At 72.0% G+C, this 114615-nt stretch carries 102 protein-coding genes and 1 pseudogene (2 of these 103 running past the window's edge); 67 read left to right on the top strand and 36 right to left on the bottom strand.

All coding sequences use genetic code 11. From position 1 onward, the window contains the following. Together AC6JBM_RS33735 and AC6JBM_RS33730 are read right to left on the bottom strand one after the other, a co-directional pair. Nucleotides 1-46, bottom strand: partial view of a response regulator gene (locus tag AC6JBM_RS33735; RefSeq protein ID WP_497978045.1) — the start only. Its footprint begins 620 nt before the window's first position; 46 of the gene's 666 nt are visible here — the first part of the coding sequence; it begins with the start codon at nt 44-46; its stop codon lies off the left edge, out of view. Next, a complete protein-coding gene (locus AC6JBM_RS33730; protein ID WP_497978044.1) occupies nt 43-1341 on the bottom strand; it encodes a sensor histidine kinase in 1299 nt (432 codons plus the stop codon). Before AC6JBM_RS33730 ends, AC6JBM_RS33735 begins: the two co-directional genes overlap by 4 nt. A gap of 189 nt (nt 1342-1530) precedes the next feature. On the opposite strand from AC6JBM_RS33730, the gene AC6JBM_RS33725 reads away from it, so the two are divergent. From AC6JBM_RS33725 to pth2, 4 genes are all read left to right on the top strand, one after another. Then, on the top strand, nt 1531-2037 hold the full coding sequence (locus AC6JBM_RS33725) for a DUF1707 domain-containing protein (RefSeq protein WP_497978043.1): 507 nt from the start codon (nt 1531-1533) through the stop codon (nt 2035-2037). A 331-nt stretch (nt 2038-2368) separates the two neighbouring features. Further along, nucleotides 2369-3022 carry an SDR family NAD(P)-dependent oxidoreductase gene (locus tag AC6JBM_RS33720; protein ID WP_497978042.1) on the top strand — a complete coding sequence of 218 codons (654 nt, stop codon included), beginning with the start codon at nt 2369-2371 and terminating at the stop codon, nt 3020-3022. Between the two features lie 43 nt (nt 3023-3065). After that, on the top strand, nt 3066-3875 hold the full coding sequence (locus AC6JBM_RS33715; RefSeq protein ID WP_497978041.1) for a metal-dependent hydrolase: 810 nt from the start codon (nt 3066-3068) through the stop codon (nt 3873-3875). A 229-nt stretch (nt 3876-4104) separates the two neighbouring features. Next, nucleotides 4105-4455: a peptidyl-tRNA hydrolase Pth2 gene (pth2, locus tag AC6JBM_RS33710; protein WP_350615380.1), complete on the top strand. Its 351-nt coding sequence runs from the start codon at nt 4105-4107 to the stop codon at nt 4453-4455. A gap of 388 nt (nt 4456-4843) precedes the next feature. Here pth2 and AC6JBM_RS33705 read toward each other — a convergent pair whose 3' ends face one another. From AC6JBM_RS33705 to AC6JBM_RS33680, 6 genes are all read right to left on the bottom strand, one after another. Beyond that, the gene (locus AC6JBM_RS33705) at nt 4844-5728 is read right to left on the bottom strand and encodes a DUF72 domain-containing protein (protein WP_497978040.1); all 885 of its coding nucleotides are present in this window, start codon (nt 5726-5728) and stop codon (nt 4844-4846) included. Between the two features lie 230 nt (nt 5729-5958). Beyond that, on the bottom strand, nt 5959-8199 hold the full coding sequence (locus tag AC6JBM_RS33700) for a transglutaminase TgpA family protein (protein WP_497978039.1): 2241 nt from the start codon (nt 8197-8199) through the stop codon (nt 5959-5961). Continuing rightward, nucleotides 8196-9305 (bottom strand): DUF58 domain-containing protein, encoded by a 1110-nt coding sequence (locus AC6JBM_RS33695; protein ID WP_497978038.1) that lies wholly within the window; start codon nt 9303-9305, stop codon nt 8196-8198. The genes AC6JBM_RS33700 and AC6JBM_RS33695 overlap by 4 nt, the downstream gene beginning before the upstream one ends. Nucleotides 9306-9309: 4 nt before the next feature. Continuing rightward, nucleotides 9310-10236: an AAA family ATPase gene (locus AC6JBM_RS33690; protein WP_497986564.1), complete on the bottom strand. Its 927-nt coding sequence runs from the start codon at nt 10234-10236 to the stop codon at nt 9310-9312. Between the two features lie 78 nt (nt 10237-10314). After that, nucleotides 10315-12894 carry a fibronectin type III domain-containing protein gene (locus AC6JBM_RS33685; RefSeq protein WP_497978037.1) on the bottom strand — a complete coding sequence of 860 codons (2580 nt, stop codon included), beginning with the start codon at nt 12892-12894 and terminating at the stop codon, nt 10315-10317. 94 nt (nt 12895-12988) lie between these two features. Continuing rightward, a complete protein-coding gene (locus AC6JBM_RS33680) occupies nt 12989-14242 on the bottom strand; it encodes a fibronectin type III domain-containing protein (RefSeq protein WP_497978036.1) in 1254 nt (417 codons plus the stop codon). A 291-nt stretch (nt 14243-14533) separates the two neighbouring features. On the opposite strand from AC6JBM_RS33680, the gene AC6JBM_RS33675 reads away from it, so the two are divergent. Beyond that, on the top strand, nt 14534-15268 hold the full coding sequence (locus AC6JBM_RS33675; RefSeq protein WP_497978035.1) for a TetR/AcrR family transcriptional regulator: 735 nt from the start codon (nt 14534-14536) through the stop codon (nt 15266-15268). Between the two features lie 523 nt (nt 15269-15791). Here the strand turns inward: AC6JBM_RS33675 and AC6JBM_RS33670 are convergent. Next, nucleotides 15792-16583, bottom strand: coding sequence for a helix-turn-helix domain-containing protein (locus tag AC6JBM_RS33670; RefSeq protein WP_497978034.1), 792 nt, complete (start codon nt 16581-16583; stop codon nt 15792-15794). Nucleotides 16584-17268: 685 nt separating this feature from the next. Further along, the gene (locus AC6JBM_RS33665) at nt 17269-17709 is read right to left on the bottom strand and encodes a hemerythrin domain-containing protein (RefSeq protein WP_497978033.1); all 441 of its coding nucleotides are present in this window, start codon (nt 17707-17709) and stop codon (nt 17269-17271) included. 883 nt (nt 17710-18592) lie between these two features. On the opposite strand from AC6JBM_RS33665, the gene AC6JBM_RS33660 reads away from it, so the two are divergent. The 11 genes from AC6JBM_RS33660 (at nt 18593) to AC6JBM_RS33610 (ending at nt 29962) form a co-directional block, all read left to right on the top strand. Next, entirely contained in the window at nt 18593-19174 is a 582-nt protein-coding gene (locus AC6JBM_RS33660) for an aldolase/citrate lyase family protein (protein ID WP_497978032.1), read from the top strand. A 369-nt stretch (nt 19175-19543) separates the two neighbouring features. Beyond that, nucleotides 19544-22483, top strand: coding sequence for a sensor histidine kinase (locus tag AC6JBM_RS33655; RefSeq protein WP_497978031.1), 2940 nt, complete (start codon nt 19544-19546; stop codon nt 22481-22483). Between the two features lie 57 nt (nt 22484-22540). After that, entirely contained in the window at nt 22541-22933 is a 393-nt protein-coding gene (locus tag AC6JBM_RS33650) for a roadblock/LC7 domain-containing protein (RefSeq protein ID WP_223102326.1), read from the top strand. After that, complete coding sequence (locus AC6JBM_RS33645) at nt 22930-23508, top strand: GTP-binding protein (protein ID WP_350615396.1); 579 nt, start codon at nt 22930-22932, stop codon at nt 23506-23508. The genes AC6JBM_RS33650 and AC6JBM_RS33645 overlap by 4 nt, the downstream gene beginning before the upstream one ends. 21 nt (nt 23509-23529) lie before the next feature. Further along, nucleotides 23530-24717: an ABC transporter substrate-binding protein gene (locus tag AC6JBM_RS33640; protein ID WP_497978030.1), complete on the top strand. Its 1188-nt coding sequence runs from the start codon at nt 23530-23532 to the stop codon at nt 24715-24717. 4 nt (nt 24718-24721) lie between these two features. Beyond that, nucleotides 24722-25594 carry a branched-chain amino acid ABC transporter permease gene (locus AC6JBM_RS33635; protein ID WP_497978029.1) on the top strand — a complete coding sequence of 291 codons (873 nt, stop codon included), beginning with the start codon at nt 24722-24724 and terminating at the stop codon, nt 25592-25594. After that, on the top strand, nt 25591-26670 hold the full coding sequence (locus AC6JBM_RS33630) for a branched-chain amino acid ABC transporter permease (protein ID WP_497978028.1): 1080 nt from the start codon (nt 25591-25593) through the stop codon (nt 26668-26670). Before AC6JBM_RS33635 ends, AC6JBM_RS33630 begins: the two co-directional genes overlap by 4 nt. After that, nucleotides 26667-27368: an ABC transporter ATP-binding protein gene (locus AC6JBM_RS33625; protein WP_350615401.1), complete on the top strand. Its 702-nt coding sequence runs from the start codon at nt 26667-26669 to the stop codon at nt 27366-27368. The genes AC6JBM_RS33630 and AC6JBM_RS33625 overlap by 4 nt, the downstream gene beginning before the upstream one ends. Further along, nucleotides 27365-28066: an ABC transporter ATP-binding protein gene (locus AC6JBM_RS33620; protein WP_497978027.1), complete on the top strand. Its 702-nt coding sequence runs from the start codon at nt 27365-27367 to the stop codon at nt 28064-28066. Before AC6JBM_RS33625 ends, AC6JBM_RS33620 begins: the two co-directional genes overlap by 4 nt. A 163-nt stretch (nt 28067-28229) precedes the next feature. Then, nucleotides 28230-29078, top strand: coding sequence for an AraC family transcriptional regulator (locus tag AC6JBM_RS33615; RefSeq protein ID WP_497978026.1), 849 nt, complete (start codon nt 28230-28232; stop codon nt 29076-29078). Next, on the top strand, nt 29075-29962 hold the full coding sequence (locus tag AC6JBM_RS33610) for a DMT family transporter (protein WP_497978025.1): 888 nt from the start codon (nt 29075-29077) through the stop codon (nt 29960-29962). The genes AC6JBM_RS33615 and AC6JBM_RS33610 overlap by 4 nt, the downstream gene beginning before the upstream one ends. A gap of 117 nt (nt 29963-30079) precedes the next feature. Here the strand turns inward: AC6JBM_RS33610 and AC6JBM_RS33605 are convergent, their stop codons facing one another. Both AC6JBM_RS33605 and AC6JBM_RS33600 read right to left on the bottom strand, forming a co-directional pair. Further along, nucleotides 30080-30499 carry a ChaB family protein gene (locus tag AC6JBM_RS33605; RefSeq protein ID WP_350615407.1) on the bottom strand — a complete coding sequence of 140 codons (420 nt, stop codon included), beginning with the start codon at nt 30497-30499 and terminating at the stop codon, nt 30080-30082. Nucleotides 30500-30502: 3 nt separating this feature from the next. Next, nucleotides 30503-31249, bottom strand: a complete 747-nt coding sequence (locus AC6JBM_RS33600) for a hypothetical protein (protein ID WP_497978024.1) — start codon at nt 31247-31249, stop codon at nt 30503-30505. A 164-nt stretch (nt 31250-31413) separates the two neighbouring features. On the opposite strand from AC6JBM_RS33600, the gene AC6JBM_RS33595 reads away from it, so the two are divergent. Beyond that, entirely contained in the window at nt 31414-31767 is a 354-nt protein-coding gene (locus AC6JBM_RS33595) for a DUF2795 domain-containing protein (protein WP_497978023.1), read from the top strand. Nucleotides 31768-31918: 151 nt separating this feature from the next. On the opposite strand, the gene AC6JBM_RS33590 is transcribed toward AC6JBM_RS33595, so the two are convergent. Beyond that, nucleotides 31919-32482, bottom strand: coding sequence for a PadR family transcriptional regulator (locus tag AC6JBM_RS33590; RefSeq protein ID WP_497978022.1), 564 nt, complete (start codon nt 32480-32482; stop codon nt 31919-31921). Nucleotides 32483-32725: 243 nt separating this feature from the next. Further along, nucleotides 32726-33811, bottom strand: a complete 1086-nt coding sequence (locus AC6JBM_RS33585; protein ID WP_497978021.1) for an S-(hydroxymethyl)mycothiol dehydrogenase — start codon at nt 33809-33811, stop codon at nt 32726-32728. A gap of 24 nt (nt 33812-33835) precedes the next feature. Here AC6JBM_RS33585 and AC6JBM_RS33580 point away from each other — a divergent pair, with 24 nt between their 5' ends. Beyond that, nucleotides 33836-35467: a RecQ family ATP-dependent DNA helicase gene (locus AC6JBM_RS33580; protein WP_497978020.1), complete on the top strand. Its 1632-nt coding sequence runs from the start codon at nt 33836-33838 to the stop codon at nt 35465-35467. On the opposite strand, the gene AC6JBM_RS33575 is transcribed toward AC6JBM_RS33580, so the two are convergent. Continuing rightward, the gene (locus AC6JBM_RS33575) at nt 35436-37781 is read right to left on the bottom strand and encodes a putative bifunctional diguanylate cyclase/phosphodiesterase (protein WP_497978019.1); all 2346 of its coding nucleotides are present in this window, start codon (nt 37779-37781) and stop codon (nt 35436-35438) included. The genes AC6JBM_RS33580 and AC6JBM_RS33575 overlap by 32 nt on opposite strands. Nucleotides 37782-37905: 124 nt before the next feature. Between AC6JBM_RS33575 and AC6JBM_RS33570 the strand changes: the two genes are divergently transcribed. The 3 genes from AC6JBM_RS33570 to AC6JBM_RS33560 all read left to right on the top strand — a co-directional run bounded on the left by AC6JBM_RS33570 (nt 37906) and on the right by AC6JBM_RS33560 (nt 40995). Next, complete coding sequence (locus tag AC6JBM_RS33570; RefSeq protein WP_497978018.1) at nt 37906-38907, top strand: glycosyltransferase family 4 protein; 1002 nt, start codon at nt 37906-37908, stop codon at nt 38905-38907. 211 nt (nt 38908-39118) lie between these two features. Beyond that, on the top strand, nt 39119-40369 hold the full coding sequence (locus tag AC6JBM_RS33565; RefSeq protein WP_497978017.1) for a hypothetical protein: 1251 nt from the start codon (nt 39119-39121) through the stop codon (nt 40367-40369). A gap of 53 nt (nt 40370-40422) precedes the next feature. After that, nucleotides 40423-40995 (top strand): GtrA family protein, encoded by a 573-nt coding sequence (locus AC6JBM_RS33560; protein WP_497978016.1) that lies wholly within the window; start codon nt 40423-40425, stop codon nt 40993-40995. Nucleotides 40996-41123: 128 nt separating this feature from the next. On the opposite strand, the gene AC6JBM_RS33555 is transcribed toward AC6JBM_RS33560, so the two are convergent. Both AC6JBM_RS33555 and AC6JBM_RS33550 read right to left on the bottom strand, forming a co-directional pair. Further along, on the bottom strand, nt 41124-41468 hold the full coding sequence (locus AC6JBM_RS33555) for an STAS domain-containing protein (RefSeq protein ID WP_497978015.1): 345 nt from the start codon (nt 41466-41468) through the stop codon (nt 41124-41126). Nucleotides 41469-41706: 238 nt separating this feature from the next. Continuing rightward, on the bottom strand, nt 41707-42312 hold the full coding sequence (locus AC6JBM_RS33550) for a winged helix DNA-binding protein (protein ID WP_497978014.1): 606 nt from the start codon (nt 42310-42312) through the stop codon (nt 41707-41709). Nucleotides 42313-42718: 406 nt separating this feature from the next. On the opposite strand from AC6JBM_RS33550, the gene AC6JBM_RS33545 reads away from it, so the two are divergent. Then, nucleotides 42719-43105, top strand: coding sequence for a subtilase-type protease inhibitor (locus AC6JBM_RS33545; RefSeq protein ID WP_497978013.1), 387 nt, complete (start codon nt 42719-42721; stop codon nt 43103-43105). A gap of 272 nt (nt 43106-43377) precedes the next feature. Here AC6JBM_RS33545 and AC6JBM_RS33540 read toward each other — a convergent pair whose 3' ends face one another. Together AC6JBM_RS33540 and AC6JBM_RS33535 are read right to left on the bottom strand one after the other, a co-directional pair. Continuing rightward, nucleotides 43378-44937, bottom strand: a complete 1560-nt coding sequence (locus AC6JBM_RS33540; RefSeq protein ID WP_497978012.1) for a DUF1501 domain-containing protein — start codon at nt 44935-44937, stop codon at nt 43378-43380. 131 nt (nt 44938-45068) lie between these two features. Continuing rightward, nucleotides 45069-46976 (bottom strand): DUF1800 domain-containing protein, encoded by a 1908-nt coding sequence (locus tag AC6JBM_RS33535; protein ID WP_497978011.1) that lies wholly within the window; start codon nt 46974-46976, stop codon nt 45069-45071. A 199-nt stretch (nt 46977-47175) separates the two neighbouring features. Between AC6JBM_RS33535 and AC6JBM_RS33530 the strand changes: the two genes are divergently transcribed. Together AC6JBM_RS33530 and AC6JBM_RS33525 are read left to right on the top strand one after the other, a co-directional pair. After that, the gene (locus AC6JBM_RS33530) at nt 47176-49059 is read left to right on the top strand and encodes a sensor histidine kinase (protein WP_497978010.1); all 1884 of its coding nucleotides are present in this window, start codon (nt 47176-47178) and stop codon (nt 49057-49059) included. Beyond that, a complete protein-coding gene (locus AC6JBM_RS33525) occupies nt 49056-49448 on the top strand; it encodes a roadblock/LC7 domain-containing protein (RefSeq protein ID WP_350615429.1) in 393 nt (130 codons plus the stop codon). Before AC6JBM_RS33530 ends, AC6JBM_RS33525 begins: the two co-directional genes overlap by 4 nt. 395 nt (nt 49449-49843) lie before the next feature. On the opposite strand, the gene AC6JBM_RS33520 is transcribed toward AC6JBM_RS33525, so the two are convergent. Together AC6JBM_RS33520 and AC6JBM_RS33515 are read right to left on the bottom strand one after the other, a co-directional pair. Beyond that, nucleotides 49844-50833, bottom strand: coding sequence for a YihY/virulence factor BrkB family protein (locus AC6JBM_RS33520; protein ID WP_497978009.1), 990 nt, complete (start codon nt 50831-50833; stop codon nt 49844-49846). 842 nt (nt 50834-51675) lie between these two features. After that, a complete protein-coding gene (locus AC6JBM_RS33515) occupies nt 51676-52071 on the bottom strand; it encodes a response regulator (RefSeq protein ID WP_497978008.1) in 396 nt (131 codons plus the stop codon). Nucleotides 52072-52580: 509 nt separating this feature from the next. On the opposite strand from AC6JBM_RS33515, the gene AC6JBM_RS33510 reads away from it, so the two are divergent. Beyond that, nucleotides 52581-53423 carry a hypothetical protein gene (locus AC6JBM_RS33510; RefSeq protein ID WP_497978007.1) on the top strand — a complete coding sequence of 281 codons (843 nt, stop codon included), beginning with the start codon at nt 52581-52583 and terminating at the stop codon, nt 53421-53423. Here the strand turns inward: AC6JBM_RS33510 and AC6JBM_RS33505 are convergent. Next, a complete protein-coding gene (locus AC6JBM_RS33505) occupies nt 53384-53767 on the bottom strand; it encodes a MerR family transcriptional regulator (protein ID WP_497978006.1) in 384 nt (127 codons plus the stop codon). The genes AC6JBM_RS33510 and AC6JBM_RS33505 overlap by 40 nt on opposite strands. Before the next feature lie 52 nt (nt 53768-53819). On the opposite strand from AC6JBM_RS33505, the gene AC6JBM_RS33500 reads away from it, so the two are divergent. The 5 genes from AC6JBM_RS33500 (at nt 53820) to AC6JBM_RS33480 (ending at nt 60994) form a co-directional block, all read left to right on the top strand. Beyond that, entirely contained in the window at nt 53820-54788 is a 969-nt protein-coding gene (locus tag AC6JBM_RS33500; RefSeq protein ID WP_497978005.1) for an aldo/keto reductase, read from the top strand. A gap of 701 nt (nt 54789-55489) precedes the next feature. Then, nucleotides 55490-57472, top strand: a complete 1983-nt coding sequence (locus AC6JBM_RS33495; RefSeq protein ID WP_497978004.1) for an anthranilate synthase family protein — start codon at nt 55490-55492, stop codon at nt 57470-57472. A gap of 677 nt (nt 57473-58149) precedes the next feature. After that, a complete protein-coding gene (locus AC6JBM_RS33490) occupies nt 58150-58977 on the top strand; it encodes a YhjD/YihY/BrkB family envelope integrity protein (protein WP_497978003.1) in 828 nt (275 codons plus the stop codon). Between the two features lie 34 nt (nt 58978-59011). Further along, on the top strand, nt 59012-60253 hold the full coding sequence (locus AC6JBM_RS33485; protein WP_497978002.1) for an MFS transporter: 1242 nt from the start codon (nt 59012-59014) through the stop codon (nt 60251-60253). A 168-nt stretch (nt 60254-60421) separates the two neighbouring features. Then, nucleotides 60422-60994, top strand: coding sequence for a TetR/AcrR family transcriptional regulator (locus AC6JBM_RS33480; protein ID WP_497978001.1), 573 nt, complete (start codon nt 60422-60424; stop codon nt 60992-60994). A 216-nt stretch (nt 60995-61210) separates the two neighbouring features. On the opposite strand, the gene AC6JBM_RS33475 is transcribed toward AC6JBM_RS33480, so the two are convergent. Genes AC6JBM_RS33475 through AC6JBM_RS33460 form a run of 4 tightly spaced genes read right to left on the bottom strand, consistent with a single transcriptional unit; the run spans nt 61211 to nt 65828 of the window. After that, the gene (locus AC6JBM_RS33475) at nt 61211-62500 is read right to left on the bottom strand and encodes a methyl-accepting chemotaxis protein (RefSeq protein WP_497978000.1); all 1290 of its coding nucleotides are present in this window, start codon (nt 62498-62500) and stop codon (nt 61211-61213) included. A 12-nt stretch (nt 62501-62512) separates the two neighbouring features. Beyond that, entirely contained in the window at nt 62513-63799 is a 1287-nt protein-coding gene (locus AC6JBM_RS33470) for a sugar kinase (RefSeq protein WP_497977999.1), read from the bottom strand. Continuing rightward, nucleotides 63796-64689, bottom strand: a complete 894-nt coding sequence (locus tag AC6JBM_RS33465; protein ID WP_497977998.1) for a dihydrodipicolinate synthase family protein — start codon at nt 64687-64689, stop codon at nt 63796-63798. Before AC6JBM_RS33465 ends, AC6JBM_RS33470 begins: the two co-directional genes overlap by 4 nt. Next, on the bottom strand, nt 64686-65828 hold the full coding sequence (locus AC6JBM_RS33460) for a mandelate racemase/muconate lactonizing enzyme family protein (RefSeq protein ID WP_497977997.1): 1143 nt from the start codon (nt 65826-65828) through the stop codon (nt 64686-64688). The genes AC6JBM_RS33465 and AC6JBM_RS33460 overlap by 4 nt, the downstream gene beginning before the upstream one ends. Nucleotides 65829-66229: 401 nt before the next feature. Here AC6JBM_RS33460 and AC6JBM_RS33455 point away from each other — a divergent pair, with 401 nt between their 5' ends. The 9 genes from AC6JBM_RS33455 to AC6JBM_RS33415 all read left to right on the top strand — a co-directional run bounded on the left by AC6JBM_RS33455 (nt 66230) and on the right by AC6JBM_RS33415 (nt 75139). Further along, nucleotides 66230-67057 (top strand): IclR family transcriptional regulator, encoded by an 828-nt coding sequence (locus tag AC6JBM_RS33455; protein ID WP_497977996.1) that lies wholly within the window; start codon nt 66230-66232, stop codon nt 67055-67057. A gap of 326 nt (nt 67058-67383) precedes the next feature. Beyond that, nucleotides 67384-68307, top strand: a complete 924-nt coding sequence (locus tag AC6JBM_RS33450) for a carbohydrate ABC transporter permease (protein ID WP_497977995.1) — start codon at nt 67384-67386, stop codon at nt 68305-68307. Further along, the gene (locus AC6JBM_RS33445; RefSeq protein WP_497977994.1) at nt 68304-68861 is read left to right on the top strand and encodes a hypothetical protein; all 558 of its coding nucleotides are present in this window, start codon (nt 68304-68306) and stop codon (nt 68859-68861) included. The genes AC6JBM_RS33450 and AC6JBM_RS33445 overlap by 4 nt, the downstream gene beginning before the upstream one ends. Beyond that, on the top strand, nt 68858-69745 hold the full coding sequence (locus AC6JBM_RS33440; RefSeq protein ID WP_497977993.1) for a carbohydrate ABC transporter permease: 888 nt from the start codon (nt 68858-68860) through the stop codon (nt 69743-69745). Before AC6JBM_RS33445 ends, AC6JBM_RS33440 begins: the two co-directional genes overlap by 4 nt. Nucleotides 69746-69998: 253 nt before the next feature. Beyond that, complete coding sequence (locus AC6JBM_RS33435; protein ID WP_497977992.1) at nt 69999-71279, top strand: extracellular solute-binding protein; 1281 nt, start codon at nt 69999-70001, stop codon at nt 71277-71279. Between the two features lie 108 nt (nt 71280-71387). Further along, entirely contained in the window at nt 71388-72113 is a 726-nt protein-coding gene (locus AC6JBM_RS33430) for an SDR family NAD(P)-dependent oxidoreductase (RefSeq protein WP_497977991.1), read from the top strand. Further along, entirely contained in the window at nt 72110-72703 is a 594-nt protein-coding gene (locus AC6JBM_RS33425) for a bifunctional 4-hydroxy-2-oxoglutarate aldolase/2-dehydro-3-deoxy-phosphogluconate aldolase (RefSeq protein ID WP_497977990.1), read from the top strand. The genes AC6JBM_RS33430 and AC6JBM_RS33425 overlap by 4 nt, the downstream gene beginning before the upstream one ends. 46 nt (nt 72704-72749) lie before the next feature. Then, nucleotides 72750-73985, top strand: a complete 1236-nt coding sequence (locus AC6JBM_RS33420; RefSeq protein ID WP_497977989.1) for a BNR-4 repeat-containing protein — start codon at nt 72750-72752, stop codon at nt 73983-73985. Continuing rightward, nucleotides 73985-75139 carry a golvesin C-terminal-like domain-containing protein gene (locus AC6JBM_RS33415; protein ID WP_497977988.1) on the top strand — a complete coding sequence of 385 codons (1155 nt, stop codon included), beginning with the start codon at nt 73985-73987 and terminating at the stop codon, nt 75137-75139. The genes AC6JBM_RS33420 and AC6JBM_RS33415 overlap by 1 nt, the downstream gene beginning before the upstream one ends. A gap of 46 nt (nt 75140-75185) precedes the next feature. Here AC6JBM_RS33415 and AC6JBM_RS33410 read toward each other — a convergent pair whose 3' ends face one another. The 3 genes from AC6JBM_RS33410 to AC6JBM_RS33400 form a co-directional block, all read right to left on the bottom strand. Further along, nucleotides 75186-76655, bottom strand: coding sequence for an MFS transporter (locus tag AC6JBM_RS33410; protein ID WP_497977987.1), 1470 nt, complete (start codon nt 76653-76655; stop codon nt 75186-75188). Between the two features lie 89 nt (nt 76656-76744). Then, nucleotides 76745-77314, bottom strand: a complete 570-nt coding sequence (locus AC6JBM_RS33405; RefSeq protein ID WP_497977986.1) for a TetR/AcrR family transcriptional regulator — start codon at nt 77312-77314, stop codon at nt 76745-76747. 81 nt (nt 77315-77395) lie between these two features. Further along, nucleotides 77396-77596, bottom strand: coding sequence for a hypothetical protein (locus AC6JBM_RS33400; RefSeq protein ID WP_497986765.1), 201 nt, complete (start codon nt 77594-77596; stop codon nt 77396-77398). Between AC6JBM_RS33400 and AC6JBM_RS33395 the strand changes: the two are divergent. The 3 genes and pseudogenes from AC6JBM_RS33395 to AC6JBM_RS33385 form a co-directional block, all read left to right on the top strand. Beyond that, nucleotides 77529-78095, top strand: a pseudogene (locus AC6JBM_RS33395) (cellulose binding domain-containing protein); the annotation flags it as partial. The gene AC6JBM_RS33400 and the pseudogene AC6JBM_RS33395 sit on opposite strands and share 68 nt — an antisense overlap. 51 nt (nt 78096-78146) lie before the next feature. Then, complete coding sequence (locus AC6JBM_RS33390) at nt 78147-79769, top strand: glycoside hydrolase family 6 protein (RefSeq protein WP_497986563.1); 1623 nt, start codon at nt 78147-78149, stop codon at nt 79767-79769. A gap of 95 nt (nt 79770-79864) precedes the next feature. Next, nucleotides 79865-80737, top strand: a complete 873-nt coding sequence (locus tag AC6JBM_RS33385; protein WP_497977985.1) for an SCO6745 family protein — start codon at nt 79865-79867, stop codon at nt 80735-80737. Here AC6JBM_RS33385 and AC6JBM_RS33380 read toward each other — a convergent pair. Further along, nucleotides 80712-80978, bottom strand: a complete 267-nt coding sequence (locus AC6JBM_RS33380) for a GNAT family N-acetyltransferase (protein ID WP_497977984.1) — start codon at nt 80976-80978, stop codon at nt 80712-80714. The genes AC6JBM_RS33385 and AC6JBM_RS33380 overlap by 26 nt on opposite strands. Further along, nucleotides 80979-81947, bottom strand: coding sequence for a pirin family protein (locus AC6JBM_RS33375; RefSeq protein WP_350626247.1), 969 nt, complete (start codon nt 81945-81947; stop codon nt 80979-80981). A gap of 120 nt (nt 81948-82067) precedes the next feature. Between AC6JBM_RS33375 and AC6JBM_RS33370 the strand changes: the two genes are divergently transcribed. From AC6JBM_RS33370 to AC6JBM_RS33360, 3 genes are read left to right on the top strand one after another with little or no spacing between them, the layout of a single operon-like run. Next, on the top strand, nt 82068-82760 hold the full coding sequence (locus tag AC6JBM_RS33370) for an ArsR/SmtB family transcription factor (RefSeq protein ID WP_497977983.1): 693 nt from the start codon (nt 82068-82070) through the stop codon (nt 82758-82760). Between the two features lie 59 nt (nt 82761-82819). Further along, nucleotides 82820-83014 carry a hypothetical protein gene (locus AC6JBM_RS33365; protein ID WP_497977982.1) on the top strand — a complete coding sequence of 65 codons (195 nt, stop codon included), beginning with the start codon at nt 82820-82822 and terminating at the stop codon, nt 83012-83014. A 28-nt stretch (nt 83015-83042) separates the two neighbouring features. Next, nucleotides 83043-83255 carry a hypothetical protein gene (locus AC6JBM_RS33360; protein ID WP_497977981.1) on the top strand — a complete coding sequence of 71 codons (213 nt, stop codon included), beginning with the start codon at nt 83043-83045 and terminating at the stop codon, nt 83253-83255. Here AC6JBM_RS33360 and AC6JBM_RS33355 read toward each other — a convergent pair. Beyond that, complete coding sequence (locus AC6JBM_RS33355; protein ID WP_497977980.1) at nt 83252-84199, bottom strand: glutathione S-transferase family protein; 948 nt, start codon at nt 84197-84199, stop codon at nt 83252-83254. The two genes, AC6JBM_RS33360 and AC6JBM_RS33355, sit on opposite strands and share 4 nt — an antisense overlap. 18 nt (nt 84200-84217) lie before the next feature. On the opposite strand from AC6JBM_RS33355, the gene AC6JBM_RS33350 reads away from it, so the two are divergent. From AC6JBM_RS33350 to AC6JBM_RS33295, 12 genes are all read left to right on the top strand, one after another. Further along, entirely contained in the window at nt 84218-84982 is a 765-nt protein-coding gene (locus AC6JBM_RS33350) for a crotonase/enoyl-CoA hydratase family protein (RefSeq protein ID WP_497977979.1), read from the top strand. Between the two features lie 5 nt (nt 84983-84987). Then, entirely contained in the window at nt 84988-85905 is a 918-nt protein-coding gene (locus tag AC6JBM_RS33345; protein WP_497977978.1) for a threonine/serine dehydratase, read from the top strand. After that, nucleotides 85892-86440, top strand: a complete 549-nt coding sequence (locus AC6JBM_RS33340) for a QsdR family transcriptional regulator (RefSeq protein ID WP_497977977.1) — start codon at nt 85892-85894, stop codon at nt 86438-86440. The genes AC6JBM_RS33345 and AC6JBM_RS33340 overlap by 14 nt, the downstream gene beginning before the upstream one ends. After that, nucleotides 86440-87657, top strand: coding sequence for an FAD-dependent oxidoreductase (locus AC6JBM_RS33335; protein WP_497977976.1), 1218 nt, complete (start codon nt 86440-86442; stop codon nt 87655-87657). The genes AC6JBM_RS33340 and AC6JBM_RS33335 overlap by 1 nt, the downstream gene beginning before the upstream one ends. 204 nt (nt 87658-87861) lie before the next feature. Next, nucleotides 87862-88548, top strand: coding sequence for a response regulator transcription factor (locus AC6JBM_RS33330; protein WP_497977975.1), 687 nt, complete (start codon nt 87862-87864; stop codon nt 88546-88548). Nucleotides 88549-88586: 38 nt separating this feature from the next. Continuing rightward, the gene (locus tag AC6JBM_RS33325) at nt 88587-89984 is read left to right on the top strand and encodes a sensor histidine kinase (protein WP_497977974.1); all 1398 of its coding nucleotides are present in this window, start codon (nt 88587-88589) and stop codon (nt 89982-89984) included. A gap of 249 nt (nt 89985-90233) precedes the next feature. After that, nucleotides 90234-92288, top strand: coding sequence for a ricin-type beta-trefoil lectin domain protein (locus AC6JBM_RS33320; RefSeq protein WP_497977973.1), 2055 nt, complete (start codon nt 90234-90236; stop codon nt 92286-92288). Next, nucleotides 92285-92896 carry a hypothetical protein gene (locus AC6JBM_RS33315; RefSeq protein ID WP_497977972.1) on the top strand — a complete coding sequence of 204 codons (612 nt, stop codon included), beginning with the start codon at nt 92285-92287 and terminating at the stop codon, nt 92894-92896. The genes AC6JBM_RS33320 and AC6JBM_RS33315 overlap by 4 nt, the downstream gene beginning before the upstream one ends. Before the next feature lie 242 nt (nt 92897-93138). Then, nucleotides 93139-93384, top strand: a complete 246-nt coding sequence (locus AC6JBM_RS33310) for a hypothetical protein (protein ID WP_497977971.1) — start codon at nt 93139-93141, stop codon at nt 93382-93384. A 211-nt stretch (nt 93385-93595) separates the two neighbouring features. Next, a complete protein-coding gene (locus tag AC6JBM_RS33305) occupies nt 93596-94651 on the top strand; it encodes a LacI family DNA-binding transcriptional regulator (protein ID WP_497977970.1) in 1056 nt (351 codons plus the stop codon). A 363-nt stretch (nt 94652-95014) separates the two neighbouring features. After that, nucleotides 95015-95611, top strand: a complete 597-nt coding sequence (locus AC6JBM_RS33300) for a hypothetical protein (RefSeq protein ID WP_497977969.1) — start codon at nt 95015-95017, stop codon at nt 95609-95611. A 239-nt stretch (nt 95612-95850) separates the two neighbouring features. Next, nucleotides 95851-96576, top strand: coding sequence for an isocitrate lyase/PEP mutase family protein (locus tag AC6JBM_RS33295; protein ID WP_497977968.1), 726 nt, complete (start codon nt 95851-95853; stop codon nt 96574-96576). Nucleotides 96577-96939: 363 nt separating this feature from the next. On the opposite strand, the gene AC6JBM_RS33290 is transcribed toward AC6JBM_RS33295, so the two are convergent. Beyond that, nucleotides 96940-97962, bottom strand: coding sequence for a LacI family DNA-binding transcriptional regulator (locus tag AC6JBM_RS33290; protein WP_497977967.1), 1023 nt, complete (start codon nt 97960-97962; stop codon nt 96940-96942). 82 nt (nt 97963-98044) lie between these two features. Between AC6JBM_RS33290 and AC6JBM_RS33285 the strand changes: the two genes are divergently transcribed. From AC6JBM_RS33285 to AC6JBM_RS33275, 3 genes are all read left to right on the top strand, one after another. Further along, nucleotides 98045-98734 (top strand): cupin domain-containing protein, encoded by a 690-nt coding sequence (locus AC6JBM_RS33285; RefSeq protein ID WP_497977966.1) that lies wholly within the window; start codon nt 98045-98047, stop codon nt 98732-98734. A gap of 9 nt (nt 98735-98743) precedes the next feature. Continuing rightward, nucleotides 98744-99895 (top strand): Gfo/Idh/MocA family protein, encoded by a 1152-nt coding sequence (locus tag AC6JBM_RS33280; protein WP_497977965.1) that lies wholly within the window; start codon nt 98744-98746, stop codon nt 99893-99895. A gap of 893 nt (nt 99896-100788) precedes the next feature. After that, the gene (locus tag AC6JBM_RS33275) at nt 100789-101589 is read left to right on the top strand and encodes a sugar phosphate isomerase/epimerase family protein (RefSeq protein ID WP_497986562.1); all 801 of its coding nucleotides are present in this window, start codon (nt 100789-100791) and stop codon (nt 101587-101589) included. A gap of 231 nt (nt 101590-101820) precedes the next feature. On the opposite strand, the gene AC6JBM_RS33270 is transcribed toward AC6JBM_RS33275, so the two are convergent. The 3 genes from AC6JBM_RS33270 to AC6JBM_RS33260 all read right to left on the bottom strand — a co-directional run bounded on the left by AC6JBM_RS33270 (nt 101821) and on the right by AC6JBM_RS33260 (nt 105241). Continuing rightward, nucleotides 101821-103209 carry a serine/threonine-protein kinase gene (locus AC6JBM_RS33270; protein WP_497977964.1) on the bottom strand — a complete coding sequence of 463 codons (1389 nt, stop codon included), beginning with the start codon at nt 103207-103209 and terminating at the stop codon, nt 101821-101823. Between the two features lie 276 nt (nt 103210-103485). Next, on the bottom strand, nt 103486-103947 hold the full coding sequence (locus AC6JBM_RS33265; protein ID WP_350626279.1) for a MarR family winged helix-turn-helix transcriptional regulator: 462 nt from the start codon (nt 103945-103947) through the stop codon (nt 103486-103488). Between the two features lie 526 nt (nt 103948-104473). After that, the gene (locus AC6JBM_RS33260) at nt 104474-105241 is read right to left on the bottom strand and encodes a DUF72 domain-containing protein (RefSeq protein ID WP_497977963.1); all 768 of its coding nucleotides are present in this window, start codon (nt 105239-105241) and stop codon (nt 104474-104476) included. 194 nt (nt 105242-105435) lie between these two features. On the opposite strand from AC6JBM_RS33260, the gene AC6JBM_RS33255 reads away from it, so the two are divergent. The 7 genes from AC6JBM_RS33255 to AC6JBM_RS33225 all read left to right on the top strand — a co-directional run. Further along, nucleotides 105436-105564, top strand: a complete 129-nt coding sequence (locus AC6JBM_RS33255; protein WP_497977962.1) for a hypothetical protein — start codon at nt 105436-105438, stop codon at nt 105562-105564. A 362-nt stretch (nt 105565-105926) separates the two neighbouring features. Beyond that, nucleotides 105927-108689 carry an ATP-binding protein gene (locus AC6JBM_RS33250; protein ID WP_497977961.1) on the top strand — a complete coding sequence of 921 codons (2763 nt, stop codon included), beginning with the start codon at nt 105927-105929 and terminating at the stop codon, nt 108687-108689. 466 nt (nt 108690-109155) lie between these two features. Next, nucleotides 109156-109410 (top strand): DUF6412 domain-containing protein, encoded by a 255-nt coding sequence (locus tag AC6JBM_RS33245; RefSeq protein ID WP_497977960.1) that lies wholly within the window; start codon nt 109156-109158, stop codon nt 109408-109410. Nucleotides 109411-110371: 961 nt separating this feature from the next. Beyond that, the gene (gene yidC, locus AC6JBM_RS33240) at nt 110372-110974 is read left to right on the top strand and encodes a membrane protein insertase YidC (RefSeq protein WP_497977959.1); all 603 of its coding nucleotides are present in this window, start codon (nt 110372-110374) and stop codon (nt 110972-110974) included. 514 nt (nt 110975-111488) lie between these two features. Further along, nucleotides 111489-112622, top strand: coding sequence for an inositol-3-phosphate synthase (locus AC6JBM_RS33235; RefSeq protein WP_497977958.1), 1134 nt, complete (start codon nt 111489-111491; stop codon nt 112620-112622). Nucleotides 112623-112725: 103 nt separating this feature from the next. Further along, nucleotides 112726-113544: an SCO3242 family prenyltransferase gene (locus AC6JBM_RS33230; RefSeq protein WP_497977957.1), complete on the top strand. Its 819-nt coding sequence runs from the start codon at nt 112726-112728 to the stop codon at nt 113542-113544. Nucleotides 113545-114109: 565 nt separating this feature from the next. Further along, nucleotides 114110-114615 carry the 5' portion of a sugar phosphate isomerase/epimerase family protein gene (locus AC6JBM_RS33225; RefSeq protein ID WP_497977956.1) on the top strand. The gene runs 337 nt beyond the window's last position, so only the first 506 of its 843 coding nucleotides appear in the window; it begins with the start codon at nt 114110-114112; the stop codon falls past the right edge of the window.

The raw sequence follows: 114615 nt of genomic DNA, 5'->3' as shown, positions 1-114615 counted from the left end.
CGGCCCGCACCAGGGCCTGGTCGTCGGCGAGCAGCACCTTGATCACGTCGTCTCCTCGTCGCTCAGGGGGATGGTCGCGCGCACCTCGAAACCGCCGCCCTCGCGCGGGCCGGCCTCGACCGAGCCGCCGAAGGTCGCCGCCCGGTGGCGCATGCCCGCGATGCCGTTGCCGCCCTCGCCGGCCGGAGCCGGGGCGCCCGCTCCGTCGTCGGTCACGGTCAGCGTCAGCTCGCGCGGGGCGTAGGCGACGACCACCGTGGCCGTCGCGTCCGGGCCCGCGTGCCGGCGGACGTTGGTCAGGGCCTCCTGCACGATCCGGTACGCCGCCCGGTCGACCTGCGGCGGCAGCGCACGCGGCGTGCCGACGGTGTCGAGGGTGACCGGCAGCCCGGCGCCCCGGGCCTCGCCGGCCAGGCGCTCGAGGTCGGCCAGGCCCAGCGCGGGCGTGCGCGGGGCCGCCTCGCCGGGGTTGAGCCCCGCCAGCACGGCCCGTGTCTCGCGCAGGGCCTCGGCGCTCGCGTGCTTGATGGCGGTCAGCGCCACGCGGGCCTGCTCGGGCTGCTCGTCCATGAGGTGCAGGCCCACCCCGGCCTGCACGTTGATCAGGGACAGGTGGTGGCCGATGACGTCGTGCAGCTCCCGGGCGATCAGCAGGCGCTCGTCGCTGGCCTGGCGGCGGTGCTGCTCCTTGCGCGCCCGCTCCTCCTCGGCGCGGGCCAGGGCCTCCTGGTGGGCGCGGTCGCGGGCCATCTGGCTGTACCGCATCCCGCGCACGCGCGCCGCCTCGCCGAACACGGAGATGATCAGGCACCACACCCCGATGACCACGAGCCGCGCGACGGAGGCGTGCGGGAACACCAAGACGGCGAAGCAGGTGTACGCCACGATCACCGCCAGCCACGTGAGCCAGCGGAACCCGGCGCTGAGCGCGGAGAAGACGGCCACGAGCGCGGCGATGAAGCCCGGCCCGTTCGGGTACAGCATCGAGAAATAGGCGACCGTCGCCGTGAGGGCACCGGCCAGCGCGAACAGCGGCAGCCGGTGGCGGAACAGCAGGGCCGCCGGTCCGGCGATCAGCAGGAGGTACCCGGTCTCGTCCAGGGGGTGCACGGTCGAGCCGTAGGCGGCCGCACGGGTGCCGAAGACCTGCACGAGCGCGAGGAAGATCGCCAGCGGCACGACGTGCGGGCCGGTGAACCGGTTCGCGCGGCGGCGCTCGATCCGCTCCTCGAAACGCTTGAACTTGCGCTCGAGCCGCTCGGCCCGCCGCTCGTGCGCCCAGTGCGCCCGCTCGCTCGCCCAGTGCGCCCGCCGCTCGCCCGGCCACTGCCCTCTCCTCACAGCTCAAACCGTAGTGGAGCCGGTTCACCTGCGGCATCGCCTTCCCGGCGCGGCGGCCTCTACTCCCGCGGGAGTAGACGCCCGGTCCGGCTGCGCCGCCGGAGGTACCGCACGAGCCGTCCCCGGTGCGACGCGCGCCCGGCCGCGGTTCGGCACGCTGGAGTCCATCAACGGAAGGGGGCCGGGAACATGGCCGGCGAGAGGGTGCGCGCCTCGGACGAGGAGCGCGAACAGTACGCCAACATGGTGCGGGCCGGCATGACCGAGGGCCGGCTCACGCTCGAGGAGGGGGAGGAGCGGCTCGCGGGGGTGTACGCCGCGAAGTTCCGCGACGAGCTGCCGCCGATCACCGCCGACCTGCCCGAGGGCGGGCGGCGCGGGCTGTACGAGACGCCGGAGGCGAAGGAGCAGTTCGCGCGGGACGGCCGCCGGCACCTGTGGGGCCACGCGGGCTTCATCGCCGTGGTCGCGGCCGCGCTGACCGGGCTGTGGGCGCTGTCGGGCGCGCACTTCTTCTGGCCGGCGATCCCGCTCTTCTTCATGGTGTTCGGCCTGGCCAGGCATGCGCGCTGGCGGGCGTACGGCGGCCGGCGCTCCGGCCGGGGACCGTGGGGCCACCACGGGCACGGCCGGGCGGAGTGGGGGCGTGGGCCGTGGGGGGCCGCGTCGGACCGCCAGCAGGGCTGGAGCCGCTGACCGCACCGGTGACCCGGCCGGGGCCGCGCGCCGTGGGGGCCGCGCCGCTCCGGCCGGGCGGTCGTCGCTGACACCATCGGGGCCGCCGTCGCCACGCGGCGGCCCCTGACCGCGCCGCTTTGGCCGGGCGGTCGCTGACACCATCGGGGGCTGCTGTCGCCAGGCGGCGGCCCCTGACCGCGCCGCTTTGGCCGGGCGGTCGCTGACACCATCGGGGGCTGCTGTCGCCAGGCGGCGGCCCCTGACCGCGCCGCTTTGGCCGGGCGGTCGCTGACACCATCGGGGGCTGCTGTCGCCACGCGGCGGCCCCCCGGACCCCGGGGAGGGCGTCGTGTTCGGATCATCCTTCGAGCTCAAGGGCCGGATCGCGGTCGTGCTGGGCGGGCCCGACGGCGTCGCCGCGGCCGTCAGCCGGCTGCTGGCCGAGCGCGGCGCACGGGTCGCCGTCGTCGGCGCGGACGAGTCGTCGCTGGCCGACCTGGTCGACGAGCTGCGCTGGAACGGCGCCGAGGCGGTGGGCATCGTCACCACGGGCCTGGAGCACGCCGACGCCGCGGCCATGGATGCCGTACGGCTCAGCGTCCTGGGCGAGCTCGGCGCCCCCGAGCTGCTCTTCGTGCTGCCGTGCCCGCAGGGCACCGGCGGCTGGCAGCGCACCGTCGACAGTGGACTGACCGCCACCTTCCTGGCGCTGCAGGCGTTCGTGCCCGCCATGGCCGAGTCCGGCGCCGGAGCGGTCGTCACGCTGGCGCCCGTGGGCACCGACCCGGCCACGAACGCGGTCGGCGGCGGTGTGACCGCGCTCACCCAGCACTACGCGCGGCTGTTCGCGCTGTCCGGCGTCCGCGCGAATGTCGTCTCTTGGACACCTCGCGGGTCCACCGTGGACGACGCCGCCTACGCGGCCATTTACCTGGCCTCGGACGCCGCCGCGCGCATGACGGCAACGACACTCGACGTTGCGGGCACATTGATGCGGCTGTAGATCCTATGTACGAATGACCGTCCACCTGGGATAGTCACTGCGCATGATGGGCTCCTCGCATGCGTTGTCCGGGGCGGCCGCCTGGTTGACGGGTTCGCTGGCGCTGGAGCAGCTCGCGCACTTCCACCAGACGCCGCTGCAGCTCGCCGTCGGCACCGCGATCTGCGCCGGCGGTGCCCTGGTGCCGGACCTGGACCTCTCCGGCCGCGTCACCACCCGCCAGGGCGGGGCGACGGTCGCGCACACGTTCGGCGTGTTCTCGCTGTTCCTCGCCGAGTGCATCGAGAAGTTCTCGCTCGGGGTCTACAAGATCACGCGCATGAAGTACGACCCGCCGCGGCGCAACGGCCACCGCACGCTCACGCACACGATCGTGTTCAACGTCGGCGTCGGGTACGGCACGCTCGCCCTCTGCCAGGCATACGGCAAGTGGGCCGTCATGGGCGTGCTGTTCATCGCGTTCGCGCTCGCCCTGCGCGGGCTGTTCGAGAAGTGGGCCGAGCGCGCGGGCTGGGTCATCGTGACGCTGGCCGCCGCGGGCGCGGCCTTCATCGTCTACGAGCGGCTGCCCGGCGACCGCGGCTATCCGCTGCTCGGCGTGGCCGTCGGCGTCGGCGGCCTGGTCCATCTGCTCGGCGACATGGCCACCCGGCACGGCTCGCCGATCCTGTGGCCGATTCCGACCGGTCGGCGCATGTGGCGCTGCTTCGGGCTGCCGCACCGGATCGCGCTGACCGCCGGCGACAAGACCGAGACCGTGTTCCTGCGCACCGTGTTCGCGACGGTCGCCGTGTTCGCGGGTGCGGTGCTCGTGGCGCCGGTCCTCATGGAGCGGTTGCACATAGCCTTGTGAGGTGAGCGAAACCCGGCTCGCCACCGGGACCGTATTCCTGCGCACGTGTCCGCCGCGTCGGCCTGTTCGCGGGTGCGGTGTTCGTGGCGTCCATCCGCACGCGGCGGTTGCACGTACCCCCCTGACGAGACCGTTTTCCTGCGCACCGTGTTCGCCGGGGTCGGCGTGTTCGCGGGTGCGGTGCTCGTGGCGCCGGTTCTCATGGAGCGGTTGCACATAGCCTTGTGAGATGAGCGAAACCCGGCTCGTCATCGTCATGCGCACCGATCTCGGCATGGGCAAGGGGAAGATGGCCGCCCAGGCCGCGCACGCCGCCGTCATCGCCGCGTTGCGCAACCAGTCCACGCCGGCCTTCGCCGACTGGTGGCGCGCGGGGCAGCCGAAGGTCGTGCTGAAGGTCGCGGACGAGGACACGCTGGGGCTCGTGGTCGCGGCGGCCGGGGAGGCGGGGCTGCCGGTCGAGGTCGTGCACGACGCGGGGCGCACGCAGGTCGCGGCCGGCACGGCGACGTGCTGCGCGATCGGGCCCGCGACGCACGACGCCCTGAGGCCGGTGACGGGCTCGCTCTCGCTGCTCTGAACGATCGTGCACAAACGCGCAACCGCCGGAATCCTGCGCGAACGCGCGACGGGGCTAGTTCGAATGCGCACGCGGGGTCGGCACGCGGGCTGTCCGCGTGTTCATGCGCGAACGCGCGGGCCGATGACGCGCGAACGCGCGGGCCGACGACGCGCCAACGCGCGGGCCGACGACGCGCCAACGCGCGGGCCGACGACGCGCGAACGCGCGGGCCGACGACGCGCCAACGCGCAATCGGCGGAGTCCACGAGCGCACACGTGGTCAGCTCGCGAGCCGATGAGCGAACGTGCATTCAGCATTCAGCAGTCGGCCATTGCGCAACCGCGCCTGGGTAGGTTGGCGGTCGGAAGCACCGGTTGAGCGCGACGGGGGAGGGTAGGAACTGGGTCAGCTCGCTGTGGTCAGGTTGTCGCCCAGGAGTTCGGCCAGCCGGGCGCCGTCGCGCTGGGCCTGGCCTGCGCAGCAGGTGTTCATCAGCACGTGCACCTCGTCCGCGCCGGTGCTCAGCAGGCGCAGGCGCTCCGCCCAGTCGGCCAGCTCCCGCTCCGAGTAGGCGTAGCGGAACTTCTCCTCCTTCGAGCCGCGCTCCCAGGCCGGGCTGTGCCCGTGGAAGCGCACGATCGCGGGGGAGGCGGTGACGGCCAGCACGGGTGGTACCGATGACGGAAACCCCTGCGGCATGTCCACCGCCACGAACGACGCGCCCGCGTGCTGGAGCCGCTGCAGGGTGTCCAGGGAACGGCGGGCGTCGGTGAACCACGAGCCGTGCCGAAGCTCGACGGCGGGGTGGAACGGGCGGCAGCGCGCGATCGTGTCCTCGATGCGGCGGATCGCGGCCTCGCCGTGCGCGAGCCACGGCGGGAACTGCAGGAGCACCGAGCCCAGGCGCGGGCGCAGCGGTTCGAGGGCCTCGTGGAACCGGCGCCACAGGGCGTCGAGCGTGCCGGTCGGCAGGCCGGAGCGGCGGATCGAGCCGGTGGCGCCCTCGGGCCGCAGGTCCGCCGGCAGCGCGCGCACCTGGGTCGGGTGGCCGGTCAGCAGCGAGAACGCCTTCACGTCGAAGGTGAAGCCGGGCGGGGTCGCGGCCGTCCAGGCGGCGGTGACCTCCGGGGTCGGGATGGCGTAGTAGCTCGTGTCGGCCTCGACGATGTCGAACCGGGTCGCGTAGTGGGCGAGGCGCTGCGCGGGGGTGCGCGCCGCGCGCGGGTACCAGCCGGACGCGAGCAGCTGCCGGTCCGCCCAGGACGCTGTGCCGAGCCGAATGACACCCATGTCATTCATGGGAACCCCGGACAGCCCCGGCGGCAAGTCGAGGGCAGGCTCAGCGGCGCCGGTGCCAGCGGCGGGCGCAGGTCAGGTCGAAGGTCCACATCGGAACGCGGATGGGTCAGGCGGCAAGTCGAAGGCAGGCTCAGCGGCGCCGGTGCCAGCGGCGGGCGCAGGTCAGGTCGAAGGTCCACATCGGAACGCGGACGGGTCCGGCGGCAAGTCGAGGGCGGGGGTCAGCGGCGCCGGTACCAGCGCAGGGGGCGTGGGTCGAAGGTCCACAGCAGCCGCCGCCACCAGGGGCGGCGCGAGCGGAGATCGTCGACGTAGGCCGTGGCCTGCGCCGTGGCGCGGGCGGCCTGGGGCTCGCCCGGGCCGGCCGCGGGAGTCGCGAAGGCCACGGCGTTGACCAGCGTCGCCAGCTCGTCGACGGGCGGCACGGCAGGGCGCAGCGCGCGGCCCGGGGCGTGGGCGCGGGGCTCGGCGGCGCTGGCGGCGTAGCGCGCGATCTCGCCCGCCGTCAGGTGCGCCGGCGCCGGTCGTCCCGCCTGGCGCAGGCCGATGAGCACCTCGTGCCAGGCGGCGTCGATGCGCACCGCGGGCGGTCCCTCGCGCAGGCGGTGCCGGCGGCGACGGGCGAGCACGACCGGTACCGCTGCCAAATAGGCGATGACGAGGACCAGCGCGGCCCCGGCGGCCGACACCGCGAGGAGCGTCGTGTGGTCCCCGGCCGCGGCGACGGGGGCGGCGGAGGAGTGCGCGGAGGCCGAGGACTGCGCGCTGCCGTCGACCGACGGCGGCGGGACGGACGGGGGCGGCGGCTGGGACGGCGGCGCCTTGGGCTTGAAGTCGTCCTCCACCGGCCGCTGCACCGTGTCGGACTTCGGCAGCGGGTCGAACGCCACCCAGCCGAAGCCCTTGAACTCGACCTCGGGCCAGGCGATCGCGTCCGCCCCGCGGATGTCGTGCCGGCCCTGGTGCGTCTGGAAGCCCACGGCCACCCGCGTCGGCAGCCCGGCCAGCCGCGCCAGCACCGCGAACGCGGCGGTGAACTGCTCCGACGTGCCCTTCTGCCCGCCGAGCTGCTTGTTGCCGAAGAGGAAGTGCTCGACGTTGGGGTACGCGTGCCCGCTCGGCGCGTCCGAGACGAGCTTGTAGTGCTCCTCCAGCCACTGCTGGATCGCGAAGGCGCGCTGGTACGGGTTGGAGACGCCCTCGCCGAGGTGGCTGCCGAGCTGCGCGATCGAGTCCGGCACCTTGCCCGGCAGCGCCAGGAACCGGGCCGCCTCCTGCGGCGACGGCACCTCGGCGACGAGGAGCGCCTGGTCGTCGGGGCGCGGCCGCTGGCGGGAGGTGACCGTGTACGTCAGCCCCTTGCGCAGGCTGTCGGCGAGCGCGACGGTGCCGGTCTCGGCGTCGTAGGCCACGCGCACGCCCTCGACGCGCTCCGGGCTGGCGATCCCGGGCAGGAGCCGGCCGTCGAGCTCGTCGATGGTGATCGTCTGCGTGACCTCGGGGCCCTCGCCGCCGGAGCGGCCCAGCACGCGGCCGGCGTTGCGGTAGACGGAGCCGATCCGCCAGGTGATGCCGTCGTAGTCGTTGAGCACCGCGAGCCGGATGATCGGCTCCTGCTCGGCGCCCGGCCCGGGCGTGACGACGGCGTCGAAGAGGTGCTGGTCCTTGTTGAGGTTCCAGCCCGACAGGCGCACGAGCGGGTTCTCGTCGAGCGCGTCGAGCTGCGGCGGGGTGACGTAGTTGCGCGGGTCGACCGGGGTGTCGTTGCCCTGCTGGGCGACGGTCGGGCCGAGCAGCTGCGACAGCAGGACGATGACGGCGAGCCCGGCCGCCGCGCCCGCGCCGACCCGCAGGCCGAGCGTGCGGCGCTGGGCCCCGGTGAGCGTGTCGCCGCCCAGGTCCGGCCGCGCGCTCGCGATGAGCCCGAGGATCGCCAGGGCCGCGTACGCCATCGGGATCCACGTCGTCGCCCGCGCCGCGGTCGTGTCCGGGCCGACGAGGTAGAGCGCGGCCCCGAACAGCGCGGTGGGCGCGCTGTAGGAGAGCAGGACGCGGCGGTACCGCACGCCGGCCTCGGCCGCCGCGAGCCCCGCGAGCCAGGTCGCGATCACCGGCAGCAGCACGGTGTCCGGCTGCGGCTCGATCGGGATGAGCGCGGTGAGCAGGCGCGGGATGCTGTTGCGCAGGGCCTCGCGGGCGACGTCCGGCACGGCGCCCGGGATCTGGCCGGCCTGCGCGGACACGCGCACGGTCACGAACACCATCACGGCCAGGCCGAGCACCGAGGCGGGCGCGGCCGTGTAGGCGGGCAGCCGGCGCACCGCGACGCTGATGAGCACCGAGGCGGCCGCGGCGACCGTGGTGAGCAGCGGCAGCAGGGTGCCGTTGTAGATCGGGGCCAGCGCGAGGCCGCTGAGGATGAGCATGCCCAGCAGCGCCAGCGGCACGACGACGCGTCTCACCAGCGCTGCACCCCGTCCCAGGCCGCGGCGAACTCCTCGCCGTCGCGCACGGCCAGGACGACGACCCGCTCCAGGGCCGGGCCGGCGTCGCCGAAGACGCCGGCGACCAGCGTCGGGTAGGCCGTGCGCAGGGTGCTGACCCGGGACAGGTCGGGGTCGCCGGTGAGGTAGACGAGGGTGTCGCCGACGCGCTGGGTGCGGAGCTCCTCGATGGACTTCTCGGACATTTCCGAAAAGTCCGCCTCGGCGAGCACGTCCAGGAAGTCGCGCGCCGACGAACCGGTTGCGGCCCGGCCCGACAGCAGCCGCAGTGCGATGGGGAGCTCGTCGCGGAACGCGGCCATGACCAGGGACGCCGCGGCCTCGCAGGCGGCCTCGAACCGCTCGGGATCCGGGTACGAGGTGCGGCGGTCATCGAGCAGTACCGCCAACCGGGGCAGCGACGTGTCCAGCTGCTCGCGCACCATCAGCTCGCCGACCTTGGCCGAGGTCCGCCAGTGCACCCGCCGCAGCTCGTCGCCGACGACGTACTCCCGCAGCGTGTCGAACGTGATCGTGCCGTGCGGCACCCGGTCGTCGCGCCCGTCGAGGGAGCGCGTGATGCCCGTCGGCACCGCGGTCAGGCGGTGCACGCGTGGGTACACCCAGACCTGCGCCGTCCCCCCGTAGCCGCGCGCCAGCGCCATCAGCCCGAGGGGGTCGCGGCGCACCACGCGCAACGGGCCGATGGCGACCACGCCGCGGCGGTCGGTGGGCACGGGATACTGCGCCGTCGTCTCGCCCCCGGCCTTCAGACGCAGCAGTGGTACCGGTACCGACGCCGTCCCGCAGCGATCGTGCGCGACCAGCGTGGCGCCCCGCAGCCGGCTCGTGTTGCCGACCGTCAGCGTCACCGTGCTCGACTCGCCGCGCATCACCCGGTCCGGCTCCACGCCGCGCGCGACGGTCAGCCGCGGGCGCCACCACACGTAGCCGGCCGCGAACACGAGCGACGCGACGCACGCGGTGCCCAGGACGACCAGGTGGCGGTACCCGAAGACGAGCCCGGCGGCGAGCAGGACCACGGCCGCCGCGCACAGCCCGGCCCCGCGGGCGGTGAGGCGCACCGGATCAGGCCGCGACGGGAGAGGGCACGGGCACCGCCTCGAGCACCTGGCGCACCACGTCGGCCGGCGACACGCCGCGCACCTGGGCGTCGGGGGAGAGCACCAGCCGGTGCGCGAACACCGGCTCGGCGAGCGCCTTGAGGTCCTCCGGCACCACGTAGCCGCGGCCGTCGGTCAGCGCGTACGCGCTCGCGGCCCGGGTCAGCGCGATGATGCCGCGCGGGCTCACCCCGATGCGGATCTGCGGGTGGGCGCGGGTCGCGTTGCCGAGCTTCACCGCGTAGGCGAGCAGCGGGTCGGCGATGTGCGCCCGCCGGGCCAGCCGCACGAGCTGGGCGACGGCCGGGGTGTCGGTGACCGGGTCGAGGGCCTCGGGGGAGCGGCTCACGGCGCCGCGCAGCACCTCGATCTCGACGGCCTCGGCCGGGTACCCGACGGAGAGCTTCATGAGGAACCGGTCCAGCTGCGCCTCCGGCAGCCGGTAGGTGCCGTCCATCTCGATCGGGTTCTGCGTGGCGACGACGAGGAACGGGCGGGGCACGCCGTGGCGGACGCCGTCGACGGTGACGTACCGCTCCTCCATCACCTCCAGCAGCGCCGACTGCGTCTTCGGCGAGGCCCGGTTGATCTCGTCGGCGATGACGATGTTCGCGAAGACCGGCCCCGGGTGGAACTCGAAGCCGCGGGTCGCCTGGTTGAAGATCGTCACGCCGGTGACGTCGGAGGGCAGCAGGTCGGGCGTGAACTGGATGCGCCGCCACTGGCCCTGCACGCTGGCCGCGATCGCCCGCGCGAGGGTGGTCTTGCCGACGCCGGGCACGTCCTCGAGCAGGACGTGCCCCTCCGCCAGCAGTGCGGTCACCGTCAGCCGCACGACCTGCGGCTTGCCGAGCACGATCGACTCGATGTTGCGCGCGAGCCGGCCCACCAGCTCGGCCGCGGCGCCGACCTCCTCGCTGCTCGGTGGACCCTGGGGCGTTGACTGCTCAGCCGTGATCACGGTGCTCCATCAGCATTGCTTGAGCGGCCCCGTGCCGCTGGGCAGATTCAACCAGGCGTAGGGGATGTAGTTCTCCCCCTGGAACTGGATCTTGATCCACTGCGTGCTCTTCTTGCCGCCGTACGGCTCGGCGTTGATGCTCACGCTGGTGTTGGTCTGGCAGATCGCGACCCAGCTCTCGCCGTTGAAGGTGTCGCCGATGCCGGAGCCGGACTGCGACGGCGTCCGGTAGACCCAGATGCCGCCGCCGCTCGCGGTCTTCCCGCAGTAGGTCGGGTCGTTGCAAATGACGGTGCCCTTGTAGACCGGCGTGCTGATCGACCCGCTGCCGCTCGCGGTCATCCCGGCGTCGTTGGTGATCGTGACGGTGTAGGTGTAGGCGGTGTTCGGCCACAGCCCGCCCTGTGTCAGCGAGCCCGAGCAGTTGCCCGACGTGCTGCCGGCCCCGGCGACGGCGAGCACGCAGGTGCCGGGCGAGCCGCCGTCGGTCGCGGTGAAGTGCACGGTGATCGAGTTGAGGGCAGCGGTGTCCGCGCCGTCGTTCACGGTCATCTTCGGCTGGGCGAGCGTGCTGCCCGACCCGGTCGCCGCCGCACCCTGGCCCGCCTTGTTCACGGCCCGCAGCTGGATCGTGACCGCCTCGGCGTCCTTGAACCCGGTGAACTCGTGGGTCAGCGCGGTGCCGATGGTCGACTTCGTGCCGTTGACGGTGGCCTCGTACCCCGTGAGCGGCGACCCGTTGTCGGCCGGCGCCTTCCACGTGGCGACCACCGTGCCCCGCTTGGTCGTCGAGGCCTTCACGGTCAGCCCCGTCGGCGCGCCCGGCTTGTTGAACGGCACGACCGACGGGCTCAGCGGCGACTGCTCCGAGCTCGCCCCGATGTCGTTGATCGAGGCGACCTTGAAGGCGACCTGGGTGCCGTACGTCAGCTCCCCGGCCGGCACCGAGAACTGCGGCTGGGCCGACTCGAACGTCTCGGACTCGCCGGTGCCGACGGTCGTGATGACGTACTTCGCGATCTTGTGGCCCTGCCCGTTCGCGGCCGGCCACGTCACGGCGACCGTCCCGTCCGGGTTGGCCGTCGCGGCCACGCTCGCCGGCGGGTCGGGGACGTCGCGGGTCGGCACCACCGGGTTCGCGGCCTTCTTCGGCCCGTTGCCCTTGGCGTTGACCGCATAGACCGTGAACTTGTACGTCTGGCCGTTCGTCAGCCCCGTGACGTCCAGCGCCCGCTGGCTCGCCCCGACCTCGTGCGGCGGCTGCCCGTCGCCCTCGACCACGTATTTCGTGACCGCGGCGCCGTTGGGCGGGGCCGCCGACCAGGTCACCCGCGCGGTCGCGTTGCCCGCGATGGCGTTGACCCGGGCCGGCGCGCCGGGCGGCCCGACGGGCGGCTTGGTCTGCGGCGGGGGCGGCGGCGCGGGCGGCGCCTCGCCCCCGAGGACGTCGTTGGCGTACTTGTCGACCGTGGTCACGTGGTTCTTGCCGTCCACGACCCGCGCGGTCGAGCCGCCGGGCGCGTTGATGAACAGGCGGTCCTCGCGGACCTCCAGCTCCAGCGCCTTGCCGCCAGCCTGGATGCGGATCGGGTCCAGCGCCTTGCCCTGCGCGTCGAGCACGTAGACGGTCCCGGTCGCGTCATCGGCGCAGTAGAACCGGCCCGACCAGGCCACGCACGGCTTGAGCCGGGGGCTGTCGCCCGGCACCGCGAAGTCGCTGATCCTGTCGTTGTTCACGACGTACACGTGGCTGCCGTCGACCACCGTCACCGGCACGTCGCCGCCGACCGTCCGCTCCGCCACCCCGCCCTCGCCGCCGAGCTGCAGCGGGACCTTCTTCACCGTGTCGCCGTGCAGGGTGGTCAGCGTCGTGGCGGTCTTGTCGAGCACGGCCACGCCGGTGTCCAGGATGGACAGCGCCATGTCGTGGTTGGGATCGGCCACCCCGACCGTCTTGACCTTCACCGGGTCGCCGGCGAACCCGCCGCCCTGGCCGCCCGCGGGGGAGGCGGGCCTGCTCTTCGCGGCGTCGATCGCGACGACCGTGCCCTCGGAGGGCACCAGCAGCCACAGCCGGCCCTTGTCGTCGAACAGGCCGCCGGAGATGCCCGGCGGGAAGCTCAGCGTCTCGCCGACCGGCAGCAGCGTCATCGGGTCGAGCTGGCGGACCTGGCCCTGCACCGTGTCGATGATGAAGGCGGTGTCGTCGTGCACCGCGACCGTCACGCCGATGCCCGGCGTCGACTGCGTGGTGGCCCCGAGGCTCAGGCTGGAGAGGTCGAGCACGCTGATCTTGCCCGTATTGAAATCTCGCAGGATCACGAAGCGGTCACTCTGGGTGACTTCCATCTCGTGTCCCTGCGCGTCGCTGATCCTCGTGCGGGTGTCGACCTTGCCGGTGACGCCGTTCACGCGGGCGATCTCGCCCTTGTCCGCGCTCCACAGCCAGGCGCTGACGTCGAAGCTCGCGACGGCGTGGTTCGCCGAGCCCGTGCCCCACAGCGTCAGGCCCAGCACCGCGACCAGGGCCGTGATCGTGCCGCCCGTGATCAGCGCACCGCTGCGCCCCGAGCCCAGGTTCAGACGCATTGCCTCACCATCCCGGCCCCCTCCCCGAAACCGGCGCCCATCATATTCCGGTCGATGGGTGGCGGGTACCCGGTCACGGAGCGTGGTTGTTGCACTATTTGCGCTTGGTGCACGCCAGGTCCGACAGCTGGACGTCCTGGGTGCCATAGACGGCGGCCACGGTGAAGCAGTAGTCGAGCTTCGGGTTCAGGCCGTTGATCGTGTACTTCGTGGTGCCCGCCGGCAGCCCCTGCAGCTCGCGCATGGCGCCCTCGGTGCCGCCCGCCACGATGAACGGGACGGTGCCCTTGGTCGGGTCCTGCCAGGTCATCGTCACGCTCGTCTTGTCGTCGCGCAGGTGTAGCTCGCGCGGGGCGCGGCCGCTGCCGATCGCGGCGGCGGAGGGCTCGTCCGAGGCGGGGCCGCCCGATTGCGGGGCGGCGACGGTCGGGGCCGGCCCGGGGTCCTTGCCGCCGGCGCTGACGAAGGCCACGGCGGCCGCGGCGGCGCCGCCGAGCACCGCGATCACGGCGATGACGACGATCGCGACCATCGGCGAGCGGCGCTGGCGCGGCTCGGGCTGGACGGGCCTCGGCTGCGGTGGCGGTGGCTGTTCCCACCGCGGCTCGGGCACAGGCCTGTACTCGGGTGCCGGCCTGTACTCGGGTGCTGGGCGGTAGTCGGTGCGCTGCAGCACGCCCGGTGCGGCCTGCTGCCACGGCGCCGGTTGGTAGTCGTCCTCGTCCGGGTCTTCGTCGGGCTCGTCGAACTGCTGGTCGAACGGCTGGTCGAAGTCGTCGTCCCGTGGCTCCGGCCGGAAGATCGGCCGGTCGTCCGCCGGTGGCCGCGGCCGGGGCGTGATCGGTTCGAACGTGACGGTCGGGGCCGTGACCGGGTCGAACACGACCGGCGGGGGCGGCGCGTGGACCGCGCCCTCGGGATCGGGCAGCCCGAGGTACTCCCGCGCCGCCCGGACGTTCGGGTGCCCGTCGCCGAGCACCTGGGGCCCGAGCTTGGCGACCTGGCCGTACCGCCGCTTCGCCTCGAACACGTTCCCGAGCTCGTCGGCGACGCGGGCCAGCTCGAACGAGAGCGCGAGCATGACCGCGTGCGCGTCGCCGAGCGTGTGATGCCCGGCCGCCAGCCCCTCCTCGAGCGCCCGCCGCGCGTCGCCCAGCTCGCCGACCTCGACGTGGTACCGCGCGAGCTGGGCGGTGGCGGCGAGCACGTCGGGGTCGTCGCCGCCGAGCGCCGTGGTCGCGGCGTCGAGGGCCTGGCCGAGCAGCGCGAGTGCGCCCCGTTTGTCCCCGTGCGAGGCGATTGCTCGGGCGCCTTGCAGGGCGTTGGCCAACTGGGCGGACGAGGACACGCCGATACTCTGCCCTGTCGGCCGGGTACCTCGCCACCCGATGTCACCCGACTAACGAGATCGCCGCCGAACAGTGTCATCCGCCCGGCCCCTGTCCGCCCGGCCCGGCCGCCCGTCCCGCGGGTGATGACCCGTCTGTTCGGCACGGCGGCGTGGCCTTGGGGGTGGCGTAGCGGCGCCCGATCGGTTCGGTCCGTTGCTCCGGGCCGTTGTGCGAGGCCCCGGTTCGGTTCGCGCAGTGTGCCGATCCGGCGCCGGGCCGCGCCGGGCCGATCGACGGATACTTGTCGCATGGCGACCGATTCGCTGGGCCAGCTGCCGGGTGCGCGCGAGGGCCGTGACCCCGCCCGCGCGATCAAGCGCGGCCCGAGCCGGGTCCCGCCCGAGGTCATCGCGGCCAACCAGCGCGAACGCCTCTTCGACGCCCTCGTGCACACCGTCGCCGAGAAGGGCTACGCGAACGCCACGGTGAGCGACATCTGCCGCGCCGCGGGCGTGACCCGTCCCGCCTTCTACGCCCTGTTCGCCGGCAAGGACGACGCTCTGATCGCGACCTACCGCCACGGCACCGGCCTGCTGTTCAAGATCATGGAGGACGCCTACCGCGACGAGTCCGGCTGGCGCGAGGGCGCCCGCGCCGCCCTGCGCGTCATGCTCCAGGTCCTGGCCGAGCTGCCCGCCTTCGCGACGATGGCGGTCGTGGAGATCGACGCGGCCGGCCCGCACGGCCGCATCGAACGCGCCCGCATGCTGCGCCGCTTCGACCGCTTCTTCGCCGAGGCGCCGAGGGCCGCGGACCTGCCGATGCCGGAGGAGCTCGTCGAGACGATCGTGGGCGGCATCTACGCCACGGTGTACCGCTATGTCGCCGCCGGCCGCGTCCAGGACCTCCCGGCCCTGCTGCCCACGCTGACCTACTTCACGCTGGTGCCCTTCGTGGGCCGCGAGGAGGCCGCGTCGGAGCTGGGAATCGATGCCCCGCCCACGGGCCCGGCCAAGCCGGCCGAGTGCCGAATCAGCCCGTGACGCCGCCGAACCGGCCGGTGACGCCTCCGGATCAGCCCGTGACCCGGCCGAATCAGCCCGTGGCGCCGCCGAACCGGGCGGTGACGCCTCCGAACCGGCCCGTGACCCGGCCGAATCAGCCCGTGGTGCCGGATTAATTCGCTCTTAGCCGGTTATATCCGAATTGCCGCACTGAATCGGCGGCCGGGACGGTCGGAATCGCTTTCTTCCTGTATTACTCTCCCGATCCCCGTTGCTCTACCTCATGTGCCCGATGTGATTACTCCATCGCCTTTCCTGCCGGCGAGAATGCCCGGAAAGCCGTGACGCTTCGGTTACGCCGCGCCTTCACCGGCTTGCGCAAAGGCCCTCTGTCTCGGTGTCCAATCCGGCACGCGGGGTCAGGCGGCCGATGCGGAGCGTTGATATTGCACCCGTGCCACTCGAAGCTCGGGCAGTGCGCACGGTCAGGCGGGCCCGCAGTTCGGAACGCTGATACGGCACCCGCGCACCCTGAAGTTCAGGCGGTGCGCCGGTCAGGGGTTCAGGCGGTGCGCGGGGTCAGGCGGCCGGGCAATGCGGAGCGCTGGTGCGGCACCCGAGGCGCGGGGGAGCGGTGCAGCGCCGCGCGGAAGTTTCCCGGGGACTGGCCGGTCTCGCGGGCGAAGAAGCGGCCGAAGTTCGTCGGCTCCTCGAACCCAAGCTGCCGCCCCACGTCGGACACCGGGAGCTCACTCGTGGCGAGGACACGCTTGGCCTCCAGCGCCACGCGCTCGTCGATGAGCTGCTTCGCGCTGCGGCCCGTCACCGCCAGGCTCGCCCGGGTGAGGGTCCGCACCGAGCAGCGCAACTGGTCGGCGTAGTCCTCGACGCGCCGGTGGCGCACCTCGCGCTCGAGCTCCTTGCGCAGCTGACCGATGAGGAGGTCGGCGGGGCTTCGGCGCGGTACCGGCGCCAGGGACGAAATCCGCATGAGCAGCACCGCGACCGAGTGCGCGAGCAGGGTCGAGCCGAACGCGGTCCCGCCGAAGCGAACCTGGTCCACGCCGATCTGCGCGATCTCGGCCACGATCGCGTCCTCGTCCTCGCCGGCGGGCTGCCAGCAGGCGGGCGCGAACGGGTCGGCGACGAGCTCGGGCAGTGGAAGTTCGGGCAGGATCGACGGTGCGAACGTGAGCACCGTGGCGTCGAAGCCGGCCTGCCCGCCGAACTGGTGAACCTGTCCCGGACGGCCCCACAGCAGGGTTCCCGGCCGGCACGCGTACGTCACGAAGTCCACCGCATGCGTGCCCTGCCCCGCGCTGACGAGGATGACCACGTGGTCAGTGGTTTGCACGGGGAAGCGCCCCACGGGCAGGTCGCTCAGGCGCGCCGCGCCGACAGGGTCACTGGATAGGCCGCCGAAACTGACCATGACCAGCCCGACTGTACCGAAGGACCGCCAATCGGCAACCCGGACCTGGGCTGTTGTAAGCCCAGCGATGCACGGCCCGGCGACCCGCATCGCCTTCACCGACCCGCATCGCCGTCACCGGGCCGCGTCGCCTTCGCCGGTCCGTCCTGTGTTCGCCGGCGGTCTGCGCTGCGTTCGCCGGTCGGCATCGCCGCGCACCTCGCCGTGACGCGCCGAGTTCACCAGTCCGCACCTTGCTCGCGTGGCCGTGTTGCGTTCGCCGGTCCGCACCGTGCTCGCCGGTCCGCACCGCCTTCGCCTGGCCGCGTCGTGTTCGCCAGTCCGCACCGTGCTTGCCTGGCCGTGCTGCGTTCGCCGGTCCGCGCAATGCTCGCCGGCCCGCACCGCCTTCGCCTGGCCGCGTCGTGTTCGCCACTCCGCACCGTGCTTGCCTGGCCGCGCTGCGTTCGCCGGTCCGCGCAATGCTCGCCGGCCCGCACCGCCTTTGCCTGGCCGCGTCGTGTTCGCCAGCGCACACCGCGCTCGCCGGTCCGCATCGTGCTTGCCCGGCCGTGCTGCGTTCGCCGGGCCGCACTGGGTTCGGCGGGTCCGCACCGGAGCCGAGGGCCTAGACCCGGATGCCGGCCACCGCGAGCTCGGCGATGCGAACCTCCTCGAACGCGGCCCCGAGCTCATCCAGCCGCTCGGGCGTGAGCGAGGCGCGCAGTTCGGGCAGCAGGACGGTCTCCTCGTGCTCGACGTGGCGCCGCACCGCCGCGATGAACTCCTCGAGCTTGTCCTCGAAGTCCGGCCCCTCGGGCGAGATGCGCTGCAGGTCGTGCAACATCCGCTCAGCCTCGTGATGCTCGTCGGCGCCGTGGTGTGCCTCCTCGGCCGAGGGCAGCTGCGGGTAGACCCTCTGCTCCTCGGCGTGGCTGTGCGCGGTCAGCCGGGCTGCGCATTCGTCCAGCAGAAGCTGGCGGTCTCCGTCGCCGTCGCGCAGACGGTCGAAGAGTTGCTCCATCATCCGGTGGTCGTTCGTGATCAGCGTGACGGCGTCGGAAGCCATGTCTCCTCCTTGGTTCGTCACCTCCCACGGTCGCGCGTGACAGCCCGGCGGCGCGGCCAAAAGCCGAAATCGGCCGGGCGTCGACGCCGGCCCACGCGGCCGGAACCCGAAACGGCCTCCACCCGGCCAGCCCGCGCCCCAGAACGAGCGACCCAGCGACGGCACCACGCCGCGCACCAGTCCCACGCCGCACAAACGAGCACTGGGCGGTGAGCGCTGCGATCAGTCCCGCGCGCCGCAGGGTGAGCGCTGCGGTCAGCGCCATGCCAGGCAGTCGGCGCCGCCGCATCAGTCGCGCAGCGAACGCGATGAGGGCGAGAGCGGTGCAGCGGGCGGAGTCCGGTCAGTGCCACACCGGGCAGCGGGCGCCGTCGCATCAGTCGCGCCGCCAGCGCGATGGAGCGAGCGCGGTGCGGCGGAGTGCGGTGCGGCGAACGCGGCGAAGCGAAGGCGATGGAGTGAGCGCGGCGCGGCGAGCGGGGTGCGGCGAAGGGGGTGCGGCGAGGCGAGCGGGGTGCGGCGAAGGGGGTGCGGCGAGTTCGGCGGCGGCGAGGGCACAGCGAACGCGATGGAGCGAGCGCGGTGCGGCGAGCGCACAGCGGCGAGCGCACAGCGGCGAGCGCACAGCGGCGAGCGCACAGCGGCGAGCGCACAGCGGCGAGCGCACAGCAGCGAGCAGGAGGCGGCGAAGGCGGTGCAGCGAGTTCGGCGGCGGCGAGCGCACAGGCAAAGGCGACGCAGCGAACACGATGCAGCGAGCGAAGTAGCCCGCGCCACGAGTCAGGGCCGGCCCGCGAGTCAGAGCCGCGCGGCGAGCGCCCGCACCGCGGCGAAAAGAACCCTCCAAGTGGCCAAATCCCCTGATCACCCCGAAGATCAGACCATGGGTACGTACCTGTTCGTAGCCGGCGCCCGCCCCGCCCGCCTCCACGACCACGCGCCCATCGGCCCCGGCGGCTGGGTCCGCCTCCCACCCGGCGACCAAGGCCTCCGAGCCACCCGAGCCGTAGTAGCCCCCGGCCTCGCCGGCGTCTGCCCCGCCCGATCCACCTCAGCCCCCGAACTGGCCGCCCTGGGAGCCGCCCTGGCCGAGGCCGAGGAGTCGATCGGCCTCCCGGTGGGCAGCATCGCCGTCATGCCCGCCGTGGAGACGGCCGCCGGCCTCCTCGCCGCCGCCGAGCTGGCCCGCGCACCAAGGGTCACCCGGCTGCTACTCGGCGAGGCCGCCCTGCGCGCCGAGCTCGGAATGGGTGCGGCAACCGAGCGTGACCTGCTGTGGCTGCGCTCGATGACCGTCGTGGCCGGCGCCGCCGCCCGCCTCGGGCCGCCCGTCGCGGACGTATGCCCTGATCCGGGCCGGTTTGAGCAGTCCTGCCGGGGTCTGGCCAGGCTGGGCTTCGGCGGGCGGCTCTGCGAGGGTGACGAACAGCTGCGGCGGGCCGCCGAGATATTTGCCTGCGCATGAACATTGTCGGCAAATGATATTTCCACACGACAATTAGTGACTGTCTGCATTGTCGACAATGCATTCTGTGATCATTGCGGCAACGTAAAGTTAACATCACACCGGGGTTGCCTATATCGGAAGACATCAGTCGGAAATCGGTCCGGTACAGCCGTTTGGGTCCGTACGGGTTGACTCACCGGCGGCGAACGGATGAGCCGGAATGAGGCGATCGTCGTTCGATCACGTACGTCGGTATTGACACGGATCGGCCGCTCTGTGATTGTGCACAACGTCGATGCGACAGCCAGGGAATGAGCCACTTGCCCGTTCCGGCTGGGCCCGCGTCCGACGTGCATTGTCAATCTCGGATGCCTGCGGGGACTTTTCGTGACCCAAAGCCAGAGCTCGCTGCCCGTGCCCGCCCAACGGCAGGGTCGCGACCCGCGGCAGAGCCCCGAGCGCCGGCCAACCCGCCACACCGCCGCCCTGGCCCGCCGCGAGGAGCCGCTGCCCCCGGGCCGCGCCCCCGAGGCTCGCTCCGGGCAGCGCGCCGGCCGGCGCATCGTCGACCAGCTCCGCCTCATCGTCGCCCTTCCGCTCGTCGCCGTCGTCGTGTTCGCCGGCGTCGCCTTCATCGCCACCGTGCAGGAGGTGAACCGGGCGCGAACCCTCCAGGACCTCTCCGCCCTGTCCACCGACGCCGGTGGTCTCGCACACGCGCTGCAACGCGAGCGCGCCGCGGCCGTCAACGTGGTCCTGCACAACGAGGCGACCCAGCAGGACGCCTTCCAGCAGCAGTCGATGCTGACCGACGACGCCGTGCGCAAGTACAACGACCAGCGCCACAACCTCGCGGGCGGCGGTGACTCCGAGACCCTCAAGCGCATCGACGCCGACCTCGGGGCCCTCGCCAAGCTGCGTGACCAGGTGCGCAACGACAAGCGGGCCTCGGTCTCCGCCGTCGCGTTCAGTTACCGGATCACGATCGCCGACCTGCTGGAGTACCGCGAGTCGGTGGCCCGCTCCGGCGCCCCGACCGATCTGGCCGACGAGATCCGCGCCGCGGCGGCCCTCTCCCGCGCCGCCGAGGCCATCGGCCAGCAACAGGCGGCCGTGCTCCGCGCGATCGCCGCGGGCGAGCTGACCCCGGCGCTGCAGCAGGAGATCACCGCGACCCGCACGAGCTTCACGGAGCAGTCGGTCGCGTTCACCCAGCTCGCCCCGGCCGAGTGGCGGACCTGGTACGAGCAGGCCGGTATGGGCGACCAGGTCGTCGCCGCCCAGCGCCTCCAGGACCAGGTCGGCCGCACCGCGCCCGGCCAGCGGATCGGCTTCGAGTCGGCCGCCTGGATCAACGCGATGTCCGGCTACGAGGGCCTGCTGTACCAGGTCGAGCAGCAGGTCGACGAGAACATCGAGCAGGCCGTCACGGTCGTGCACGACGACCAGATGACCCAGGCCGCCCTGCAGACCGCGGGCGTGGTCGTCGTCCTGCTCGTCGCCATCGTGCTCACCGGTTTCGTCGCCCGGCGCCTGACCCGGCGGCTGCGCTACCTGCAGGACGCCGCGCGGACGGTCGCGTACGACCAGCTGCCCTCCGTCGTTGCCGAGCTGCGCGCCGCCGCGCCCGGCACCGTCGATCCGGACGAGGTCGCCGACCGCGCCAGCTCGACCCTCGTGGTGGCGGGCTCCGACGAGGTCGCCGACGTGGCCCAGGCCTTCCGGGCCGTCCACCGCGAGGCGGTCAAGATCGCCGGTGAGCAGGCCGTCATGCGGTCCAACGTCGCCGAGATCTTCGTCCACCTCTCCCGCCGCGAGCAGCGGCTGGTCGACGCGGTGCTGGCCCAGGTCGACAAGGTCGAGCGCGACGAGACCGACCCGGACCGGCTGCAGGAGCTGTACCAGCTCGACCACCTGGCCACCCGCATGGCCCGGATCAACCTGAGCCTGCTCGTCCTCGGTGGCTCGGGCGCCGCGCGCGTCCGGCGCGAGGATGCCCCGCTGGGCAAGGTGCTGCAGGCCGCGATCTCGCAGATCGAGCACTACGTGCGGGTCCGCTTCGGCAGCGTGGACGACGACGTCGCCGTGGTCGCCGAGGCCGTCGACGAGATCGTGCACCTGCTCGCCGAGCTGCTGGACAACGCGACCGGCTACTCGCCGCCGGAGTCGGAGGTCTGGGTCACCGCCAGCGCCCTGGGCGACCGGGTGATCGTGCAGATCGTGGACGTCGGCGTGGGGCTCTCCCCGGCGCGGCGGGAGCAGCTCAACCAGCTCCTCGCGCAGCCGCCGGCGATCGACATCGCCGCCGTGCGAGCCATGGGACTCACCGTGGTCGGGCACATCGCCGCGCGGTACAACATCACCGTCGCCCTTCGCCCCGGCCAGCACACCGGGACGCTCGCCGAGATCGTCATCCCCAAGGACGTCTTCCGCCCGATCATGGCGTCGGAGCGGGGACCGCAGCTGGCGCCCGCGACCGTCGGGGCGCCGGAGCACAACGGCAACGGCTCCCGGCCGGGCAACGACCTGTTCACGCCGCAGGCGCGGCCGAGCGAGCCGAGCCTGTTCGAGGTGCCGGCCCAGCAGTGGGCCACCCAGGAGCTCACGCCGATCCAGTCCTCGGCGACGACGCAGGTGTTCACGGCGCCGGACTACGACAAGCCGCTGCCGGACGCCCAGCCGTACCAGAACGGCCAGTCGTACCAGAACGGCCAGTCGTACCAGGACGCACCGTCGTACCAGGACGCGCAGTCGTACCAGGACACCCAGTACCGGGATGCGGCGCCCTACCAGGCGCCGGCGTACCCGCCGCCGCCCGCGCACGCCCAGCCGGCCCCGCCCGGGCCCGGCATGTGGCCGCCGCTGCCGGAGCCCGAGGTCTCGTCGATCCTGGCCTCGGCCGAGGACGACGCGATGGAGCTGCCGATCTTCAACTCGGTCAGCGGCTGGTTCCACGTGGAGACCCCGCCCGGCCTGGAGCCCGAGCCCGTCGGCGCGATGGCCGGGACCTCGGCCGCGGCTTCGGCCGGGACCTCGGCCGCGGCCCCGCAGGCGGCCGCGCCGGAGCCGAAGAACTGGGAGAGCGCGGCCGACGCCGGATGGCGCGCCGCCGCCGAGGCGGCCACGCCGCAGGTCAGCTCCACCACCGCGGCGGGCCTGCCGGTCCGCGCGGCCGGGCGGCAGCTGGTGCCGGGCGCGGCCGAGCCGACGCAGCAGCGGCCGGGCGCACCGATGCAGACGGGCACGCCCAAGCGCGACCCCTCGCGGGTGGCCGCGGCGATGTCGGCATACGCACGAGGCGTCGCGAACCGGCGCCCGCAAAGCTGATCGGCTCCGGGGGGAACCGTTGGGATGTATATGCAACAGCTGGAGAGGACCACGTCTGTGACCGACCCGAGTAATCTCGGTTGGCTGCTGGATAGCTTCGCGAGCCGCACCCCCGACGTCAGCCACGCGCTGGCGATCTCCACCGACGGTCTCGTGCTGGCCCACACCCGGGCCCTGCCCCGAGACCGGGCCGACCAGCTCGCCGCCACCGGCAGTGGTCTCGTCGCCCTCCTCGCCGGAGCCGCGCGCTTCTTCGACGCGGGGCAGGTCATCTCGAACGTGACGCAGCTCGACGGCGGCTTCATGTTCTGCATGGCCTTCAGCGACGGCGCGTCGATGCTCGTGCTCGCCTCGCCGAACGCCGACGTCGGCAAGGTCTCCTACGAGATGACCGAGCTCGCCAACCGCATCGGCGACGCGCTGACGCCCGCCATACGGGGACAGATGTGACCGATCCGCACCGGCGCGGACGCCCGACCGCCGTAAAGATCATCATCGCGGGCGGGTTCGGCGCGGGCAAGACCACCCTCGTCGGCGCGATCTCGGAGATCCCGCCGGTGACCACCGAGGCCGTCATGACCGCCGCCAGCCTCGCGCACGACGACGCCTCGCTGGTGCCCGACAAGGGCAGCACCACGGTGGCGATGGACTTCGGCCGCATCACGCTCTACTCCGACCTGGTGCTGTACCTCTTCGGCACCCCGGGGCAGAAGCGGTTCTGGTTCATGTGGGACGAGCTGTGCCGCGGGGCCATCGGAGCGGTCGTCATCGCCGACACGCGGCGGCTGGCGGACTGTTTCGGCGCCATCGACTACTTCGAGAACCGCCGACTGCCCTATGTCGTCGCCGTCAACAACTTCGACGGCGCGGCGCGCTACCACCTCGAGGACATCCGGGACGCGCTGGCCGTGCACCGCAGCGTTCCGATGCTCGACGCCGACGTTCGGTCGCGGGCGTCGGCCAAGGAGATCCTCGTCGCCGTGACCGAGCACGCCCTTGCGCAGCGCGCCGGCGCTCGCCGCTAGAAACCCCCCTCAAGGAGAACAATGTTCCTGCCACGACGTTTGGTCAGCATCGCGCTGGCCACCGGCCTGGTGCTTGCCGGCGCCGGGTGCGCCAAGGACGACGACAAGTCCGGCAGCGCCGGTGCGGCGTCCACCCTGAAGATCGGCTTCCTCGGCTCGCTGAGCGGCACCTACCAGGCCGTCGGCACCGACCTGAAGAACGGCTTCGAGCTCTACCTGAAGATGCACGACGGCAAGCTCGGCGGCCACCCGATCGACCTCAAGATCGGTGACGAGGGCGACGGCGCGCAGACCGCCGTTCCCGCCGCGACCAAGCTGGTCAAGGAGGAGGGCGTCATCGCCATGACCGGCATCGTCGGCGGTGGCTCGGTGGCCGCCGTGGCGCCGCTGCTGGCCCAGGCGAAGATCCCGCTGATCGGCTCGAACGGCCGCCCCGAGCTCAAGGACCTCAACGGGGTGTGGACGACGAGCTTCATGTCCTCGGACCCGGGCCAGTCCATCGCGCAGTACATCAAGGACAAGGTCAACGGCCCGGTCTTCGCGATCGGCCCGGACTACCAGGGTGGCTACGACGAGGTCGGCGGCTTCACCACCGAGTTCGCCAAGATCGGCGGGCAGCTGGCCAACCCCGGCGGCAAGACGCTGTGGACGCCGTTCCCGCAGACCACGAACTTCCTGCCGTACTTCAGCCAGATCAAGTCCAGCGGGGCCAAGGCGGTCTACACCTTCTACGCCGGTAAGGCCGCGATCGACTTCGTGAAGCAGTACAAGCAGTCGGACATCAAGGACCTGCCGCTGTACGGCGCGTTCCTGACCGAGGGCTCGGTGCTGCAGGCCGAGGGCGACGCCGCGAAGGACGTCTTCACCACCTGCAACTACTCGCCTGACCTCGACAACGAGGAGAACCGCAAGTTCGTCGCCGCCTGGCGTCAGCAGTTCCCCGACGCGACCCCGACCACGTACGCCGTCGCGTCCTACGACGCCGCCGCCGTGCTGGACCGGGCCATCGCCGCCGCCGGCAGCAACGTGACGGCGGAGACGATCAACGAGCAGGTCGCCAAGCTGGGCCAGATCTCCAGCCCGCGCGGGCAGTGGCAGTTCGGCAAGAACCACGCGCCGGTCCAGAAGTGGTACCTGCGCCAGGTTCGCGCCGACGGCCGCGCGCTGGCGAACACGCTGGTGCAGGACCTCGCGACGGTCGGCCAGTAGTTCCTTGGACGCGTACCTGATCCCGGCGGTCGACGGCGTGGCCTATGGCCTGCTGCTGTTCGTCGTCGCCGCCGGGCTCACCCTCGCCTTCGGCGTCGGTGATGTGCTCAACCTCGCGCACGGGACGCTCTTCGCGTTCGGTGCGTACGCCGCCGCGAAGATCAGCGACGGCAGCTGGGGATCGCTCGCGCTCGCGGTGCTGGTCGGCACCGCGGCCGCGGGCCTCGGCGGCGCGCTGCTCTCACTGCTGCTGACGCCGCTGGCCGGCCGTGGCCACCTCGCCCAGGCCCTGCTCACGTTCGGCGTCGCGCTGGTGGCCGGCGACCGGCTCACCGCGATGTTCGGCAAGGACGAGCTGGCCCTGACCGTGCCCAAATCGCTGGACCGGCCGGTGGACCTCGCCGGGCACAACTACCCGGGGTACCGCCTCGCCCTCATCATCGTCGCCGCGCTGATCGCGGCCGCGCTCTTCGTCGTGGTGAGCCGGTCCCGGGCCGGGCACTTCGTGCGCGCGACGGTCGACGACCGCGAGATGGTCGCCATGCTCGGCGTCTCCCCGTTCACCGTGCGCACCAGCGTGCTCGCGGGCGCGGGTGCCCTGGCCGGGCTCGCGGGCGCGCTCGGCGCCCCGATCATCGGCGCCGGCCCGCGCACCGCCGACCTCGTGCTGATGCTGTCCCTCGTCGTGGTCGTCCTCGGCGGCATGGGCTCCATCGCCGGCGCCCTGGTCGCGGCGATCGCGGTCGGCGAGATCCAGACCATCGGCGTGGCGAACCCGGACCTGTCGACCATCGCGCCCTTCGTGCTCTTCGGCGCGATGGCGCTCGCCCTGGCCGCGCGGGCGCGCGGTCTGCTGCCGTCGGGACGGTCGGCATGAGATTTCTGCGGTACCTGCTGACGCTGGCCGTCCTGGCCCTGCTGGTCTCGTTCGCGTGGACCCTCGACCGCTACGCCACCGGGATGCTGACCCGCATCCTCATCATCGGCCTGCTCGCGGTCAGCGTCGCCCTGCTCACCGGGGTCGCGGGCCTGCCGACGCTCGGGCAGACCGCGCCCTTCCTCGTCGGCGCGTACACCACCGCGAACCTCATCGAGCACGGCCACACCATCGGCGTCGTGCACTTGCTCGCCTCGGCCGGCATGGGCGCCGCGTTCGCGCTGATCACCGCCCCGCTGGTGGTGTACGCCCGCGGCGTCGTGGTCCTCATGATCACGCTGGCCCTGGGCGAGCTGACGTCGACGCTCGCCGGGCGCTGGAAGTCGGTCACCCACGGCACCGACGGCATCTCCGTGCTCACCAGCGTGACCCCGCTGCCGGGCCTCGTCGACCTGGACACGGAGTCGTCGCGGTACCTCTACACCCTCGCCGTCGTCGGCGTGCTCGTCGGTCTCGTGCTGCTCGTGCTGCGCTCCCCGGCCGGGGCGCTGCTGCGCGCCACGCGCGACGACGCCCGCCGCATGCGCGCGAGCGGGCACCCGGTCGCCGGATACCTCACGGTCGCCTACGTGGCCGCGGGCGCCCTGGCGGGGGTGGCCGGCGCGCTGCTGTTCACGGAGCAGTCGTACGTCTCCCCGGGCGACGGCGGTTTCGACGTCGCCGCGCTCATCCTGCTCGCCGTGGTCATCGGCGGCGCGACGTCCATGGTCGGCGCGCTCATCGGCGCCGGTCTGGTGGTCGCGACCCGCGACTGGGTGGCCGAGGCCGGCCACGCGCCGCTGCTGCTCGGGCTGCTGTTCATCGCGTGCGTTTACCTGCTGCCCAACGGTCTGCTGGGCGACCACGCGGCCCTGTCCTACCTCAACCGCCTCGTCCGCCCGCGGTCGCGGCCGGCGCCCCCGTCCGGCCCGCCCCCGGCGGCCCGGATCCCGGCGCCGCGCGCGCCCGTCACGGCCGGCGAGACGGTCTCCGAGCAGGTCTCCGATCCTGTTTCCGAGCCGGGAGCGGCGCGATGATCCTGCGGGTGGAGAACCTCGGCCGGCGCTACGGCGACCTGGCCGCGCTCGACGGCGTCGCGCTGCAGCTGGCCCCGGGGGAGCGGCGGGCCCTCATCGGCCCCAACGGCGCCGGGAAGTCCACGCTGCTCAACCTGATCGCGGGCGCCCAGCGGCCGACGACGGGCCGGATCCACTTCGACGACCGCGACGTGACCCGGCTGGCCCCGGCCCGCCGCGCGCGCCTGGGCATCGGCCGCACGCACCAGCACCCGGCCGTGTGGCCGACGCTCACGGCGATGGAGAACGTGCTCGTCGCCGCCCGGCGCCCGTGGGGCCGGCTGCGGCCGAACGCGCGGGAGTACCTCGCGGCCGTGGGCCTCGCCGACGTGGCCGGCACGCGGGCCGGCAGTCTCTCGCACGGCCAGCGCCGCCAGCTCGAGCTCGCGATGGCCCTGGCCGGCGAGCCGCGCCTGCTGCTGCTCGACGAGCCGGCCGCGGGCCTGGCCCCGCCGGAGGTGGAGCTGCTCGCGGGCCTGCTCGCCGAGCTGCCCAAGACGGTCGCGGTGCTGCTGGTCGAGCACCATCTGGACCTGGTGTACGGCTTCGCCGACCACGTCACCGTCCTGCACTCCGGCCGGCACGTCCACACCGGCACCGTCGCCGAGACCAGGCGCTCGCCCGAGGTCAAGGCCGCCTACGCGGGGGTGACACCGTGACGCTCACGGTTCAGGGTCTGCATTCGGGGTACGGCGGCGGCACCGTGCTGCACGGCGTCGACCTCACCGTGCCGACCGGCGGCGCGCTGGCCGTGCTCGGGCGCAACGGCGCCGGCAAGACCACGCTCGTGCACACCATCTGCGGGCTCATCAAGCCCCGCAGCGGCCGGGTCGCCCTGGACGGCACCGAGCTCGCGGGCCGCCCGGCGCACCGGGTGGCCCGGGCCGGGATCGCCCTGGTACCGCAGGGCCGCCGCGTCTTCCCGAGCCTCACGGTCGCCGAGCACCTGAGCCTGTCCCGCCGCCGCGGCGAGTGGACCCAGGCCCGGGTCCTGCAGCTGCTCCCGCGGCTGCGGGAGCGCATGCGCAACCGCGGCGACCAGCTCTCCGGCGGCGAGGCCCAGATGCTCGCCATCGCGCGGGCGCTGCTCACCCAGCCGGCCGTGCTGCTGCTGGACGAGCCGTGCGAGGGCCTGGCCGTCGACCTCGCCGACCGCGTCCGCGCCGTCGTCGCCGAGCTGGCCCGGGGCGGCCTGACGGTGCTGCTGGTCGAGCAGCAGCCGGAGCACGCGCTCGCGGTCGCCGACCGGGTGGCGCTGCTCGCGGACGGCGTCGTGGCGGCCGAGCACACCGCGGCGGAGCTGCGCGCGAACCCGTCGCTGACCGACCACGTCCTGAGCGTCGCCACGCACGCGTGATCGTGTCCTTATGTCGGGCGCTGCGCGCCGCGACATAAGCCGATTTTTCGCTCGCCGGGGCATAAAGGCGAAAAGTCGCGGCGCGCAGCGCCCGACTTTTCGGGCAAACCTGCCGGTAGACGGCGAAAGCCGCGGGAGCCGTGGCCGGAGTATCGTGCGCGCCATGGGCGAATCGGCGCAGTGGTCGCGGGTCGACGACGGCCGCCACACGCTGGACCTGCTCACCGCCAGCTACCGGCGGCACCGGTTCGCGCGCCACTCGCACGCGACCTACGCGATCGGCGTGGTCACCCGCGGCGAGGAGCAGTTGCGCTACCGGGGCGAGCTGCTGCGCTCCGGCGTCGGCAGTCTCGCCATCCTCGAGCCGGACGAGCCGCACGACGGGATGGCCGCGCAGCCGCAGGGGTGGGCCTATCGCGTGCTGTACCCCAGCGAGGCCCTGCTCTTCGACGGCCGCACCGAGCGCGCCGGGTTCCGCGAGCCCATCGTCACCGACCCGCGCAGCGTGCATCTCATCCGCGCCGCCCACGAGGAGCTCACCGCCGGACGCGACCCGCTCGCCGCGCACTCCCGGCTCGTCTGGGCGTTCGAGGCGGTGATCCAGCGGCACGGGGCGCTGCGGGAGCCGCGGGGCGGCATCCGGGCCTCGGACGCGGCCGCGGCGCGCAAGGTCGCCGAGATCCGCGATCGGCTGCTGGCCGACCTGCGGTGCGCCCCGAGCCTGCGGGAGCTGGCGGAGGGCGTGGCGTTGTCGCCGTACCACATGTTGAGACTCTTCCGCGACGCGACCGGCTTCCCGCCGCACGCCTGGCTCGTGCTGGAGCGGGTGTGCCACGCACGCCACCTGCTCGCCGCGGGGCGCCCGCCCGCCGACGTGGCCGGTGCCGTGGGCTTCGCCGACCAGGCCCATCTCACGCGCTGGTTCAAGCGGGTGACGGGCGTCACCCCGGCCGCATTCCGCAACAGCGTTCAAGACGCGCACCCGCGCACCGGCGTGAGATCGGGGGCATGAGTCGTCGTGGCTGGTTGCTCTTCAGCGCCATGTGTGTGGTGTGGGGGATTCCGTACCTGCTGATCAAGGTGGCCGTGCGCGAGATCGGCCCGGCCGAGCTGGTCTTCGTGCGCACCGCCGTCGGGGCCGTCCTGCTGCTGCCGATCGCCCTCGCCCGCCGCGAGGTCCGAGCGTCCCTGCGCCCGTGGCTGCCCCTGCTCGCCTACACCGTGGTCGAGATCGGCCTGCCCTGGCTGCTGCTCTCCGACGCCGAGCGGCACGTGGACAGCTCGTTCACCGGCCTGGTCATCGCCGGCGTCCCGCTCGTCGCGGCCGTCCTGGCCCGCCTCACCGGCCGCGCGGAGCGGCTCACCGCGAGCCGGGCCGGCGGCCTGCTGGTCGGCCTCGCGGGCGTCGCGGTGCTGCTGGGCTTCCACGCGGGCGGCGGCGGTCCCGTGCCGCTGCTCGAGCTCGTGGGCGTCGTCGTCTGCTACGCGGCCGGCCCGCTGATCATCGAGCGGTGGCTCTCCGACGTACCGCGCTACGGCGTCGCCGCCGCCTCCCTCGTCGTGGGCGCGCTGCTGTTCGCGCCCGTGTCCGTGCCGAAGGTGCCCGCCCTCGCCCGCGAGGTGACCACGGGCCCGGCCCTGGCCGCGCTCGCGCTCGCGGTGATCTGCACGGCGCTCGCGTTCGTCCTGTTCTTCGCGCTCGTCGCGGAGGTCGGCGGCGTGCGCGCCACGGTGATCACGTTCGTCAACCCCGCGGTGGCCGTGCTGCTCGGCGCGCTCGTGCTCGGCGAGCCGGTGACGTGGCTGACCGGGGTCGCGTTTGCGCTGATCCTGGCGGGCTCGATCCTGGCGACCCGGCGCGGCTCACCCGCCCTGGAACCCGCCCCCGCGCAGTGAACGCACCGTTATGTCGGGCGCTGGCGCGCCACGACATAACGGATTTATCGCCTGACAGGCGATAAAACGGGAAATGCCGGATAGAACCGAAACCCGTCCGGCATCACTCCCGCACGATCAGCCGCGGGCGCGGGCCGTCTCGCGACGGTTGGCCTGCATGAGCGCCTCGACCAGCTCCGCCTTCGTCATCCGCGAGCGCCCCCGGATCTCCAGGCGCCGCGCGAGCTCGAGCAGGTGCTGCTTCGAGGCGTTGGCGTCCACGCCCTCGGCGGTGCGCCGCGGCCGGTTGCGCGCCGCGGCGCCGTGCTGCGCGGCCTGAGCGTCGCTCGGGCCGGCCTCGTCCTTGGGCTCCCAGTGGTCGCCGACCTTCTCGTACGTGTGCTTGAGCGCCGAGAAGGCCGTGCGGTGCGCCCGCTCGCCGTCGCCGTACTGCTCGGCGGCGGAGTCGTGGGTCTGCTGCCAGGTCGCCTGCGCGTGCCTGTCCGAGCGGCGCAGGGTGGCGGGCAGATCCGAGGGGCGCGGCCTACGGGGAGCCATCGGTCACCAGTCCTTCATCCAGGGCAGCTGGGCGTCCAGCCAGTCGTTGAGCCGGGCGACCTGGTCGACGTCGCTGTCGAGCCAGCTGACCTGGCCGGTCATGGCGAGGATGCCGAAGACCACGGCGGCCCCGCTGATCAGCACGCCGAGCGTCCCGAGCCCGCGGCCGGCCACGTTGGGCCGCACTCCGGCGATGATGCCGCCGAACGAGAACAGCAGCCCGAGCGCGCCGACGGGGATCGCCCACGGCGCGAGCAGCCCGGTCAGCGCCGCCGCGACGCCCGCGACTCCCAGCATGACGCCGAGCGTGGCGAGCAGGCTCACCCGCGCGGGGGCCTGGCGGACGGGTACGGGCTCGACCACCGGCTCCGGCGCTGCGGCCGGCTCGCGGTCGATCGTGCGGCGCATGGCGGCCGTGTCGCTCTCGCGGTCCATGACCCCGGCGGCGGGGATGGCGCCCGTGGTCCTGGCCTCGGTCTTGGGCTCGGTCATCGCCTCGGTGCGGTCGTCCACACCGTCGCCGTCCTTGTCGTGCCGACGCCCGAGGCGCCAGGTGCGCGTCTCGCCGGCCACCTCGGCGCGGTCGTCCACGCCGTCACGGTCGCGGTCGACGACCGGCCGCTGGGTACGGTCGTCCACGCCGTCACGGTCGCGGTCGACGACCGGCCGCTCGGCGCGGTCGTCGATGCCGTCGCCGTCCCGGTCGGTCACGCTCCCGCGTCCGCCGAACAGCTGCCCGATGCGTGCCACTGTGTGCTCACCTCCTGCGAAGCGCCCGGTCCGGCACACCGGGGGGTTTCGGCGTGCGGCATATCGGGCGGATAGCCATCGGCTACCCAGGCACACCGATTTCCAATCGAGGGTGAGCCCGTTTGGGGGGATTTCACCCGGGTACGTGCGCCTTTATGGAAGCCATGCAGCGAGGCAACACGAAGCACGGAGTGGCCCTCGACGAGCGGCTCCGGCGCGAGGACGAGATCGAGGCCCGCCGGGTCGATCCGGGGGGCGAGGGAGACCGCACCGGCGGGGCCCCCGTCGGCATGACGCCGGACGAGGTCGAGGGCAGGAGCAATCTCGGACGGTACATCCCGAAGAGCAGCCTCCCCGGAGACCGCGACGCGCTCCTGGCCGGCGCGACGGGGCTGAGCGCGCCCGACGAGGTGCTGGACGCGCTGCGCGCGCTGCCGGCCCGGACGCGGTTCGAGACGGTCAATCAGGTGTGGGCCGCGCTGGGCGGCCGGAACGAGGATCCGGCGCGGCGGCCGTAGCCGGGGCCGGGCCGGGCTGCTGTGGTTCCCGCGGCGGCCCGGAGGGCGGCGACGGGCGAACGGTCCACCAGCGCATGACGCGTTCCTTCGTCGGAGATGGTCAATCCCCGGGGCCCGCACGCCCCGGGGATTGCGTCTGTGGGTGCCCGCCTCAGTCGGCGAGGATGGCGTAGAGCTTGCGCCGGGTCTCGGTGAGGACCTCGAGCGCCTGGGCCCGCTGCTCGCTGGTGCCGTTGAAGCCCACCTGGCGCAGCGCGTCCATGATGCCGAACGCGGCGTCGCGGAACTCCTGGGCCTGCGAGACGTTCTCGTCGCCGTACTCCTGCCAGGGCGCGTTCTGCGCGGCCGTCTCGGCCTCGGGGCGGCCCGTGTCGGTGAGCACGAAGCGCTTGCGGCCCCCGCTCTCCTCGGCGACGATCAGCCCCTCGTCCTCGAGCATCTGCAGCGTGGGGTACACCGACCCCGGGCTCGGCCGCCAGATGCCGCCGGTGCGCTGCTCGAGCTCCTGGATCATCTCGTACCCGTGCATCGGGCGCTCGTGCAGCAGCGCCAGCACCGCGTTGCGCACGTTGGGCCGGCCCCCGCGGGAGCGCCCCCGTCCGTGGCCGCCGTGCCCGTGCCCGCCGCGGCCCCAGCCGCCGCCGCGTCCGCCCTCGGGCGGGAAGGGCGGGATGAAGCTGCCGAACCCGCGCTGCCAGGTCCCTGTGTCGAACATTCCGTGTCGCGACCTCATGTCGCATCCCCCATATCGTCGGATCGTATCGCTGATACTTCGACGATATATCGGGAACCTATCGCCGACAACCCCTCCCGATAGTGGCCCCGGCAACATGGCACAACATCCGGCATAAGACCTGTCGGGGTATAAATCCGATATGTCGTGGCGCGCCAGCGCCCGACATATCGCGCCAAAAGGCCCGCGGCGCCGGGACGCCACGGGCCTTGGGCAGAGCCGAAGTCAGAGCACGATCACCGTGCGCAGCACCTCGCCGCGCTCCATCTTGTGGAACGCGTCCTCGACGTCGCCGAGGCCGCCGGTCTCCGTCACGAACTTGTCCAGCGGCAACCGGCCCTGCAGGTGCAGGTCCACGAGCATGGGGAAGTCGCGGGAGGGCAGGCAGTCGCCGTACCAGCTCGACTTCAGCGCCCCGCCCCGGCCGAAGACCTCCAGGAACGGCAGCGTGAGCTGCATGTCGGGGCGCGGCACGCCGACGAGGACCACGGTGCCGGCCAGGTCGCGGGCGAAGAAGGCCTGCTCGTACACCTGCGGCGACCCCACCGCCTCGACGACCACGTCGGCGCCGTGGCCGCCGGTCAGGGCCCGGATCGCCTCGACCGGGTCCGTCTCGCGCGAGTTGATCACGTGGGTCGCGCCGAACTCGGTGGCCCAGTTGAGCTTGCGCACGTCCACGTCCACGCCGATGATCGTCGACGCGCCGGCCAGACGGGCGCCGGCGATGGCCGCGTTGCCCACCCCGCCGCAGCCGAAGACGGCCACGGAGTCGCCGCGCCCGACGTTGCCGGTGTTGACGGCGGCGCCGATGCCGGCCATGACGCCGCAGCCGAGCAGCCCCGCGACCGTGGCGGGGGCCCGCGGGTCGACCTTCGTGCACTGGCCGGCGGCGACCAGCGTGTGCTTGAGGAAGGCGCCGATGCCCAGGGCGGGGGACAGCGGCGTGCCGTCGGCCAGCGTCATCTTCTGCTTGGCGTTGTGGGTGTTGAAGCAGTACCACGGACGCCCGCGCAGGCACGCGCGGCACTGCCCGCACACGGCGCGCCAGTTGAGGATCACGAAGTCGCCGGGGGCCACGTCGGTCACGCCGGGGCCGACGGACTCGACGATGCCCGCGGCCTCGTGCCCGAGCAGGAACGGGAAGTCGTCGCTGATGCCGCCCTCGCGATAGTGCAGGTCGGTGTGGCAGACGCCGCAGGCCTGCACCTCGACCCGCGCCTCACCGGGTCCGGGCTCCGGGACGATGATGGTTTCCAAGCTGACCGGCCGGCCCTTGCCGAGGGCGACCACGCCTTGCGTCTCGATAGGCATAACTGAGGTCCTACCATGCCTTCCATGAGTGCGGAGGAACTGCGGCGCGTTGCGAAGGACAGTTTCGGCTGGGAGCGTCTGCGCGACGAGCAGCTGCGGGCGATGGAGGCGCTCATGGCGGGCCGCGACGCCCTCGCCGTGCTGCCGACCGGCGCGGGCAAGTCCGCCATCTACCAGGTGCCGGCCCCGCTGCTGCCCGGGCCGACGATCGTCGTCTCGCCGCTGCTCGCGCTGCAGCAGGACCAGATCGCCTCGCTGACCGCGCGCAACCAGGAGGAGCTCGTCGCCGTGCGGCTGTCCTCCGCCGAGGGCAAGACCGAGCGCGCGGAGGCGCTGGAGTCGCTGCGCAAGGGCGACGCCGAGTTCGTCTTCCTCACTCCCGAGCAGTTCGCCGACCCGGCCCGCGTCGCGCAGATCAAGGCGCTCAAGCCCAGCCTGGTCGCGGTCGACGAGGCGCACTGCGTCTCCGCGTGGGGCCACGACTTCCGGCCGGACTACCTGCAGCTCGGCCAGTTCATCCGCGAGCTCGGCCGCCCGCCGATCGTGGCGCTGACCGCGACCGCCTCGCCGCCGGTGCGCGAGGACATCATCGAGCGCCTGGGCCTGCGCGACCCGGAGGTCGTGGTCACCGGCCTGGACCGCCCCAATCTGTACCTGGAGTCGGTGCACTGCCCCGACGAGGAGACGCGCCTGCGCCGCCTCATCGCCCGGGTGCGGGAGTCCGCCCCGCCCGGCATCATCTACGCGCCGACCCGCCGCGCCACCGAGGAGCTGGCGGAGAAGCTCGGCCACGAGGGCATCCCGGCCGTCGCCTACCACGGCGGCATGAGCGCCGGCGAGCGCGAGCGGGCCCACGAGGCGTTCCTCGCCGACGAGGTGCCGATCATGGTGGCCACCACCGCGTTCGGGATGGGCATCGACAAGCCCAACATCCGCTGGGTCAACCACGTGTCGCTGCCGGACTCGCCGGACTCCTACCTGCAGGAGATCGGCCGCGCCGGGCGCGACGGGCAACCGGCGAACGTCCTGCTGCTGCACCGTACCGAGGACACCGGTCTTCGGAAGTTCTTCACCAACGTCTCCGTCGACCGCGACGAGGTCGCCTCGCTCGCGGCCCTGCTGCGGGCCGCGAAGGAGCCGATGACCCGCGACGAGCTGGAGGAGCGCACCGGGCTCGGCGAGCGCCGGCTCGGGCAGCTGCTCGCCCTGCTGGAGGAGGTCGGCGGCGCGCGGATGCTGCACGGGGGCAAGGTGAAGGCCCCGCGCTGGGCGCCGACGCCGGCCAAGGCCGCCGAGCTGGCCGAGGCGCAGGCCGAGCGGCAGCAGACGACGTCGCGCTCGCGGCTGGACATGATGCGCAACTTCGCCGAGACCGAGCAGTGCCGCGGCCGCACGCTGCTGGCCTACTTCGGCGAGCACCTCGAGGGCATCTGCGGGCACTGCGACAACTGCACCGACGGCAGCGCGGCCGCGGGGCTGGCCGCGGCGCAGGACGCGCCGTTCCCCATCCACGCCGAGGTCCGCCACGGCGAGTGGGGCAAGGGCGTCGTGCTCTCCTACGCCGGCGAGCAGATGACGGTGCTGTTCGAGCAGGTCGGGTACAAGACCCTGTCCGTTCCCGTGGTCAGGCAGCACCGGCTGCTGCGGAAGGCGTAGCGCCGCGCAGCACCCCGCCCGAGGCCGTGAGCACCTCGTCGAGGTCGGCGGCCGGCAGCGGGCGGGAGAAGTGGAAGCCCTGCGCCTGCGGGCAGTCCAGCTGGCGCAGGCGCTCGGCCTGCTCCGGCGTCTCGACCGCCTCGGCGATGGAGGACAGCCGCAGGCTGTTGCCCAGCTCGACGATCGCGCGGGTGAACGCGAGCTCCTCGGCCATCCCGCCGCCGGGCGTGAACGCGCGGTCGATCTTGAGGATGTCGACCGGCAGGTGGCGCAGGTAGGCCAGCGAGGAGTACCCGGTCCCGAAGTCGTCCACGGCGACGCGCACGCCCTCGGCCCGCAGCCGGGTGAGCGTCGCCGTCACGTCGTCGGCCCCGGACCCGCTCGCCCCGGCGCTCACCAGCACGGTCTCGGTGATCTCCATGATCAGCGCCGTTCCGGGCAGCCCGGCGTCGCGCAGTGCCCCGATCACGGTCTGCGCGAAGCCCGCCTCGCGCAGCTGGCGGCCGGAGACGTTCACGGTGACCGCGATGCCGAAGCGCTCGTACCACGTGCGCACGTCCCGGCACGCCCGCCGCAGCACCCAGGTGCCGATGGGCACGATCAGGCCGTACTGCTCGGCGACCGGGATGAAGTCCAGCGGCGGCACCGCCACGCCGTCGCGGTTCCAGCGCAGCAGCGCCTCGACCGCGGTCACCCGCCCGGTCGCGAGATCCACCACCGGCTGGTAGTTGACCGTGAACTCCTCGGCCGCGATGGCCCGGCGCAGGTCGGCGGCGATGCGCAGGTGCTCGGTGCGCTCGCTGGCCAGCCGCTCCTCGTACGCGGCGAGCTGGTTCTTGCCGGCCGCCTTGGCCGCGTACAGGGCCAGGTCGGCGTTGCGCAGCGCCTCCGACGGCGTCGCGGGCGCGGCGAAGAGCAGCGACCCGACGCTCGCGGTGACCGTCAGCTCGCGCTCGTGCACGGTGACGGGCCGGCCGAGCTCGTCGATGATCCGCCGCCCGGCCGCCGCGACCCGCTCGGCGTCGGCGTCCTCCATGAGGACGGCGAACTCGTCCCCGCCGAGGCGGGCCAGCGTGTCCGACACGCGCACGATCCCGACGAGGCGCGCCGCGACCTCGATCAGCAGCGCGTCGCCGGCCGGGTGGCCGTACGAGTCGTTGACGTCCTTGAAGCCGTCCAGGTCCAGCAGCAGCAGGCCGTGCGCGGCGCTGGTGCGGGTGAGCGCGTGCTCGAGCCGCTCCTGCAGCAACGCGCGGTTGCCGAGCCCGGTGAGCGCGTCGTGCAGCGCGCGGTGCGTGAGTTGCTGCCGGAGGGTGTCCTGTTCGCGCAGCGCCTCGCCGAGCGCGACGGCGTGGGCGTCGAGCTCGAGCACCCGGCGGTTGGCGAAGCGCACGAGCTGGCTGAGCCGGGCGATGAGCAGCACCGAGGTGACCACGGAGGTGGCCAGCGGGACGATCACCCACCAGCGCGACGGCAGCGGCCGGGCGACGAGCAGCATGGTGATCGCGACCGCGGGGCCGACGAGGGCCAGCACGGAGTACACGTAGACCCGATGGCGCGGGATGACGTGCTGCGCGCGCTCGGGCCGGCCGGCCGCCCCGGCCATCGAGGGGTGCAGGGCGGCGGTGCCGATGAGGGTGTACGCGCACAGATAGAGCACCGTCGAGAGGCTGTCCCCGCTCGTCCCGCCGGTCCAGGCGACGGCGGCGTAGTAGACCACGTCGCCGGCGATGACCGTGGCCAGTGCGAGCGACACCAGGGCGTGCGCGGGGCTGCGCACGGCCGCGGTGAAGATCATGCGCGCGGCGAGCACGACGAGGATCAGGTCGATCGTGATGTACGTCAGGTGGCTGGCCAGATGCGCGGCGTCCAGGCGCCGCTCGAAGACCAGCGGGTGCACGACGAACGTCCAGGACAGCGCGGCCACCCCGGACGCGACGATCCCGGAGTCGATGAACCGCTCGGCGCGCGGGCGGGCCGGGTCGGGCCGCACCCAGCCGAGGGTGCCCAGGGCCATGAGGAGATAGGAGGCGAGGAACGGCAGGTCCTTCCAGGCCGGGAAGGTGAGCCGGCCCATGAGGACGATCTGGACCGCGTAGAGCACCGCGGCGCCCACCGAGCACCACAGCGTGGCGGCGAAGAGTCTCCAGCTGCGCCGCTCGGCCGGGCGGTAGCGGCGCATCCCGGCGGTGACGGCCACGGCGGCCGCGACCCCGACGAGCGTGTAGAGCCCCTGGCGCGCCATGACCGGCAGGAACCCGCCGACCGCGACGGCGCCGAGCCCGAGGCCCGCGTACCAGCGCCAGGCGGCCATCGTTCTCCCTGCGGTTGGGGCTTTTGTCCGTTATGTTCGTCACGGGGCATCGGCTGTGTTCCTATCGGCAGCCGATGACGCGGACGTGAGGATTCGCGCGGGGGCGCGGGGGTAGGGGGCGGCGATGAAGGTGGCACTCCTCGGACCGATCGCCTGGCGCACGCCCCCGCGGGCGTACGGGCCGTGGGAGCAGGTCGTCTCGCTGCTGGCCGAGGGCCTGGTCGCCCGCGGCGTGGACGTCACGCTCTTCGCGAGCCTCGACTCCGTCACCACCGCCCGCCTCGACGGCGTGGTGCGCCGGCCGTACAACGAGGACGCGAGCTACGACGGGCGCGTCTGGGAGGCCATCCACATCGCCCGCTGCTTCGAGCGCAGCGGCGAGTTCGACCTGGTGCACAACAACCTCGACTGGCTGCCGCTGGCGATGAGCGGCTTCTGCCGCAGCCGGCTGCTGACCACCGTGCACGGCTTCTGCTCGCCGGCGATCCTGCCCGCGTACCAGCGCGCGCGGTCGGCCTTCGTCTCGATCTCCGACGCCGACCGGGGGCCGGGGCTGGACTACGCCGCCACGATCTACCACGGCATCGACGTGCGCCAGTTCCCGTTCCAGCCGGCGCCGGGGGAGACGCTGGTGGCCTTCGGCCGCATCCACCCGGACAAGGGCACCGCCGAGGCCGTGCGGATCGCCCGCGCGACCGGGCGCCGGCTGCTGATCTGCGGCCCGATCCATGACGAGGTGTACCACGAGCGGGAGGTGCTGCCGCACGTCGACGGCGAGCAGATCGTCTACGGCGGCAACGTCGGGCCGGCCGAGCGGGCCGGGATCCTGGGCTCCGCCGCGGCGCTGCTGCACCCGATCGGGTTCGCCGAGCCGTTCGGGCTCTCGGTGGTCGAGGCGATGGCGTGCGGTACGCCGGTCGTCGCCTATCCGCTCGGCTCGATGCCCGAGATCGTCGACGAGGGGGTCACCGGCTACCTGGCCGCGGACGCCGCCGAGGCGGCCGGGGTGCTCGACGACGCGCTGAAGCTGGACCGGGCCCGGGTGCGCGCCCGGGCGCTCGAGCGCTTCTCGGCCGACCGCATGGTGGACGACTATCTGGCGCTCTACCGGCGAATGCTGGGCTGAATCCCTCAAGGGTTCCCGGCGGTGGCCGACCTTCACAGTGTGCGGCGCCCGCGGCTTTCGACGCGGTAACGCGGACGGCTCGGCTCCGGCAGCGACGTGGCAGGCTGCCGGAGCCGATGCCTTCCCGTTCCCGGTTCCGGCTCCCTTTCCGTGATCGAAAGCTGGCGTTGCGTCACCGGTATCCCTAAGCTCTGCGGGGCGGAGGGATACTGTGAGTACTGTCGATGTCACCGAGCGGCTCGACCTCGTCGGGCAACTGATCGTGGGCTGGGACTTCCCGGGCGCCCGGACCGAGGTCCAGCGCCTGCTCGACGAGCCCGGCCTGTCCGACGACGACCGGCTCACCGCGCGCCGGTTCCTGGCCGAGGTGCTGCGCGAGCTCGGCGAGCTCGACGCCGCCTACGACCTCGCCGAGGCGGTCGCGAGCCAGGCCGAGCGGCGCTACGGTCAGACGCACCCGCGCACGGTGCACGCGGTCGCGGTGCTGGCCGCCGTCCGCCACGACTACGACGAGTGGGACGAGGCCGAGCGGCTCTACCACCGCGTGCTCGACAGCGGCGTGGACGAGGACGGCCCGGACCCGGCCGCCCGGGCCGTGCGCCTGGCCCGGGTCAACCTGGCCCTGCTCCAGCGCGACCGGGGCGAGACCACCTCGGCCCTGGCCCTGCTCAACGCCGCGTACGTGATCCATCGGCGGGAGTACGGCGCGGAGGACCTCGACACGATCCGCATCGCGGCGGAGCTGGCGGCGCTGCTGTACGCCACCGGCGACGTGCTGCAGGCGCGCCGGCTGTTCACGCTCGCGCACGCGGCCGCCCGGGCGCGGCTCGGCACCCGGCACCCGTTCACGAAGGCCGTGGAGTGGGAGCTGGCCGCCGTCGAGCCGCCCATGCCCTCGGCGCCCATCTCGATGCCCCCGCCGCCGGTGGTCGTCGACCCGGTGGTGCCCGCCCCTCCCGTCCCTCCCGCGCCTCCCGCACCGGTGCGCCGGGCTCCCGCGCGCCCAGTTCCCGCACGCCCGGCTCCAGCACCTCCGGCTCCGGCGTCGCGGGAGCCGTCGTCGCTGCGGTCGGTGTGGCCGCTGTTATGCCTGGTCGTGCTGCTCGCGGCGGTGTTCGCGGGGCTGCTGGTGTGGCACCACGAGGGGCCGCCGGACCCGTTCGCGGCCGGGCCGACCTCGGCCGCCTCCTCCGCCGCCCCGTTCGCCGTCGCCGGCCTGCGCATCGAGGACGGCGGCCGGGAGCTGACCGTCACCTGGGCCGCGCTGCCGGTGAGCGTGGTGATCGCGCTCTCCCGCGCGGGCGGCCCCGCCGCCGTCCTCGGCACCCTCCCGCCCGGCACCGCCGAGTACGTGGTGCGCGACGTCGACCCCGCCGCGGCCTACTGCGTGGTCCTCGGCCCCGTCGACGAGGCGGTCTCGATCACGCCCGCCACGTCAGCGTGCACGGCCGGTCGCGGATAGTTTCCGACCCGGCGGTGCGCGTAACGCAAGGTTCGCCGGGTATAGTCGCGGCGATGCGGCTTACAGACCGGACCCTCAATCTGCTGCCGGAGCAAGTGGCCTCGCTGCTGCGCAAGCGGCGCGAGACGGTGAAGTTCATCATCGTCGGCGGCTTCTGCTACGTGGTCAGCCTGGTCCTCAACTACGGGCTGCGGCTGACGGTGATGGAGCACAAGCCGGTCACCGCACTGACGATCGCCAATGTCATCGCGACGGTGGTCTCGTATTTCCTCAACCGCGAATGGTCGTTCCGCACGCGCGGCGGCCGGCGGCGGCACCACGAGATGCTGCTGTACACCGTGGTGAACGGCATCGGCGTGGCGCTCAACTCGGCGCCGCTGTGGGTGGCGCAGTACATCTTCGGTCTGCACACGCCGAACGTGAGCCCGGCGGTCGAAGAGGTCTCGGACTTCATCTTCGGCATGGTCATCGGCGTGGCCGTGGCCATGGTGTTCCGCCTGTGGGCCTACCGGGTCTGGGTGTTCCCGCACGACGACGTGCGGCCGGCGCCGAAGCGCTACGAGGTCCCGTCGCAGACCGCGTCCGTCCCGGCTCCGTCGTCCGCCTCGGACACTTCGAACGCCTGACGCTTTCATGTGCGCCTCGGTCTCTGGCGCCGCTGTCTCGCGCTTCGGTCCTGTTTCGCGCCCCGGTCCTGGGCGCTGCTGTCTCGCGCTTCGGCCCTGTCTCGCTTCGGTCCTGTTTCGCGCTTCGGTCAGAACACGATGTGGTCGCTGTCCGGCTCGGCCGGGGCACCCAGCATCTCGTGGACACCCGCGATGCGCAGCTGCCGGTGCACGAACGGACTGGCCCGCCACACCACCACGCGCACGCCCTCGGCCCCGGCCTCCCGCTGCGCCGCGACGAGGGCCCCGACGGCCGCCGAGTCCAGGAACGTCACCAGGCCCAGATCCACGCGCAGTGAGCTCGGCCGCCGGTCGGTCGCGGCCGACACGATTTCCTGACGCAGCGTGGCCGCGTTGCTGTGGTCGATCTCGCCCCGGACGGAGAGTACGGTCGATCCGTCCATCACGACGTTGATCGTCACCGACATACTCATGGCGCACCCCAGCTTGTCACGCGATCAGCATAAAAGCACTTCGGGTCGTGCGCAGCGGGCGGCGTGCCAAGGTTCACCGGTGCGAGCGTCGGTGGCCGCCGAATTCCTCCGTAGCCGTGCGTGACCATGCACGCAGCGTGGTCGAGCCGCGGTAACTCCGGCGTTCTCATCTCCGGCGCGGACCTGCGTCGGCCCGGCTTCACCTGGGCGGCAACGGCCCGCCGCCCCCGCGCGCGGCTCAGAACTTCGGCTTCGGCGGTTCGCCGGGGATGTGATCCGGACAGTGCAGCCGCAGCTCGCGATACCCGAACGGCGCGTCGACGAACCAGCAGTGATGCGGCGCAGGCGTGCCGGGATGCCGGTACCCGTCGAAGAACCGGCACGACAGGCACATCCGGGTGACGGGAATGCTGCCCTGCTGCTGCATCAACCCGATCTTCGCCGTGACCATGCGCAGCAGCCGCGCCTGCTGGCCGTCGCTCAACCCCTCGACCTCGCCCAGCAGCTGATCGGCCCAGTTGGCGGGCGCCGGCGTGGTGGACAGCCCCCGGTCGGTGGCGGCCACGCGCATGTCCCGCGCCGCGTACGAGGGCGCGGGCCGCATCTCGACCAGCCCCTCGGCGATGAGCGGCGAGAGCAACGCCATCGTGGCGGCCACGGTGGCACCGAGATCCCCGGCGAGGTCGGACAGCCGGTACTCCCGGTCCCGCCGCCCGAGCAGCAACATCACCTGGCGGTGCGCGGGCGGCAACCCGTGCGCGGGCTCGGGCCCGTCAACGGGCGCCATGACGGCAACCCGGACCAAACCGGCGACGAGCTTCTGGGCCTGCGCTTCCATCGGCACGGGGCAACCTCCAACATTCAGCACCCTAGTCCCGCACGTCGATCCATGGGAACGAGACAGATGAAAATGTCGCACCAACGACGGAGTGCTGCTCGGGATGCCCGCCCGAAGCCGCGCGACCACGCAGCCGGCGACCGCGGACCGCCGCAGGTTCGCCAGGGCGGCCGAGGGGGGCGCCGGACACGGGGCGACCGGCCCGGTGCCGCTTTGGACAGAAAGAGCCTGCGGAATACGCAATCCCGCCCCTGCGAGCCGTCTTTCTGGGTGCCCGCTTCCTGGGCGTTGTCTCCTTGCGCGAAATCCGATTTTCCCGAAACGTCGGACCAAAAGGCGTAGGCTCTGCGCACCAGGCAAGGTGCAACGGGGGTTACGAATGCGGGTAGCACGGGTGGTTGCGTCAGCGGCGGTGCTGCTGGCGGCGGTCGGCGCGGGCGAGGCGGCGGCGCCCGGAAGCGCGCTCGCGGCCCCCGAGGCGCAGAACGCGAAGACGATCCGTCTGGTGCTGACCGTGGCCAAGGGCGAATCGACCAAGCCCGCACAGCGCCGCGCGTCGCTGACCTGCCAGCCCGCCGGGGGCAGTCACCGCCAGGCCCGCAACGCCTGCCAGCAGCTCGCCAAGGTCGGCGGCCGGATCGACAAGCTCCAGAGCGACGGCGGTATGTGCATGATGCTGTGGGACCCGGTGACGGTGACCGCGAACGGCACGTGGAAGGGCCGCAAGGTCGCCTACACCCATACCTTCAGCAACGCCTGCACGCTGAGCACGACCACCGGCTCCGTCTTCAGCCTCTGAGCCCGGCCCACAACCGCCACCGGCCGGGCCCGCGCCCGGCCGGCGGGTGTCGGACCAGAGCGCTCACAATGACGGCTCGCTCCTGAGCCCAACACTCCCGCGCGCATGCACACCGCGCACACCGCGAGCCAGGGCAGGTCGACGCCGCCGGCGACGAGGGTGGGCGCGAGGTCCGAGGCGCCGGGGGCGTGGCGGCGCGCCACACACTCGCACCCGCACCCCACCCGCACCCGCACCCGCACCCGCACCCGCACTCGCGCCGAGCCTTGAACTCAGCCCTTGAAGACGCCCAGCTGCTTGAAGTCGTGATTCGGGAAGATGGCCGCCGAGTCGCCGACGCCGAAGCGCTTCTTCAGCATCTCGGCCAGGATGTCGCGGTAGTCGTTCGCGCCGGCCACGTCGCCCTGGTCCAGCGACGACGGGGACAGGCCGGGCCAGTTGCCGTGGACCTTGCCGCCGTTGAGACCACCACCGAAGAGCAGCATCGCGTTGCCGTGTCCGTGGTCGACGCCCACGTTGCCGTTCTCCTGCACGCGCCGGCCGAACTCGCTCATCGTGATGATGGTCGTGTTGTCCAGCAGCGGCCCGATGTCGGTGCAGAACGCGCCGATCGCGTCGGACAGGTTCGTCAGCGAGTTCTTCATGTCGCCGCCGTCGACGCGGCCCAGGTTGGTGTGCATGTCCCAGCCGCCGACGTCGAGCGCCGCGATGCGCAGGCCGACGCCCGCCTTGAGCAGCTGAGCGATGTCGCGCAGACGGTCGGCCAGGCCGCCGCCGGGGTACTGGACACCTTCCGCCGGCCGGTACTGCGTGTTCGCGAGCTTCTGCGCGGTCGAGATCGCCTGCAGCGTCGAGCCCGCCGTCCCCGCCAGCGGATGGTCCAGCCCGGTGTACAGCGTCTTGAGCGCATCCATCGTCTGCGTGCGCATGTTGTCGTTGTCGATGCGGAAGTCGCGCATGCCGTTGAGCACGATCGCCTGCTCGCCGCCGACGAGTGAGCGCGGCAGCGCCGAGCCCTGCGCGATCGCGCGGAACGTGGTGCCGGGGCCCATCTGCGCGAGCACGCGGTCGAGCCAGCCGGTGCGGACCGCGACCGAGGCGGCCCCGCGCTCGAGAGCGTCCTGGGCCTGGAAGTGGCTGCGGGAAGCGTCCGGCGAGGCGACCGCGTGTACCGCCGCCATCTTCCCCGCGTCCCAGAGGGGATACAGCGAGGTCATCGCCGGATTCAGCCCGAAGCCGCGCCCGGCCGCCTTCATCGAGGCCATCGGCACCGCGATGTTCGGCCGCATCTGCCGGTAGTTCGGGTCGTCGCCGGGCGCCACGACCGACAGGCCGTCCATGCCGCCGCGCAGGAAGATGACGATGAGCGTGTTCTTGTTGTCCTCGGGCGCGGCGAACGACACCCGGCTGGTCACCAGCTGTGTGCCGAGCGCGGCCACGCCGACGAAACCGGCGCCCTGCACGAGCCGGCGGCGGGTGAAGCCCTTGCTCCACTTGTCGCGCTCGGCCGCGAGTTCGTCGGTGACCTTCTCGGCGTGCACGCGAATGGCCGCCTCGCACAGGTTCGGCCCATGGCGATGCAGCTCTTCAAGGCTTTTCGGCCGCCGCTCGCCATCAGGCACTGAGCGATCGGACAGTGAGCGATCGTGCAGCGAACGATCGTGCAGTGAGCGATCGTTCGGCGAGCCGTCCCAAGCTGAGCGTTCGTGCGGCGAACGCTCAGAAAACGCGCGATCGCGCGAAGCGCCATCACCAAGTGAGCGTTCGTGCGGCAAACGCGCAGAAGACCCGCGATCGCGCGAAGCGCCATCACCAAGTGAGCGTTCGCGCATCGAGCGACCACGAGACGAACCGCCGGCCCCCGAGCCAGAAGCGAAACCCCCCGAAGCAGAGCCGTCCGAAGCAGAGCTGTCCAAAGCAAAACCGTCGGAAGCGGAGCCGTCAGGAAAAGAGCTCATGGGCCTCACCGCAGCGCGTGGTAGACGGAGTCGAGAATCAACGGCGCAAGCAGGGGCAACTTGCCGCCGAGGTTGTTGTCGGTGATCCGGGCATCGGCCTTGGACCCGAGAAACTTGATGAGCGCGTCCTTCTCGCCCGCCTGCATCGGCTGGAACACGAGCCGGTTCGCGAGCACATCGAGATACGTCCCGAGCGTCGCCGCCGGCTGCGCGACAAGACTGTCCGCCTTCGGGTTGTTCAGACCCTTCCACTGCTGCTGCACAAACGCGCGATGCGCGTTCCACGTCTCCAGCATGCCGGCGGCCGAGCTCCACGCCGTGGCCACGTCCGGATACCCGTCCGGCGGCCCCCAGCCCAGCGGCGGCTGCCCGAGCTTGTTGGTGAAGTTGTAGAGGTCATCGAGGGCCTTGGCGGTGTCCGAGCCCGGAGTGGTACCGACGACACGCCCCGTGGCGATGAAGTTCTCGAGCGGGCGGCGCGTCTTGAGGCCGGTCGCGATCCAGAACTCCAGCGACTGGAACAGCACCCTCAGGACCGGCACGATGGCCGAGCCGCTCTCCTGGTACGTCTTCGCCAGCCGATCCACCAGCCCCTGCGGCGGCGTGTCGCACACAAACCGCACACACAGCTTGCGCGCCACGTACCGCGCCGTCGACGGGTGTGTCGCCAGGTACAACAGGTAGGCGTCCCCGACCGCGAGCCCGTCCTTGGCGGACTTGTTGGCGTGCTGGAACCCCAGCACCTTCACCGCCCCGGTCCAGTGCTTGTTCCCGTCGTACTTGAACGTGCCGTCCCGCGTGGCGGTGCGCCCGGTCATGAGGTAGGCCGAGTTGCGCACGTCCTTCTCGTTGTACCCGCCGTCGATGCCGACGGTGTGCAGCTCGAGCAACTCCCGGCCGTAGTTCTCGTTGACGTTGCGCTTGTCCGAGGAGGTGTTGTCGAGGTACCGCATCATCGCCGGATCCCGGGCCGACGCGATGAGCATGTCGGAGAACTTGCCCAGCGCGTGCTTGCGGATCACGCCGGTGTCGTAGGGTCCGCGCACGTCCCAGCCGCCGTCGAACGGGCTCGTGACGTTGAGGTGGTTGTTCCAGAAGTCGACCATCACCTCGAGCAGCTGGCGGCTGCTCCACATCTGCCGCGCGATGACCGCCCGCGTGAGCTCCATCATCGGCTTGTTGTCGCCGTCCTTGACCGTCGAGCGGATCTCCGCCGTGGTCATGGTCGCGGTCGGCACGGCCTTGAGCGCGGCGTCGGCGACCGGGTCGTCGATCTTGTCCGGCTCCAGCTGCTGGTCGATCCAGGCGTCGATGCCGATCTGCTTGACCAGCGCCACGTCGCCCGGGGTCGGGCCGAAGGTGGCGCGGCGCAGCAGGTGCAGCACCGGGTCCCGGTTCAGCGGGGTCGGGAAGCGCGGCGTGGCCCGCATCGCGGCGACGGCCGCGGCCGACGGCGTGTCGGCGATGCCCGACGCGCCGAGGTCGTTCAGATCGCCCTGTCCGCTTGTGTAGCTCGCGTCGCGGTTGGAGAACGAGCCCGCGTCGCGGGGCGAGACGTTGCCGCCGCCGCTGCCGGTCTTGACGAAGTCGCCGGGGTCGGCGGGCGGCTGGCCGAACACGGCCGCGGCCCCGGTGCCGAGCGCCCCGAGCGCGATGGCGCCGCCGCCGAGCGCCATGAGCGCCTGGCGCCGGTTGCGGGTCAGCTCGTGCAGGGCGGGCCGTCCGGTGCGCATCCACGCGGGCGCGGGGCCCCCGGCCTTCCGCCTCGGCGCGTCGCCCGCCACCTGCTCGTCCTGCTTCTGCTGCAGGATCCGGGGCACCGGGAACTCGCCCGTGAAGTCGGAGAAGAACGCGCCCTTGACCTTCTTGGGCGCGTCGCCCGGCTCGTCGTCCGGGAAGAGCCGCTCTGGCACGTTAGCGAATCTAGTGAGCCGCTGATCGGGCCTCAAGCGGCGTGGCGCGAGGACGCCTCAACTTTGCCTTTCTTCTTGCTTAAGTGTGTCGCCTTTCCCGTGAATGAGGGCAAACCCGGCGTTCACTCAAAGTCATCTCTTCCGTACCGAGTGCTAGGGATGGTACGCATAAGTAACCGGACTATGGCAGGGGGTAGCGGTGCTGGTCGATGCTGCTCCCGCCGGGCGCCCCGCGGGGCCGCGCCTGGCGACCGTGCTGCTCCTGCCCCTGCTCGGCCTGCTGGCCGCCGCGGGCGTGGCCGCATACCTCTACACCGGGCCGAGCGGGCGGATGGACGACCCGCGCGCGGCCGTCACCGCCGGCGTGGCCGCCGACCGAGCCGCGACCGAGCTGTCCAAGGAGCGCCTGGCCGCGCTGAGCCTGCTGCTCACCGGCTCCGACCAGGCCCGCGCCGCGTACAACGCGCAGGTCGCGGCCACCGACGCCGCGCTGCCGGCCGGGCCCGACGCCGCGCTGCCGGCCAGGCCCGACGGGCTCGCGGACCTGCGCGCCCGGGTGGCCGTGGCATCGCAGGAGGTCGCGGCGGGCGACTTTCTCATGCAGTACACCCAAATGATCAGCGAGTTCGTGGCGCTCCGGCAGGATCTGCCGCACGCGGCCGCCCCGGCGCCCGTGCACGCCGCGATGCGCGCTTCTGGCTGGCTCGCCGTCGCCCGCGAACAACTCGCGCAGATTCAGCTGCTCGAACGCCGCGGCGCCGACACCCAGGCCTGGCACGAGAACCTCGCCGCGCACCGGGCCGCCCACCTCGACGCCCTGCGCCGCTTCGCCGAGACCGCCCCCGCGGCCTGGCGCGACCGCCTCGCCCACGTGCCGAACGGCCTGGCCGGCGACCCGCAGCCGGCACTGGACGCGCTCACGGACCTGACCGCGTACGCGGGCGCCGACGAGTCCCGCCTCGCCGGCTCTGCACGCAACGAGCAGAACCGGACGCTCATCCTTGGCCTCGCCGCGGTGCTCGCGGTCGCGGCCGGCTCGATCGCACTGGCCGTTCGCGCAGCCCGGGCCGCCCGCACGCCCCGCCCGCGATCGTCGCCGCCGCTCGATCCCGAGGAGTTCCAGGTCGTACGGCAGGAGGCCGCCCGGGCCGTGGCGGAACAGGCTGCCCTGCGCGCCGGCACCTCCGCCGCGGTCATCGGCCTGGCCCGGCGCAGTCAGCGGCTCGCCGACGAGCTCGTGCACCATCTCGACGCGGCCGAGCGCGACGAGGCCGACCCGGACCGCCTGGGCCAGCTCTTCGCCCTGGACCACCTGGCCACGCGAATCCGCCACGACAACCAGCGCCTGCTCGTGCTCGCCGGCGCCGACACCGGCGTGGGCCGCCGCGACCCGGTGAGCCTGCTGAACCTGCTGCGCGCCGCCCAGTCGCGGATCGAGGACTACCCACGCATCGAGTACTCGATGATCGCCCCCGACGTCCACGTGGCCCCCGACGCCGTCGACGACGTCGTGCACGTGCTCGCCGAGCTGTTCGACAACGCCACCCGCTACGGCCCGCCCGACCGCCCGGTGCTGGTCGAGGGCCGCCGCGAGGGCGCCGGCGCCGTCGTGGAGGTCGCCGACCGCGGCCCCGGCCTCGACCGGCAGCGCCTCGCCGAGCTCAACGCGCGCCTCGCCGATCCGCCCCCGCTGGACGCCGCCGAGGCCCACCGCACCGGCCTCGCGGTCGCCGCCCGCCTGGCCGCCCGCCACGGCCTCACCGTCACGCTGCGCCCGCCCCCATCCGGACACGGTTTGCGCGCGATCGTGCAACTCCCCGCCACGCTGGTCCTGGACGCGCCCGCCCCGGCCGCCGGCCCGCCCGTCGCGCGCCGGCTCCCGCCGCGACCGTTCGAGCGCGGACAGGTGCTTCCCGGCGGCGAGCCCGTGGACGTACCGCACCCGCGCTCGACCCTCGTCCCCGTCGTACCCGGTCCCGTGCACACCCCGGACGGCCCTACGGTGGACCTCGAACCCGCCGCCGCCAAGGAACTCATGACCGGCTACCAGCACGCGACCACGGAAGGACGATCTTCGGCATGACACCGACCACGGGGCTGGACTGGCTGCTGAGCGGCTTCACGCAACGCGTCACCGGCGTGCGCCACACCGTCGCCGTGTCGGGCGACGGCCTGCTCGTCGCGGCGTCGAACGAGCTGCCGCCGGAGCGCGCCGACCAGCTGGCCGCCATGGTCGCGGGCGTCGTCTCCCTGGCGCAGGGCCTGTCCGCCTGCACCGAGGCCGGCCCGGTTGTGCGAACGATCGTCGAAATGGGTCGGAGCCTGCTCTTCGTCATGGCCCTCGGCGAGGGCGACACGCTGGCGAGCCTGGCCGCGATGGTCCAGCCCGGCTGCGACGTGGGGCAGGTCGCCTTCGAGATGTCCGGCCTGGTAGACCAGGTCGGCGCGGCCCTGACACCGTCGACTCGCTGAGCCCCGCGCCCCGGTTCGGCCCAGCACTCGTTTCGCAGTTTTATTGCGCCACTTGTACCGTGCGGTCAGCGCCGCCCCTTTGCTCATTCGACTGCACGTTCCGTCCTCGCACCGGTCCGCCGCGCCTTTACCAGTCCTCTCGAGCCCTCTTCCTTATCCGCTCGAGCCCTGTCGGCGCGCCCATCCGCTCGAGCCCTGCCGGCGCGCCCATCCGCTCACGCCTATCCGGCCCGGGTCGGTCCTGCTCACGTCGATCCTGCTCACGTTTCTGCACTCGTGTCTCCGGCGGCCGTCGTTTCCCGCGCTCCTTGTCTTTGGCGCAGACGAACACCGCCGAATGCACGAAGCTGTTCGAGCCGAGCACAACAGCACCCGACTCGAACAGCCACCAGTGATCAGCTCAGCCCTATCTCATGGTCCTTGTTGATGTTCCGGTCATCGCGCAGCGGCACATAGGGCTCCTCCGCCGGCTCCATCCCCGCCTCGATCGCCCGCTCCCGCTCCAGCTCCGCGTCGAACTCGGCACCGAGCAGGATGGCGATGTTCGAGATCCAGAGCCACACGAGGAAGGCGATGATGCCGCCCAGGGTGCCATACGTCTTGTTGTACGACCCGAAGTTCGACACGTAGATCGCGAACCCGCCTGAGGCGACCAGCCAGATGAAGACGGCCAGCGCACCGCCCGGCGTGATCCAGCGGAAGCCGTGGTGGCGGGCGTTCGGCGAGGCCCAGTACAGGATGGCCAGGATCAGCATCACCACCAGGAGCAGCGCGGGCCACTTGACGATGTCGAAGATCTGCACCGACTCCTTCGACAGCCCGACCCAGCCGCCCGCCTCCTCGGCGAAGCGCCCGGTGAACACCACGCTCAGCGCGGCGAGCGCGATGAGCATGCCGACCCCGACGGTGATACCGAGGCGGATGGGCAGCACCTTCCAGATGGGCCGGCCCTCGGGTACGTCATAGATGGCGTTCGCCGCGCGCATGAACGCGCCGACATACCCCGACGCCGTCCACAATGCACCGAACAGACCGACGATCGCGAACAGCCCAGCCACGTGCGAGCCCCGCTTCAGCTCGCTGATCGCGTCGGTCATCGGCCCGGCGATCGAGCCGGGGAACAGATGCTGCACGTTCTGGAGCACGGCCGACTGTGTCGTGTCCGTCAGCAGCAGCCCGGAAAGCGACAGGAGCACCAGAATGCCCGGGAAAATGGACAGCACACCGTAATACGTGAGCGCGGCGGCCCAATCGCTCAGGTTATCGTTGTTGAACTCTTTGATTGTCCGTTTGAGCACTTCGAACCACGAGCGCTTACTGAGCTCGGTGGGACGGTCGGGACCACCCGACACAGGGTCGTCAGCAGTAGATTCGTCGTCAGCCATCGAGCGCCACCTCCAGGGTCCCTATGCCCCCACAGCCCTGCCCGTTAACGTTCAACCGAGCCCCTTCCGCCCCCGATGAGCGTCGTTTGCGCCCTGTCGCCCGATTCGGCGCCACGGCTCGCCCCCGGCCTATGTAAGCGCGAGCGAACCACAGAGCCGCAATGGCATCCCGTCGCCCGCGGGCTCACCCTCGTCCGGGGGACACCGCCGTCGGCGACGCGGACACCCGACCCAGGCGGCCGAGGCAGCTCACCATGACGATCCGGCCCGGCCCGCCAACACCATGACGCCGCGCACCTTGCCTGATGACGTTGCGCCTTCGATGGCCGAACGCGATTCGCCGAGCCCCGATCAGCGTGTCGCGAAGTCGTGGCCCGCCCGTTCGCGCACGCCGCCCCCGCTGACAACCACAAACACGTGGCTTCTGCGTCTCTGCGGGACGTGGTGGTGCGCGGGGTGGGGCTTCTGCGTCTCTGCGGGACGTGGTGGTGCGCGGGGTGGGGCTTCTGCGTCTCTGCGGGACGTGGTGGTGCGCGGGGTGGGGCTTCTGCGTCTCTGCGGGACGTGGTGGTGCGCGGGGTGGGGCTTCTGCGTCTCTGCGGGACGTGGTGGTGCGCGGGGTGGGGCTTCTGCGTCTCTGCGGGACGTGGTGGTGCGCGGGGTGGGGCTTCTGCGTCTCTGCGGGACGTGGTGGTGCGCGGAGTGGGGCTTCTGCGTCTCTGCGGGACGCGATGGTGCGCGGATCGGGCCCCGCAGTCCGCTCGGCCTTCGCTGGAATCGCACCAGCGTGTGCCCGCCACGCAGCCCGCACTGGCGTGTGCCAGCGTCACCAGAGCCGCCGGTCAAGCCTCGGGTGCAACCCTTCCAGCCCTGATGAGCGCACTCTGCACGGTGTCCACCAGCTCGGTGGCCCGGAACGGCTTGGCAATCACCGACGCGTCCTCCCCGAGCTCGATGACGGCGGCATCGAAATACGGCAGCCCGGACATGTACATGATGAGCGCATCAGGACTGCTGCCCCGCACGGCCTCGGCCACCTGAACCCCGGAGCCGTCATTGAGCTTCAGATCCGTGATGGCCAGGTCAATGCCCTTGGGATACTCGGCCAGCACCCGCTCGGCCCCGGCCAGCCCGGACGCGGTGAGCACCTCGGCTCCCGCCCGGGAAAGCACTCTGCGCACGATCTCGCACAGATCCGGCTCGTCGTCGACGACCAGGATGCGCAGGTGCTCGAGCATGTCCTCACGATATGCCGCGTACCGCGCACAAGCGCGCGGTTCCCTGAACGGCACCGCCTGCTCATTCGCACATGAAGTACCGTCCGAGCGGTCAACCCGCCAAACACGCGCGCCCGGCCTCGACACGAACAGGACCGGCTGCTCGTTCGCTCATTGCCTGCGGCCTCTCGCGGCCGCGCCATCCACGCCCGGCGTGCGGTTCCACGCGAGAACCGGGCCGGCTGCTTCTTCGCTCATCGCCCGCAGCTCGAACTCCACCACTACTCGCATCCGGCGCACGATCCCATGCGGACAGGACCGGCCGCTCGTTCGCTCATCACGCGCCGCTCCGACCGGCCCGGCGGTCTCCGCCAACAGCGCCTGGCTGTCTCCGCCAACAGGGCGCCGGCCGCCTCTGTCAACAGGCGTCAGCCGTCTCCGTCAACAAGGGCCTGGCCGACTCCGTCAATGAGACCCGGCCGTCCACGTCAACGAGCGGCCGGCTGCGCCGACTGCTAGCGTGCGGTTCCATGAACGGCGGCGGACGCTCATTCGCCGATCTCGTACGGTTCGAGCGGCCGCCCCCGCCCACGCCGGCGAGTCGGCGCCTGCGCCGGCTGCTGCTGCTCACCGCCATCGCGACCGTCGCCGTGGACGTGATCAACCTGCAGTACTCGGCGGAAGCCGGCTTCGGTCTCGGCGTACGCACATTCTGGGCGGTTCTGCGCGCAATCGGCTTCCTGTTCCTGATGCGCGAGGTGCGGTACGGCCGCCTGACCGCCCGCCCGCTCGGCCTGATCCTGGCCGTGACCACGGTGTTCGCCTCGGCGCGGCTGGTCCAGCCGAAGGAGGGCGACTTCCTGCCGCGGCTGCCGGTCGTGGCCGGCCTCGTCGTCGTCGTGGCGCTGTGCTCGGTCGTGGTGTGGCAGCTGTTCCGCTCGCCCGCGATCGACGAGCACCTGACCAGGCGCAAGCCGCGCCGCGTGGTGCCCCCATGGGTGTTGACCGCGCGCGTGGCCGCGCTGTCCTACTCCGCGCTCATGTTCGTTCCGTGCGCGGTCGCGCTCGGAACGCTGTTCGACACCCCGCGCCTGCGCCCGGAGATCTCGGTACCGCTGGTGGTGTCCTGGTTCGTGCTGGGCCTGGTGATCGGCCTGGTGGCGGGCATCATCAGCTTCGTGACCCTCTTCGGCCACGGTTGGGCCCGGCTGCTCCTTGCCCTGATTTCCGCATTCGTACTACTAGTGCAGCCCACGCTCTGCTACCTCCTCCTAGGCGTGGACGGCCTGATCCGCGACGGCACCCCGATGGTGATCGCGGCCCTGGTCTGTCTCTACGGCCTGGCCAGATCGCGCGTATCACCCTCGGCGTAGAATTTGATCTTGGATTCGATCAGCTCGAGGTCGGTCTGCAGAGCGGCGATCCGGTCGAGCACCTGCTGCCGATGCTCCTCCAGCAACACCCGCCGCGAGTCGAACGTGTCCGGCCCGACACGGCACAGCTCCGCATACCGCCGCATCTCCGCGATCGACATCCCAGTCGCCTTGAGCCGGGTGAGAATGCGCAGCATGCCGAGGTCGACGTCGGAATATCGGCGGTGCCCGTTCGTGCCGCGATCGGGCGGATCGAGCAGTCCCGCGCGCTCGTAGTACCGCAGCGTATGTGCACTCAATCCTGTGCGTTCGGACACTTCGGCGATCGTGTAACCCGGCTCCACAATTCCCAGTCTATTTGACTTAGAGCGCGCTCTAAGGGGGAACGTTGGTGGCATGCAAACGCGAAACCTCGGTGCACTGACCACGTCCGCGCTCGGCCTCGGCTGCATGGGGATGAGCGAGTTCTACGGGCCCGGCGACGACGCAGAGTCCATCGCCACCATCCACCGCGCGCTCGACCTCGGCGTGTCGCTGCTCGACACGGCCGACATGTACGGTCCGTTCACGAACGAACAGCTCGTCGGGCGCGCCATCGCCGGTCGGCGGGACGAGGTCGTGCTCGCCACCAAGTTCGGCATCCAGCGCGAGGGCGGGACGCGGCGCATCAACGGCAGCCCGGAGTACATCCGGCGGGCCGTCGACGCATCCCTGCAGCGCCTCGGCGTGGACCACATCGACCTGTACTACCAGCACCGCGTCGACCCGAGCGTGCCCGTCGAGGAGACGTGGGGCGCGCTGGCCGAGGCGGTCTCCGCGGGCAAGGTGCGCCACCTGGGCATCTCGGAAGCGTCACCGGAGAGTGTCCGCCGCGCGCACGCCGTGCACCCGATCACGGCCGGACAGTACGAGTACTCCCTCTGGAGCCGCGACCCCGAGGACGCGATCATCCCGCTGTTCCGCGAGCTCGGCATCGGCCTGGTCGCCTACAGCCCACTCGGCCGCGGCTTCCTCAGCGGCGAGATCACCAGCCCGGACCAGTTCGGCGCGGACGACTTCCGCGCGACCAACCCGCGCTTCCAGGGCGAGAACTTCCAGAAGAACATCGACCTCGTCGCCGAGGTCAAGCAGATGGCGGAGGCCAAGGGCGCGACCCCGGCCCAACTCGCCCTCGCCTGGGTGCTGGCCCAGGGCAACGACGTCGTGCCGATCCCGGGCACCAAGCGTCGTTCGTACCTCGAGCAGAACGTGGCCGCCCTGGACGTCCAGCTCACCGCCGACGACCTGGCGGCCATCGAGAAACTCTCCATCGGCCGCGACGTGGCGGGGGACCGGTACGCGGAGATGGGCTCGCTCAACAAGTGACACCCCGGCATGCGCGCTCGTACAACGACGGGCGCGCATGCCGGCCGGTCACACGCCATGCCGAGCCCGGCGTCGCCGCTGGGGGCCGGCTGTGCGTTTCCGGGCCGGCAACTCACCCGATGCGCGGCGTGAGCCGTTCCTCAGCCGTTCGCTCAACAAGCGACACCAGGGCCGCGCGCTCGGTCGGCATTGACCTCGATGAGACCGTCCAGGCCCGGCCGCGCGTTCACGGCACACGACTGCTGAGCGAGCGGCGTGACCCGTTCCCTTGACCGTTCGCTCAACAGGCGACGCACAAAATCCTTGGATATGCCCACCCGAAGTGCTGGCGCGGACCGGCATCGTCCCTTTACGCTCTTGCACGTGACCGCGCGAATGAACAGCTGGTGGCCCGCCTGACGAGGCGGCCCACTCCCGCGTGACACTTTCGCGGCCGCCCACGAGGCGGCCGTTTTTGCTTTCCCGGAAGAGCCGGGTGCCGCCTCCGCAGGTGGCCACCCGAGCCTGAAGGGAACGCCATGCCGCTCGACCCGAACGCACCGCACAACCCAGCCGAGTCGCTCGACCCCGTCGCGCAGTCCGCGCAGTCGTCGGGCGAGACCCCACCAGACACCGCGCCGCTCGAACCGGCCACACCACTCGATCAGAACGCGCGGCGCGCGCAGGCATTCGATCAGCCCGCCTCGTTCGATCAGCGCCGTTTGTCCGATGAAGCCGCCTCATTCGATCAGTCCGCGTCGTTCGCTGGCCTGCTCGACCCGGCAGCCCCGTTCGCCCTGCTCCGCCGCGAGGGCCGTGACGCCGTCGAAGTGCTCACCGGCCCGATTTCGACCGTGGACACCCTTGCCGACATCCCCGACGAGTGCCTTGCGCTCGTGCCGTTCCGTCAGGTCCGCGAGCGCGGCTTCGATTGCGTCGACGACGGCACGCCATTGTCCGTCCTGCGCATCGCCTCACGCCGCGAACTACCGGTTGCCGACCTCCTGGCGCATCTGCCCGACACGCCGATCGAGCTCGCGAACGCCGGCTTCGACGTCGGCGACGAGGAGTACGCGTCCATCGTGGACACGGTCCTGCGCGAGGAGATCGGCCGCGGCGAGGGCTCGAACTTCGTCATCCACCGCGTGTTCGAGGCCGACCTCCAGGGCGACCCGGCCGCGGCCGCCCTGACCGTATTCCGCCGGCTTCTGACGCGCGAACGTGGCGCTTACTGGACGTTTGTCGTGCACACCGGTGAGCGAACGCTCGTCGGCGCCACCCCCGAGCGCCACGTCAGCGTGGACGACGGACTCGTGATGATGAACCCGATCAGCGGCACCCTGCGCGGCGCCCCGTCCAAGCCCGCGGTGCTCGAGTTCCTCGCCGACCGCAAGGAGATCGACGAACTGTCGATGGTGCTCGACGAGGAGCTCAAGATGATGGCGACCGTCGCCGACCTCGGCGGCCAGGTCATCGGCCCGTACCTCAAGGAGATGACCCACCTCGTCCACACTGAGTACATGCTGGCGGGCCGCGGCTCCCGCGACGTGCGCGAGGTACTGCGCGAAACGATGTTCGCCCCGACCGTCGTCGGCAGCCCGATCGAGAACGCCTGCCGAGTGGTCGCACGCCACGAGCGCCGCGGCCGCGGGTACTACGGCGCGGTGCTGGCCCTGGTCGGCCGCGACGCGCAGGGCCGCCAGACGCTGGACGCGCCGATCCTCATCCGCACCGCCGACATCGACGCCGCCGGCCGCCTCCGCGTCCCGGTCGGAGCCACGCTGGTGCGCCACTCAACGCCGGACGGCGAGGTCCTGGAAACACACACCAAAGCAGCAGCCGTACTGCGAGCGCTAGGCCTCGGCCCCAACCACGCCCCCGCGCACACCGTCGCTGCCGCGACTTCCACGGCAGCGCCAACCGCACACGAGTTCGTGTCCATACGCACGGCAGACGCGCACACAACGAACAAGAACGACAGCGCGGAGGTGTCCGAGGCGCGGCTGGCCGCTGATCCCGAGGTACAGGCCGCGCTCGTCGCGCGCAACGCGACGCTCGCGCCGTTCTGGTTGCAGGCTCGCGACGGGCTCACCGCGGACCCGGCGCTCGCCGGCCGCCGCGCGCTCGTCGTCGACGCCGAGGACACGTTCACCGGCATGCTCGTGCACCAGCTGCGGGTGCTGGGGCTGTCGACGACGCTCGTGCGGTACGACTCCGAGATCTCGGTCGAAGAGTTCGACCTCGTGATCCCCGGACCGGGGCCGGGCGACCCGCGGCAGCTGGACGACTCGAAGATCGCGCGTATGCGGGGCATCGTGTCCGGGCTGCTCGACGCGGGCCGGCCCATGCTCGCGATCTGCCTGAGCCACCAGCTCACCGCCGGCCTGCTGGGCCTGCCGCTGCGGCGCAAGGCCTCGCCCTACCAGGGTATGCAGCGCGACATCGACCTGTTCGGCCGCCCTGCGAAGGTCGGGTTCTACTCGACGTTCGCGGCCACGCACGACCGCCCGGTGCTCGACACCGCGTACGGCCCGGTCGAGGTCGCCCGCGATCCCGCCAACGGTGACGTGCACGCACTGCGCGGCCGCAGCTTCGCGAGCCTGCAGTTCCACCCCGAGTCGGTGCTCAGCCAGGACGGCATCGGCCTGCTGCGCGAGCTGCTGTCGGTTCTGCTCGACGCGCCGGTGGGCACGTCACCGGAGTGAGCGTTCGCGCAACAGACGAAACGCACGCGTTTGCGCGGCGGCAGCTGCGCAAACGTGCGTTCCCCCAGCCGCTCGACCCGGCCGACCGTCCGATACGCTCGCCGCGCGAGCGGATTCGTCACCAGAGTGTCCGCGGACAGCGAGATGCGAGGAAACGGACAGCGAGGTGGGCGGAAAGCGACGTCGCGGACAGCGAGGCACCGGCGCGTGCTGTCCGCCACCTGCGCCCGCAACCCGTTCGAAGGGTGCGCGGAAAGGTGCGCGGCCAGCGAGCGGTGCACGGATCGCGACGTGCGCGAACAGCGAGAGGTGCACGGATCGCGACGTGCGCAGATCGCGACGTGCGCAGATCGCGACGTGCGCAGATCGCGACGTGCGCGGACAGCGAGAGGTGCACGGATAGCGTCGTGCACGGATCGCGACGTGCGCAGACAGTGAGGTGGGCGGACCGCGACGTGCGCCGCATTTCACGTACGCACCCCGCGAGCAGCAACACCCGACGCCGGTGAGCACGTCATCGGAGTGTTCGCCCCGCGAAAGGCGACAAGCGCACGTTCGAACAGCCGAGGCCGCACGAACGGCGCCGAACACGCCATAGAGCGACCAGCGACACGCACGTACGCACCGCGCGAACAGTCGCCCGTTCCGCCCACCGCCCCACGGGGTACCTCACCGGTGTGATCGTCCGCTTCGCCAGGCTCGTCGCGCGCTTCTTCCGGGGCCGCGACCTCAACCTGCACGCCGCCGCGATCACCTTCTACGCGGGGATCGCGGTGGTGCCGGTGGCGTTGCTGGTGCTGCGCCTGGCCGCCGCCGTCGCCGGCCCCGGCCGGGTGCGGCACCTGGCCGAACCGGTGATCGCGGCCATGCCCGAGCGCATGGCCGGGGGCGCGAACGTGCTGCTCGGCGCCGGATTGTCGATGAGCTGGTGGCTGACCCTGGTCGCGCTGGTCCCGGCCACGCTGTACGGCGAGGGCCTGCGCCGCGCCCTCGCGTCACTGTCCGGCGAGCCGGGCGGCGCGGCCGTCGGCTGGCGCGGACGCCTCCTGGTGCTCCCACTGCTCGCGTGCGGCCCGGTGCTCGTTCTCGCACTGCTCGCCGCGCTCAATTCGCCTGCGCGCCGCCTGCACGCGGGCGGCTGGACGGCGGTCTGGTCGGTGATCCTGAGCTTCCTGATCGTCTGGCTCGTGCTCAGCCCCGTGTTCATCCTGGTGTACCGCCTGATCGCACCCCTCCGCCCCGGCTGGGCGGTCACCGCGGCCGTCGGCTCGTTCACCGCCGCGAATGTCTCCGGATTCGCGCACGGTTTCGTGCTCTTCTGGACACTGCCACTGAATCTCGGCGCCCCGTTCGGCGGCCTCGACGCCGTTGGTGCAACGGTCGCTGTCGGTTTGTGGCTGTACCTCTTCCATATGCTCACGCTCGTCGGGTACGCCGCGACCGTTCAAGCACACCGTCTGCTGCTCTTGCGTTCCGCCGCACGGTCGACAATGCTTCCGAACTAATTTCACTTCTCTGTCGCGTTTGAGGAGCCGGCCTGTGGATGAGCTCTCCGCCAGCGTGAGCCCCGAGGCCGCCGCGCGCGACCGCCGTGCACGAATCGCCGTCGCCGGTGCGTACTTCGTGCAGGGTTTCTGCTTCGCCGGCCTGCTCACCCAGGTCGCGAGCCTGCAGAAACGGTTCGGCTTCGACGACACCCAGCTCTCCCTGGTGCTCCTGGCCGTGCCCGTCGTCGCCGGCGTCGGCAGCGTGGTCGCGGGCCTGCTCACCACGCGTTTCGGCAGCTCACCGGTGCTGCGCGCGGGCGGCCCCGGCGTGGCGCTGGCCATCACCGTGACAGGTTTCGCCGCCGAGCGTTGGCAGCTGTACCTCGCGCTGGCGTTCGTCGGCCTCATGCTCGGACTCGTCGACGCGACCATGAACATGCAGGGCGTGGGCGTGGAGCGCCGCTACGGCCGGCCCGTCCTCAACTCCTTCCACGCCGTCTGGAGCGCGGGCGCCATCCTGGGCGCGCTCGCGACGTCCGGAACTGCGCATCTGGGCTGGTCGATCGGTGCGTCCCTGGCCACGGTTGCCGTGGTCGGCGCGATCCTGGCCCTGATCGCGGGCCCCGGACAGCTCCGCAAGGCCGAGGAGGCGCAGGAGATACCGGCCGCAACGGTGGCCGCGGCGGAGGCGACGATCCCGTGGCGCCCGATCATCCTGATCGGCATCGCGATGATGCTCATGTTCATCGCCGACTCGGCCGTGTCCAACTGGAGTTCGGTCTTCATCGAGAAGGCCCTGCACGCGAGTACGGCGGTGGCCGCGCTCGGCCTCGCTGCCTACCAGGCGACGATGCTCGTCGGCCGCACCGCAGGCGACCGCATCGTGAGCCGCTTCAGCCCGACCATGGTGGTATCGGTCGGCGGCGTGGTCGGCGGCCTCGGCCTGATCCTGGTGGCCGCGTCGACGACACCAGCCCTGAGCATCGCGGGCTTCGCGGTGGTGGGCCTGGGTCTGTCCCTGGTCGTACCGCAGTCGTTCTCGGCGGCGGGTCGCCTGGACCCGGCCGGCACCGGCATCGCGATCGCGCGCGTCAACCTGTTCAACTATGTCGGTTTCGTGGTCGGCGCGGGCCTGATCGGCGCGGTGGCCGAGAGCCTGTCGCTGCGCTGGGCCTTCGTGGTGCCCGCGCTGCTGGCCGCGGGCATCGTGGTGCTGTCCCCGTCGTTCCGCACCCACGCCCCGGAATCGGCCGCGACCCCAGCGACGCCTGTAACCCCGGAAGCCGCGAGCTAACGCTCATTCGCGCACCCGGGCCCGCACGAGTCGCCAGCAACGCGCCGTCTCAACGCCGAGCCCCAAACCGACTTCCAGCACTCGATCCACGACCTGCCGAGCCGTCAGCTTCATTCAACGAGCGTAGAGCGAAATTGGAGACTCGGTCAACGTCCGTAGAATGAACTCATGTCCACCCGAGCCGAACAGCGCCGCAACACCGAGGCCCGAATCCTGGAGGCGGCCGGCCGGATGTTCGCCGACCTCGGCTACGAACGCACCACGATCCGCGCGATCGCGTCCGCCGCGGGCGTGGACGGCGGCCTGGTCATGCACTATTTCGGCTCGAAGGAGGCGCTGTTCGCCAAGGTCGCGCGGTTCTCATCGGAGGAACCGCCATCCGGGCCGCCCGAGGAGGTGGCTGAGCAGCTCCTCGCGGCCCTGGCCCGTCGCCTGGAGCACGAGCCCGTGGCGTCCCTGGCGGTCCTGCGATCGATGCTCACCCACGACGACGCCGCCGAGGACTTCCGCGCGATCGCACTTCCGCGCCTGGACCGCCTGGCCGAAGCCCTCAGCGGCGAGGACGCAAGACTGCGAGCCGGCCTCATCAACGCGATCACGCACGGGATCCTGATCGAACGGTACCTCCTGCAAATCGCCGGCCTCGAAACCGTCGACCCCCAGAAGGCCATCGACCTACTGCGCCCGTGCTTCCAGCTTCTCGCGGGCGTCCAGCCCGACGAACGAACCGCCAAGCGCTAACCGATCGCCACAGAACGTCAACCCGTTCGCGATCCTCGCCTGGCAGGGCAGCGGCCCGATCGCGGCGAACACGCGGGCGCACAAGCCGCCGACCCGATCGCGGCAACGGGCGCACAAGCCGCCGAACCGATCGCGGCAACGACAGTTCGCGGATCACGGCAGGAGGTGACGGTTCGTCGTGCGTACACGGCGCGCATGTTAGGACTGGCGAAGCGGTCAGGACTGCTGCGCGGTTGCGCTCACCTTCTCCGCTGCCGCCGCCACGGAGCTGCGCGTTGTTGCGGCCAGGTTTGTCTGTTCGTGCAGTGAAGCCGCCACCTCGCGCTGGGCGGTGGCCACGGTGCCCAGCCGGTCCGCCACACCGCCGACCGCCGAGGCCGCCGCCGAAGCGCCCGCCGTGACCTGGCCGACCGTGGTCTCGATGCGGCTCGTCGCTGCGGCCGTCTGCGCCGCCAGCTCCTTGACCTCGTTCGCGACCACGCCGAAGCCCTTGCCCGCCTCGCCCGCCCGCGCCGCCTCGATGGTCGCGTTCAGCGCCAGGAGCTTCGTCTGGTCGGCGACCGCCTGGATCAGGCCGGCGACGGTGGCGATGTCGGAGATGGAGGTTTCCAGCTCGCCGATGACCGTTCGTGCATGGTTGGAGTCCGTGAGCGCCTCATCGACATCCTGCACCGCGCCCTGCACGGTCGTGTTCATCCCGGCGAGCGCGGACTGGAACGACTCCATCGCCGAGCCCGCCTCCGCGCCGAGGCGTACGCCGGCGTCGGCGACGTCGGCGAGCACCGTCTCGAGCCGGCGGCCGAGCTGCTCGCTGCGCGCGACCTGCTCGGCGGCGTTCGCCGCGGCCTGCTCCTCGCGCTGCGTCGCGCTCTCGGCCGCGGCGCGCAGCTGTTCCTGGTTCTCGCGCGCGAGCCGCTCGCGCGCGATGTCGGCCTCAGCCTCGGCCGCCGCCGCGAAGCGCCAGTACGTCAGCTGCGTCGCGCACATCGCCACCACGAACGCGATGTGCAGCAGCGAGAACCAGATCGGGTGGGCGTGGGCGGTCGGCGTGGAGTACACCATCTCGGCCATCGACATGCCGATCGCCAGGTGGTGGGCGCCGGTGAGCAGGATGCCCAGGAAAAGCGGGACCCAGTCCTGATACAGGCTGACCAGGCCGAGCACGACGAAGAAGTGGAAGTGCAGGTCGGTGAGGCCGTTGCCGGCGTGCACGAGCGCCATCGCGGCGAACAGCATGCCGAGGGACACGGCGATGGAGCCGCCGCGGCGCGAACGCGCGATACCGCCCCACATCGCGCACAACACGACACTCGCGATGAACGACCAGACAAGCCAGGCCTCGTTCTGCACGTGGCCGCCGATGACGGAGTGTCCGTTGGCGATGGCGACCACGACCAGCACGGGTAGGTGCAGCCACAGCACCACGCTCAGCGCTCGATGCCGGGACCGGAACGCCGCATCGCTGAGCCTGACCTTCGGCATGAGCCAGGAGAGCACTCCGGGCATGGTGTGGGCCCCCTACGTACTGATCGGATCTGTCACTTTCATCGGCAGACCGGAGTCCGTCTGTAGGCGGGCCGCCTCGACCAGTACCGCGGCATCAGCGGCCTCGGGAAGCCCATCAGTATCGCCGGGCGCCGCGATCACGCCCGCGGCGAAGCGCGTGCCGAGCCACGCCGCGCCGCGGGGGCCGATGTTGCACAAACGCGCAGCCAGGTATGCGCCAGCGAACGCGTCCCCACCCCCAACCGGATCCACAACGCGCACTGCGGCTGTCGGCATGTGCACCGGGCCGTCGGCGCCCGCGTACCAGCACCCGTCCGCCCCGGCCTTCAGCACCACCTCGCGCACCCCGGCCGCCGCGGCCCGCCGGAACACCTCGCGCGGCTCCTCGGTGCCCAGCAGCGGCCCGGCCTCGTCGATTCCGAGCAGCAGAAACGCGGTCACCGGCAGCAACTCCCGCAACAGATCCGTCACCGGCGGCAGTCCTGGACGCAGGTTCGGATCCAGAGCCAGTCGTACTCCCGGCGCCCGGCCCAGCCGCGCCACCGCCCGCCGGGGTCCGTCTCCCAGCGCGGCGGTGAGTCCGGATACCGCGATGATCGCGGGTTGCGCGTTCAGTGCGCGTTCGGCGTCGTTTTCGTCCATCGCGGACGCGGCCGAACCGGCTCGGTAGTAGTAAACGCGCCGAGCCCCGTCGTCGTGCACGTCCTTGGCGAAGACCCCGGTCGGTCGCCCGGCGTCGACCGCGACGAGCCCGGTTTCGACCCCGAGGGCGGCCGCGGCCGCGAGTACCCGATCCCCGAACGGGTCGGCCCCGACCCGGCTGCAGAACGCCGCGCGCACACCGGCCCGCCGCACGGCCGCGAGCAGGTTGAGCTCGGCCCCGGCCACGTGGACCGTCGTCGCCGCGCACGACGACAGCGACTCGCCGCTCGCGGGCTGGAAGAGCACCATCGCCTCGCCGAGCCCGACGACGACAGGCCCGCGCGGAAGAGACCCGAGCTCGCCGGGAGCGTTGGCCCCGGTGCCTGCGGTGCCTGCGGTGCCTGCGGTGCCTGCGGTGCCTGCGGTGCCTGCGCCCTGCGCGGTGCCTGCGCCGCCCGTGCTGCCTGCGGTGCCCACGGCCATCGCGGTGCTTGCGGTGCCCGCGGTGCTTGCGGTGCCCGCGGTGCTTGCGGTGCTCGCGCTGCTTGCGGTGCTCGCGGTGCTCGCGGTGCCAGGGCCGCCGCCCGTGGCCAGAGCACCGCGAACAGCGCTGATCTCCCCGGGCCGCGGCCCGGCCGCGTCCGGCTCGCGGGTCACAGGCCCAGGTCCGTGAGGATGTCGTCCAGCGCCGCGAGGGTCGCCGGGTCGGCGTCGGTTGCGGGGGAGCGCACCGCCGCCGAGGCGATCACGCCGCGGCGGAGCAGGACGTGTTTGTGGATCGACCACGCGATGCCCGGCTGCAGGCCGAACCGGATCAGCGGCAGCAGGCGGTTGAAGGCGGCGCGGGCGGCCGGGGCGTCGCCGGACGTGAAAGTGGCCAGGACCGGGGCGAGGAGGTCCGGGAACTCGCTCGCGGGCATCGTGCCCACGGCGCCGCGTGCATATTCGTCCAGTACGAACAGTGCGTTTTGACCACCCAGCACCAGAAAGTCGTCGGCGGTCGCGTCCACCACGCTGCCGAGCTTCGGGGCCGTCGGCTGGGTCTCGATCTTCACCGAGGTGACGCCGTCGAGCTTGGAGAGCTCGACGATCAGCGGCACGGGCAGGTTCACGCCGGTGGCCGCCGGCGCGTCCTGGATCATCACCGGCAGTCCGCCCTCGGTGGCCACGGTGCCGTAGAAGTCGACGATCTGGCTGGGGGAGGGCTTCACCATGTACGGCGGGATCACCATGCCGACGGTGGCCCCGGCCTCAGCCGCGGCGCGAGACTGCGCGATCGCGTCGGTGGTGCCGGTCGCCGAGATGCCGGCGATGACGGGGGTGGTGTCGGGGAGCTCGGACAGTACCGCCGCCAGAATCTGCTGCCGCTCCGCCGCGCTCAGGGAGAAGCCCTCGCTCGCGAAGCCGAACACGGCCACTCCGTCGACGCCGGCGGACACGGAGAACGCAATCAGACGGCGCAGACTGTCCACATCGAGCGCGCCGCCGGGCTGGAACGGCGTGGCGAGCACCGGAATGAGGCCACGGACATCGGACGAGCGGGTCACTGATCCTCCACGAGAGCACTGATGTCGACGTCGACCCCGAGTCCGGGGGCCGTCGGGAGCGGGAACGAGCCGGGGCCGCCGGCGAGCGGGGCGGTCAGGATGCGGTTCGCGACCGGGAAGGGGCCGGGCTGGAACTCGAAGGCCGGCATCGCCTCGATCGCGGCGGCCACGTGCAGGCCCGCGGCCAGGACCACGCCGAGCCCGACCGAGTGATGCGGCGCGACCGGCACGTGGAAGGCCGCGGCGACCTCGGCGATCGCCATCGCCTCGGTGATGCCGGTCCGGCCGATGTCCGGTTGTGCAAGGTCGAGTGCTCGATTCTGCAGCCAGAGCCGGAATTCGTACCGATGTCGCAACGCCTCACCGACCGCCACCGGCGTGGTCAGAGCGGCCGCGAGTTCGCGGTGGGCCTCGAGGTCCTCCGGGACCAGCGGCGCCTCGAGGAACCAGGCCCCCCGCTCATCCAGGGCGCGCCCGAGCCGGAGGGCATCGGCCAGGTCGTACGCCCAGTGCGCGTCCACGGCGACCGTCATCCCGGTGGCGGCCACGGCGTCGTAGGTCGCGAGGTCGCGCTCGACCCCGTGTCCGAGGTGCAGCTTCACGCGAGTTGCGCCCTGTGCAAGCCAGTTGCGGGCGAGTGCGGTCCGGGCCTCGTCGTCCGGCACCGGAAGGCCCGACACGTAGGTCGGGACGGTGTCCCGGAAAGCGCCGCCGAGCAGGGCGTACACCGGCATCCCGGCCGCCTTTCCGGCCAGGTCCCACAGCGCGACGTCCACGGCGGCGAGCGCGTCGGCCTGGTGCCCGCCGAGGTGCCCGCGCTCGCGCATGAGTCCGGACAGCCTCGCCCAGAGCGGTCGCACCGGGCGTGGGTCGGCGCCCAGCAGGACCGGGGCGAGGAGCCGGTCGACGATCGCCTGGGGTACCTCAGGGCCGACCGGAGCCAGGCACTCGCCCCACCCGACGGTGCCGTCGTCGCAGGTCAGCCGCACGATCATGGTCTCGTAGCGGTCCGAGTAGAGGCTGCGCCAGGGCGGGCGCTGATAGTACGGGCGGTCCGAGGCCTCCCGGGTCGCCGCGCCGAGGTAGACGTCCTCGCCGCGCAGCTTCACCGCCCAGGTGGCCACATCAACGATCTTCACAAGGCATCCCCACATGGCGGTTGACCGCTTGCAACATGCGGGATATCTTTCCGTATCGCGCAAGCAATTTCCAGAGTCAACCGGGAGATCTCACGAAGGCCTCTCGGGTGGACGGGGTGTTACCCAGCACAACCCCTCGCGAGGGCGAGCGCCACTCGGCAGGACCCCTCGCGAGGGCGGGCGTTGCCCGGCCCGGAACTTCTCGTGAGCCGAGCGACGTCTGGCAGGACCTTCGCGCGAGCGGGTGCGTCCCACCGGATGCGCACGCCCGCGCGAAGGTGAATGCGACCGGGCGGGACCGGTGGCACTTGCACGAGTGAGCGTCACCGCGCGCACAAAGAAACGCGCCTGCGTGAGCGAGCGCAACCAAGCAGATCAGCAGACCCCCGAGAGAGGGCCCGATGGCAGCGGATGCCGGAAGCAACCAGAGCGTCGACCGCGCGCTCACGGTCCTGCGGGTGTTCACCACCGGCCGGAGTGAGCTGCGCGTCTCCGACGTCGCCAAGCTCGCCGACCTCGGCCTCTCCACGGCCTCGCGGCTGCTGGGGACCCTGGAGGCGGCCGGCTTCGTCGACCGCGACCCGATCAGCGGCCTCTACCGTCTGGGCCTGGACACGGTGAGCCTCGGGGGCGCCGTGCTCAACGCCCACCCCGTGCACCGCGAGGCGCGCCAGATCGCGCAGAACCTCGCGGCCGAGGTCGGCCTTGGCGTCAACGTCGCCGTCCGCCGCGACATGCGCCTGTTCTACCTGCTCAACTTCGAGGGCCGGCAGGCGCCGCGCTCGTTCACCCTCGCCGGGCAGCACAACCCGCTGCACGCCACGGGCCTGGGCAAGGCGCTGCTCAGCGGCGTCGAGCCGGGGGAGCGCCGGGAGGTGCTCCCGGGCCCATTCCTGATGTCGTACACCCCCAGGACCATCACCGACCACGACGCCCTCGACGCCGAGATCAAGAAGTCGCTCGCGCGCGGGTACTTCTCCGAGATCGAGGAGCTGGCGCTGGGCCGGGCCTGCCTCGCGGCGCCGATCCGCGACGCGACCGGCGGCGTGACCGCGGCCCTGTCCGTCTCCGGCCCGCTGTCGGCGATCGACCTGCCGAACCGCGAGTCCGACCTGGCCCGCAGCGTCATCGAGGCCGCGGACTCGATCAGCATCGGCCTCGGCTATGTGGGCCCCGGCCACCAAGGCGCCTTCCCCGCGAGCATGGCGCGAACGGACGACCCGCGATGAGCGAGCGTGCGGAAACTCGGCCGCCGGCGTGCCGGTGCGCGATCGGGCAAGCCGTCATGCGTGAACGCGCAGACTTCGGCCGCCGCGGGATCGGTGCACGAATGGGGGCGGCGCAATGAGCGAACGGTGCAGGAACGGAGGCGGCGCGATGAGTGAAACGTGCAGACTTCGGCCGCCGCGGGATCTGTGCAGGAACGGAGGCGGCGCGATGAGTGAACGTGCAGACGTCGGCCGCCGCGGGATTGGTGCACGAACGGGGGCGGCGCGATGAGTGAACGTGCAGACTTCGGCCGCCGTGGGATTGGTGCACGAATGAGGGCGGCGCGATGAGTGAACGTGCAGAAGCCGCGCCCGCGCAGCGGCTCGGTGAGGGCGGGCACGGGCTGAAGGACCGTACGTTCGGGTTGCTCCTCACGCTTCCGGCCCTCGCGCTGCTCGGCGCCGTGGTGTTGTATCCGCTCATCGGCGCGCTCAGTACGAGCATGTTCAAACAGAGCCTCGTGCTCCCGGGCCGCTCGTTCGTCGGGCTCGACAACTTCAGCGCGGTCCTGCACCAGAATTTCTGGCCCGTTCTCGGCCACACCATCGTGTTCACGGTCGGCTCGACGGTCGTGCCGGTGGTCGTCGGCCTCGCCCTCGCCCTCGCGCTCAACACGCGCCTCCGCGGGCGGGCCGTGCTCCGCGGCCTGTTCCTGATGCCGTGGGTCATCCCCGGCGTGGTCGTGTCGTTCATCTGGCTCTGGATCTTCAACGCGAACTACGGCCTGCTCAACGGGCTGCTCACCACGCTGCACCTGACGGACGAACCGATCACCTGGCTCGGCCAGCCGGGCACCGCGATGGCGGCGATCATCGTGGCCAAGAGCTGGGCGAGCTTTCCGTGGATCATGGTGATGCTGCTGGCGGGTCTGCAGACGGTGCCGTCGGCGCTGCATGAGGCCGCGGCGCTGGACGGTGCGGGTGCTGTGGCGCGGTTCTGGCATGTGACGCTGCCGCATCTGCGCGGGATTCTCGGGATTGTCGTGCTGCTCGAGGTGATCTGGAATGTGCAGCACTTCGACATGATCTATGTGCTCACCGGTGGTGGTCCGGCCGGTTCGACGACGACGTTTGCGGTTGCCGTGTACGACACCGCGTTCAAGGCCTTCGACCTCGGTAACGCGAGCGCGCTCGGTGCCCTCTGGCTGGTGCTCATCCTCGTGCTGACCGTCGTGTACGTGCGCCTGTCCGAGCGGGGGGAGCGTGCATGACCGTGCAGGAGTTCGTGCACGAAACGCCCAAGCCGTGCACCGTAGTGGAGTCAGCGGTGAGCGGTGGCCTACCGGAAATGCGCAAGGCGCGCACCGTTGTGGAGTCGCTGGCGAGCGGTGGCCTACCGGAAATGCGCAAGACGCGCGCCGCGGCGGAGTCGGTGGCGAGCGGTGGCGTGCCGGAAGCGCGCAGGTCGCGCATGAGGAACGAGCTGGAAACGTGCAAGACGCGCATCGCGACCGAGCCGGCGGTGAGCGGCGGCCTGCTGGCGCGCAAGACGCGCACCGCGATGGGGCCAGCGGTGAACGACGGCCTGCTGGAAACGCGCAAGACGTACACCGCGGCGGCGTCGGCGGCTAGCGGTGGCCTGCCGGAAGCGCGCAAGCCGCGCATGACGACAGGGCCGGAAGCGCGCAAGCCGCGCACGGCAACAAGGCCGGAAACGCGCGAGCCGAGCAAGCAGCGCAACCGGCGCAGGCCGCGCGTGTCGCTGGTCGTGAGCACCGCCGCGACCGTCCAAGTCTGTTCGTTCGAGCGGAGTGAGCGCGCATGACCGTGCAGGAACTCGTCCGGACCGACCCCGCCCCGGCGGTGGTGCCGGACCTGCGCAAGCCGCGCCGCCCGCGCACGCTGCTCGCCGCGACCACCGTCGCGATCATCGGCGTGTTCGCGTTCGGACCGATCTACTGGGTGCTGGTCACGGCGCTCACCCCGACCCAGGACGTGTTCCGCTTCCCGCCGCACTTCTTCCCCGACCACATCACGTTCGAGCACTTCGGCAGCATCTTCGAGAACCCGAAACTGCTCAAGTACCTGCTGAACTCCCTGATCGTCTCGGCGATCACCGCGGTGCTGACCGTCATCGTGTCCGCCTACACCGGCTACTCCTTCGCGAAGTTCCGGTACCGCGGCCGCCGCTCGCTCATGTACCTGGTGCTCGCCTCGCAGATGTTCCCGCAGGCCCTGCTGCTCATCACGCTCTATCTGGTGTTCAGTCAGGCCGGGCTGCTCAACTCGTACCTCGCGCTGATCCTGTCCTTCACGACGTTCACGCTGCCGTTGTGCGTGTGGATGCTGAAGGGCTTCTTCGACACGATCCCGGATGAGCTGATCGAGGCCGCGAAGGTCGACGGGGCCGGGCAGGGCGCGATCATCCATCGGATTCTGTTGCCGGTGTCGCTGCCGGGGTTGGTGGCGACGGGGTTGTTCGCGTTCATCCGGGGCTGGAACGACTTCATCTTCGCGCTCACGCTCGCCGGTCCGGACAAGCAGACGCTGCCGCCGGGTCTGGTGAACACGTTCCTCGGCGAGTTCGAGACCGCCTGGCCGGACCTGATGGCCGCCTCGCTCGTCGTTTCTCTTCCCGTCGTCATCGGCTTCACCGTTCTGCAGCGCTATCTGGTCGCCGGCCTCACCGCCGGCGCTGTGAAGGGCTGAACCCCGCAAAGGACATCCCCCTGAAGAGCAACGCGGTCCCGTGAAGGGCTGAACCCGAAGACATCCCGCAGCAAAGCAACAGAGTCGCAGCGCTGTGAAGGGCTGAACTCCGCAAAGGACATCCCCCCGAAGAGCAACGCGGTCCCGTGAAGGGCTGAACCCGAAGACATCCCGCAGCAAACGAACAGAGTCGCAGCGCTGTGAAGGGCTGAACCCCCAAAAGGACACCCCCAAGAAAGCAACGGAGTCGCACATGAACATCACCCGCCGCGCGCTGCTGAGCGCCATCGGCGTGTCGACGCTCGCCGCCTGCGCCCCGTCCACGCAGGCGCCCACCCCGGCCGGCACCGAGGGCCTCAAGGACGACGGGGTGAAGGAGTTCCCGCTGACGTCCTGGTCCTACAACGAGGCCGTCACGAAGCAGCCGATGCAGGACGCCATCGACAAGTACACGGCGGCGAACGCCGGGACCAAGATCACCACGCCGTCGTACCCCTACAACGACTACCTGAACCAGCTGCTCCTGCAGGTGCAGGGCGGGCAGCTCAAGGGCGCGATCCAGCTCGACGTCGCCTGGCTGGCCACGCTCGCGGCCACCGGCAAGCTGCTCGACCTCAAGAGTGTCGCGAGCGGGCTCGACTATGCCCCGGCGGCGCTGAGCCTCGGGCAGTCGAAGGGCACGCAGTACGGGCTGCCGTGGACGTTCGCGGGTATCGGCCTGATCGCGAACAACGAGTTGCTCACCAGGGCCGGGGTCACGGCTCCGCCGAAGACGGTCGCGGAGTTCGAGGCGGCGCTCATGGCGGTGAAGGGTCTCGGGAACGGGATCGTGCCGTGGGCGGGTATGACGAAGGTGGATCAGCTCAAGGACGTCATTCCGTGGATGTGGGAGTTCGGGTCGCCGATCGTGCAGGACAACAAGGTGGTGATCGGGGACGATGGCAGTGTCGAGGCGTTGACCTGGTACAAGAAGCTGTATGACCAGAAGCTGATCGCGCCGGACGTGAACCGGGTCGATGCGCGGGCGCTCATGTCGCAGGGTAAGACCGCGTTCTACGAGGACGCGATCGGCGGTAAAGCGACGGTCGCCAAGTCATCGCCGGACAAAGACCTCGGGACCAAGATGACCCCCGTTGCGCGGCCGGTGAAGAACGCCGGTGACAAGCCGCGGCACCTTGCCTGGGGGCAGGTCATCGCGGTCATGAACGGCCCCGGCGCGGCCGCCGCCGCGAACTTCGCCAAGACCGTCACCACCGACAAGGGCTACACCGTCGACTGGTTCACCAAGACCGGGCTGCCGCCGACGACCAATGCGGGGCTGGCGGACGCGGCGGTGAAGAACGACAAGTTCGCGACCGAGTTCACCGCGCAGATCGGCGCGAACTCCAGCGCGAGCCCGTTCTGGGTGTATCCGCAGTTCTCCCAGATGGAGAAGGTGCTCGCCGAGGAGGTGCAGTCGATCCTCATCGGCAAGAAGCAGGTCAAGGAGGCGCTCACCTCGGCCCGCGACCGGATGAACGACCTCATCAAGTGAGCATGGGCCAGCGACCGGATGAGCGACCTCATCAGGTGAGCAGAGGCCCGCGACTGGATGAGCGACCTAACCGTGTAAGCAGAGGCAGAACGTGAGCAGGGGCAGAACGTGAGCAGCAGCAAGGCGGTGGTGACGGGCGCGGCCGGCGGGATCGGCAAGGCGGTCGCGGCCCGGCTCGCCGCCGACGGCTTCGACGTCCACGGCGTCGACCGCGGCGACGGCGACCTCACGACCGAGGACGGCGTCGCGGCCGCGCTCGGCGGCATCGGCCCGGTGGCGGCCCTGGTGCACTGCGCCGGGGTCACCACCGGGGCACCGGTGCACGAGACCACCCTCGCCGACTGGCACCACGTCCTGGACACCAACGTCACCTCCGCGTTCCTGTGCGCCCGCGCCGTCCTGCCCGGCATGATCGAGCAGCGCCACGGCGTCATCATCACCATCGGCTCCATCCACGCCACCCGCCACTTCCCGGGCCTGCCGGCCTACAGCGCCTCCAAGGCCGCCCTCGCCGCGTTCACCCGCCAGCTCGCCGTGGACTACCGCCGGTACGACATCCGCGCCGTGACCATCACCCCCGCCTGGGTCCGCACCCCCGACACCGAGACCCGGCTCACCGACCCGGACGACCTCGCCCGCCTCGCAGAAACCCAGCGCCTCGGCACACCCGGCGACATCGCCGCCGCGGTGTCCTACGCCCTGTCCGCCCCCTACCTCACCGGGACCGAACTCGTCCTCGACGGCGGCGCCAGCGCGGCCCAGACCGCCGCACTGCTACGCCCCGGCCCGCGAGCCAAGCTCGGCCTGCCCCCACTCCAGGAAGGATCGTCATGACGTTCGACGAGCTGCTGCACGGACGGCCGCTGGTCGCCATCCTCCGCGGCGTGCCGGTGGCGCGGGCCCTGGAGCTCGCGCGGGCGGTGTGGGACAGCGGCCTCGGCGTCGTCGAGGTGCCGATCCAGAACGCGGAGGCCCTCGACTGCCTGCGGGCGCTCGCGGACGCCGCGCCGGCCGGGGCGCTCGTCGGGGCCGGCACGGTGCGCAGCGCCGAGCACGTCGCCCAGGCGGCCGCGGCGGGGGCCCGGTTCACCGTCTCGCCCGGGCTCGACCTCGACGTCGTGCGGGCCAGCCACGACGCCGGGCTGCCGCACCTGCCCGGGGTCGCCACCGCCTCCGAGGTGCACCACGCGCTCAACGCCGGCTGCGGCTGGCTCAAGGCGTTCCCGGCCGGCTCGCTCGGCCCGGGCTGGCTGCGCGAGATGCGCGGCCCGTTCCCCGAGGCCCGGTTCGTCGCGACCGGCGGGGTCGGCGCCCACAACGCCCGCGACTACCTCGCCGCGGGCGCGGGGGCCCTCGGCGTCGGCGGCGCGGTCACCCGCGAGGGCGGCCTCGCCCCACTCCTGGAGGTCCTCAGCACGCCCTGACAAAAAGAAGAGGGGTCCCCAGCACACCCTGACCAAGGAAGGTCCCATGCGAAGAGCCGCCACTCTGTTCGCCGTCACCGCCCTGGCCGCCACCACCCTCGCCGCCCCGCCGGCGAGCGCCGCCCCGGCCACGATCACGCAGGTGCCGTACCCGATCGACAGCTCGAACCAGGCCGCCTGGTGGTCCCCGCTGGACACCTACAACGCCTACGCCTACCTGGCCTTCAACGAACCCGGATCCCAGGCCGGCACCCACAAGGTCGCGATCGCGCGCCGCGACGGCGCCGGAACGTGGACGAAACTGCCCGTCATGAACGGCAACGCGCAGGCCGAGTACACCGACGACGACGGGCACAACCAGCCGTCCGTCGCGCGCGACGGCAGCGGCCGGTTCCACGTGTTCGCCAGCATGCACAACAACGCGTGGCGGTACTTCCGCTCCGACACCGTCGGCGGCAACCCCACGCTGCACAGCGCCGACCTGCCGGACCAAGGGATCGGCGTCACCTACCCGGTGCTCACCACCGCCCCCAACGGCGACCTGTACCTCATCGCGCGCCTCGACGGCGTCCAGTCCGCGGGCCGCTCCGGGCGGCTGTACCGCTGGAACAACGCCGCCTCGGCCTGGACCCGCGTCGCGGTCTTCGCCGAGAGTGCCAACCGGGCCGTGTACCCCGACGACCTCCAGTTCGACACGGCCGGCAACCTGCACATCCTGTGGGAGTGGGGGCTCTGGCCCGCGACCGCGTTCCGCCACCAGCTCAGCTACCTCGTGTACCACCCGGCGACCGGCGCCTTCACCGACCACAGTGGAGCGTCCGTCACCGTGCCCGTGAGCACCGGCACCGCGGACGTCATCCAGCCCATCGAGGCGGGCGAGGTCTACCAGGGCAACGACGGCACCGGCCCGGCCGTGCAGAGCGCCAAGCTGACGCTGGACGGCACGTCGCCGAAGGTCGCGTACCGCTACCGCAAGAACGACATCTTCATGGTGCGCTATGCGTACACGAACGGAGCCTGGCAGCGCGAAACCGTGTACGACCAGGCACAGACGAGCGCGGCCGTCGACATCACCTGGACCGGCGACGGCAAGCGGGTCTACTACACCACCACGACCGGCGGCATGTACGTCGCCACGAAGCCCGGCACCGCCTGGACCGCCGCCGCCGTGGCCCCCGGCCTGCCCATCACCCGCTTCGCGGTCGAACGATCCGCCACCCAGGGAGACGTGCTCTACCTCGTCGACCTGACCAACCTCCGGCTCTACTACGGGAGGAACTGATGCGCCGCCTCACCATCGTCACCGTCGCCGCCGCCCTCGTCCTGACCCCCGCCGCCGTCGCGCATGCAGATCCGAGCGGTACCGGCTGGACGCTCGTGTTCGCCGACGAGTTCAACGCGACAACAGTGGACACCGCGAAGTGGAACTACCGCACCGACAGCAAGGCCTACAGCACCCAGCGGCCGGAGAACGTCTCCGAGAGCGGCGGCTCCCTGAACATCGCCCTGCGGAAGGAGACCTTCGGCGGCAAGGACTACACCGGCGGCGGGGTCGTCTCCAAGCAGGCGCTGCGGTACGGCTACTACGAGACCCGCGCGAAGCTCAACGACGGCGCGGGCTGGCACAGCAGCTTCTGGATCATGTCGGGCGACGGCTCGACCACGTTCCCGGCCTCGCAGCGCACCGAGATCGACGCGTTCGAGATCGACTCGATCACGCCGAACCGCATCCACCACGGCGTGCTGACGTGGAAGGGCAGCGGCGTCTCGGCCGGCAAGTCGTACGGCACCACCTACAACAGCTCCACGGTGGACACCCGCGACTGGCACACGTACGGCCTGGACTGGTCGGAGACGAGCGCGAAGTTCTATGTGGACGGTGTGCTCGCCTACACCGCGCCCTACCTGCCGAGCGACTGGACGCACGACTACACGAACATCTGGCTCACGAGCATCGCCTACGGCTCCGTCCCCGACGCGGCGAAGCTCCCGGCGACCGTCCAGTTCGACTACGTCAAGTACTGGCAGAAGGACTACTACGTCGACAACGACGGCCCCGCGGCCTACGGCTACTCGGAGACCGGCACCTGGTCGGCGTCGACCCTGACCGGCTTCACGGTCGCCTCGCCGACCCGCTACTCGGCCTGTGGCAGTGCGGGAAACACCGCCACGTGGCGTCCGAATCTGCGCGCCTCAGGCGACTACCAGGTGTACTACTACAAGCTCGCCGCCACCAACAGCGACCCGGCCACCCGCCTGGACGTGACCCACGGCGGCACCGTGTCGACCACGACGGTGAACGGCACCACGGGCTCGTCGGGCTGGGTCAGCCTCGGCACCTACGCGTTCGCCGCCGGCACCGCGGGCTCGGTGCGGCTGACCAGCTCCGGCACCGGCTGCGCCCGGGCCGACGCGGTGAAGTTCGTCCGCGTCTGACGACGGTGCTCCGCCCGGGCCGCGTGGCCCGGGCGGAGCGCGACGGTCAGCCGAAGTGGACCGGGGCCGCCTCGGTGGTCTCCGTCGTACGGTCCGGGGCCGGGTTGCGCACCATGGCGATCACGACCACCGTCGCCACGGCGAGCAGGACCGCGCTGGCCGTGAAGGCGACGTTGTACCCGTGGATCGCCGCATGGGCCTGCAGCAGCTGCGCGCCGCCCGAGGCCGCCGAGGCCGCGTGGCCGGTCACGTAGCCGGTCACCGCCGTGGTGAAGATGGTGTTCAGCAGCGCGGTGCCGAGGGAGCCGCCGACCTGCTGCGTCGTGTTCACCATCGCGCTCGCCACGCCCGCGTCGTGGTTGGCCACGCCGGACAGCGCGAGGCTCGAGAGCGGGACGAAGACCAGGCCCATGCCCAGGCTCATGGCGATGAACGACGGCAGGATGTGCACCGCGTAGCTCGAGTCGAGGTCGAGCCGCGTCAGCCAGACCATCGACGCGGTGGCGAGCGCGCCGCCGACCGCCATCAGGACCTTCGGGCCGGTGCGGGGCAGCAGGCGGGACGCGATCACGGCGGCGGCGATGATGCCGCCCGAGAACGGCATGTACGCCACGCCGCTCTTCAGCGCCGACCAGCCCATGGTCTGCTGCAGGTAGAACGTCATGAACAGGAACATGCCCAGCATGCCGGCGCCGAGCAGGATCGACACCAGGTAGGAGGCGCCCCGGTTGCGGTCGAACAGCACGCGCAGCGGCAGCAGCGGGTGGGCGGTGCGCGCCTCCCAGAACAGGAACGCGCCGAGCAGGACCACCGCGGCGGCGAGCCAGCCGACGGTCACCCCCGAGCTCCAGCCGTCGGTCGCGGCCTTGGTGAAGCCGTAGACGAGGGCGACCTGGCCCGCGGTGGCCAGCACGGCACCGGGGATGTCGTAGCGGGTGTCGCCCGACGCCTTGCTCTCCCGCACCAGCGGGACGGCCGCGGCGAAGGCGAGCACCGCGATCGGGATGTTCACCAGCAGGCACCAGCGCCAGTCCGCGTACTCGGTCAGCACGCCGCCCGCGAGCAGGCCGATCGCGGCGCCGCCGCCGGAGATGCCGCCGAAGACGCCGAAGGCCTTCGCGCGCTCCTTGGCCTCGGTGAACGTGACGGTGATGAGCGACAGTGCGGCCGGGGCGAGCAGGGCGCCGAAGAGGCCCTGCAGGCCGCGGGCGGCGAACAGGGTGCCCGCGTTCACCGCGGCGCCGCCCAGGGCCGAGGCGCCCGCGAAGCCGAGCAGGCCGATGAGGAACGTCCGCTTGCGGCCGAAGAAGTCCGCGATCCGGCCGCCGAGCAGGAGCAGGCCGCCGAAGGTGAGCGTGTACGCCGTGACGATCCACTGCCGGTCGGCGGTCGAGATGTGCAGGGCCTCCTGGGCCGACGGCAGCGCGATGTTCACGATCGTCGCGTCGAGCACCACCATGAGCTGGGCGACCGCGATGACCGTGAGCGCGAGCCAGCGCCGCGGATCAGGGGGCACCAAAGAAGATGATTTAACGGATATGTCCGGTGAAAGGGCAGCATCGTTCGCCATGAGAGCCAGCCTCCAGGGCAAAAAAAGGGGAAGAGTCAGGACCGCGTGAGCATGGGAATCAGGACGCCGTCGATGAGCCGCTCCACGAAGGCCCGGTCCAGGGGCCCGTTCTGCCACATGCGCCGGCTCGTGACCATGGCGTGCAGCACCTCGTGCAGCAGTTCGGCGGTGGTGCCGGGAGCGACCTCGCCCCGCTGTTGCGCGCGCCGGAGCATCGCCTCGTACATCGAGTGCTTGGTGGAGTACGCACACCGGAACAGGCACTCGGCCAGCTCCGCGTTGTGCGTCGCCGCCGTCAGCAGCCCCGTGAACACCGCGCCGTCGGCCCCCTCGGCCGCCGCGCACACGGCCCCGAGCTGGGCGAGCAGGTCGCCGCGCAGCGAGCCGGTGTCGGGGGGCTCCATCGACCCGCCGAACCGGTGCTCGATCGCCTCCATGACCAGCTCCGGCTTGCTGGGCCAGCCGCGGTAGATGGTCGCCTTGCTCGCGCGGGCCCGCGCCGCCACGGCGTCCATCGTCATCCGGTCGTAGCCGACCTCGCCGAGCAGCTCGAAGACGGCCTCGCAGATGGCTGCGCGCCGGTCGGCCCTCGTCGCGGTGGTCACGTGCTCGAACGTACCGCGTCCCGCAAGCGAAACGAAACCGTTTCGTACACCACTTGTGTGAACGGCGCCACACCGAAAGTTTCACGCGGTGAGCGGGGCCTCACGCAGGTGGAACGCCGTCGTGCCAAACAGTTGTTGACGCCCGGGAGCGCTCCCGCGCAGGTTGATCGCGCCAGAACACCAGCCCACCTCCCCGTCGAGTAGGAGCACCAGGATGAGGCGAAAACTCGCCATCGTCTCGATCGCCGCTGTCGCGGCAACCGGCGGCGCGATCGCCGTCATGCAACCGGCGCTCGCCGCGGCCGGCTGCGGCGTGCAGTACACCGTGACCAACCAGTGGCCGGGTGGCTTCGGCGCCTCCGTCGAGCTCACCAACACCGGGGACGCGCTCACCAGCTGGAACCTCGGCTGGGACTTCGTCGCCGGCCAGGGCATCCAGCAGATGTGGCAGGCCGTCCCGACCGTCTCCGGCACCCACGTCACCGCCAAGAACGAGAGCTACAACGGGGCCGTCCCCAGCGGGGGCAAGGTCTCGTTCGGCTTCAACGGCTCGTGGACCACCGCCAACCCGGTCCCGAGCGCGTTCACCCTCAACGGCGTCGCCTGCAACGGCGGCACCACCACCAACCAGGCGCCGACCGTGAGCATCACGAGCCCGGCCGCCAACGCCTCCTTCGCCGCTCCGGCGACGGTCGCCATCGCCGCCAGCGCCGCCGACGCCGACGGCACGGTCGCCAAGGTCGAGTTCTACAACGGCTCGACGCTGCTGGGCACCGACACCTCGGCGCCGTACAGCTTCTCCTGGTCGGGCGTCGCCGCCGGCTCGTACTCGCTGACCGCCAAGGCGTACGACAACGCGGGCCTGTCCACCGCCAGCACCGCGGTGCCGATCACGGTCACCAGCGGCGGCGGCACCGGCGCCCCGAGCGTCGCGCTGACCAGCCCCACCGCCGGCTCGTCGTTCACCGCCCCGGCCACCATCGCGCTCGCCGCCACCGCCTCCGACAGCGACGGCACCGTCGCCAAGGTCGAGTTCTACAACGGCACCACGCTGCTCGGCTCGGACACCACCGCGCCGTACACCTACTCGTGGACGAACGTCGCCGCCGGCAGCTACACCGTCTCGGCCAAGGCGACCGACAACGCCGGCAACACCACGAGCACGAGCGGCACCGCGATCACCGTGACCTCCGGCACCGGCACGGGCGACGCCCACGTCGACAACCCGTACGTCGGCGCCAAGGGCTACGTCAACGCCGACTGGTCGACCAAGGCCGCCGCCGAGCCGGGCGGCAGCAGGATCGCGAACACCTCGACCGCCATCTGGATCGACCGCATCGCCGCGATCGCGGGCTCCAGCAGCGCCAAGGGCGTGCGCGCGCACCTCGACGCCGCGCTGCAGCAGGCCGCCGGCGGCACCCCGGTCGTCATCGAGTTCGTCGTCTACGACCTGCCCAACCGCGACTGCGCGGCGCTGGCCTCCAACGGCGAGCTGAAGATCTCGGAGAACGGCCTGAGCCGGTACAAGACCGAGTTCATCGACCCGATCGCCGCGATCATGACCGACCCGAAGTACAACTCGCTGCGGATCGTCAACGTGGTCGAGGACGACTCGCTGCCGAACCTCGTCACCAACCTCGGCATCGCCAACTGCGCCGAGGCCAACACCAGCGGCGCCTACGTACAGGGCATCCAGTACGCGCTGAACAAGCTGCACAAGGGCAACATCTACAACTACCTCGACATCGGCCACCACGCGTGGCTCGGCTGGGACTCCAACTTCGGCCCCGCCGTCACCCTGCTCGCCAACACCGTGAAGGGCACCACCGCCGGCTTCACCAGCGTCGACGGCTTCATCTCCAACACGGCCAACTACTCGTCGCTGACCGAGCCGTACTTCACCGTCAGCACCCAGGTCGGCGGCAACACGATCCGCCAGTCCAAGTGGGTCGACTGGAACATGTACGTCGACGAGCTCAGCTTCACCCAGGCGTTCCGCAACGCCCTGGTGACCGCGGGCTTCCCGTCGACGCTGGGCATGCTCATCGACACCTCGCGCAACGGCTGGGGCGGCTCCGCCCGGCCCGCCGGCCCGAGCACCTCGACCGACGTGAACACCTTCGTCAACACCAGCCGCATCGACCGGCGCATCCACGCCGGCAACTGGTGCAACCAGAGCGGCGCGGGCATGGGCGAGCGGCCGCGGGCGACCCCCGCCACCGGCATCGACGCCTACGTCTGGATCAAGCCCCCGGGCGAGTCCGACGGCTCCAGCTCCGCGATCGCCAACAACGAGGGCAAGGGCTTCGACCGGATGTGCGACCCGACCTACACCGGCAACGGCCTCAACGGCAACAACCTGACCGGCGCGCTGCCCGGCTCGCCGATCTCCGGCGCGTGGTTCTCCGCGCAGTTCCAGCAGCTGATGGCCAACGCGTACCCGGCGCTCAGCTGATCCTGCGACACATGACCCTGCGACACATGACCCTGTGACAAAGTGGCGGGTCCCGGCGGTACTGCCGGGGCCCGCCTCCGCATATCGTCAGGTTCATGACGACAGAGCTGTCGACCGAGCGCCGCCTCTGGGCGCTCTACGAGCCCCTGCACGCGGTCACCTACTTCGCCCCGGCGGGCCGGGCCGCGTTCGAGGAGGCCGGCCTGCGCGGGTTCTGGCGGGGGTACTTCGCCGGCCGCTGCGCCCCGCTGGGGCCCATCGGGCCCGCGCCGGTCGTCGCCGCCTTCTACGGGTTCGCCCCGTCGATGGTCGAGCGGGCCCTGCCCGAGCTGTGGGCGCGCATCACGCCCGAGGCCGCCCTGGCCGCCCGGCTCGACGGCGCCCGCCGCGCGCTCGCCCCGGCGGTCGCGGGCCTCGACGGCATCGAGGAGGCCGCCGGGCTGCTGCGGGAGGCCGCGACCGCGGCCGAGACCCACGGCCGGGTGCTCGCCGCCGCCAATGCGGCCCTGCCCTGGCCCGGGGACGCCCTCGGCACCGTCTGGCAGGCCGCCACGATCCTGCGCGAGCACCGCGGCGACGGCCACCTCGCCGCGCTGCTGGTCGAGGGCCTCGACGGCGCCGAGGCGATGGTCTGGCGGGTCGCGCTCAACGACGGCCGGGGGCGCAAGGCGGCCCAGCCCGCCCGCGGCTGGAGCGACGAGGAGTGGGACGCCGCCCGGACCCGGCTGCACCAGCGGGGCTACCTCGACGGCGAGGGCGCGGCGACGCCGAAGGCGCACTCGGCGTACCAAACCCTGGAGGAGACCACCGACCAGCTGGCCGCGCGGCCGTGGCAGGCGCTCGGCCCCGAGCGGACCGAGCGCCTGGCGACGCTGCTCACCCCGGTCGCCGACCGGATCAACGCCGAGCTCGCGCCGTTCTACCCGAACTGGATCAGGCTCCCTACGCCAGCTCGGGGTGCTTCTTGAGGTAGGCCGCGATGAACGGGCACTGCGCGACGATCGTCAGTCCCCGGTCCTTGGCCAGGGTCAGGGCGCCGTTGGCGAGCTTGCTCCCGACGCCCTGACCCTCGAACGACGACTCCACCTCGGTGTGCGTGAAGACGATCGAGTCCCCGTCGAGGCGGTAGAACGCCATCCCGGCGCGCTCACCGCCGACCCGGATCTCGAACCGGTGGTGCTCGGCGTTGTCGCTGACTGCGAAGTCCACTCAGGACGCCTCTCCCCGAACGTCCGCGTGCGCCGCGGGGATGCTGCCGAGCCGGCCGGCCTGGTAGTCCTCGAACGCCTGCATGACCTCGGCCTTGGTGTTCATGACGAACGGACCATACGCCACGACGGGCTCGCGGATCGGCTGACCGCCGAGGAACAGCACGTCCATCGTGGGCTGCTTCGGGTCGGCCGTCACCGTGATGGTGTCGCCCGCGCCGAACACGGCGAGCTGGCCGAGCTCCACCGGCCGCCCCTTCGCGCCGACGGTGCCCTTGCCGGCCATGACGTACGCGAGGGCGTTGAAGTCCTTGCGCCACGGCAGCGTGAGCGAGGCGCCGCCCGTGAGCGTCGCGTGCACGAGGGTGATCGGCGTGTAGGTGACGCCAGGGCCGGCATGCCCGTCGAGCTCACCGGCGATGACCCGCAGCAGGGCGCCGCCGTCGGGTGAGGTCAGCAGCGACACCTGGCGGCCGCGGATGTCCTGGTAGCGCGGGGCGACGAGCTTGTTCGCCTTCGGCAGGTTCACCCACAGCTGGAACCCGTGGAAGAGCCCGCCGCTGACGACGAGGTGCTCCGGCGGGGTCTCGATGTGGAGGATCCCGTTGCCGGCCGTCATCCATTGGGTGTCGCCGTTGGTGATCGTGCCGCCACCGCCGTTGGAGTCCTGGTGCACGAACTCCCCGTCGATGATGTAGGTGACCGTCTCGAAGCCGCGGTGCGGGTGCCACGGGGTGCCCTTCGGCTCGCCCGGCGCGTAGTCGACCTCACCCATCTGGTCCATGTGGATGAACGGGTCGAGGGCGCGCAGGTCGACGCCGGCGAACGCGCGGCGCACGGGGAATCCCTCGCCCTCGTAGCCCTTGGGCGCGGTCGTGACGGAGACGACCGGCCGCGGCTGCGCCGAGATCGGGTCCGGCGTGGCGACGCGGGGAAGTGCGAGGACGTTGTCAACGGTGATCGCGGGCATGTGACGCCTCCAAAGGTCCAGCTCTGTCGCCTGCCACAACAGTACTTGCCAAGCGAGTATTCCGCAAATCAACTAAATCTGTTCGGCCGTCCCCGAAGCATCGGTGGGGAAGATGGACGCATGAGCACCGACGCCGCCGATCTCGCCTCCCTGGCCACGCTGCTCGCGGACGAGACCCGGGCCGCGATGTGCCTGGCGCTGCTCGACGGGCGGGCCTGGACCGCCGGGGAGCTCGCGGCGCACGCCGGGGTCGCGCGGTCCACCGCCACCGAGCACCTCGACCGGCTGGTCGGGGGCGGGCTGCTCGCCGAGGAGCGGCAGGGGCGGCATCGGTACCTCCGGCTGGCCGACGCCTCCGTCGCGCACCTCATCGAGGATCTCAGCGCCCGCCTCGAGCCGGCGCGCACGCCCGTCCGGGGGCTGCGCCAGGCGACCGTGTCGGCCGCCATGAAGCGGGCCCGCACCTGCTACGACCACCTGGCCGGGGAACTCGGCGTGGCCGTGGCCGACGCGCTGACCGCGCGCGGGCTGCTCGACCAGCGGGGCGGGTTCGCGCTCACGGGCGCGGGCCTGGACTGGCTCACGGCCGAGGCCGGGATCGACCCCGCGGCGCTGCGCCAGCAGCGGCGGCCGCTCGCCCGCGGCTGCCTGGACTGGACCGAGCGGCGGCCGCACCTGGCGGGCGTGGCGGGGGCGCGGCTCTGCGAGCGGTTCCTCGAGCAGCGCTGGGTGGTGCGCATCGGCTCCTCGCGCGCGGTGAAGGTGACCCCGGCGGGGCGGGCCGGGCTCCGCGGGCTGCTGGGCATCGATTAGCGAACGGCGCCGATGGGTAGACAGCGCTCAACACCGATCTGGATACCCCGGAGGCCATCGTGTTCGCTGTGATCGCCGCGATCCTGTTCGCGGTCGCCCTGCTGGTCGACCTGCTCGGCGCCGACACCGGTCCGATCTTCGACGCCGGAACGCTGAGCCTGGCCGGCTTCCTGTGCATCGCGCTGCACCTGGCGGGCGCGGGCGCGTGGACGTCGAGCCGCTGGGGCAGCCGCCGCCGGTCCGCGCGCCGGTAGCGGCCGCGGGCACGTACGCTCTGGAGCCATGGACGGCGTCCTCGGGCTCCTGCTCGTCGGCAGTGTCTTCGCCGTGGTGCTCGCCGGGCTGGTGCTGCTGGCCCGGCGCATCCGGCGGCGCAACCTGCACGGCGGCCTGCTGAGCGTCGCCGAGGAGATCTACCTGCCCTCCGCCCCGCGGCTGCGCGGCGAGACGCAGCAGGTGCGGCTCGCCGAGCGCGGGTCCGGCGAGAAACCTTAAGCGGTCCAGGCCGACAGGTCGGGGCCGAGCGGCACGATGCCGGACGGGTTCAGGTTCGCGTGGGTGCCGTAGTAGTGGCGCTTGATCTGGTCGAAGTCGACGGTGTCGCCGAAGCCGGGGGTGTTGTAGAGCTCCCGCGCGTACCGCCACAGGTTCGGCATCTCGCCGAGCTTGTTCCGGTTGCACTTGAAGTGGTTGTGGTAGACGGCGTCGAAGCGCACGAGCGTGGTGAACAGCCGCACGTCGGCCTCGGTGATCCGCTCGCCGAAGAGGAAACGGCGGCCGGCCAGCCGCTGCTCCAGCGCGTCGAGGCGGGCGAACAGCCGCCCGTAGGCGGCGTCGTAGGCCTCCTGGGTGGTGGCGAAGCCGCAGCGGTACACCCCGTTGTTGACGTCCTCGAAGACGTCCCGCATCAGCCGGTCCATCTCGGGGCGCACGTCGGCGGGGAGCAGGTCCGGGCGCCGGGTGGCCAGCGGTGCCCAGTCGGTGGAGAGGTCCAGGGTGATCTGCGGGTAGTCGTTGGTGACCACGCGGCCGGTGACGGTGTCGACGATGGCGGGCACGGTGACGCGGCCCTCGTAGGACGGGTCGGTGCCGGCGTAGGCCTCGGCCAGCAGCTCGATGCCGAGCACCGGGTCGCGGCCGCCCGGGTCGAGGGTGAAGCGCCAGCCGCGCTCGTCGCGGATCGGGTCGACGGTGCCGAGACCGAGCGCGTCCTGCAGGCCGAGCAGTCCGCGCACGATGACCGCGCGGTGCGCCCACGGGCAGGCGCGGGACCAGATCAGCCGGTAGCGGCCGGGCTCCAGCGGCCAGCGGCCCTGGTCGTCGGGGCCCTCGCCCGGCCCGGAGGCGGACTCGGCGGTGATGCGCCCGGTGAACCGGTTCGGCTGTCGGACGAACTCGCCGCGGGATGATGTCTCCCGCTGGAACTGCGCGGTAGCCATGTCCACGACACTAACCCCATGAGCGTGAGAGTCGAGCGCCGCGACCGCGTGTGCACCGTGATCCTGGACCGGCCGCAGACCCGCAACGCCGTGGACCGGGCGACCGCCGAGGCCCTCGCGGCGGCCTTCCGCGACTTCGACGCGGACCCGGGCGTGGACGTGGCGGTGCTGTGGGGCGCCGGTGGCACCTTCTGCTCCGGCGCCGACCTCAAGGCGGTCGCGGCGGGGGAGGGCAACCGGGTCGAGCCGGACGGCGACGGGCCGCTGGGGCCGACCCGGATGCGGCTGTCCAAGCCGGTGATCGCGGCGGTGTCCGGGCACGCGGTCGCCGGCGGCCTGGAGCTGGCCGTCTGGTGCGACCTGCGGGTCGTGGAGGAGGACGCGATCTTCGGGGTGTACTGCCGACGCTTCGGCGTCCCGCTGATCGACGGCGGCACCGTGCGGCTGCCGCGGCTCATCGGCACCGGGCGGGCGCTCGACCTGATCCTGACCGGGCGGCCCGTCGACGCCGCGGAGGCGCTGCGCATCGGCCTGGCCGATCGCGTGGTGCCGCCCGGGACCGCGCGCGAGGCCGCGGAGGCGCTCGCCGCCGGGCTCGCCGCGCTGCCGCAGGAGTGCCTGCGCAATGACCGGCGCTCGCTGTACGACTCCCTCGGCCGTAGCGTCGAGGACGGTCTGGCCATCGAGCACCGGCTCGGCGTCGCCTCCCTGGGCAGTGGCGCATTGCACGGTGCGGCCCGCTTCGTCGCGGGTGAGGGGCGCGGTGGCGCGGGGCTAGGGTGATCAGCGTGGTGAACAGGGATGACGTCGAGGCGGCGGCGCGGCGGATCGGCTCCTACGTCCGGCACACGCCGTCGTACGAGGTGCGCCCCGGCCTGTGGTTCAAGCTCGAGCTGCTGCAGCACAGCGGGTCGTTCAAGGCGCGCGGCGCGTTCAACCGCATCCTGGCCGCCCGCGAGGAGGGCGCGCTGCCCGGGTCCGGGGTGGTCGTCGCGTCCGGCGGCAACGCGGGGCTCGGGGTGGCCTTCGCCGCGGCGGCGCTCGGGGTGCCCGCGGAGGTGTTCGTCCCGGTGAGCGCGCCCGCGCCGAAGGTGGCGCGGCTGCGCGAGCTCGGGGCGCGGGTGCGCGAGCACGGGCGCGAGTACGCGGAGGCGTACGCGGCGTCGCAGGTCCGGGCCGCCGAGACCGGGGCGCTGTTCGTGCACGCCTACGACCAGCCCGAGGTCGTCGCCGGGCAGGGCACCGTGGGCCTGGAGCTGCCGCCGGCCGACACGGTGCTCGTGGCGGTGGGCGGGGGCGGGCTCGTCGCCGGGATCGCGGCCGCGGTCGGCGACCGGGCGCGGGTCGTGGCCGTGGAGCCGCAGGGGGCGCCGACCCTGCACGCGGCGCTGGCGGCGGGGGCGCCGGTCGACGTCGCCGTCGGCAGCGTGGCGGGCGACTCCCTCGGGGCCCGCCGGGCGGGCACGATCGCGTTCGATCTGGCCCTTCGCCACGACGTCGGCAGCATCCTCGTGTCCGACGAGGCGATCGTCGGGGCCCGCCGGCGACTGTGGCACGAGCACCGCCTCGCGGTCGAGCACGGGGCCGCCACCGCGCTCGCCGGCCTGGACCTCCTCGACGGCGCCGGCACCGTCGTGGTGGTGCTGTGCGGGGCGAACACCGACCCGGCGACCCTGTACGCCGAGCCGGCCCATGCCGCCGGATGAGGTCTTCGACGCGGCGCTGAAGCGGTTCCTCGCCCAGCAGCGCGTCGACATGCGCCAGCTCGCCGCGGAGCTCGGCATCGGCCGGGCCACGCTGTACCGGCGCGCGGGCGGGCGGGACCAGGTGCTCGGGCACGTGCTGTGGTACCTCACCGACCGCAACCTCGACCGGGCGGTGCGGGCGGCGCGGGGGCTGCGCGGCCCCGAGCGGGTCGTCGGGGTGATCGGCCACTTCCTGCACTCGGTGCAGGACCAGCCGAGCCTGCGCCACTTCCTGGCCACCGAGCCGGAGGCGGCGCTGCGCATCCTGACCTCGAAGCGCGGGATCGTGCAGGGCCGCGTGGTCGACCACCTCGAGCACCTCATGCACGAGGAGATCGCGGCCGGGGCGTTCGCGCCGCGCCTGGACGCCCGCACGCTCGCGTTTGTGATCGTGCGGATCGGGGAGTCGTTCCTCTACGCGGACGCCATCGCGGATGGCGAGCCGGACGTCGAACAGGCACTGGAGATCATCGGGCGGTTGCTGGAGGGATCCTGATGCGGCTCAAGGCGGACGTGTGCGTGGTCGGCGGCGGGCCCGCCGGGCTGATGCTGGCGCTGCTGCTCGGCCGGCAGGGCATCGACACCGTCGTGCTGGAGAAGCACGCGACGTTCCTGCGCGACTTCCGCGGCGACACCGTGCACCCCTCGACGCTCGGGCTGATGGACGAGCTCGGCCTCGGCGAGGAGCTCGCGCGGCTGCCGCACCGGATCGTGCGCCGCCTGCGGATCACCTACGACGAGGGCACGTTCCACCCGGTCGACTTCGAGCGGCTGCGGGTCGCGCACCCCTACGTTATGATGCTGCCCCAGTGGGACCTGCTCGAGCTGCTCGCGGCGCACGGCGACTTCGCGCTGCACCGCCGCTGCGAGGTGCTCGGCGTGACCCGGCGGGAGCGGCGGGTGGTCGGTGTGACGGCGCGCTCGCCGCAGGGCCCCGTCGAGGTCTCGGCGCCGCTGACGGTCGCCTGCGACGGGCGCCATTCGACGGTACGGCGAGCGCTCGCCCTGCGCTCGAAGGACTTCGGCGCCCCGATCGACGTGCTGTGGTTCCGCCTCCCGCGCGAGCCCGGCGACCCCGAGGGCCTGGCCGGGCGGGCCGGCGACGGGCGGTTCTTCATCGGCATCGACCGCGGCGACTCCTGGCAGCTCGGCTGGGTGGTGCCCAAGGGCGGCGACGCCCGCATCCGCGCCGCCGGGCTGGACGCGTTCCGGGCCGGGATCGCCGCGTCGGTGCCGTACCTTGCCGGGCGGGTCGGGCAGCTGCGCGGCTGGGACCAGGTGAGCACCCTGACCGTGCGCGTCGACCGCCTGCACCGCTGGCACGTCCCCGGCGCCCTGCTCATCGGCGACGCCGCGCACGCGATGTCCCCGGTCGGCGGGGTCGGCATCAACCTCGCGATCCAGGACGCGGTCGCCGCGGCCCGGGTCATCGCCGCCGCGTTCGCCCAGGGCCGCCCGCCCACGGAGCGGGAGCTGGCCGCGGTGCAGCGCCGCCGCGCCCTGCCGGTGGCGGGGACGCAGCTCGTGCAGCGGGTGCTGCAGCGGGGCGTGCTGTCGCCCGCGGTGACCGGCCGCCCGATCCGGCCGCCGCTGGCCGTCCGCCTGCTGGACCGCTACCCGCGCCTGCGCACCGTCCCGGCCCGCGTGATCGGCGTCGGCCTGCGCCCCGAGCACATCGGCGGCGCGGCCGTCGGGAAGGTGCCGGACGATTGATGAAGGGTGACCAGCGGCGGACCTGGCAGCGACGGCGCGCCAGCGCCGAGCGGTGTCTGGCGGGAGCGACGGTCCGCACCCCCGCGGACCCGAGTCATGTCCTGGCGCTCCTCACCGCGCCGCCGGACGGCAAAAATTCGTACATGTCGGATTCGTCCATCGACCGCCCGGGCCGCCACTGGACACAGGCAGTACCGTCTTCGCATGGCCACGGTGCTGCTGGTTGAGGACGACCATGTCGTGCGGGGTGCCCTGCTGCGCTCCCTGACCGACCGGGGTCACACGGTGCACGCGGTCGGCACCGCGCTGGAGGCGCTGCGCCGCTTCGCCGCCGAGACCCCCGACCTGGTCGTGCTCGACCTCGGCCTGCCCGACCTGGACGGCGCGGACGCGCTGCGCATGCTGCGCGGCATCGCGGACACGCCCATCATCATCGCCACCGCCCGCGACGACGAGGCGGAGATCGTCCGGCTGCTCAAGGCGGGCGCCGACGACTACATGATCAAGCCGTTCACCTCGGCCCACCTCGACGCCCGGATGACCTCCGTGCTGCGCCGCACGGGACGGGCGAGTCGCGAGGAGCCCACCGCCATCGAGGTGGGAGGCTTGCGGGTGGACATCGGCCAGCGTCAGGCCTACCTGCACGGCGACCCGCTGACGTTGACCCGCAAGGAGTTCGACCTGCTGGCGTACCTCGCCGCCCGGCCCGGCCGGGTGGTCTCACGCCGTGAGCTGTTGGAGGAGGTATGGCGGCAACCCTCAGTGGGCGAGGACCAGACGATCGACGTGCATCTGTACTGGCTACGCCGGAAACTTGGCGAGAGCGCGTCAGCGCCCAGATACCTGCACACCGTGCGGGGCGTGGGCTTCAGGTTCAGCGCCCCGGACTGAGGCGGACCCTCGCCTACGTCTCCGCGGCGGTCACCACGATGGTGGCCCTCGCGTTCCTGATCCCGCTGGGTCTCGTCGTCCAGCAGCTCGCCCGCGAGCGGGCGCTCGCCGACGCCGAACGCCAGACCGCCGTGGTCGTGGCGGTCCTCACCGTGACCACGGACCCGCTGAGCATCGAGCGGGCCATCGCCAGCACCGGCGGGCCGGCGGTCACGCGCGTCTCCGTGCACAACCTCGGCGAGGCCGGCGCGGAGATCGGCATGGGGCACGCCGCGGGCGGCGACCTGAGCCGCGCCGCCGACGCCGCCGCGCCGGTGGTCGCCGATGTGCCGGGCGGGCTGTCGTACCTCGAGCCGGTCGACCTCGGCGCCGGCCGCACGACGGTGGTCGAGGTCTTCATCCCCGAGTCCGAGCTGTCCAACGGCGTCGCCGGGGCCTGGTGGGCGCTCGGCGCCGTCGCGCTGGGCCTGATCGTCGCCTCGGTCTGGGTCGCCGACCGCCTCGCCTCGAAGATCATCGCCTCGGCGCGGCAGCTGGCCGGGGCGGCCGGGGCGCTCAGCGAGGGCTACCTCGACGTGCGCATCGACCCGCAGGGCCCCCGCGAGCTGGCCGACGCCAGCTTCGCGCTCAACGTGATGGCCGACCGGATCATGGCGCTGCTGTCCAACGAGCGCGAGCTCGTCGCCGACCTCTCGCACCGCCTGCGCACCCCGCTGACCGCGCTGCGCCTCGACGCCGAGACCCTCGACGACTCCCAGGACGCCGACCGCATCCGCGACGCCATCGCCGCTCTCGAGGTCGAGGTCGACAAGCTCATCCGGGCCATGCGCGAGCCCATCGACGCGCACTCGCCCACCCCCGACCGCGGCGAGCGGGCCGACGGCGCCGCGGCTTCGACCGGCGAGGAGGGCTGCGACGTCGCCGAGATCGTGCGGGACCGGATGAAGTTCTGGTCCGCGGTCGCCGGCGACCAGGAGCGCGAGTGCAAGGCGATCGGCACCGACGCGCCCGCCCCCGTGACCGTGCCCAAGAGCGAGCTGGCCGCGGCGCTGGACGCGCTCATCGGCAACGTGATCCGCTACACACCGCAGGGCGTGCCGTTCGAGGTGGCGGTGACGCGGCGGGAGGACGGCTACGTCGTGCTGCGGGTCGAGGACGGCGGGCCCGGCATCCCGGACCCGGAGCTGGCGATGCAGCGCGGCGAGAGCCAGCAGGGCTCGACCGGCCTCGGGCTGGACATCGTGCGGCGGGTCGCCGTGGCCGGCAACGGCACCGTGAACATCGGCACCAGCAGCACCCTCGGCGGGGCCAGCGTGGTGATCGTCATGACCGACGCGGATCCGGCCCCGAAGGAGGTCCCGCCGCCGTCGCGCTGGCTGGTCGGACGCTCGTCCAAGGAGCCCAACGAGCGGCTGTTCCGTCGCCGTCAGTCATAGGAAAAGTGGCGTCATATCGCCGGGACAAGTCTGACTTAGAACTGTCTTAACTGTGGCGTTCCAAGTGGAATGCGCGCGTGCCACCTGGCTAATGTCAGCGCGTTCCCACGTGGACGCCCGGCTCTCACCCGCCTTGCCACCCTCGAAGGCCGGCGTCCCTCGCGCGGCGGGGATCGGTACCTCTGCCCTGTGCCGATCCTTGCCGCGCGCCTCTTTCCCCTCCCGTTTCCCCTCCCGGAGGAACCGAGCGTGCAAGCGCGACCCGAGAAGTCCCGCCGCAAGCTGCGCAGGGTGCTGACGACCGCCGCGGTCGTGGTGCTCGGTGCCGGCGCGGCCATCGCCGGACCCGGCGCCTTCCAGTCCCTGTTCCACGAGAAGGGACGCGGCGACAACCCGACGGCGATCTCCCAGGTCCCGGCCGACAATCCGGAGCAGGGCCTGATCTACCAGGGCCTGACGCCCGCCAAGAAGGGCGAGCCCTGCGTCGGCGGCTACGCCCTCACCGAGCGCGACCAGTGCAGCCACGGCCCCGACGTCCCGCCGACCGGCCTCAGCGTGCACACCCAGGTCAAGGCGGTCGCGGCCGTGACGCAGGCGGACGTCCCGGCGTCCGACACCGCCGCCGCGCCCCAGGAGCAGACGGTGCTCGCCGACGAGAACGTCGCCGAGGGCTCCGACGGCGGCTTCGCGGTCGTCCCGGACGCGGTGGCCGCCGACGGCACCGCCGCGGTGACCGTCGGCTCGAGCGGCGTGGTCTGCGACGGCGACGGCGTGACCGGCAAGCGCGTCCAGGTGCTCTACGTGCGCGACGCGAGCACCAAGAGCCGCTTCGCCGAGTACCTCGAGTCCTTCCGCACCTGGTCGGCCGGCATCGAGACGATCTACAACGCCAGCGCCCAGGAGACCGGCGGCGAGCGCCACGTGCGCTTCGTGACCACGGCCGACTGCAAGGTCGACGTGCGCGAGGTCGAGCTGGCCAACGGCGGCATGGCGACCTTCGATGCCACGATCAACGGGCTGAAGGCGCTGGGCTACAACCGCACCGACCGCAAGTACGTGATCTTCGGTGACGCGAACGTCTACTGCGGCATCGGCACCTTCGCCGGCGACACGCAGCCGGGCGCGAACAACCGCAGCAACGGCGGCCCGGGGTACGGCCGCAGCGACAACGGCTGCTGGGCCGCCAGCGTCGCCGCGCACGAGCTGGGCCACAACCTCGGCGCCGTGAACAACAACGCGCCGAACTCCAGCAAGGCCGGTCACTGCCTCGATGAGTACGACATCATGTGCTACAACGACTCGGGCGGCCTCAAGACGAGCGTCAAGTGCGCCGACAAGAAGCACGACGACCGGCTCGACTGCAACCACGACGACTACTACAACACCAACCCGAGCCCGGGCAGCTACCTGGCGAACAACTGGAACGTGGCCAACAACCAGTTCCTGATCGCCGGCAACGGCGGCGGCACCGGCCCGACGCCGACCCCGACGCCGACCAGGACGTCCGCCTCACCCTCGCCGTCGAAGACGACGTCCTCGCCGACGCCCACGCCGTCGAAGACCACCGCGTCGCCGACGCCCACGCCGACGAAGACCGCCGGCCCGACGCCCACGCCCACCAAGACGTCGACCGGCGGCCTGAAGGAGCTGCGGACCAGTGCGCTCGACACGACCTCTGTTCGGCTGTCCTTCGAGCCGGCCGGCAGCGGCGCCCGGTACGCCGTCCTGGTCAACAGCCGGGTCATCGGCCGTACCACCGCGACCAACGTCCGGATCGTCGGCATGCGCGCCGACACCGACTACCAGATCGGGATCTCGCTCGCGCAGGGCAACTCCCTGACCCCGTACACGAAGACCGTGACGGTGCACACCGCCGCGGCCGCCTCGCCGGCCGCGGGGGCGTGGATGGTGTTCGGCAACAGCCTGACCGGCGGGGTCGTCGACCTCTTCGGCGCCCGGCGCGCCGCGGGAACGCCCGTCATCCTGTACCGCCAGCACGGCGGCGCGAACCAGCAGTGGAAGCTCGAGGCGGCCGGCGACAAGTTCATCGTCCGCTCGAAGGCGACCAACGAGTGCCTGAGCACCGCGGGCGACAAGGACGCGGCGGGCGCCACGATCGTGCAGACCGACTGCGCGAACGCGCTCAAGTGGACGGTCGCCAAGACCGACTTCGGCGTCGCCCTCACCTCGCCGTCCGGCCTGGTCGTCGGCGTGAGCGGCAACCAGTTCTTCGGCAGCCGCCTGCTGGTGCTGCAGAAGGCTTCCGGCGCGAAGTACCAGAGCTGGGTACCGCAGCAGGCATGACGCACCCGACGTTCGACCGTCCCGGCCCGGCGCCCGTGTGGCGCCGGGCCGCGGCGTGTCTCGTGGCGACCGTGATCGCGGTCGCCGTCGCCGTCTTCGGGTTCGCCGAGGACGCCGACGCGCACGCGGGAGTCGTGCTCACCCTGCACGGCGACGGCCGCGGCTCGGTCTGGGTCACGTCCGTCTGGCAGGACGGCCACCCGGTCACGGAGCCGATCGGCATGACGATGCTGGCGACGTCCAGCACGGGCGAGCGGGTCGGGCCGGTGCCGCTCAAGCGGAACGGGGACGCGGTGACGTACAGCGGCACCCTGGCCCCCGGCGCGTGGACGATCGTGGCGGACATGGGGACGCCGGCGATCGGGCGGTGCGAGGGCGTGCTGCACGTGGCCGAGTCCGGCGCGACCCCGACGCCGGACGAGAAGACCTGCGAGCCGCCTCCGTCGTCGGCACCGCCGGCGCCGACGCCTGCTTCGACGTCGTTCACCTGGGTCTGGTACCTGCTGGGCGTGGTCGTCGTCGGCGGCACCCTGGCGTTCGTCTTCTTCCGCCCGTCGAGGGTGGCGCCTGCGAAGAAGCCCTCGAAGAAGCGCCCCCCACGCCGCTGAGCCGCCTCTTTCTCTCTCCTCTTTCCTCTTCTTCCCCGGCTCCTCCTTCCTCTTCCTCGCCTCCTCCCTCCTCTTCCTCCTCGCCTCCTCTCCGCCTTCCTCCGCTCCTCCGCCTTCCTCGGCTCCTGCGTGGTGCCTTCCCTCCATCGTCGCTTTACCGATATAGACTTGACCGGTACAGGATCGCGGGGCTACTGTACCGGTATAGCCACGGTTTACCGGTACAGACGAGGAGATCTGTTATGAGCACGTTCCCGTTCGCGATGGTCGTGTCCCAATCCGCGCTCTCGGAGGAGTTCGGCGGCTCGTGGAACGGCGAGGCCTTCGAGTACGCCAGCGCCCTGCCCAACGCCCCCGTAATCGGCCACGACGCACCGGCCCGCCCACCGCGCGCCTACCGCACACGCACCGCCCTGGCCGCGACCCTGCGCAAGGCCGCGGAGGCCGTGGCCCCCGCTCCCGCGATCCGCTCCCACCCGGCCCGGTAACGCCCCCGCGCGCCGCGCTCACCTCCAAGCGTCCGTTCCCGTCAGTTTCACGGCTCGTGCCTGTCCATCCGAGCGATCCGACCCGCGCGTTGCGCCATCCGGTCCGCCCGGGTGGCGGGACGGCGGCCCGGCCCCGGCGGTGGGCTCCCGCACGGCGAGTTAAGGTCTGCGGGGAGGTATCGACGACATGGGAGGCGCTGCGGTGGGAAGGGTGACCCTGCAGACGATCGCCGACCGGGTCGGCGTGAGCCGGATGACGGTCTCCAACGCGTTCTCCCGTCCGGACCAGCTGTCCCCGACGCTGCGCGACCGGATCCTGGCGGTCGCGGACGAGCTCGGCTACGTCGGCCCCGATCCGGCCGCGAGGGCCTTGGCCAAGGGCACCACCGGCGCCGTGGGCATCCTGCTGACCGACTCGCTCAGCGCGGCCTTCGGCGACGAGGTGGCGACCACGTTCCTGGGCGCCATCGCCGACGAGCTGGCCCCGACCGGCCTGGGCCTGACCCTGCTGACCACCACCATGGCCGGCAACGTCATCCCGGCGCGGGACGTGGCCATGGACGGCGCCCTGGTCTACTCCTGCGACCCCGAGAACAGCGGCGTCGAGTGGCTGATGCGCCGCAAGATGCCGATCGTCTTCATCGACCAGGTCACCGCCGAGGGCGTCCCCGCCGTCAACGTGGCCGACCGCGCGGGCGCCCGGGCCGCGGCCCAGCACCTGGTCGACCTGGGCCACCGCCGGGTAGGCATCGTGACCGCCGGCATCCGCGGCCGGCACGGCCTGATCGGCCCGGACGCGAGGGACGACATCATCGACGGCTTCGTGGCCGGCCAGCGCCTGGCGGGCTGGCTGGACGCCCTGACCCCGGCGGGCATCACTCCGCCCATCGCCCGCCAGGCCCACGGCGACCCCGACTCGGGCTACCGGGCCGCGCGAATGCTGCTGGACGCCCCGGAGCCCCCCACGGCCGTGCTCTGCTTCTCCGACGCACTGGCCCAGGGCGTCATGGAGGCCGCGGTCGACGCCGGCCTGTCGGTGCCGGACGACCTGTCGGTCGTCGGTTTCGACGACAGCCCCGCCGCGGCCCGGATGCGCCCGCCCCTGACCACGGTCCGCCAGGACATCCACGCGAAGGGCCACGCGGCCGCGGCCGCCCTGACCAGGGCCATCGAGGCCGCCCGCACCGGCGACCCGGCCCCGGCCGAGCACCTGTGCCTCCCGGCCGACCTGATCGTCCGCTCCAGCACCGCCGCCCCGCGCGTGTGACGCCTCGGCCTTCCGGCGGACTCTGATCGTCCGCGTGAGCACCGCGGCCTCTGCTTCCCGGCTCCCCCGGCGGGCCCGATCGTGCGCTCTGCCTCCCGGCTCCCGGCGGACCCGATCGCGCGCTCTGGCAGCGCCCCTCCGTGCACGAGCATCTCTGCCTCCGGCCGAGACCTGATGCCTGCTCCAGCGTCTTGATCGCCTGACCGACGCCCGGGTCGGCCTGCCGCCCAACTCGCCGACGGCCTGTCGCCATCCGGAAGTGACGGTTCCTTCGCTGCTTCGCCCCGACCTTCCCCCTCCCATTGGCGCCGGCGGGGTAATGGTTCGGCCGCCTCCGAACGATCCCGGACCTAGCTTGGGGGCATGCTCACCCTCCCAGTGCCAGAGCCGGACCCCGCTCCCACCGGCATCGGCTGGCTCCGCTCGACTGTCAGCCGCTTTGCCAACGGCACCGTCCACGCCCGCCGCCGCGCGATCGTCGAGGACCTTCTCGCGAGCATCGACCCTGCTGAGCTGAGCCGCCCCTACGACGGGCACCCGGTCGCGCCCCTCGCACGGGCGCTCGGTTTCGACGGGGCTGCCGGGGACGCGCGGGTCGAGGCGGTTGTCGAGGACGTGCGGATCGCGGCGGCGGCCTACCAGAACGGGGACACCGCGGCCGACGCGGCCGTCGAGCGGCTGGTCATGGTGTTCGGCGGCGCGCACGACGAGCGGACGGCCGCGCACATTCAGCTGCTCGTCCAGGCCTGCGATGCGACGGCGACGCTGATCGAACGCGCACGGACCCGCCCCGTGGACGAGGTGCTGCGCGACGACCCTCCGGTGCTCGCCACCCGGCGGGTCGCCCCGGACGGCTCGATCATCGCGATACCCCTGGAAGGGCGCCCGTTCGGCGAAGGGCCGCGAGCCTGCCCCGGCCGCGAGCACGCCCTCGCCCTCGTGGAAGGAGCCCTGCGATGACCGGACCTGGACTCCGTTGTCGGCCGTTGCGCATATGAGCACTCGCGGGAGGTGGATGGTGATGGCCGGGGTTCGCGAAGCTGCGCGCTTGAGCGCTCGTGGGTGGCGAATCGCGATGACCCGCCTTGGGCTCGGCTGCCGGCCGTTGCGCATTTGAGCGGTCGTCGGTGGCGCATCGTGATGAGCTGGGTCCCGGTTCGGCGGTTGTACGTATGTGCAGTTGTGGAAGGAGTTTTGCGATGAGTGACGGATTCCGGGAGTTGCACGTGCCTGGCCGGCCGCTCGTGTTGCCCAACGTCTGGGACGTGGCCGGGGCCCGGATGCTTGCCGCGGCCGGGTTCGCCGCGGTCGGCACCACGAGCCTCGGCGTGGCCGCGAGCCTCGGGCTTCCCGACGGCGAAGGCGCGAGCGTCGACGAGACGCTGCGGCTGGTGGGGCGACTGGCGTCGCTGCCGTTGTACGTCACGGCCGACCTCGAGCGCGGTTCCGTCGCCGCGGCGGTGGCCGCAGCGGAGGCGGGGGCGGTGGGGGTGAACATCGAGGACGCGTACGGGGATGCGGACGAGCACGCGGCGCTCATCCGGGCCGTGAAAGCCGCGGCGCCGGCGCTGTTCGTCAATGCGCGAACCGACACTCACTGGCTGCGCGCCGGGGACGCCGACGAAGCGATTCGACGTGTTCGCATGTACAGGGACGCAGGGGCCGATGGCGTCTTCGTGCCCGGCGTGACCGATCCGCGCGACATCGAGCGGCTCGCGGCGGCGGTCGACGCGCCGTTGAACGTGCTCGCGTTGCCGTCCGGGCCGTCCGTTCGTGAGCTTGCCGAGCTCGGGGTCGCGCGGGTCAGCACCGGGTCGTTGCTCTTCCGGGCCGCGCTCGCGGCGATGGCGGAGACTGCATCGGCGGTACGGCTGAATGAACCGCTGCGCGCGGACCTTCCGTCGTATCAGGACGTCAACGGCTGACGGCTGCCGTTTCCGCCAGATGTATCAGCCGCAGCCCGAAACCGTGCGAGCCGTGCGAGGCGCCGGACGGCGACGACGAGGGCATCGGGCTGGGCCGCTGCGCCCTCGTCCTGCCCTAACGAAGACCTCGATGCTGCCTCCAATGGCCGCCTCGCCGTCGAGGTCGACGGCAAGCTCCTCATGCGCCGACCTTGCCTCCGACGAAGTCCGCGACGCGCGGCGGCGACGGGGGAGCGGTTGGACATGAGCGACTGTGCACGCACCTCTGTCCGTTCTTGACGTCAACAGTCAACCGCTGCTGTCGCCGCCGGGCGGGGGCTAGGCATTGGCGGTACACCTGGATGAAGCGTGGCGCGAGGACGTTCAGGACGGCAGCGGTTGTGTGCTTTCGCGGCGGATCAAGGTCGCCTCGGCCGGTTCGATGCGCGGGGTGTCGGTGTCGTGAGCCTCGTCGAGGGCCATCGACATCGCGCGGGCGCCCATTTCGGCGAGCGGCAGGCGCACCGTGGTCAGGGCCGGCGTCACGTCGCGGGCGATCGGCATGTCGTCGAAGCCGACCAGGGAAATCTGGCCCGGCACCGCGACGCCCCGCGCGCGCAACGTGCTCAGGGCACCCACCGCCATCTGGTCGTTCAGCGCCACGACCGCGGTCAGGTCGGGGTTGGCGTCGAGCAGGGCCGTGACCGCCTCGGCGCCGCCGTCGCGGTCGAAGCCGGCGTACGCCACGCGCCGCGCCGGCAGCGTCCGGCCCAGCTCGCGGGCCGCGCGCCGCAGCCCGGCCAGGCGGTCCGTGGTCGTGGTGAGCACCTTCGGGCCCGCGATGACCCCGACACGGCGGTGGCCGGTGCCGAACAGCTCGCAGCCGGCCAGGTACCCGCCCTCCTCGTTGGCCGGCATCACCGCGTCGCCGGGCAGTTCGTGGCGGCCGATCACACTCACGCGGCCGCCGGTGCGCGTATATGCAGCGAGCTTCGCCTTCAGGGCCTTGGTGAACGCGGCGTCGTGGTACCCGGAGCCGGCGAGGACGATCGCGGCCACCTGCTGGGCGCGCAGCAGCTCGACGTATTCCAGCTCCCGGGCCGGGTCGCGGTAGCTGTTGCAGATGATGCTCAGCCGGCCGTGGGCCGTGGCCACCTGCTGCAGGCCGCGGGTGATCTCGGCGAAGTACGGGTCGGAGACGTCGTGCACGATCACGCCGACGGCGGTGCGCTGTGCGCGAGCGAGCAGTTGGGCGTGCGCGTTCGGCACGTACTGCAGCTCGTCGACGGCCCGCAGCACGCGGGCCCGCAGCTCGTCGGTGACCAGCTTGGTGCTGCCGCTGATGATCCGGGAAGCGGTGGCCGGTGACACGCCCGCGCGGCGAGCAACATCGGCGAGCGTCGCCATCATGGTCTCCTTTGCGCATTGACCCGCGATCAGCGTACCGGCTAGCCTCAGGAAAGCGGTTTCCTGCATCCGGGGGTCGGACATGAGTTCTCAAATGCCGGGAGCGATCGGCGTGTCGCGGTTGTCGGTGTATGACACCACCGCGCCCGACGGTCTGCACGGTGGCACGCCGCACATGCATCTGACGTGCTCCGAGGGGTACGTCGTGACCGCCGGCGAAGGGCGGGTGCAGACGCTGTCGGGGGAGGGCTACCGCGAGACCCCGCTGCGGGCCGGAACAGTCGCCTGGTTCCGCCCGGGCACCATCCACCGGCTCGTCAACGACGGCGGGCTGCAGCTCGTGGTGCTCATGCAGAACAGCGGCCTGCCCGAGGCCGGCGACGCGGTGCTGACGTTCCCCACGCACATCCTCGGCGACCCGGACGAATATCGCGCCGCGGCGACGCTGCCGGGCGGCGGCGACCTTTCGCCCGCGTACCGCCGGCGCGACCTGGCCGTGACGGGCTTCCTGGCGATGCGGGCGGGCGGCCCCGAGGCGTTCACCGAGTTCTGCCGCACCGCCGCCGGGCTGGTCGCCCCGCGCCTCGGCGAGTGGCGCAAGCGCTGGGAGAGCGGCGCGCTGGAGACCGCGCTCGAAACCGGCCGGCAGCTCGACGCGCTCGAGCGGTCGGACGTCGCCCATCTCGCCGATGGCGGCATCGAGGTGTTGCCCGGACCGACCGAGTCGGGCAAGCACGGCATGTGTGGCCTGCTCGAGACCTACATTCCCTGAAGGAGACCCGTGAACCGCGTTCCGATCGGCATCGTCCTCAACGGCGTGACCGGCCGCATGGGGTACCGCCAGCACCTCGTCCGCTCGCTGCTGGCCATCCGGGAGGAGGGCGGCCTGCCCGCCGGCGACGGCCGGCGCATCTGGCCGGAGCCGATCCTCGTCGGGCGCAACCAGGCCAAGCTGCAGGAGATCGCCGAGCGGCACGGATTGAGCGAATGGACAACCGACCTTGACGCCGCCTTGCACCGCGACGATGTGCAGATCTACTTCGACGCGCAGGTGACGCAGCAGCGCGAGAAGGCCATCCGCGCGGCGATCGAGGCCGGCAAGCACGTCTACACGGAGAAGCCGCTCGCCGAGGACACCGAGGCCGCCGTCGACCTGTGCCGCGCCGCGCGCGCCGTCGGGGTCAAGCACGGCGTGGTACAGGACAAGCTGTTCCTGCCCGGACTGCGCAAGCTTGCACGGCTCGTGGAGGGCGGCTTCTTCGGCCGCATCCTGTCGGTCCGGGGCGAGTTCGGCTACTGGGTCTTCGAGGGCGACTGGCAGTCGGCGCAGCGTCCGTCGTGGAACTACCGGTCGGCCGACGGCGGCGGGATCGTCGTGGACATGTTCCCGCATTGGCAGTACGTGCTGGAGCGCATCTTCGCCCCCGTTCGCTCGGTGCAGGCGACGATCGCGACGCACATCCCGTCCCGAGTCGACGAGTCCGGCACCGTGTACGAGGCGACGGCGGACGATGCGGCATACGGCACGTTCGAGCTCGAAGGCGGCGTGATCGCGCAGATCAACTCGTCGTGGGCCGTGCGCGTGTACCGCGACGAGCTCGTCGAGTTCCAGGTGGACGGCACCCACGGCAGCGCGGTCGCCGGGCTGCGGGAGTGCCACATCCAGCACCGCGGGTCGACGCCCAAGCCGGTGTGGAACCCGGATCTGCCGGCTACTGAGCGTTTTCGTTCGCAGTGGCAGCAGGTGCCGGACAACGAGGCGTTCGACAATGGGTTCAAAGTGCAGTGGGAGCAGTTCCTGCGCCACGTGGTCGACGACGCGGCGTTCCCGTGGGACTTCGCCGCCGGAGCGCGGGGCGTCCAGCTGGCTGAACTGGGCCTGGAGTCAGCACGCACCGGCCGCCGCATCGAGATCCCCGCTCTGGAGCTCTAGCCGGACACGCTCAGCCGCACTCGCCCGTGCTCGCGCGCTCGCCCACGCACGTTCGCGTTCGCACGCCGTTCAGGTTCGCGCGCTTGGGTTCGCACGTTCCGGTTCACACGTTCGGACGCGCGTTCGCGGCGGTCGTCCGGGCGTGTGCGTTGCGATCGGGCGTGTGCGTTCACCGCGGTCGTTCGGACATGCTCGCCGCGCTCATCCGGGTGTGTTCGCCGCAATCGTTCGGATGTGGACGTCCGCTGGGAGGCGGTTCGTCGGGCGTCGGGTCTGCCATCGGATGGCGACTGCTCGTTCGCTCAGTGGCTCGTGCGCGAATGTCGTGGGCGTTGTCCGGTGGCGGTGATTGGTCGTTCGCGCGGCGGCTCGCGGGCGAGCGCGCACGGGTCGTTGCAAGAGGTGGGTGTCCGGTTGCTCGGTGGCTTGTGCGCAAGTGTCGTCAGCGTTGCCGGGTGGCGGCGATTGGTCGTTCGCGCAGCCGATCCTGTGCGAGCGCGTGCGGGCCGAGGGCATGCGAGCCGGTGTTTGTTCGTGCGGCGGGGCGTGCGCGAGCGCGTGCGAGCCCGAGGGCCGCGAGGCGGTGTTTGTTCGTGCGGCGGGCGTGCGCGAGCGCGTGCGGGCCCGAGGGCGCGCGAGGCGGTGTTTGTTCGTGCGGCGGGCGTGCGCGAGCGCGTGCGGGTCGAGGGCACGCGAGGCGGTGTTGGTTCGTGCGGCGGGGCATGTACGAGCGCGTGCGGGTCGCCGCTGTGTGGGTGGGTGTTCGTTTGTGGACCGGCTTGTGCGCGGCAGGGGGCGAAACCGGCGTGCTGTGCGGTGTTGGTTGAGGTGCGGAGTGGGCTTGCACGTGCGGTAACAGGGAAGAAATAGCTGATGGAGGCACTGTGAGCGACCTGTCCCGGTTCTCGCTGAACCAGGCGACCACCAAGCGCTGGCCCATGGAGGACACCGTTGCCGGCTGTGTGGCCGCCGGCGTCCCCGGCATCGGGTTGTGGCGCGACCAGGTCGCGGAGCTCGGGGTCGAGCGCACCGCGGCGCTCGTGCGAACCGCCGGGCTCGATGTCACCACGCTCTGCCGCGGTGGATTCTTCACCGCCGATGACTGGCGCGACGACAATCTCCGCGCGATCGAGGAGGCGGCCACGCTCGGCGCGCCGGTGCTCGTGCTCGTCAGTGGCGGCCTGCCCGCGGGCAGTCGTGACCTCGACGGGGCGCGGCGGCGGGTTGCCGACGCGATCGGGGAGCTGGTGCCGCATGCGCTGGCGGCCGGCGTGCGGCTTGCGATCGAGCCGCTGCACCCGATGTTCGCTTCGGACCGCTGTGTGATCGCCACGCTCGGCAACGCGCTCGACATCGCCGAGGCGTTCCCGGCCGACGCGGTCGGCGTTGCGATCGACACGTATCACTTGTGGTGGGACGACCAGGTCTGGGGGCAGCTGGCGCGGGCCGGGGCCGCCGGGCGGATCGCGTGTTTCCAGCTCGCGGACTGGATCACCCCGCTGCCCGAGGGCGTGCTACTCGGGCGTGGGCTGCCCGGCACCGGTTGCGTGGAGCTGCGGCGCTTCCGCGAGGCCGTGGACGCGACCGGGTACCGCGGGCCGATCGAGGTCGAGGTCTTCCATGAGGACGTGTGGTCACGCCCCGGGGCGGAGGTGCTCGACGAGGCGATCCGGGGCTACCTCGAACTCCTCTAGCGCGGCGGCCGCCCCGAAGCGCTCGGCACCGGGATGCCGCGAGCATCGCGGCGCGGGATCCCGGGAGTGTTACCGCGCGGGACGCCGTGAGCGCGACGGCGCGAGGTAGCCACGACCGCTACGCCGGAGGAGGCGTGAGCGCCACGGCGGGAAGGTCGCGGGATGCCGCGAGCGCCGTGGCGCGAGGCACGCGGGACGCGGGAGCGCCACGGCGTGGGGAAGGCGCGAGCATCACGCCGCGGGCGGACCCGCGAGGGGCGTGTCGGTCGGCGGCTCCGACGTCGGCGTGGTCGGGCCGGCGGTGGTCGGCGCGGGCGTGGTCGGCGTCGGTGTCGGCGTCGTCGTGACGACCACCGGCGTCGTCTGCGTCGGCGTGACCACGCCGCCGTCGACCGTCTGCGTCGGGGCCGCGGGCTGGGCCGTGTTGGTCGGGTTGCCGATCAGCTTCTCGTTCGAGCCGTTGTTCGGACCGTTCCCGAGGCCGGCGGTCGCGGCCGGAGCCGGGGCCGGCGACAGGTTCGTGGTCACCGAGTCGCCGCCGGTCGTGCCATGGTGCGTGTCGCCGCCGGGGTTGCCGCCGATGAGGTCCGAGGTCGTCTCGGCCGCGGCGAAGACGAGCGCGAGGGCCATCGGCAGCGCGATCGCCATCGATGTGACCCGGCGCCGGGACATCTGGGCCGGGGCGCGCAGCCAGCGCCGCTGCACGGGGACGGTGGCCGCCTCGAGGTCGTCGATGGCCAGGCCGAGCAGCAGCTGGCGCGCGTCCGGGCGGTCCTGCGGGTCGCGGCTCAGGGCGGCGGCGACGAGGTCGCGCACCGGGTCGGGAATGCCGCTGAGGTCGGGCTCGCCCTCCAGGATCTTCCAGGCGCGGGCGGCCGCCTCCTCTCCGCCGTAGGGGTGGCGGCCGGTCGCGGCGAACGCGACGAGGCAGCCCCAGCCGAAGATATCCATCGCCGCCGTGGGCTCCTCGGCGCGCAGCTGCTCGGGGGAGGCCCATCCGAGGCTGCCGACGATGTTGCCGGTACCGGTGATGTCACTGGCGGCGTCGAGTGCGCGAGCGATGCCGAAGTCGATGATCCGGACACCACCGAGCGTGACCATCAGGTTGCTCGGCTTGAGGTCGCGGTGCACGAGGCCGACGTTGTGGATGGCCGCGAGCGACGCCGCGACCCCGAGCGCCACGCTGTGCAGCATGGCCGGGTCGAGCGGGCCGTCGTCGGCGACGAGGCGGGACAGCGGGATGCCCTCGAGGTACTCCGTGACCAGGTACGGCCGCTCCTCGAACACGCCCGAGTCGAGCACGCGCGCGGTGCAGAAGCCGGGCACCCGCTGGGCGGCGCGGACCTCGCCGGCGAAGCGCACCCGGAAGCGGGGGTCGCGCGCGAGGTGCTGGTGCACCAGTTTGACCGCGACCCGGCTGCCCTCGGGCGACTGCGCGAGGTAGACGGTGCCCATGCCGCCGACGCCGAGCTGGCCGAGCAAACGGTAGTCGTCGATGCGGATCGGGTCGTTCTGGGTCAGATCGCCGACGGAGGCGCGCCGGGCGGGCGCGGCCGAGCGCAGCGGCAGGTCCGGCGAACCGGACTCACCGGCGTCGTCGTGGTTGCCTGCCTCGGTCATCGGGGTCCTTCCAGGGACTTCGGGGGACATGCGGCTTTCACCAGCAGTCTGATCTCTTCACGGGGAGATGAAAAGACCGTGCTGTATGCATCAGTTGTGCCCGTTCGGACACCTTTTGCGGTTGGCGGCGCTGCCTCGAACAGTAGTCCAGTCGGGCCGAATCCTCCGCGCCGGAGGTCACACCCGTTATGGCACTGTTCAGGTTCCATACCCAACGAGCGGGCCCCGTTCGAATGACGCATTTCCCCTCTTGGGGTGTCATTCGGGCAAAGGGCTTTACCGCGATCGCTCCAGGTGATCGACCAGTCCACGCAGCGCGGCGGTGATGCGGGCGAGCTCGCCGGGCTCGAGGTACGACAGCGCGTACGACTCCGCATGCTCCGCCTCCGGGAGCAGCTCCCGGATCAACCGGTGCCCCTTGCGGGTCAGCTGCAGCAGCACCAGGCGGCCGTCGTCGGGGTGGTTGGCCCGCTTCATCAGGCCGCGCCCGGAGAGCGTGTCGACCACGCCGGTGAGGGTCGCCTTGGAGATGCCGGCCTGCTCGGCCACGTGGCGGGTCTCGATGCGGCGCGCGGCCCAGACGGTGCGCAGCACCACGAAGCCGGTCCAGGTCAGCTGGCGGGGGCGCAGCACCTCCTGCTCGACGTGCTGCCGGACGGCGTTGGCGGCCCGGTGCAGGTGCAGGACGGCCTCGGTCGCGCCGGTGAACGCGCCGTCCCGCCCCACCGTTGCGGTCACCGCGTTCCGCGCAGGTGTGCGTGTGCCGACCCGACCCCGTGCTTGCCCATATGGGCGGCCCCCCTCTGGTCCCCACATCGAACAGACAGAATATCGGGAACGTTTCGGTTCCGTTGCCCCATCATCACGCTGTGCGATCTCATGGCGACCTCCGGTGCCTGCCTTCTGGGCATTCACCGCGTTTGTCCGGCGGTTCTGCCGGATATCCGATGAATTGAAGCGTTCTAGATCATCGGGAGACGCGGCCGTGCTCGCCTCCGCCCGTTCCACGGGAGAAGAGAAGGAGTCCGGCCCGCCTGATACATCGACGTCGCCCGGCACCGCGGGGGCGGCAGAACCGGCGGAGAACCCACCGTCGATTCTGCCGGTGTTTCTGCCGGTCGGTGGTAGCGCTGCGTAGTCGGGTGCCGTACTAGTCGCGATCGTCGCGCTTGCGGTTCAGCAGGTGCCGCCGCTGCCAGACGAGCACCGCGAAGAAGGCGACGACCACGAACGCCACGCAACAGAACTTGGCCACCGGGGAAGCCTACGACCAGCGGGGCAGTCGCTCCGGGGCGCGCCCGGCCGGGAGCCCCCGGCGCTCGGCCAGCCGTGCGAGGGCCACGGCGTCGGCGACGGCCGCGCAGCCCTGGTCGTTGTTGAAGTACACGTAAATGTCCTGGTTCGTGAATGTCTCGGCCAGGCGGGCCGTCCACGAATCGAGGCAGGAGCGGCCGTAACGCGGCCAGGGCGTGGCGCGGCCCTCGTGCAGGCGCAGGTAGCCCCAGCCCGCGGTGCGCCACAGCGGCGCCTGCGGCCGGCCCTTGCGATCCGACCAGCACAGGGCCGCGTCATGCTGCGTCAGTACCGCCTTCACCTCGCCGTTCCACCAGGAGTCGTGCCGCGGCTCGACCGCGATTCGCACGCCGCGCGGGAACGCCCGCAGGGCCCGGTCCAGCGCCTCCGGGTCGGCGGGGAGGGTCGGGGGCAGCTGCAGCAGTACCGGTCCGAGCTTGCGACCCAGCCCGGCGGCCCGCTCCATGAGGCGGCCCACCGGCTCCTCCGGCTCCCGCAGGCGCTTGACGTGCGTGAGGAACCGGCTCGCCTTGACCGCGACCGTGAAGTCCGCCGGGGTACGCGTACGCCAGTCCGTGAACGTCTTGCGCTCCGGCAGCCGGTAGAACGCGTTGTTCACCTCGACGGTGCTGAACGCCGCCGCGTAGTGCTCCAGCCACAGACGGTGCGGGACGTCGCGGGGATAGAAGCGATCGCGCCAGTCCTTGTACTGCCAGCCGGAGGTCCCGATACGCATCATGCTCGACTCGTTCCCCGTCTCGCACGCCCGTAACCTGCGGCGATGCGGCATAACTAGTCCGGGCCGGACATACGTAGACGCCGCCGGGGGTCGTCTACGTATGTCGGGGCGGCGCGATTACGTAAGCGTGACAGATGGAACGCGGGCCTTACTCCGACAGGATGGAGTCACAAGGTTGAAAGGGGCCCGACACCATGAACGTCCACGAGAGCCTGCTCAGCGAGATCTCCCGCCAGCGTCGCCAGGACATGCTCGACGACCACAAGCACTGGACAAGCCGCGTGCGGCTGCGCCGCCGAAACCAGCGCGAGCAACTCGCCTGAGCCACCCGCGACCGAACCGCGGGGGAGAGCAGCCTCGGCCTTGCCGGGGCTGCTCTTTTTGTGCCCGGCGACCGGTGACTAGTCGCCCCGGCGATGACTAGGCCGGTCGTAGGGCCGAAGATACGTAACAGGTGCAGATGGCAGGCGAGGCTTACCCCGACAGGATTGGGTCAACGGTCGATCCAAGGAGTCGAAGCCATGCACCCGGTCTTTCTCTACAGCCAGCTCCAGCACCGCCAGCAGGGCCTGCTCGGCCTCGAGGCACAGCGCCGCGCCGACGAGCGGGTCGGACGCCGGCCGTGGTGGCGCAGGTCGCGTCCATCACAGCCAGAGCATCGGCCGCCCGCCGGTAGGCTGGTGGCGTGCGGGCCAGCCGTAGCGGAATGAGCCAGGTGATGGTCGGCCGCGACGACGAGCTGCGCCGGTTGCGCCGGCTCGTCGACGGGTCCGAGCCTTCCATCGCCATGCTCGGCGGGGAGCCGGGCATCGGCAAGAGCCGCCTCGTCCAGGAGCTCATCGCCGGCCTGCCCGAGACGGTTCCGGTCCTCGACGGCCAGGCCGATCCCGGCGCCCTCAGCCGCCCCTTCGAAGTCCTCCTCGACGCCATCGACAGCAGCCGCCGCGCCGAGCTGCTCGACCCGGAACTGCTGCGTGTCGTCACCGACGCGTCCCGCTCGATGATCGACCGCATCCAGGCCGGGCTGGAGATCGTGCGGCTGCTGACCACGCCCGGCCCGTCGATCGTCCTCTTCGAGGACCTGCACTGGGCCGACTCCGAGAGCGTCGCGCTGTTCGAGCGGATCGCCGAGCTGCCGGGCGAGCGGCTGCTCATCGGGACCTACCGGCCGGACGAGGTCACCCGCCGGCACCCGCTCGCCGACCTGCTGACCCGGCTCGAACGGCGGTACACGATCACCAACGTGCGGCTCGAACGGCTCAGCCTCGCCGACACGTCGATGTTCCTGAAGTCGGCGACCGGGCGCCCGCCCGCCTACCGCACCGCCCTGTCGCTGCACAACCGCACCGGCGGCAACCCGTTCTTCCTCGAGGAGCTGCTCAAGGCCAACGGCGACGCCGACCTCGACACCCTGTGCGACCGGCCGCTGCCGTGGAACATCGCCGAGGCCCTGCGCCGCCAGCTCGACGACCTCGACACCGGCGAGAAGCGCATCGTCGAGGCCGCCGCGGTGCTCGGCCGCAAGGTCCCGTTCGACCTGCTCGCCGCCGTCACCGGATTCGACGAGAACGAGCTCATCGACGGCCTGCGGGACCTGGTGCGCCGCGGGCTCATGGTCGAGACCGGCGACGACGAGTTCAGCTTCCGCCACGCGCTGACCCGCGAGGCCATCGTCGACGAGCTGCTCGCCCGGCAGCGGCGCCGCCTGCACGAGCTGGCGCTCGAGACGCTGCTGTCCACCGGCAGCAAGGACTACGCGCTCGTGGCCCACCACGCGCGGGGCGCCGGGCGCTACCTCGACATGGTGGAGGCGGCACGGCGGGGACTGGTGGTCTACCTCGCGATGGGCTCGCCCTACCAGGCGCTCCAGCTCGCCGAGATGGGCCTCGACGAGCTGCCCGACGACGTCGAGCTGCTCTCCTGCGGGGCCCGGGCCGCGTGGCTGGCCGGGCTCCTCGACGACGCGCAGGAGCTCGGGCGCCGCTGGCTGGACGCGGCCGGCACCCGCGAGGAGCGCGCCGACGCGCTGCGGCTGCTGGTCCGGCTCAGCTGGGAGGTCGGCAGCAGCGGCAGCATGCAGGAGCGCGCGGCCCAGCTGCGGCGCGAGATCGCGCACCTGGACGACGGGCCGGCCAAGGCGCACGCGTATGCGGCGATCGCCCAGGCGTACATGCTGCACGACGACACCGAGCGCGCCGTGGCCTGGGCCGACATGGCGATCGCCCTCGGCGAGGAGCTCGGCCTGCCCGCCGTGTGGCTCGCCGGCAAGGTCGAGAAGGGCTCGGCCCTCGTCAACGTCGCGGCGGGCGTCGAGGAGGGCGTGAAGCTGCTCAACGAGGCCACCCAGGAGGCCGAGGAGGCGGGCGAGTGGCTGCTGGCCGCCCGCTCGCTCAACAACCTCTACAACCTGCTGCCCGGCGGGCCCGCCGACTGGGCGGCCGCGCTGGAGCGGATGCGCACCTACGCCGAGCGGGCCGGGTTCGACTCGCTGGCCGTCGCCGCCTACTTCCAGGGCCGCGCCCGCCTCGCCGTGCAGGAGGGCAACCTCGGCGCCGCCCTCGCCGAGCTGGAGGCGGCCCGCCGCCGCGACCGGGGCCTGCTGCGCACCCGCAACGGCAGCGACTACCACGGCGTGCTCTTCGCCGGGCTGCTGCTGGAGGCCGGCGAGCTCGACAAGGCCGACACCGTCATCCGCGGTCTGATCGAGCAGTCCACCGACGCCTACACGATGCTCACCCAGACCTCGGTGCCCGGCCTGCAGTTCCACCTCGCCTGCCGCCTGGGCCGCGCCGACCTCGCCCGCGAGCTGCTGCGCACCGTGCTCGACGCCGTCCGCGTCACCGGCGTCACCGGCCGCGACTTCGCCCACGACCTCATCTCCGCGGGCCTGGCCGCGGGCCTGGCCGTCGACGAGCTGCGCCCGATCGCGGCCGCGATCGACGACCCGCTCTTCGACGACGCGTTCCGCTGGCTCGCCGACGCCCAGATCGCCGAGGCCGCCGGCGACCCCACGGAGGCGCTGCGCCTCTACCGCCGCGCCGTGGCCGAGCCGACCATGCTCCTGCCGGCCCAGCGCGGCACCGGCCACCTGGGCGTCGCCCGCTGCCTGCTCGCCCTGGGCGACCTCGAGGCCGCGCGAGCGTCGGTCCGCGCGGCCGAGCCGTTCCTGTCCCGCTGGGCGGGCTGGCGCGTCGCCGAACTCACCGGCCTGCGCGGCCGCCTGGGCCTGACCGCCCCGACCGCCGCGGGCGACCAGTCGCTGACCCCACGCGAGCGCGAGGTGGCCGTGCTGCTCGCCGAGGGCCTGACCAACGCCGAACTGGCCCGCCGGCTGTACATCTCGCCCCGCACGGCCGCCGTCCACGTCTCGAACATCCTGAGCAAGCTGAACCTGGAGTCCCGCACGCAGATCGCGGCTTGGGTCAAGTCGCGCGAGCCGGCCAAGTAGCCGCGCCTTCCATCGTCCGGGCACCGCCTTGTTCCTGGCCTGGGGTTCTCGGGCTGCGCACGTCGTGGTTGGTCTGGGGTTCTCGGGCTGCGCACGTCGTGGTTGGCTTGGGGTTCTTGGGCTGCGCAACCTCGGTCGGCCTGCCCTTCTCGGTGCGCGCCGCAGCGCACCTTCCGCTTGCTCTCGGTGATGTGCGCTGTTTGGCGTGATGCTCGCGGTCACCGGGCCGCTCAGCCGAGGCGGTGTCCGGCACGCTCGTCTTCCGCCTTGGCTTCGGCCCGGCATTGGAGTGTTCGTTCGTGTGCTGCGCACTGTGGCGGCTTTCGGTGTGCGGTCGTGTCGTTGTTCCGGCGGTCGCGCGCTCGCCAGCCTGGTTGGGCGCCTACGCCCGGCGGAGGTGTTCGGGGCGGCGGAGTACTCCCGTGGGCGGATGTGCTCGTTGCCGGAGGTCCCTACCATCGGTGGCATGTCGTGGTCGATGACCACCCTGATCGCCGCGTGGGCCCTGGTCGGCTCGCCCGGTGACGTCGTCGCTGTGGCGACGGCCGTACTGGCCGCGCTCGCGGTCGTCCTGGCAGCCCGGTTCGTGGCCGGGGCGCCGGCGGCTCCTGCGCGGCTGCTGGCTCTGCCGGCCCGGGCCCGAATCGGCCTCGGGCGGGCCATCCGTTCCGTGGACCCCGACGCAGACGGTCGGCCGCGGCCCCGGGCGCCCGGAGTCTGATCGCTCATTCCGCACCGCGGAGCTGATTCGCTCAGGCGCGGCGCCGAGCGCTGATCGGACGTGCTCGCGACGGTGACTGAACTCGGTGAGCGCGCGTTGTCGGCTGGCTCGCGCAGCGCGCACCGCGATCGAATCGCTCGCCGTGCGCTGGGGAGTGAGTGGTCCGGTCATCGTGCACATCGCTACCGCGTCGTTCAGTGCGCACGGTTGCGCGGTTTGCTTGCCGTGCGCTGTTGAGCGGGTTGCTCGTTGCGTGCATTGCTGCCGCGTCGTTCAGTGTGCCCGGTTGCGCGGTTTGCTTGCCGTGCGCTGTTGAGCGGGTTGCTCGTTGCGTGCATTGCTGCCGCGTCGCTCAGTGCGCCCGGTCGCGGTTTGCTCGCCGAGCGCTGTTGAGCGTTGCGCGTTGCGTGCATCGCCGTCGTGTCAGTCAGTGCGCGGTTGCGCGGATTGCTCGTCGAGCGCTGCACTGACCGAATCGCTCAGTGCAGCGGTGGGCGGACTGTTCGCCGAGGGCCGTTGAGTGAGCTGTTCATCGTGCGTTCCTGGGCGGCTGCTCATCGCGGCTCATCGCGCGTTCCAGGTGGGTGCTCATTTGCGCGCTTGAGGCGGCTGCTCAATGCGCGCGTTCGAGCGGGCTGTCGTGGTGCGCGTTTGAGCGGGCAATAGTGCGCGTTTGGTCGCTGCTCGTTGTTCGTTGACGGCGAATCGGTCATCGGGCGGGTGGTGAGCGTTCGCTCATTGCGTGCTGGCGGATCGCTCAGGAGTGCGGCTCCTCGGGCTTCGTTTGCTGCTCGTTGAGCGAACTCTGCTCGTGAGTGTTCACGGGCGCCGACGCGCAGGCGCGGTGCTGATTCGCGTTGGGGAATCACCTGGTCACGACGCTGGGCGCTGGATTGTGCGCCTTGACGGTGGTGGCCGTCGGAAATGCCATCGGACTTTGCGGATGTGAAGGGTCGGAATCGTGGTACATCAGATTTTGCTTGTCCTGGCTGGGCTGCTCGGGTCGGTGCCGCTGGCGATTGTTGTCGCGACGCTCCTGCTGCGTGCGGGGCTGCTGCCGTTGAGTCTTCGCGCATATCGCGCGGAGCGAGTGCGGGCGAAGCTGGCGCCTCAGCTCGCGCAGATTCGGGAGCGGCACGGACATGAGCCTGTCGTGCTTGCCGAGAAGACCACGGCGCTCATGCGGGAAGCCGGGTCCGGGCCGTTCGCCGGGCTGGTGCCGATGCTTGCCCAGGCGCCGTTCATCTGGCTGCTGTACCGGGAGTTCACCAACGGGGACATGCGCGGGCATTCGCTGTTCGGGTTCGATCTCACCCAGCGGTTGATCGGACACCCGGGACTGCTCGCCGGGTGGCTGATTGTGGCGGCGCTCGTCGGGATCGCGGTGTGGAATGTTCGCCAACTGCCGGCCGGGTCGCCCGTTTATGTGCGGGTGTTGTCGTTTGCCACGGTCGCGTTCGCGGCGTTCGTGCCCGTCGCGGCCGGGATCTATTTGGTGACCACCGGGTTGTGGACGGCTGTTGAGCGTTTCGTCTTCCGGCAGCGGAGTGTCTTGACGGCCTGAGTGCGCGTTCGCAAGCGAGTTGTTGTCGATGCCTGCTCGGGTGAGGGCGGTGGTGGGGGAACGTCGTGAGGTCGTGGCGGCTGGGATCGGGTTGCCGCCACGACGGAGCGACCTAGGGCTATCGGCCTGCTAGCAAGAGGCGATAGGGCGTAGCTGCGGAAATGGGTGGGCGGAGGTGGCGAGGGCGGAGCGGCAAGCGCGAAGGCGGTCAATGCGGTGGCGAGGGTGGAGCGGCAAGTACGAGGGCGGCCGACGCGGTGGCAAGGGTGGAGAGCAGGCGCGAAGGGGCGACGCGATGGCGAGGGCGAAGGAGCGCTGCTGAGGAGCGGGGGCGGCTGGCGGCCAGGTGGACTTTCGCGGTACGAGTGCGGAAGTTCTTTTGATTTTGACAAAAGTTCGGTTGGGTCTGGCGGAAAGCCCCGGGTCCGATCTAGGCTCCTAATCCAGCGACATTTGGCGATGTCGTCATCCATGGATCCCTATCGCCACGTTCCTCACCCGCTAGGAGGAGCCCGTGCGTACGGGTGTGTGGCTGGTCGGCGCACGCGGTTCTGTCGCCGTCACCAGCATTGTCGGAGCCGCCGCGTTGCGGTCCGGGCTTGCCGAGCCGATCGGCTGCGTCACCGAGCATCCGCGGCTGCAGACCGGGGCGCTGCCCGGGTTCGCAGACCTCGTGTTCGGTGGCCATGACGTGGTCAATACCAACCTGGTCAAGCGGGCCGAGGCGCTCGCCGCGGCCGGGGTCGTTCCCGCGCGGCTGGTTGCGGCCCTCCACAGTGAACTGTCGACAGTGGACGATGACGTACGGCCGGTGCCCCACGCACCGACCCAGCGTGAAACGGCCGCAATCATGCAGGGCGACCTGGAGCGATTCCGGGACCGCCACGAGCTGGAGCGGGTTGTCGTCGTCAACGTGTCGTCCACCGAGGCCGCCGCGGTGCCGCACCCGGCGCACGCCGGGCTCGACCTGCTCCGCGCGGCCATGGCAACGCCTGAGCAGGTGCTTCCGAGCAGCTCGGTGGCGGCCTACGCGGCGATGAGCGCGGGGTGCGCGTACGTCGACTTCACCCCGTCCACCGGTGCGCGGCTCCCGGCACTGCACGAGCTCGCGGTGGAGCGCGGCACCCCGTACGCGGGGCACGACGGCAAGACGGGCGAGACCCTGCTCAAGTCCGTGCTCGCCCCGATGTTCGCGATGCGGCGGCTGCACGCGACCTCGTGGTCGGGCATCAACCTGCTCGGCGGCGGCGACGGGGCCACGCTCGCCGAACCGGCCGCCAACGCCGCGAAGTCCGCGAGCAAGCAGCGCGTGCTCGGCGAGACGCTCGGATACGTGCCGGACGGGACCACGCGCATCGAGTACGTGCCGGGGCTCGGCGACTTCAAAACCGCCTGGGACCTCGTCACGTTCGAGGGCTTCCTCGGCACCGCGATGCGCATGGAGTTCACCTGGCACGGCTGCGACTCCGCGCTCGCGGCGCCGCTTGTGCTCGATCTTGCGCGACTCACCGCGGCCGCGCACAGGAACGGACATGCCGGACCGCTCGCCGCGCTCGCGTTCTTCTTCAAGGACCCGCTCGGCGACACCGACCACGGCCTGGGCGCGCAGTTCGAGACGCTGGCCGAGTTCGTCGAGGGCCTGCGATGAGGTCGCGCGATTCGGCCGAAGTCGTTCGGGTGCCCGCGGCGTTGGACGGGCCGCGGCCTGGCCACCCGGTTCGAGACGCTCGCCGAGCTGGTCGAGGGCTGCGATGAGGTGGCGCGATCTGGTCGAACTCGTCCGGGCGCCCGCGGCACTGTCGGTGCCGGGAGACATCATCGCGGGCGCGGCGGCCGCGCGACGACTCGGGCCGAAGACGGCGGGACTGGCCGGGGCGAGTGTGCTGCTGTACTGGGCCGGCATGGCCGCCAACGACTGGGCCGACCGCGAGATCGACGCAAAGGAGCGGCCCGAGCGGCCGATTCCCTCCGGCCGGATCTCGTCCGGGGCCGCGCTCGGCATCGCGGCCGGCCTGACCACCGCCGGTGTGGTCGCGGCCGGTCTCGCCGGCGGCCGTAAGGCCCTGGGCGTCGCGGTGCCGCTGGCCGGGGCGATCTGGGCGTACGACCTCGGCCCGAAGACACCGGCGCTCATGGCCACCTGCCGAGCGCTCAATGTGCTGCTCGGTGCGAATGAGCAACCCGGGAAGGCCGTTTGGCCGGCGGTGACCATGTTCGCGCACACGTACACCGTCACCGCACTGTCGCAGGCCGAGGTGGACGGGGCCACGCCTGAACTGCCGACTCGGACGCTTGCCGGGACGGCCGTGGTCGCGGCGGCCGCGGGCGGGACGCCTGCGGCGGGGGCGCTCGCCGGGTGGTACGCGATCCGGTATGGCCGTCCGCAGCTCGACGCCGTGCGGAACCCGGACGCCGCGCACATTCAGCGTGCGGTCGGGGCCGGGATCGTCAACATGCCGGCGCTGCAGGGTGCGCTGACCGCTCGGGCCGGGGCGCCGCGGCTCGGTCTCGCCATCGCCGCGGTGAGCGAGCTTGCCCGTCGCCTGGCGAAGAAGGTGAGCCCGACATGAGTGCACCGTCTTGCGCGTTCGCGCACAGAGCGGCGCCTCGGATTGAGCGAGTGGCGTCTTGCACGTTCGCGCACAAGGCGACGCCACGGATTGAGCGAGTGGCGCCTTGCACGTTCGCGCACAAGGCGACGCGAACGACCGTGCGAGCACGTGTGGACATGATCAGGCGCGAGGCGGCCCGATCGGCCGGGGAAGCGGCCCCGTGTGCGTTCGTGCGCGAGTCTGGCCACCGGTTTCGTGCCGCAGGGTATGGGACGCGAACGACCGGGCGAATGGCGAATCGTGCGAGTGCGTGCGAAAGAGCGTGCATGACCTCGCGGGCGGCGATGTGTGCGGGCGCGACAGCCTCAGGCGCGACAGCCTCAGGTGAGGCGGCCTCGGGCGCGACAGCCTCGGGTGAGGCGGCCTCGGGCGCGACAGCCTCGGGTGAGGCGGCCTCGGGCGCGACAGCCTCGGGTGGGGCGTCTTCGGGCGGGGCTGTCTTGAACGGGGCGGCCTCGGGTGGGGCTGTCTTGGGCGGGGCTGTCTTGGGCGGGGCGCCGGCGGCGCGGGAGGGGTGGGTGGCGTGAGCGCGCTCCGGTTCGGCTACGGCACCAACGGCTTCAGCAATCACCGCCTCGACGACGCGCTCGCGGTCATCGCCGGGCTCGGCTACGACGGCGTGGCGCTCACCCTTGACCATCATCACCTTGACCCGTTCGACGCCGGCGTTGCTCGCCATGTGCGCGAGGTCAGCCACCGGCTGGGTCAGCTCGGGCTCGGCGTGGTGATCGAGACCGGCGCGCGCTATCTACTCGATCCCTGGCGCAAGCACGCTCCCACGCTGCTCGACGACGAGCCCGGGCCGCGGCTGGAGTTCCTGCGCCGTGCCGTGCGGATCGGGGCCGATCTCGGGGCCGAGGCCGTCAGCTTCTGGGCCGGGGTTCCGCGCGCTGGACTGGCCCGGGACGAGGCCTGGCGGCGGCTCGTCGGCGGATGCGCCGAGGTCCTGGCCGCGGCCGAGGGCGCCGAGATGATGCTCGGCTTCGAGCCGGAGCCTGGGATGCTCGTGGAGTCGATGGCCGACTGGGA

Source organism: Dactylosporangium thailandense, from assembly GCF_059739745.1.
Note: the sequence above shows the minus strand (reverse complement) of the source record. Positions and strands in the feature narration are given on the sequence as shown.

Excerpts from the sequence above, each read along its gene's own strand:
- AC6JBM_RS33575 (WP_497978019.1), bottom strand. The coding sequence starts at position 37,781 with ATGGCCGCCTGGCGCTGGTACGCGGGCCTCGGGCTCGGCGCCGTCGCG.
- AC6JBM_RS33420 (WP_497977989.1), top strand. The coding sequence starts at position 72,750 with ATGCGAAGAGCCGCCACTCTGTTCGCCGTCACCGCCCTGGCCGCCACC.
- AC6JBM_RS33675 (WP_497978035.1), top strand. The coding sequence starts at position 14,534 with ATGGCGACCGATTCGCTGGGCCAGCTGCCGGGTGCGCGCGAGGGCCGT.
- AC6JBM_RS33580 (WP_497978020.1), top strand. The coding sequence starts at position 33,836 with ATGAGTGCGGAGGAACTGCGGCGCGTTGCGAAGGACAGTTTCGGCTGG.
- AC6JBM_RS33315 (WP_497977972.1), top strand. The coding sequence starts at position 92,285 with ATGACGCACCCGACGTTCGACCGTCCCGGCCCGGCGCCCGTGTGGCGC.
- pth2 (WP_350615380.1), top strand. The coding sequence starts at position 4,105 with ATGAGCGAAACCCGGCTCGTCATCGTCATGCGCACCGATCTCGGCATG.
- AC6JBM_RS33475 (WP_497978000.1), bottom strand. The coding sequence starts at position 62,500 with ATGCCCGGAGTGCTCTCCTGGCTCATGCCGAAGGTCAGGCTCAGCGAT.
- AC6JBM_RS33425 (WP_497977990.1), top strand. The coding sequence starts at position 72,110 with ATGACGTTCGACGAGCTGCTGCACGGACGGCCGCTGGTCGCCATCCTC.
- AC6JBM_RS33540 (WP_497978012.1), bottom strand. The coding sequence starts at position 44,937 with ATGCGCGAACGCTCACTTGGTGATGGCGCTTCGCGCGATCGCGGGTCT.
- AC6JBM_RS33560 (WP_497978016.1), top strand. The coding sequence starts at position 40,423 with ATGCGGCTTACAGACCGGACCCTCAATCTGCTGCCGGAGCAAGTGGCC.
- AC6JBM_RS33285 (WP_497977966.1), top strand. The coding sequence starts at position 98,045 with ATGAGTTCTCAAATGCCGGGAGCGATCGGCGTGTCGCGGTTGTCGGTG.
- AC6JBM_RS33355 (WP_497977980.1), bottom strand. The coding sequence starts at position 84,199 with ATGGCTACCGCGCAGTTCCAGCGGGAGACATCATCCCGCGGCGAGTTC.
- AC6JBM_RS33310 (WP_497977971.1), top strand. The coding sequence starts at position 93,139 with ATGAGCACGTTCCCGTTCGCGATGGTCGTGTCCCAATCCGCGCTCTCG.
- AC6JBM_RS33325 (WP_497977974.1), top strand. The coding sequence starts at position 88,587 with ATGGTGGCCCTCGCGTTCCTGATCCCGCTGGGTCTCGTCGTCCAGCAG.
- AC6JBM_RS33455 (WP_497977996.1), top strand. The coding sequence starts at position 66,230 with ATGGCAGCGGATGCCGGAAGCAACCAGAGCGTCGACCGCGCGCTCACG.
- AC6JBM_RS33300 (WP_497977969.1), top strand. The coding sequence starts at position 95,015 with ATGCTCACCCTCCCAGTGCCAGAGCCGGACCCCGCTCCCACCGGCATC.
- AC6JBM_RS33340 (WP_497977977.1), top strand. The coding sequence starts at position 85,892 with ATGCCGCCGGATGAGGTCTTCGACGCGGCGCTGAAGCGGTTCCTCGCC.
- AC6JBM_RS33360 (WP_497977981.1), top strand. The coding sequence starts at position 83,043 with ATGGACGGCGTCCTCGGGCTCCTGCTCGTCGGCAGTGTCTTCGCCGTG.
- AC6JBM_RS33500 (WP_497978005.1), top strand. The coding sequence starts at position 53,820 with ATGCAAACGCGAAACCTCGGTGCACTGACCACGTCCGCGCTCGGCCTC.
- AC6JBM_RS33660 (WP_497978032.1), top strand. The coding sequence starts at position 18,593 with ATGGGTACGTACCTGTTCGTAGCCGGCGCCCGCCCCGCCCGCCTCCAC.
- AC6JBM_RS33605 (WP_350615407.1), bottom strand. The coding sequence starts at position 30,499 with ATGGCTCCCCGTAGGCCGCGCCCCTCGGATCTGCCCGCCACCCTGCGC.
- AC6JBM_RS33665 (WP_497978033.1), bottom strand. The coding sequence starts at position 17,709 with ATGGCTTCCGACGCCGTCACGCTGATCACGAACGACCACCGGATGATG.
- AC6JBM_RS33375 (WP_350626247.1), bottom strand. The coding sequence starts at position 81,947 with ATGCCCGCGATCACCGTTGACAACGTCCTCGCACTTCCCCGCGTCGCC.
- AC6JBM_RS33555 (WP_497978015.1), bottom strand. The coding sequence starts at position 41,468 with ATGAGTATGTCGGTGACGATCAACGTCGTGATGGACGGATCGACCGTA.
- AC6JBM_RS33335 (WP_497977976.1), top strand. The coding sequence starts at position 86,440 with ATGCGGCTCAAGGCGGACGTGTGCGTGGTCGGCGGCGGGCCCGCCGGG.
- AC6JBM_RS33230 (WP_497977957.1), top strand. The coding sequence starts at position 112,726 with ATGAGGTGGCGCGATCTGGTCGAACTCGTCCGGGCGCCCGCGGCACTG.
- AC6JBM_RS33585 (WP_497978021.1), bottom strand. The coding sequence starts at position 33,811 with ATGCCTATCGAGACGCAAGGCGTGGTCGCCCTCGGCAAGGGCCGGCCG.
- AC6JBM_RS33435 (WP_497977992.1), top strand. The coding sequence starts at position 69,999 with ATGAACATCACCCGCCGCGCGCTGCTGAGCGCCATCGGCGTGTCGACG.
- AC6JBM_RS33640 (WP_497978030.1), top strand. The coding sequence starts at position 23,530 with ATGTTCCTGCCACGACGTTTGGTCAGCATCGCGCTGGCCACCGGCCTG.
- AC6JBM_RS33715 (WP_497978041.1), top strand. The coding sequence starts at position 3,066 with ATGATGGGCTCCTCGCATGCGTTGTCCGGGGCGGCCGCCTGGTTGACG.
- AC6JBM_RS33445 (WP_497977994.1), top strand. The coding sequence starts at position 68,304 with ATGACCGTGCAGGAGTTCGTGCACGAAACGCCCAAGCCGTGCACCGTA.
- AC6JBM_RS33570 (WP_497978018.1), top strand. The coding sequence starts at position 37,906 with ATGAAGGTGGCACTCCTCGGACCGATCGCCTGGCGCACGCCCCCGCGG.
- AC6JBM_RS33255 (WP_497977962.1), top strand. The coding sequence starts at position 105,436 with ATGAACGTCCACGAGAGCCTGCTCAGCGAGATCTCCCGCCAGCGTCGC.
- AC6JBM_RS33400 (WP_497986765.1), bottom strand. The coding sequence starts at position 77,596 with ATGACGGCGATCGCGCCGCCGGTTGCCGCGACAGCGGCGATCGAGACG.
- AC6JBM_RS33590 (WP_497978022.1), bottom strand. The coding sequence starts at position 32,482 with ATGTTCGACACAGGGACCTGGCAGCGCGGGTTCGGCAGCTTCATCCCG.
- AC6JBM_RS33415 (WP_497977988.1), top strand. The coding sequence starts at position 73,985 with ATGCGCCGCCTCACCATCGTCACCGTCGCCGCCGCCCTCGTCCTGACC.
- AC6JBM_RS33615 (WP_497978026.1), top strand. The coding sequence starts at position 28,230 with ATGGGCGAATCGGCGCAGTGGTCGCGGGTCGACGACGGCCGCCACACG.
- AC6JBM_RS33515 (WP_497978008.1), bottom strand. The coding sequence starts at position 52,071 with ATGCTCGAGCACCTGCGCATCCTGGTCGTCGACGACGAGCCGGATCTG.
- AC6JBM_RS33450 (WP_497977995.1), top strand. The coding sequence starts at position 67,384 with ATGAGTGAACGTGCAGAAGCCGCGCCCGCGCAGCGGCTCGGTGAGGGC.
- AC6JBM_RS33625 (WP_350615401.1), top strand. The coding sequence starts at position 26,667 with ATGATCCTGCGGGTGGAGAACCTCGGCCGGCGCTACGGCGACCTGGCC.
- AC6JBM_RS33290 (WP_497977967.1), bottom strand. The coding sequence starts at position 97,962 with ATGGCGACGCTCGCCGATGTTGCTCGCCGCGCGGGCGTGTCACCGGCC.
- AC6JBM_RS33525 (WP_350615429.1), top strand. The coding sequence starts at position 49,056 with ATGACACCGACCACGGGGCTGGACTGGCTGCTGAGCGGCTTCACGCAA.
- AC6JBM_RS33595 (WP_497978023.1), top strand. The coding sequence starts at position 31,414 with ATGCAGCGAGGCAACACGAAGCACGGAGTGGCCCTCGACGAGCGGCTC.
- AC6JBM_RS33245 (WP_497977960.1), top strand. The coding sequence starts at position 109,156 with ATGTCGTGGTCGATGACCACCCTGATCGCCGCGTGGGCCCTGGTCGGC.
- AC6JBM_RS33510 (WP_497978007.1), top strand. The coding sequence starts at position 52,581 with ATGAACGGCGGCGGACGCTCATTCGCCGATCTCGTACGGTTCGAGCGG.
- AC6JBM_RS33610 (WP_497978025.1), top strand. The coding sequence starts at position 29,075 with ATGAGTCGTCGTGGCTGGTTGCTCTTCAGCGCCATGTGTGTGGTGTGG.
- AC6JBM_RS33630 (WP_497978028.1), top strand. The coding sequence starts at position 25,591 with ATGAGATTTCTGCGGTACCTGCTGACGCTGGCCGTCCTGGCCCTGCTG.
- AC6JBM_RS33520 (WP_497978009.1), bottom strand. The coding sequence starts at position 50,833 with ATGGCTGACGACGAATCTACTGCTGACGACCCTGTGTCGGGTGGTCCC.
- AC6JBM_RS33260 (WP_497977963.1), bottom strand. The coding sequence starts at position 105,241 with ATGATGCGTATCGGGACCTCCGGCTGGCAGTACAAGGACTGGCGCGAT.
- AC6JBM_RS33685 (WP_497978037.1), bottom strand. The coding sequence starts at position 12,894 with ATGCGTCTGAACCTGGGCTCGGGGCGCAGCGGTGCGCTGATCACGGGC.
- AC6JBM_RS33370 (WP_497977983.1), top strand. The coding sequence starts at position 82,068 with ATGAGCACCGACGCCGCCGATCTCGCCTCCCTGGCCACGCTGCTCGCG.
- AC6JBM_RS33480 (WP_497978001.1), top strand. The coding sequence starts at position 60,422 with ATGTCCACCCGAGCCGAACAGCGCCGCAACACCGAGGCCCGAATCCTG.
- AC6JBM_RS33440 (WP_497977993.1), top strand. The coding sequence starts at position 68,858 with ATGACCGTGCAGGAACTCGTCCGGACCGACCCCGCCCCGGCGGTGGTG.
- AC6JBM_RS33725 (WP_497978043.1), top strand. The coding sequence starts at position 1,531 with ATGGCCGGCGAGAGGGTGCGCGCCTCGGACGAGGAGCGCGAACAGTAC.
- AC6JBM_RS33295 (WP_497977968.1), top strand. The coding sequence starts at position 95,851 with ATGAGTGACGGATTCCGGGAGTTGCACGTGCCTGGCCGGCCGCTCGTG.
- AC6JBM_RS33330 (WP_497977975.1), top strand. The coding sequence starts at position 87,862 with ATGGCCACGGTGCTGCTGGTTGAGGACGACCATGTCGTGCGGGGTGCC.
- AC6JBM_RS33385 (WP_497977985.1), top strand. The coding sequence starts at position 79,865 with ATGACGACAGAGCTGTCGACCGAGCGCCGCCTCTGGGCGCTCTACGAG.
- AC6JBM_RS33705 (WP_497978040.1), bottom strand. The coding sequence starts at position 5,728 with ATGGGTGTCATTCGGCTCGGCACAGCGTCCTGGGCGGACCGGCAGCTG.
- AC6JBM_RS33270 (WP_497977964.1), bottom strand. The coding sequence starts at position 103,209 with ATGACCGAGGCAGGCAACCACGACGACGCCGGTGAGTCCGGTTCGCCG.
- AC6JBM_RS33350 (WP_497977979.1), top strand. The coding sequence starts at position 84,218 with ATGAGCGTGAGAGTCGAGCGCCGCGACCGCGTGTGCACCGTGATCCTG.